The organism is Caballeronia sp. SBC1 (assembly GCF_011493005.1).
Lineage (GTDB): Bacteria > Pseudomonadota > Gammaproteobacteria > Burkholderiales > Burkholderiaceae > Caballeronia.
Map to the genome: position 1 here is coordinate 747,646 of NZ_CP049156.1, position 115,343 is coordinate 862,988.

91 protein-coding genes and 2 pseudogenes (2 of these 93 only partly in view) are annotated in these 115,343 nt (G+C 60.7%); 58 read left to right on the forward strand and 35 right to left on the reverse strand.

The window, feature by feature from the left end; all coding sequences use genetic code 11:
- Positions 1 to 882: the 3' portion of an L-threonylcarbamoyladenylate synthase gene (locus SBC1_RS03220; RefSeq protein ID WP_165987290.1), read on the forward strand. 141 nt of this gene lie to the left of the window's left edge; the window shows 882 of its 1,023 coding nt (coding positions 142-1,023); its start codon lies off the left edge, out of view; its stop codon occupies positions 880 to 882.
- 226 nt (positions 883 to 1,108) lie between these two features.
- Here the strand turns inward: SBC1_RS03220 and SBC1_RS03225 are convergent, their stop codons facing one another.
- The 3 genes from SBC1_RS03225 to SBC1_RS03235 all read right to left on the reverse strand — a co-directional run bounded on the left by SBC1_RS03225 (position 1,109) and on the right by SBC1_RS03235 (position 5,296).
- On the reverse strand, positions 1,109 to 2,305 hold the full coding sequence (locus SBC1_RS03225) for an SGNH/GDSL hydrolase family protein (RefSeq protein ID WP_370469578.1): 1,197 nt from the start codon (positions 2,303 to 2,305) through the stop codon (positions 1,109 to 1,111).
- Positions 2,306 to 2,554: 249 nt separating this feature from the next.
- The gene (dacB, locus tag SBC1_RS03230) at positions 2,555 to 4,162 is read right to left on the reverse strand and encodes a D-alanyl-D-alanine carboxypeptidase/D-alanyl-D-alanine-endopeptidase (protein ID WP_370469579.1); all 1,608 of its coding nucleotides are present in this window, start codon (positions 4,160 to 4,162) and stop codon (positions 2,555 to 2,557) included.
- A 165-nt stretch (positions 4,163 to 4,327) separates the two neighbouring features.
- A complete protein-coding gene (locus SBC1_RS03235) occupies positions 4,328 to 5,296 on the reverse strand; it encodes a LysR family transcriptional regulator (RefSeq protein WP_207958424.1) in 969 nt (322 codons plus the stop codon).
- Positions 5,297 to 5,433: 137 nt separating this feature from the next.
- Between SBC1_RS03235 and SBC1_RS03240 the strand changes: the two genes are divergently transcribed.
- From SBC1_RS03240 to SBC1_RS03290, 11 genes are all read left to right on the forward strand, one after another.
- Positions 5,434 to 6,744, forward strand: coding sequence for an MFS transporter (locus tag SBC1_RS03240; protein WP_165086794.1), 1,311 nt, complete (start codon positions 5,434 to 5,436; stop codon positions 6,742 to 6,744).
- Positions 6,745 to 6,763: 19 nt separating this feature from the next.
- Positions 6,764 to 8,008: a Zn-dependent hydrolase gene (locus SBC1_RS03245; RefSeq protein WP_165086796.1), complete on the forward strand. Its 1,245-nt coding sequence runs from the start codon at positions 6,764 to 6,766 to the stop codon at positions 8,006 to 8,008.
- 13 nt (positions 8,009 to 8,021) lie between these two features.
- Positions 8,022 to 9,044, forward strand: coding sequence for a histone deacetylase family protein (locus SBC1_RS03250; RefSeq protein WP_165086799.1), 1,023 nt, complete (start codon positions 8,022 to 8,024; stop codon positions 9,042 to 9,044).
- Positions 9,045 to 9,244: 200 nt separating this feature from the next.
- The gene (locus SBC1_RS03255) at positions 9,245 to 10,606 is read left to right on the forward strand and encodes an OprD family outer membrane porin (RefSeq protein WP_165086802.1); all 1,362 of its coding nucleotides are present in this window, start codon (positions 9,245 to 9,247) and stop codon (positions 10,604 to 10,606) included.
- Positions 10,607 to 10,618: 12 nt separating this feature from the next.
- A complete protein-coding gene (locus SBC1_RS03260) occupies positions 10,619 to 13,150 on the forward strand; it encodes a family 20 glycosylhydrolase (protein WP_165987292.1) in 2,532 nt (843 codons plus the stop codon).
- A 173-nt stretch (positions 13,151 to 13,323) separates the two neighbouring features.
- Positions 13,324 to 13,986, forward strand: a complete 663-nt coding sequence (locus SBC1_RS03265) for a response regulator (protein ID WP_165086807.1) — start codon at positions 13,324 to 13,326, stop codon at positions 13,984 to 13,986.
- Positions 13,986 to 15,296 carry an ATP-binding protein gene (locus SBC1_RS03270; protein WP_165987294.1) on the forward strand — a complete coding sequence of 437 codons (1,311 nt, stop codon included), beginning with the start codon at positions 13,986 to 13,988 and terminating at the stop codon, positions 15,294 to 15,296. Before SBC1_RS03265 ends, SBC1_RS03270 begins: the two co-directional genes overlap by 1 nt.
- A 79-nt stretch (positions 15,297 to 15,375) precedes the next feature.
- Positions 15,376 to 16,908 (forward strand): DegQ family serine endoprotease, encoded by a 1,533-nt coding sequence (locus SBC1_RS03275; RefSeq protein WP_165086812.1) that lies wholly within the window; start codon positions 15,376 to 15,378, stop codon positions 16,906 to 16,908.
- 349 nt (positions 16,909 to 17,257) lie between these two features.
- Positions 17,258 to 17,689 (forward strand): carboxypeptidase-like regulatory domain-containing protein, encoded by a 432-nt coding sequence (locus tag SBC1_RS03280; protein ID WP_165093036.1) that lies wholly within the window; start codon positions 17,258 to 17,260, stop codon positions 17,687 to 17,689.
- Positions 17,690 to 17,961: 272 nt separating this feature from the next.
- The gene (locus SBC1_RS03285; RefSeq protein WP_165086816.1) at positions 17,962 to 18,324 is read left to right on the forward strand and encodes a DUF427 domain-containing protein; all 363 of its coding nucleotides are present in this window, start codon (positions 17,962 to 17,964) and stop codon (positions 18,322 to 18,324) included.
- A 47-nt stretch (positions 18,325 to 18,371) separates the two neighbouring features.
- Positions 18,372 to 19,136 carry a CoxG family protein gene (locus SBC1_RS03290; protein WP_165086819.1) on the forward strand — a complete coding sequence of 255 codons (765 nt, stop codon included), beginning with the start codon at positions 18,372 to 18,374 and terminating at the stop codon, positions 19,134 to 19,136.
- A gap of 27 nt (positions 19,137 to 19,163) precedes the next feature.
- Here the strand turns inward: SBC1_RS03290 and SBC1_RS03295 are convergent, their stop codons facing one another.
- Complete coding sequence (locus tag SBC1_RS03295; RefSeq protein WP_165086823.1) at positions 19,164 to 19,814, reverse strand: TetR family transcriptional regulator; 651 nt, start codon at positions 19,812 to 19,814, stop codon at positions 19,164 to 19,166.
- A gap of 453 nt (positions 19,815 to 20,267) precedes the next feature.
- On the opposite strand from SBC1_RS03295, the gene SBC1_RS03300 reads away from it, so the two are divergent.
- The 3 genes from SBC1_RS03300 to SBC1_RS03310 are packed head-to-tail and all read left to right on the forward strand — an operon-like array spanning position 20,268 to position 26,428.
- Complete coding sequence (locus SBC1_RS03300) at positions 20,268 to 21,554, forward strand: efflux RND transporter periplasmic adaptor subunit (RefSeq protein ID WP_165086827.1); 1,287 nt, start codon at positions 20,268 to 20,270, stop codon at positions 21,552 to 21,554.
- 28 nt (positions 21,555 to 21,582) lie between these two features.
- Complete coding sequence (locus SBC1_RS03305) at positions 21,583 to 24,774, forward strand: efflux RND transporter permease subunit (RefSeq protein ID WP_165086840.1); 3,192 nt, start codon at positions 21,583 to 21,585, stop codon at positions 24,772 to 24,774.
- A 1-nt stretch (position 24,775) separates the two neighbouring features.
- Entirely contained in the window at positions 24,776 to 26,428 is a 1,653-nt protein-coding gene (locus SBC1_RS03310; RefSeq protein WP_165987296.1) for an efflux transporter outer membrane subunit, read from the forward strand.
- Positions 26,429 to 26,529: 101 nt separating this feature from the next.
- Here SBC1_RS03310 and SBC1_RS03315 read toward each other — a convergent pair whose 3' ends face one another.
- The gene (locus tag SBC1_RS03315) at positions 26,530 to 27,903 is read right to left on the reverse strand and encodes a nucleobase:cation symporter-2 family protein (RefSeq protein ID WP_165086845.1); all 1,374 of its coding nucleotides are present in this window, start codon (positions 27,901 to 27,903) and stop codon (positions 26,530 to 26,532) included.
- Positions 27,904 to 28,330: 427 nt separating this feature from the next.
- Here SBC1_RS03315 and SBC1_RS03320 point away from each other — a divergent pair, with 427 nt between their 5' ends.
- The 4 genes from SBC1_RS03320 to fghA all read left to right on the forward strand — a co-directional run bounded on the left by SBC1_RS03320 (position 28,331) and on the right by fghA (position 33,169).
- Positions 28,331 to 29,761, forward strand: coding sequence for a xylulokinase (locus SBC1_RS03320; RefSeq protein ID WP_165987297.1), 1,431 nt, complete (start codon positions 28,331 to 28,333; stop codon positions 29,759 to 29,761).
- A gap of 79 nt (positions 29,762 to 29,840) precedes the next feature.
- A complete protein-coding gene (locus tag SBC1_RS03325) occupies positions 29,841 to 31,073 on the forward strand; it encodes an AGE family epimerase/isomerase (protein ID WP_165987299.1) in 1,233 nt (410 codons plus the stop codon).
- A 71-nt stretch (positions 31,074 to 31,144) separates the two neighbouring features.
- Entirely contained in the window at positions 31,145 to 32,251 is a 1,107-nt protein-coding gene (locus tag SBC1_RS03330; protein WP_031359612.1) for an S-(hydroxymethyl)glutathione dehydrogenase/class III alcohol dehydrogenase, read from the forward strand.
- A 72-nt stretch (positions 32,252 to 32,323) separates the two neighbouring features.
- Positions 32,324 to 33,169, forward strand: a complete 846-nt coding sequence (fghA, locus tag SBC1_RS03335; RefSeq protein ID WP_165086852.1) for an S-formylglutathione hydrolase — start codon at positions 32,324 to 32,326, stop codon at positions 33,167 to 33,169.
- Between the two features lie 187 nt (positions 33,170 to 33,356).
- Here the strand turns inward: fghA and SBC1_RS03340 are convergent, their stop codons facing one another.
- Genes SBC1_RS03340 through SBC1_RS03350 form a run of 3 tightly spaced genes read right to left on the reverse strand, consistent with a single transcriptional unit; the run spans position 33,357 to position 36,001 of the window.
- A complete protein-coding gene (locus SBC1_RS03340) occupies positions 33,357 to 34,139 on the reverse strand; it encodes a metal ABC transporter permease (protein WP_165093037.1) in 783 nt (260 codons plus the stop codon).
- Entirely contained in the window at positions 34,132 to 35,061 is a 930-nt protein-coding gene (locus SBC1_RS03345; RefSeq protein ID WP_165086854.1) for an ABC transporter ATP-binding protein, read from the reverse strand. The genes SBC1_RS03340 and SBC1_RS03345 overlap by 8 nt, the downstream gene beginning before the upstream one ends.
- Positions 35,062 to 35,104: 43 nt before the next feature.
- Complete coding sequence (locus tag SBC1_RS03350; protein WP_165086857.1) at positions 35,105 to 36,001, reverse strand: metal ABC transporter solute-binding protein; 897 nt, start codon at positions 35,999 to 36,001, stop codon at positions 35,105 to 35,107.
- A gap of 438 nt (positions 36,002 to 36,439) precedes the next feature.
- Between SBC1_RS03350 and SBC1_RS03355 the strand changes: the two genes are divergently transcribed.
- The 6 genes from SBC1_RS03355 to SBC1_RS03380 all read left to right on the forward strand — a co-directional run bounded on the left by SBC1_RS03355 (position 36,440) and on the right by SBC1_RS03380 (position 42,560).
- Positions 36,440 to 37,213, forward strand: a complete 774-nt coding sequence (locus SBC1_RS03355; protein WP_165987300.1) for an L-iditol 2-dehydrogenase — start codon at positions 36,440 to 36,442, stop codon at positions 37,211 to 37,213.
- 205 nt (positions 37,214 to 37,418) lie between these two features.
- Positions 37,419 to 38,726: a sugar ABC transporter substrate-binding protein gene (locus SBC1_RS03360; protein WP_165093038.1), complete on the forward strand. Its 1,308-nt coding sequence runs from the start codon at positions 37,419 to 37,421 to the stop codon at positions 38,724 to 38,726.
- A gap of 107 nt (positions 38,727 to 38,833) precedes the next feature.
- On the forward strand, positions 38,834 to 39,769 hold the full coding sequence (locus tag SBC1_RS03365; protein WP_165086862.1) for a carbohydrate ABC transporter permease: 936 nt from the start codon (positions 38,834 to 38,836) through the stop codon (positions 39,767 to 39,769).
- Positions 39,766 to 40,614, forward strand: a complete 849-nt coding sequence (locus tag SBC1_RS03370; protein ID WP_165086865.1) for a carbohydrate ABC transporter permease — start codon at positions 39,766 to 39,768, stop codon at positions 40,612 to 40,614. Before SBC1_RS03365 ends, SBC1_RS03370 begins: the two co-directional genes overlap by 4 nt.
- A 46-nt stretch (positions 40,615 to 40,660) precedes the next feature.
- Entirely contained in the window at positions 40,661 to 41,389 is a 729-nt protein-coding gene (locus tag SBC1_RS03375) for an HAD family hydrolase (RefSeq protein WP_370469604.1), read from the forward strand.
- 49 nt (positions 41,390 to 41,438) lie between these two features.
- A complete protein-coding gene (locus SBC1_RS03380; RefSeq protein ID WP_165086868.1) occupies positions 41,439 to 42,560 on the forward strand; it encodes an ABC transporter ATP-binding protein in 1,122 nt (373 codons plus the stop codon).
- A 99-nt stretch (positions 42,561 to 42,659) separates the two neighbouring features.
- Here SBC1_RS03380 and SBC1_RS03385 read toward each other — a convergent pair whose 3' ends face one another.
- From SBC1_RS03385 to dalD, 3 genes are all read right to left on the reverse strand, one after another.
- On the reverse strand, positions 42,660 to 43,607 hold the full coding sequence (locus tag SBC1_RS03385) for a sugar-binding transcriptional regulator (protein WP_165086892.1): 948 nt from the start codon (positions 43,605 to 43,607) through the stop codon (positions 42,660 to 42,662).
- Positions 43,608 to 43,747: 140 nt separating this feature from the next.
- On the reverse strand, positions 43,748 to 45,229 hold the full coding sequence (gene xylB / locus SBC1_RS03390) for a xylulokinase (RefSeq protein ID WP_165086896.1): 1,482 nt from the start codon (positions 45,227 to 45,229) through the stop codon (positions 43,748 to 43,750).
- A gap of 122 nt (positions 45,230 to 45,351) precedes the next feature.
- The gene (gene dalD, locus SBC1_RS03395; RefSeq protein WP_165987302.1) at positions 45,352 to 46,743 is read right to left on the reverse strand and encodes a D-arabinitol 4-dehydrogenase; all 1,392 of its coding nucleotides are present in this window, start codon (positions 46,741 to 46,743) and stop codon (positions 45,352 to 45,354) included.
- 383 nt (positions 46,744 to 47,126) lie between these two features.
- Between dalD and SBC1_RS39740 the strand changes: the two are divergent.
- A pseudogene (locus SBC1_RS39740) lies at positions 47,127 to 47,354 on the forward strand (SDR family oxidoreductase); the annotation flags it as partial.
- A gap of 63 nt (positions 47,355 to 47,417) precedes the next feature.
- Here SBC1_RS39740 and SBC1_RS03405 read toward each other — a convergent pair.
- Entirely contained in the window at positions 47,418 to 48,245 is an 828-nt protein-coding gene (locus tag SBC1_RS03405) for an EAL domain-containing protein (protein WP_165093042.1), read from the reverse strand.
- Between the two features lie 187 nt (positions 48,246 to 48,432).
- Between SBC1_RS03405 and SBC1_RS03410 the strand changes: the two genes are divergently transcribed.
- Genes SBC1_RS03410 through fahA form a run of 5 tightly spaced genes read left to right on the forward strand, consistent with a single transcriptional unit; the run spans position 48,433 to position 53,990 of the window.
- Positions 48,433 to 49,389, forward strand: coding sequence for an MBL fold metallo-hydrolase (locus SBC1_RS03410; protein WP_165086903.1), 957 nt, complete (start codon positions 48,433 to 48,435; stop codon positions 49,387 to 49,389).
- Between the two features lie 12 nt (positions 49,390 to 49,401).
- Positions 49,402 to 51,069 (forward strand): FAD-dependent oxidoreductase, encoded by a 1,668-nt coding sequence (locus SBC1_RS03415; protein WP_165987304.1) that lies wholly within the window; start codon positions 49,402 to 49,404, stop codon positions 51,067 to 51,069.
- A gap of 11 nt (positions 51,070 to 51,080) precedes the next feature.
- Complete coding sequence (locus SBC1_RS03420; RefSeq protein WP_165086908.1) at positions 51,081 to 51,302, forward strand: DUF2783 domain-containing protein; 222 nt, start codon at positions 51,081 to 51,083, stop codon at positions 51,300 to 51,302.
- Positions 51,303 to 51,324: 22 nt separating this feature from the next.
- A complete protein-coding gene (gene hmgA, locus SBC1_RS03425; RefSeq protein WP_165987306.1) occupies positions 51,325 to 52,677 on the forward strand; it encodes a homogentisate 1,2-dioxygenase in 1,353 nt (450 codons plus the stop codon).
- The gene (fahA, locus tag SBC1_RS03430; protein WP_165987309.1) at positions 52,674 to 53,990 is read left to right on the forward strand and encodes a fumarylacetoacetase; all 1,317 of its coding nucleotides are present in this window, start codon (positions 52,674 to 52,676) and stop codon (positions 53,988 to 53,990) included. Before hmgA ends, fahA begins: the two co-directional genes overlap by 4 nt.
- A 77-nt stretch (positions 53,991 to 54,067) precedes the next feature.
- On the opposite strand, the gene SBC1_RS03435 is transcribed toward fahA, so the two are convergent.
- Positions 54,068 to 55,240, reverse strand: coding sequence for an MFS transporter (locus tag SBC1_RS03435; RefSeq protein ID WP_165086916.1), 1,173 nt, complete (start codon positions 55,238 to 55,240; stop codon positions 54,068 to 54,070).
- Positions 55,241 to 55,490: 250 nt separating this feature from the next.
- On the opposite strand from SBC1_RS03435, the gene SBC1_RS03440 reads away from it, so the two are divergent.
- Positions 55,491 to 55,943, forward strand: coding sequence for a hypothetical protein (locus tag SBC1_RS03440; RefSeq protein WP_165086918.1), 453 nt, complete (start codon positions 55,491 to 55,493; stop codon positions 55,941 to 55,943).
- On the opposite strand, the gene pdeM is transcribed toward SBC1_RS03440, so the two are convergent.
- The 6 genes from pdeM to SBC1_RS03470 form a co-directional block, all read right to left on the reverse strand.
- Positions 55,937 to 56,602, reverse strand: a complete 666-nt coding sequence (pdeM, locus tag SBC1_RS03445; RefSeq protein ID WP_165086922.1) for a ligase-associated DNA damage response endonuclease PdeM — start codon at positions 56,600 to 56,602, stop codon at positions 55,937 to 55,939. The two genes, SBC1_RS03440 and pdeM, sit on opposite strands and share 7 nt — an antisense overlap.
- Positions 56,599 to 59,229 carry a ligase-associated DNA damage response DEXH box helicase gene (locus SBC1_RS03450; RefSeq protein ID WP_165987311.1) on the reverse strand — a complete coding sequence of 877 codons (2,631 nt, stop codon included), beginning with the start codon at positions 59,227 to 59,229 and terminating at the stop codon, positions 56,599 to 56,601. Before SBC1_RS03450 ends, pdeM begins: the two co-directional genes overlap by 4 nt.
- Positions 59,226 to 60,896, reverse strand: a complete 1,671-nt coding sequence (locus SBC1_RS03455; protein WP_165086927.1) for an ATP-dependent DNA ligase — start codon at positions 60,894 to 60,896, stop codon at positions 59,226 to 59,228. Before SBC1_RS03455 ends, SBC1_RS03450 begins: the two co-directional genes overlap by 4 nt.
- Positions 60,893 to 61,984 carry a ligase-associated DNA damage response exonuclease gene (locus SBC1_RS03460; RefSeq protein WP_165086929.1) on the reverse strand — a complete coding sequence of 364 codons (1,092 nt, stop codon included), beginning with the start codon at positions 61,982 to 61,984 and terminating at the stop codon, positions 60,893 to 60,895. The genes SBC1_RS03455 and SBC1_RS03460 overlap by 4 nt, the downstream gene beginning before the upstream one ends.
- Before the next feature lie 238 nt (positions 61,985 to 62,222).
- A complete protein-coding gene (locus SBC1_RS03465; RefSeq protein ID WP_165093043.1) occupies positions 62,223 to 63,215 on the reverse strand; it encodes a 2-hydroxyacid dehydrogenase in 993 nt (330 codons plus the stop codon).
- A gap of 38 nt (positions 63,216 to 63,253) precedes the next feature.
- Positions 63,254 to 64,234, reverse strand: a complete 981-nt coding sequence (locus SBC1_RS03470) for a LysR family transcriptional regulator (RefSeq protein ID WP_165086932.1) — start codon at positions 64,232 to 64,234, stop codon at positions 63,254 to 63,256.
- Between the two features lie 581 nt (positions 64,235 to 64,815).
- Between SBC1_RS03470 and aspT the strand changes: the two are divergent.
- The 3 genes and pseudogenes from aspT to SBC1_RS03485 all read left to right on the forward strand — a co-directional run bounded on the left by aspT (position 64,816) and on the right by SBC1_RS03485 (position 69,394).
- A pseudogene (gene aspT, locus SBC1_RS03475) lies at positions 64,816 to 66,497 on the forward strand (aspartate-alanine antiporter).
- A gap of 131 nt (positions 66,498 to 66,628) precedes the next feature.
- Positions 66,629 to 68,410 carry an aspartate-alanine antiporter family protein gene (locus tag SBC1_RS03480; protein WP_165086938.1) on the forward strand — a complete coding sequence of 594 codons (1,782 nt, stop codon included), beginning with the start codon at positions 66,629 to 66,631 and terminating at the stop codon, positions 68,408 to 68,410.
- 120 nt (positions 68,411 to 68,530) lie between these two features.
- Positions 68,531 to 69,394 (forward strand): aldo/keto reductase, encoded by an 864-nt coding sequence (locus SBC1_RS03485; protein ID WP_165987314.1) that lies wholly within the window; start codon positions 68,531 to 68,533, stop codon positions 69,392 to 69,394.
- Positions 69,395 to 69,426: 32 nt separating this feature from the next.
- On the opposite strand, the gene SBC1_RS03490 is transcribed toward SBC1_RS03485, so the two are convergent.
- The 9 genes from SBC1_RS03490 to SBC1_RS03530 form a co-directional block, all read right to left on the reverse strand.
- Positions 69,427 to 71,499, reverse strand: a complete 2,073-nt coding sequence (locus SBC1_RS03490; protein WP_165987316.1) for an ABC transporter ATP-binding protein — start codon at positions 71,497 to 71,499, stop codon at positions 69,427 to 69,429.
- Positions 71,496 to 72,359, reverse strand: a complete 864-nt coding sequence (locus SBC1_RS03495; protein WP_165086945.1) for an ABC transporter permease — start codon at positions 72,357 to 72,359, stop codon at positions 71,496 to 71,498. Before SBC1_RS03495 ends, SBC1_RS03490 begins: the two co-directional genes overlap by 4 nt.
- Entirely contained in the window at positions 72,356 to 73,390 is a 1,035-nt protein-coding gene (locus tag SBC1_RS03500; RefSeq protein WP_371826750.1) for an ABC transporter permease, read from the reverse strand. Before SBC1_RS03500 ends, SBC1_RS03495 begins: the two co-directional genes overlap by 4 nt.
- Before the next feature lie 50 nt (positions 73,391 to 73,440).
- Positions 73,441 to 75,126 carry an ABC transporter substrate-binding protein gene (locus SBC1_RS03505; protein WP_165086950.1) on the reverse strand — a complete coding sequence of 562 codons (1,686 nt, stop codon included), beginning with the start codon at positions 75,124 to 75,126 and terminating at the stop codon, positions 73,441 to 73,443.
- A 280-nt stretch (positions 75,127 to 75,406) separates the two neighbouring features.
- Positions 75,407 to 75,907 carry a cupin domain-containing protein gene (locus tag SBC1_RS03510; RefSeq protein WP_165086952.1) on the reverse strand — a complete coding sequence of 167 codons (501 nt, stop codon included), beginning with the start codon at positions 75,905 to 75,907 and terminating at the stop codon, positions 75,407 to 75,409.
- Between the two features lie 159 nt (positions 75,908 to 76,066).
- A complete protein-coding gene (fusA, locus tag SBC1_RS03515; protein WP_165086954.1) occupies positions 76,067 to 78,172 on the reverse strand; it encodes an elongation factor G in 2,106 nt (701 codons plus the stop codon).
- A gap of 348 nt (positions 78,173 to 78,520) precedes the next feature.
- On the reverse strand, positions 78,521 to 79,018 hold the full coding sequence (locus tag SBC1_RS03520; protein WP_370469607.1) for a DUF192 domain-containing protein: 498 nt from the start codon (positions 79,016 to 79,018) through the stop codon (positions 78,521 to 78,523).
- 298 nt (positions 79,019 to 79,316) lie between these two features.
- Complete coding sequence (locus SBC1_RS03525) at positions 79,317 to 79,511, reverse strand: hypothetical protein (protein ID WP_165086957.1); 195 nt, start codon at positions 79,509 to 79,511, stop codon at positions 79,317 to 79,319.
- A gap of 328 nt (positions 79,512 to 79,839) precedes the next feature.
- Positions 79,840 to 80,418 (reverse strand): pseudouridine synthase, encoded by a 579-nt coding sequence (locus tag SBC1_RS03530; protein ID WP_165987322.1) that lies wholly within the window; start codon positions 80,416 to 80,418, stop codon positions 79,840 to 79,842.
- A gap of 433 nt (positions 80,419 to 80,851) precedes the next feature.
- Here SBC1_RS03530 and icd point away from each other — a divergent pair, with 433 nt between their 5' ends.
- From icd to SBC1_RS03545, 3 genes are all read left to right on the forward strand, one after another.
- The gene (icd, locus tag SBC1_RS03535; RefSeq protein ID WP_165086962.1) at positions 80,852 to 82,105 is read left to right on the forward strand and encodes an NADP-dependent isocitrate dehydrogenase; all 1,254 of its coding nucleotides are present in this window, start codon (positions 80,852 to 80,854) and stop codon (positions 82,103 to 82,105) included.
- Between the two features lie 190 nt (positions 82,106 to 82,295).
- Positions 82,296 to 82,832, forward strand: coding sequence for a hypothetical protein (locus tag SBC1_RS03540; RefSeq protein ID WP_165086965.1), 537 nt, complete (start codon positions 82,296 to 82,298; stop codon positions 82,830 to 82,832).
- Between the two features lie 19 nt (positions 82,833 to 82,851).
- Positions 82,852 to 83,442, forward strand: a complete 591-nt coding sequence (locus tag SBC1_RS03545; RefSeq protein WP_165086967.1) for an ImmA/IrrE family metallo-endopeptidase — start codon at positions 82,852 to 82,854, stop codon at positions 83,440 to 83,442.
- A gap of 103 nt (positions 83,443 to 83,545) precedes the next feature.
- On the opposite strand, the gene SBC1_RS03550 is transcribed toward SBC1_RS03545, so the two are convergent.
- Positions 83,546 to 83,755 carry a cold-shock protein gene (locus SBC1_RS03550; protein WP_031359827.1) on the reverse strand — a complete coding sequence of 70 codons (210 nt, stop codon included), beginning with the start codon at positions 83,753 to 83,755 and terminating at the stop codon, positions 83,546 to 83,548.
- Positions 83,756 to 84,396: 641 nt separating this feature from the next.
- Here SBC1_RS03550 and clpS point away from each other — a divergent pair.
- The 9 genes from clpS (at position 84,397) to SBC1_RS03595 (ending at position 95,114) form a co-directional block, all read left to right on the forward strand.
- Positions 84,397 to 84,711, forward strand: a complete 315-nt coding sequence (gene clpS, locus SBC1_RS03555; protein ID WP_031359828.1) for an ATP-dependent Clp protease adapter ClpS — start codon at positions 84,397 to 84,399, stop codon at positions 84,709 to 84,711.
- Complete coding sequence (gene clpA / locus SBC1_RS03560; RefSeq protein WP_165086970.1) at positions 84,708 to 87,008, forward strand: ATP-dependent Clp protease ATP-binding subunit ClpA; 2,301 nt, start codon at positions 84,708 to 84,710, stop codon at positions 87,006 to 87,008. Before clpS ends, clpA begins: the two co-directional genes overlap by 4 nt.
- 142 nt (positions 87,009 to 87,150) lie before the next feature.
- Positions 87,151 to 88,521: an amino acid permease gene (locus SBC1_RS03565; RefSeq protein ID WP_165086972.1), complete on the forward strand. Its 1,371-nt coding sequence runs from the start codon at positions 87,151 to 87,153 to the stop codon at positions 88,519 to 88,521.
- 95 nt (positions 88,522 to 88,616) lie between these two features.
- A complete protein-coding gene (locus SBC1_RS03570) occupies positions 88,617 to 89,423 on the forward strand; it encodes a DeoR/GlpR family DNA-binding transcription regulator (protein ID WP_165086974.1) in 807 nt (268 codons plus the stop codon).
- 27 nt (positions 89,424 to 89,450) lie between these two features.
- Positions 89,451 to 90,347, forward strand: a complete 897-nt coding sequence (locus tag SBC1_RS03575; protein ID WP_165987324.1) for a substrate-binding domain-containing protein — start codon at positions 89,451 to 89,453, stop codon at positions 90,345 to 90,347.
- A complete protein-coding gene (locus SBC1_RS03580) occupies positions 90,344 to 91,870 on the forward strand; it encodes a sugar ABC transporter ATP-binding protein (RefSeq protein WP_165987327.1) in 1,527 nt (508 codons plus the stop codon). Before SBC1_RS03575 ends, SBC1_RS03580 begins: the two co-directional genes overlap by 4 nt.
- Positions 91,867 to 92,859: an ABC transporter permease gene (locus tag SBC1_RS03585; RefSeq protein WP_165086982.1), complete on the forward strand. Its 993-nt coding sequence runs from the start codon at positions 91,867 to 91,869 to the stop codon at positions 92,857 to 92,859. The genes SBC1_RS03580 and SBC1_RS03585 overlap by 4 nt, the downstream gene beginning before the upstream one ends.
- On the forward strand, positions 92,852 to 93,826 hold the full coding sequence (locus SBC1_RS03590) for a sugar kinase (protein WP_165987329.1): 975 nt from the start codon (positions 92,852 to 92,854) through the stop codon (positions 93,824 to 93,826). The genes SBC1_RS03585 and SBC1_RS03590 overlap by 8 nt, the downstream gene beginning before the upstream one ends.
- A gap of 4 nt (positions 93,827 to 93,830) precedes the next feature.
- Positions 93,831 to 95,114, forward strand: a complete 1,284-nt coding sequence (locus tag SBC1_RS03595; RefSeq protein WP_165987331.1) for a D-tagatose-bisphosphate aldolase, class II, non-catalytic subunit — start codon at positions 93,831 to 93,833, stop codon at positions 95,112 to 95,114.
- A gap of 21 nt (positions 95,115 to 95,135) precedes the next feature.
- On the opposite strand, the gene dut is transcribed toward SBC1_RS03595, so the two are convergent.
- From dut to SBC1_RS03625, 6 genes are all read right to left on the reverse strand, one after another.
- A complete protein-coding gene (gene dut, locus SBC1_RS03600) occupies positions 95,136 to 95,582 on the reverse strand; it encodes a dUTP diphosphatase (protein ID WP_165086988.1) in 447 nt (148 codons plus the stop codon).
- Positions 95,579 to 96,592: an LLM class flavin-dependent oxidoreductase gene (locus SBC1_RS03605; protein ID WP_165987332.1), complete on the reverse strand. Its 1,014-nt coding sequence runs from the start codon at positions 96,590 to 96,592 to the stop codon at positions 95,579 to 95,581. The genes dut and SBC1_RS03605 overlap by 4 nt, the downstream gene beginning before the upstream one ends.
- Before the next feature lie 29 nt (positions 96,593 to 96,621).
- Positions 96,622 to 97,839 (reverse strand): bifunctional phosphopantothenoylcysteine decarboxylase/phosphopantothenate--cysteine ligase CoaBC, encoded by a 1,218-nt coding sequence (gene coaBC / locus SBC1_RS03610; RefSeq protein WP_165987334.1) that lies wholly within the window; start codon positions 97,837 to 97,839, stop codon positions 96,622 to 96,624.
- Positions 97,840 to 97,892: 53 nt separating this feature from the next.
- Entirely contained in the window at positions 97,893 to 98,399 is a 507-nt protein-coding gene (lspA, locus tag SBC1_RS03615; RefSeq protein ID WP_165086994.1) for a signal peptidase II, read from the reverse strand.
- A complete protein-coding gene (gene ileS / locus SBC1_RS03620; protein WP_165086996.1) occupies positions 98,399 to 101,233 on the reverse strand; it encodes an isoleucine--tRNA ligase in 2,835 nt (944 codons plus the stop codon). Before ileS ends, lspA begins: the two co-directional genes overlap by 1 nt.
- A 152-nt stretch (positions 101,234 to 101,385) precedes the next feature.
- A complete protein-coding gene (locus SBC1_RS03625; RefSeq protein WP_165086999.1) occupies positions 101,386 to 102,375 on the reverse strand; it encodes a bifunctional riboflavin kinase/FAD synthetase in 990 nt (329 codons plus the stop codon).
- Positions 102,376 to 102,576: 201 nt separating this feature from the next.
- On the opposite strand from SBC1_RS03625, the gene purN reads away from it, so the two are divergent.
- The 11 genes from purN to hutU all read left to right on the forward strand — a co-directional run.
- On the forward strand, positions 102,577 to 103,227 hold the full coding sequence (purN, locus tag SBC1_RS03630; RefSeq protein ID WP_165087002.1) for a phosphoribosylglycinamide formyltransferase: 651 nt from the start codon (positions 102,577 to 102,579) through the stop codon (positions 103,225 to 103,227).
- Positions 103,224 to 104,537, forward strand: a complete 1,314-nt coding sequence (locus SBC1_RS03635; RefSeq protein ID WP_165087004.1) for an RsmB/NOP family class I SAM-dependent RNA methyltransferase — start codon at positions 103,224 to 103,226, stop codon at positions 104,535 to 104,537. The genes purN and SBC1_RS03635 overlap by 4 nt, the downstream gene beginning before the upstream one ends.
- A gap of 282 nt (positions 104,538 to 104,819) precedes the next feature.
- Positions 104,820 to 106,016, forward strand: a complete 1,197-nt coding sequence (locus SBC1_RS03640) for an acyl-CoA desaturase (protein ID WP_165087007.1) — start codon at positions 104,820 to 104,822, stop codon at positions 106,014 to 106,016.
- Positions 106,017 to 106,165: 149 nt separating this feature from the next.
- Positions 106,166 to 107,296, forward strand: a complete 1,131-nt coding sequence (gene nadA, locus SBC1_RS03645) for a quinolinate synthase NadA (RefSeq protein ID WP_165988793.1) — start codon at positions 106,166 to 106,168, stop codon at positions 107,294 to 107,296.
- Positions 107,296 to 108,198 (forward strand): carboxylating nicotinate-nucleotide diphosphorylase, encoded by a 903-nt coding sequence (gene nadC / locus SBC1_RS03650; protein WP_165987336.1) that lies wholly within the window; start codon positions 107,296 to 107,298, stop codon positions 108,196 to 108,198. The genes nadA and nadC overlap by 1 nt, the downstream gene beginning before the upstream one ends.
- A gap of 432 nt (positions 108,199 to 108,630) precedes the next feature.
- Entirely contained in the window at positions 108,631 to 109,497 is an 867-nt protein-coding gene (locus SBC1_RS03655) for a transporter substrate-binding domain-containing protein (RefSeq protein WP_165087012.1), read from the forward strand.
- 83 nt (positions 109,498 to 109,580) lie between these two features.
- A complete protein-coding gene (locus tag SBC1_RS03660; RefSeq protein WP_165987338.1) occupies positions 109,581 to 110,303 on the forward strand; it encodes an ABC transporter permease in 723 nt (240 codons plus the stop codon).
- Positions 110,304 to 110,343: 40 nt separating this feature from the next.
- On the forward strand, positions 110,344 to 111,114 hold the full coding sequence (locus tag SBC1_RS03665; protein WP_165987340.1) for an ABC transporter permease: 771 nt from the start codon (positions 110,344 to 110,346) through the stop codon (positions 111,112 to 111,114).
- 19 nt (positions 111,115 to 111,133) lie between these two features.
- Positions 111,134 to 111,925, forward strand: a complete 792-nt coding sequence (locus SBC1_RS03670; protein ID WP_165987342.1) for an ABC transporter ATP-binding protein — start codon at positions 111,134 to 111,136, stop codon at positions 111,923 to 111,925.
- Between the two features lie 115 nt (positions 111,926 to 112,040).
- Complete coding sequence (gene hutH, locus SBC1_RS03675; protein ID WP_165988795.1) at positions 112,041 to 113,522, forward strand: histidine ammonia-lyase; 1,482 nt, start codon at positions 112,041 to 112,043, stop codon at positions 113,520 to 113,522.
- Positions 113,523 to 113,801: 279 nt separating this feature from the next.
- Positions 113,802 to 115,343, forward strand: the 5' portion of a protein-coding gene (gene hutU / locus SBC1_RS03680; RefSeq protein ID WP_165087020.1) for a urocanate hydratase. 141 nt of this gene lie beyond the right edge of the window; only the first 1,542 of its 1,683 coding nucleotides appear in the window; it begins with the start codon at positions 113,802 to 113,804; the stop codon falls past the right edge of the window.

The following is a 115,343-nucleotide window of genomic DNA, read 5'->3' on the forward strand; positions in this document are numbered from 1 at the left end:
TATGCGGCGAAAGGGCGGCCATCGAATCATCCGGTGATCGTGCATCTCGCGCCCGGCAGCGATCCGGCGTACTGGGTCGAATCGCTTTCAGCCGATGCGCAGAAACTGATCGACGCCTTCTGGCCCGGTCCGCTCACGCTTATTTTGAAGCGTGCGGCGCACGTGCCGGCGGCCGTCAGCGGCGGGCAGGATTCTGTCGCGATCCGTTGCCCGTCGCATCCGGTCGCGCAGGCGTTGCTCGCCACGTTCAGCACAATGCGCGATGGTCATGGCGGCGTGGCGGGGCCATCGGCGAACCGGTTTGGACATGTCAGCCCGACCACGGCGCAACATGTCCGCGATGAATTCGGCGCAAGCGTGCATGTGCTCGATGGCGGGGCAGCGAAGGTGGGCATCGAATCGACGATTCTGGATTTATCGCGTGGTTTTCCCGCGTTGCTCAGGCCGGGACATGTGAGTCCGCTGGAGATTGCCGATGTGCTTGGCGTGATGCCACGTTTGCCCGATGGCTCCGACGCCAGCGCGCCGCGCGCCTCCGGCACGCTGAAGGCGCATTACGCGCCGCGCACGCCGCTCAGCTTGTTGCCGTTCGCGGCGCTGGAACCGTTGCTCGCGGCGCATCCGCTGGATGCCGGCAAGAAGCTGGCGCTGGTCGCGCGGGCATCCAGCGCGGGTAAATGGTCGGACGCGCCGAACGTGCATTTCGTTGCCGCACCTGACGATCCGCAGTCTTACGCACGCGAGCTGTACGGTCTGCTGCGCGCGCTCGATTGCGCCGATGTCGAGAGGATTTTGATCGAGACGCTGCCGGTATCGGCGGAATGGAGCGCGGTGAACGACCGGCTTGGGCGTGCCGCGGCGGCGTTTGAAGAGCAGGGGTAGACGGGCGACTCGCCGGCGTTTCGCACGGCGAGAACAGCGAAAACCTTTCGAATCATGGGTCTACGCGACCTAAATAATTGAGATAGCTAAAAGTATCTGAACGCGCGCGTGGTCGCGTAGGGCAAGAATTCCACGGTTTGACTGTGACGAGAACGCCCCCCAAAAGCAAAATGCCCGGTCTTCGTCGACCGGGCATTTTTTATTTCACGCGCTCATCCAGCCGCGCTTATTTCCCCAGCCCGCTTGCAGCAATCTGCTGCTCCACGTATGTGGAGAACAGTGCGTGCAGATGCGTGGTCGGGTGGACAGTATCGGCGTACATATACGTCTGGTCCGCGCCGGCCACCGTGTAGGTTTGCGGCGAGCAGAACAGTGACGTGCCGAATGCGCTCGGGTCTGGCTCGCCCAGCTTGGTCGCGGCTGCGATCATCGCGTTGAGATTACAGGCCGTACCCGTATTCGATACCGTGAAGCCGTTCGCCTGATAGTTCGCCTGGATGCCGTCGACCCAAGTGTACGCATTGACGTAGATCACCTTCGATAACAAGCCGGCCTGCTGCAGCGCGCCTTGCAGCGTGCCGTTGAACAACTGCGTCACTTGCGAGAAGGTCACGCCTTGATCGGCGCTGGCCAAGCCCAGCGGCGATCCGCCGATGTCAGGAACCGTCGATACCACCACATGCGTAGCACCGGCTTGAACCACCCGGCCGACGACCGTTGCCAGGTCGATTGCCGCCTGGCTGATGGCGGTCGTCGCGGCAGTCTGCGCAGCGGCGCCCGCTGCCTGTGCCTGCGCCGGCGTGATGGTTCCCGCGGCGAGCTGGGCCTGGATGCCGGCGGCGGTTGCCTGCTCCACGGTCAGGTTGTAGAAGATGTCGTTGGCGCCGCCGTTCACCAGCACGAGCTGGTTGGCGTTGAACGAGCCATGCGACCCAATATATTGGGTCACCTGGTCGTTGATCGGGATCGTGGTGGCCTGCGAGTAATCCGAGTTCGCCGTACCCGGCGTGGCGTGGCCAACTCCCGGCTGCAGTGTCACGCGTGAGCCGCCTTGTGCGTAGCCCAAACCGCTGGCCGGCGAAAGCGGGATGCCGAAGCCGCCGGTGTTCGCCGCCGTCAGCGTGCCGCCGTAATACTGCGCCACATTCTGGGTCCAGATCTGGCCAGGATTCGTCGTGAAGCGGCCGCCGCCGAAGTTTGCCGTTGCGACCGGCGCATACGTGCCGACGTCCGAGAGACTGTCGCCAAACGACACCACTTGCAGTGTCACACCGCCCGCGGGCGTGTTGTTGCTGTTATTGCTGCTGCCGCCGCACGCGGCCAGCATGGCAAGCGCGGCGCACGCAGTAGCGGTCTGGACGGCGAGCAGCCAGCGCGTTTGACGCGCGGCAGGTTTCGTCAGGGCGGGTTTCATCGACTTCATCTCCTCGTTCCTCGTTTATCTGGTCATGTGGTCTGCACGCCGCTTCGAGGTTGCTGTCGGCTGGCTTTCCGCTGAGCGCTGGCTTCAAACGACACGCGCTGCGAACAATGCGTGTCGTCGGCTTGGCGTGGCGATAGCTTACCGAATCTTTAAGAGGAATTGAGGTTGTTTCCTACGAGGGTTTGCCTGTGCTTGCAGACCGCGCGTCCTCGGGTTCTAAGTTGGCAAGGAACGCTTTCATTTGGCCATTTATTCAGCCGACCCCGTGCGACGCGCGCCTTCATACACCCATTCGAGCAGCGCGTCATGCGCCGCCCGAGCCGCTTCGGCACGCGGATCGTTAATGAAACTCACGACCACGTAGCTCTCGCCGTTCTCCGCGCCCACGTAGCCGGCAATGGCCCGCACGTCGCGCAGCGTGCCCGTCTTGATGTGGGCATTGCCGCCCGCGCCCGCGTTGGTGAGCCGGTTGCGCATGGTGCCGTCCACGCCCGCGATGGGCAGCGACTCCATGAAGACCTGTGCCACCGGGCTTGAATTTGCCGCCGTGAGCAGGTCGGCAAGCGATTGCGCCGTGATGTGTTCTTCGCGCGACAGGCCCGAGCCGTTATCGAGATAGAGGCCGGTCATCGGCAGCGCGCTGCGATGCAGGAACGCCTCGATTGCCGCCGATGATTTCTGGGTCGTCGCGGGCGGTTTGCCCATGGCGGCGCCAATGGTCAGGAACAGGTTGCGCGCCATCACGTTGTTGCTGAACTTGTTGATGTCGCGAACGATGTCCGACAGCACCGGGCTGCGGTGCGTGCCGACCAGCCGCGCGCTGACCGGCGTCGGGCCTTCGCGGGTGCTGCCGTTGAAGGTGCCGCCCGCTTGTTTCCAGAGGGCGAGGAAACCGCCGGCAAAGAACGTGGAGTGATCGAGCGCGGCGACGTTGATGGTGCGCGGGCCGCAGCGCAGCGGATAGTCGCCTATAAACGACGCCTGCACAAAACCACCCGTGGTTTGCGCCACGCTCGGCGACGCCGCCGGCAGCGAGCCCGCGCAAGCGCCGCGCGTGACCTTGAGTTCGTTGTCGATCTGCAACTGTGCGAGTTGCGGCAGCACATCGATTGCAACCTGGCCGTCGGAGCTCGGCGTCAGCGTGAACGACAGCGACTTGAACGCGTACAGCAGCGGGTCCGGGCCGACGTTGTAGGGGGCGCTTTCGTCGGAGTCGAAGGCGGGGAGATCGCGCGTGGAGGTATCGAAGTAGCGTTTGTCCAGCACGAGCGAACCGTCAATGCCCGTGATGCCGTTGCGGCGAATCTGGTCCACCAGGTCGATGAGTTCTTCAGGCACGAGTTTCGGGTCGCCGGTGCCCTGGATGTACAGGTTGCCGTGAAGGATGCCGCTGGCATCGACTTGACCGTCGGCGTAGGCCGTGGTTTTCCACCGATAGTCCGGGCCCAGCAACGACAAGCCCGAGTATGTGGTGACCAGCTTCATGGTGGAGGCGGGCATCATCGGCTGGTTGGCGTTGATCGCGACGAGCGGCACGCCACCGCCGCCAATCCGCTCGACCACCACGCTCATCGATGAAAGCGGCACGTGGGCGCGTGCCAGCGCCGCCATGACAGTGGCGGGAAGCGGGCCGGCCGGGACAAATTGAACGGCGGCGCGCTGGAACTTGGACTTCTTCGCCGCTGCGTGTTTCGGCGGTTGTTTCTGTGCTTCCGCCTTCGGGCCGCCACCGCCGCGAGCCTCGACAGGCGCGTTCATCGCGAAGGTGAAAGTGGCTGCGGCTATAACCAGGGTCGCGGCTGTGCGCCAACGTTTGGCAAGTGGATTTTTCCTGTGCAAAAACGGTGCTCTATACATGTGGTCGGAGTGTGATGTCGTGATGTGGTGCGGTTTTGCGGAGTGCGGGACGAGGGTGCCCCGAGCGGTGCGGCTATTGTATGGGGCTTCTGCTTACGGTTTAAGGTTTGCGGGCTTTCAACCGGTAGCGCGCGCTTGGTCGAGGCCCTGCATTTCACTTGAGGCTCAGCGCGGCGCCAGCCGTTCGGGCAGCGAATAACGCTGCATGGTGCGCTCCATGCCATCGAGGAACGCCTGTTCCGCTGCGTTCATCTTGCGTCCGCGATGCCAAAGCAGATCGACGTCGACATCGACCAGACCCTCTTCCGGCGGCAAACGCCACAGGCGCTGCTGCGTAAGGTCGTCGCGGACAATGTGCTCGGGCAGGCAGCCAATGCCGTATCCCGCGAAGATCAGCCGACGCACTTCGTCCAGGCTTGGCGACGCCGCCACGATCCGTCCCGTGAACCCGCGCTGGTCGCGAAAGACGGTCAGCGGCGACAAACTGTCGCCAATTTGATCACTCGTGAATGACACGAAGTTCTCCGCGAGCAAATCTTCCATGGACAACCCGTGCCGACCAAACAAGCGATGGTGCCGCCCACAAAAAATGGCATATCGCTGACGCAGGAAACAGCGTTGCTCGAGTTTATCGATGGGCGTGCGGCACAAGCTGAGTCCCGCCGTCGCGGTCTTTTGCAGAAGCGACGAAATGATGTCCGAGGAACGCATCACCTCGATATGCAGGTCGATACGCGGATAAGTCCGGTGGAATTCGCTGAGAAACTCGTCGTACACGCCTGAATCGATGCGGCTCACCGTGAGCAGCCGGATCGAACCGGTAATGTCCTCGCTGCGGTCATCCAGCTCGGTTTCGAGCCTCGACATATGGCCGTAGATATCGCTTGCGATCCGGTAGACCTCTTCGCCCGCATGCGTGGGCTCGAAGTGCGGGCCGCGACGCTGGATCAGGTTGCGCCCGAGCGTGTCTTCCAGGCGCTTGAGCGCCTGGCTCACCGCCGGCTGCGTGAGATGCAGGCGCGCGGCGGCGCGGCTCACGCTTCGCTCCTGCATGATGACCAGGAAGGTCCGCAGCAGGTTCCAGTCGAGCCGGTCGTTGAGAAACCGCGCGATATCCATACGCCGCTGGGTCATAGAGAGGTCCGGTGCACAGGAAGAGGTATTAGCCAGATTTATATCGCGAATAATAAATCGAAATTGGACTAATGTTTTATGGCTGGCGATAAAACTCCCTGACCATTTGCATTAACACAAGCGAATCAGGAGACACCGTGACCCCAGCATCCAGTCCGACTCGCCAGCCCGTGCGCGCGGCGACCGCCGCTTTCATCGGCACGATGATCGAGTGGTACGACTTTTATATTTACGCCACCGCCGCCGCGCTTGTGTTCGGCGAGCTATATTTCCCGTCGCATGATCCGTTCATCAGCACAATGGCGTCATTCGCCACGTTCGCCGTCGGGTTCTTCGCGCGGCCTTTGGGCGGGGTGATCTTCGGCCATCTCGGCGACAAGATCGGCCGCAAGAAAGCGCTCATGACCACGCTGATGATGATGGGTGTCGCGACCGTGTGCGTCGGGTTGCTGCCCGCTTATGCGAAGGTCGGCGTGCTTGCGCCGGTGTTGCTCGTGTTGCTGCGCGTGGTGCAGGGCATAGCGGTCGGCGGCGAGTGGGGCGGGGCTGTGTTGATGGCGGCTGAACACGCGCCGAAGGGTCGGCGGACGTTTTTCGCGTCGTTCGCGCAACTCGGCAGCCCGGCTGGGCTGATTCTGTCGCTGATCGCGTTTCGTGCGGTGACATCGATGCCGCATGAAGAGTTCATCGCGTGGGGCTGGCGCCTGCCGTTCCTGGTGAGCGCGGTGTTGTTGGTGGTTGGCATCCTGATCCGCATGGGCGTGAACGAGTCACCGGAATTCGAGCGCGAGAAGTTGTCCAAGCGCACGGTGGAATTGCCGATTGCCGAAGTGTTCCGCTCGTCGGGCGCGCTGGTCGCGTTCTGCATTGGCGCGAACACGATTGGCATTGCCGGCGTGTATTTCACCAATACCTTCATGATTTCGTACACCACGCAATATGTGGGCGTGACGAAATCGCTGATTCTCGATTGCCTGTTTGCCGTCGCGATCATCCAGTTTCTCACGCAGCCGCTGGCCGCATTGCTGGCCGAAAAGATCGGCGGCGCGCGCTTCCTGAAGCTCACAGCTCTGTGCGCGATGATCTCGCCGTATCCCATGTTCATCCTCGTGCAGAGCGGCAACATGGTGTCGATGATTATCGGCATCGCTATTGCCGTGGTCTGCATGGCTAGCTTTTATTCGGTGATCGCGGGTTTTGTCAGCGGCGTGTTTCCGGTGCGCGTGCGGTACTCGGCGATTTCGATTTCGTATCAGGTCTGCGGCGCGATTGCGGGCGGTTTGACGCCGCTCGTGGGCACCTGGCTTGCGCACAAATTTACGGGGCAATGGTGGCCGCTGGCGGTGTTTTATACGTGTCTCGCCGGGGTTTCGCTGCTGTCGATTGTCGCGCTTGATGCGCTGAAACATCGTCGCGCCGATGCCCCGGAAGCGCTGGCTGTTCGCTGAATCAAGAGGATAACGAATCATGTTGAAAATCGACGGCCCGCGCCTGTGGGCAACCCTGATGGCGATGGCGCAAATCGGCGCGACGCCCAAGGGCGGCGTACGCCGCCTTGCGTTGACGGAAGAAGACCGTCGCGGGCGCGAGTTGTTCGCCGCGTGGTGCGGCGAAGCAGGAATGACGGTGCGTACCGATGAAGTCGGCAACTTGTTCGCGCGTCGTGAAGGAACGGAAGCGAAGGCGAAGCCCGTGTTGATCGGCAGTCATCTGGACACACAGCCGGAAGGCGGTCGCTTCGATGGCGTCTATGGCGTTCTGGCCGCGCTCGAAGTAGTGCGCACGCTGAACGATCATGGCGTGGTGACCGAGAAGCCCATCGAGATTGTCTCGTGGACGAACGAAGAGGGCGCGCGTTTCACGCCGGCCATGCTCGGCTCGGCGGTGTTTGTCGGTGCGACGCCGCTGGACACTGCGCTGCAGACGAAGGACGCCGGGGGCGTGACGTTGCAGGATGCTTTAAACGAAATTGGTTGCGTGGGAACACGCGGCCTCGGCGTGCAACATGTCGATTCGTATTTCGAGGCGCATATCGAACAAGGGCCAATCCTGGAGAGCCACGGCAATCCTATTGGTGTTGTCACCGGCGGACAGGCTATCCGCTGGCTTGATGTCAAAGTGACGGGCGTTGCCGCGCACGCCGGCACGACGCCGATGGCGTATCGGAAGGACGCGTTGTTTGCGAGCGCGGCGATGGCGCTGGAACTCGAAGCCATCGCGCAACGTTTCGCGCCGTTGGGTCTGGTTACGATCGGTCAGGTGGACGTGCCGAATTCATCGCGTAACACTATTGCGGGGCGCGTTGCGTTCACCGTCGACCTGCGTCATCCCGACGACAAACAGATCGACGCGATGGAACGCCAAGTCCGCGCGGCTTTGGGCAGGATCGCCGCGGATCGTGGGCTTGAAGCCGAGATTTCGACCTACTGGAAAAGCCCCGCCACGCCTTTTGATTCCGCGTGCGTCGATCTCGTGGAAGAAGCCACGAAAGGCTTCGGCTATGCCTACGAGCGTATTGTCAGCGGCGCGGGTCACGACGCCATCCACCTCGCGCGGCATGTGCCCACGGCCATGGTTTTCATCCCGTGCGTAGATGGCCTTTCGCACAACGAAGCAGAGGATGCGCTCCCCGAAGACGTCACCTGCGGCGCGAATGTTTTGATCAATGCGGTACTGGCGCGTGCGGTGATTGGCGCGACGGTAGCCGCGTAACAAGGACCCGACAATGCTGACTTACTTCCATCCTTCGCAGCTCAAACATCATCCGCGCACGTACCTTTCACGCGGCCAGATGCGCACGCCGCAGGAGATTCCGGAGCGTGCGTTGCGGCTGGTCGAGGCGTCGAAGGCCATGGGTTTCGATGTCCGCGAACCCGCCGACTTTGGCGCTGCGCCGCTCGCCGCGGTGCACGGCATGAACTACTTGCGCTTCCTTGAGGAGGCGCATCGCGAGTGGAAGAAGGTGTCGGCCGAATGGGGCGACGAAGTGATGTCGAATGTGTACATCCGCGAGAACAATCCGCTGCGCGGCGTGCTTGGGCAGGCGGCGCGTTATCTCGCCGATGGCAGTTGCCCCATCGGCCCGGACACTTACGAATCCGCCTACTGGTCCGCGCAAAGCGCGCTTGGCGGCGCGAACGCGATCCTGGACGGCGCACGTGAGGCGTATGCATTGTGCCGGCCGCCGGGGCATCATGCGCGGGCTGAAGCGGCAGGCGGGTTTTGCTATTTGAACAACGCGGCGATCGCGGCGCAGGCGCTGCGTGCGAAGGTCGGCCGCGTCGCCATCCTCGATACCGACATGCACCACGGCCAGGGCATACAGGAGATTTTCTACGATCGCAGCGACGTGCTGTATGTATCGATTCACGGTGATCCGACGAACTTCTATCCGGTCGTAGCCGGCTTCGATGACGAACGCGGCGAGGCGGCCGGTGAAGGTTACAACGTGAATTTGCCGATGCCGCACGGGTCATCGGAGGATGTGTTTTTCGATTCCCTCGATACCGCCGCGCGCGTGCTTCAGCGCTTCCAGCCGGACGTGCTTGTGCTGGCGCTGGGCTTCGATATCTACAAGGACGATCCTCAATCGATGGTCGCGGTGACGACCGAAGGATTCGGCAAGCTGGGCTGCGCGATTGGTGCGCTGAACTTGCCAACATTGATTGTGCAGGAAGGTGGGTATCACATCGATACGCTGGAGGTGAATGCGCGCGCGTTCTTCGATGGGTTTAGCGCAGGGCGTTGAGGAAGGCGAATCCTTTATTGAAATTTGACGGCGGTGCTGGGTTACCAGCACCGCCGTTTTTTTATCGAAGCGGTCCGGTCAAGACGTTGCTCAACTTTGATCTCTATCTCAAATTAATACCACTTGAATACCATTTTGCGACCGGATAGTCTTCTGCGTTCAGGTGAATTGCTGGCGGTAACCGCAACGACGGAGGCGATGTGGCAAAGGTTCGATTAATTTGTTTTGCAATACTAACAACAGTTTGTGACACATCGGCATGGGCAGCGCCCGATGCGCTCGAAGACGATGAACTGACGCGCGGCACGACGCGGCCCTGGATCTCGGAAGAGGTGCCGAGTCTTTTCTCAAAATCGGAGACGACCGTCAGTACAACGTTTTATTCGAGAAATCGACATGCGACCGACCACGCCGGCGATATCCATGTCGATGCGCTCTCGTTGGGCCTGGACTGGCGCTCGGGCTATGCGGCCGGACCTTGGGGTTTTGTCGGCGCGGATCTGTCCGGCTTTACGAATATGCGGCTCGCTCCGGGTACCGGTCAATCGGAAGTGCTGTACCACGACTATCGGGACGGCGCCGATAAAACCTACGCAACGCTTGCACAAGCCGCGCTGAAATGGCGCAGTACAGCGACCGGCGACGGATGGCAAGTGCGCGCCGGTTACACGCCAATCAGTGTCGGTACGCTGGGAACGTCGGGTGGCCTGCATTCGCACGCGTACCGCGGCGTGGAGTTGAAGTACCGCGTGGCGGGTTGGGAAGTTGGCTACGGCCTCGCCGATCAGTTTCGCAACGAATGGGACAACCGGTTCCGGCCGATGACCAACGCGTGGCATCAGAACCGCGATCAGTACGACGGCACGGCCAGCCGGATCGACTTCGTGCACAGCGTCGGCATTCGCTACGAGGCTAGTGCCGACAGCTCCGTCGACGCGGGCGTGGGCGAGGGCCGTCGTTATCGCCGCAATGCGCAGGTAGCCGCCACGCGCGCCTGGCGGATCGCCGATAGCGGCACGGTGACAGCAACGGGCTACGCGCTGTGGGGTCGCTACGAAGCCGCGCTGGGGCCGAGCGCCACGCCACGTGACGAATGGCACGCGAGCACCAGCGTGGGCTACGCCACTGGACCCTTCACGGTCAGTTTGGGTTTCGGCGTCACTCATGCGCCCGACTCGGGCGAGATGAATTTTCGCCTGACGCCATGGGCGAACAGCGACAACCGCAACCAGATCCAGACATGGGGCCAGCTCGATGACTTCGTCTGGGACGGCACGCGGGTGCTCAAGGCCGCGGCGTCTTATCAGATCGGGTCGTATGTCGGCATGCCGGGTCTTGCGGTCGGTATCAGCGGCATTCACGGGTGGGCGATCAAAAATCCGGGACGCAGCAATACGTCGGCGAACGAGATTGACCTGAGCGTGACCTACGACGTGAAGGAAGGGCCATTCAAAGGCGTTGGCATCGGCGTCTTTCCCGCGCGTTTGCGTACCAATGGCTTCTATGGGAAGTCCGACCGCAACGACGTGAAGATCATCGCGTCCTACAGCAAGACTTTTTGAAGGGATGAAATCATGAATCGAATCACCTTGATGATTGGAGCGCTGGCAATGGCGGCCACGTTGCCTGTGTTTGCCTTGTCTCCGGTCCCTCCTCTTCCTGCAAGTTACGTCGTGCCCGGAACATCTGCGAACGGGGCGCTGGCCGACGTGCTCGCGAGGGACCTCATGCTGCGCGTTTCAATCGATAACAACAACGCGGCGAAAGCAGGCGTGCCGTGCGCCGACCTTGGCGCGGATTCCGCCAGTTGTGCGACCGGCCGCTTGATACTGCTGAACGATGGACCGACGCGCATCACGGGCGATGGCTGGAAGCTGTATCTGCATAGCATCCGCCGTCTCCTGAAGATCGATCATGCCGACTTCTCATTGCGGCACTTGACGGGCGATCTCTACGAACTGACACCGCGGGCCGGTGCGGTATCGCTTGGCGCGGGGGAGCGTCTTGAGGTGCCGTTCGTCGCGGAATACTGGCTGCTGCGTTACAGCGATGTTTTACCCCGGCCCTATGTCGTCGTAGACGGTGTGGAGCCCGCCGTGCTCAAGCACAACGACACCGACGACGAGACGCGTTACGTCGATCGACTGCCCGGTGGCATACCCACCATCCCCATGACGCCCGCGCAGAAGTTTCGTCAGATGGTCGAGCGTGGCGAACCGCTCCCGGCGCAGCAGATTGCCGCACGCGCGTTGCCGTCAGTGATGCGGCAGCAAGCGGGCGATGGCGAAGTCGATGTAGCGGGCGTTGATCTGTCGTTGCCGGATCTGCCGCCGGCGAGCGTTGCCGCGCTGCGTGAACGTGCCACTACGCTTGGCCTCGCGAATGGCGGCTTGCCGATCACCGGCGCACTCGCGCCACGCTCGCTGCCGGCCGACATCGCCGTGCCCGGTGGTTACCGGCTGCGGATCGGGCGCACCGGCGCGGAAGTCGACGGTTACGATACCGCCGGCCTCTACTACGGCGTGCAAACCCTGTTGTCGCTGACGCCCGCTGGCGGGGGCCGGATTCCCGCGATGACCATCGAAGACGCGTCGCGCTTCGGTTATCGGGGAATGATGGTCGATGTCGCGCGCAACTACCGGCAGCCTGTAACGTTGCGCCGACTCATTGACCAGATGAGCGCTTACAAGCTGAACCGCCTGCACCTGCATTTATCCGATGACGAAGGCTGGCGGATCGAGATTCCCGGGCTACCAGAACTGACGGCAATCGGAGGACAGCGTTGCCACGATCCCGACGAAGAGCGTTGCCTGTTGCCCCAACTCGCGTCAGGCCCGGACAACCGTTCGGGCGGTGGTTACCTGAGCCGCGCAGACTACATCGCGCTGCTGCGTTACGCCGACGATCGTTTTATCGAGGTCATTCCCGAGATCGACATGCCGGCCCATGCGCGCGCGGCCGTGGTAGCCATGGAGGCGCGATACAAACGGCTGCATGCGTTGGGCCGCGAGCAGGACGCGAACGCATTTCGCCTGCTCGATCCCGACGACACTTCGCAAACGCTTTCGGTGCAGTTCTACGATCGCCGCAGCTATCTGAATCCTTGTTCGAGCGGTGCGCTGAATTTTGCCGGCAAGGTGATCGGCGAGATTGCCGCGATGCATCGTGAGGCGCAGGTGCCCATGCCTGTATGGCATTTTGGCGGTGATGAAGCGAAGAACATTTTGCTCGGCGCGGGTTTTCAGTCGCGCGAGGGCACGGATGCGGACAAGGGTCGCATCAATATCGCTGCGCAGGACAAACCGTGGGCGCGCTCGCCAATGTGCGCGGCGCTGCTGCGCCAGAGCGGTGTTGCTTCAGTGGACGAGCTGCCGTCAAGGTTTGCCCGTCAGGTCAGTACGCTCGTGAACGCCAACGGCATCGAGGCCATGGCGGCTTGGCAGGACGGGTTGAAGCATGCGAGCGGCCCGCACGACTTCGCGACGAAGAACGTGATGGTGACGTTGTGGGACCCGCTATTCTGGGGCGGAGCCGAAACGGTGCAGACCTGGAGTGCGAAGGGTTATCGGGGCGTGCTGGCCTTGCCCGACTACCTGTACTTCGACTTCCCCTATTCCCTTGATCCGCATGAGCGCGGTTATTACTGGGGATCGCGTGCGACCGACAGCTTCAAGGTCTTTACGCTCGCGCCCGATAATTTGCCGCAGAACGCCGAAGTGATGCCCGATCGCGATGGCAAGCCCTTCGAGTTGACGAGCAAGGGCCCGGCGGTACGTATCGATGGTATGCAGGGGCAGGCGTTTGCGGAGGTCATGCGCACTGACCAGCAGTTCGAGTACATGGTGTATCCGCGTTTGCTGGCACTGGCGGAACGTGCATGGCACCGGGCGGATTGGGAGCGGCCGTACCGCGAGGGCGAGCGTTACAAGCTCGGCGAAACCGATCACGTGGACAAGCTTGCGATGGCGCGTGACTGGCTGGGCTTTGAAAGCGTCGTGGAACAGCGCGAACTGGCCAAGCTGAAACTGGCGGGCGTTGGGTATCGGGCGATTCCGCTAACGCTGCCGGTCATGCCCGCCGATACCGGTATCGCGAAGGTCGATTGACGGGGGAACTGGTTTCGCAGCTTTACCCGACGTCAGCCGACGTCGGGGCCGTCGCTATCGGGCGAGGGAAACTGCCACTCTTTGTCTTAAGGCCCCTTTAAGCCCGCTTTAACCCGTCCCGGCTAGAATGAACGTCCGGGCTGCAAAGCCAAGACAAGCCGTGACCCAAACCGATGCGAATCCTACTGGTAGAAGACGACAGAATGATTGCGGAAGGCGTCCGCAAGGCGCTGCGCAGCGACGGATTCGCAGTGGACTGGGTGCAGGATGGTGAAGCGGCCCTGACGGCGGTAGGCGGCGAACCTTACGATCTCATGCTGCTGGACCTGGGCCTGCCCAAACGGGACGGTCTCGATGTCCTCAAAAGCCTGCGAGCAAAAGGCAACGCCCTGCCTGTGCTCATTGTCACAGCCCGTGACGCCATTGCTGACCGCGTAAAAGGCCTGGACGCCGGCGCCGACGACTACCTCGTCAAACCTTTCGACCTCGACGAACTGGGCGCCCGCATGCGCGCCCTGATCCGCCGCCACGCCGGCCGCGGCGACTCCCTGATCCGCCACGGCGCATTAACGCTTGACCCCGTGGGCCACCAGGTCACGCTGGAAGGCAATCCCATAGCGCTCTCAGCCCGCGAATTCGCGCTGCTCGAAGCCCTGATGGCGCGTCCGGGCGCGGTTTTATCGAAGAGCCAGCTCGAAGAAAAAATCTACGGCTGGGGTGAGGAAATCGGCAGTAACACCGTCGAGGTTTACATCCATTCGCTGCGTAAAAAGCTTGGGCCCGACCTCATCCGCAATGTCCGGGGACTCGGTTACATGGTGTCGAAGGAAGCCTGATGCATTCCATTCGCCGCCAACTGCTGGTCTGGCTGCTGGCGCTGGTAATCGTCGGCGTGGGGTTTGCGGGCTGGCTGATCTACCGTCAGGCGCTGGCCGAAGCGAACGAACTCTTCGATTACCAGTTGGAACAGATCGCGGCCGCGTTGCCGTCGGAGCCGTTTTCGTCGGTGCTGCAATCGCGCAGCGACAGCGACGAAGGCGTCGTGATCCAGATCTGGAACCGCAACGGCGTGCTCATGTATTACTCGCACCCGCGCGTCCCGCTCGCTCCGCACGCGGAATTGGGCTTTTCAACCGAAGCCACGCCACGCGGCGTATGGCGCGTCTACAGCGCCATTGTTGGCGATAACGTTGTCCAGCTCGCGCAGCCGCTGTCCATCCGCAACCGGCTGGCAGCAGGTGTCGCGTGGCGAACCTTGTGGCCGCTCGTGGTGCTTCTGCCGCTGCTCGGCATGGCGATATGGATCATTGTTGGACGGGGTTTGAGGCCGCTGCAACGCGTCACGCGCGCGCTCGACACGCGTCACCCCGAAGCGCTGGAGCCTTTGCCCGACAACCGTTTGCCGGAAGAAGTCGTACCCGTGGTGCGCGCGTTGAACGCGCTGCTCTCTCGCCTTGCGACCGCGCTGGACACGCAAAAGGCTTTCGTCGCCGACGCCGCCCATGAGCTTCGCACGCCGCTCGCCGCCGTGCAGATCCAGTCGCAACTGGTGGCGCGCGCGAAGGACGACGAGTCGCGCAAGGAAGCGCTCGACGACCTGCAAGCGGGTATCACGCGCGCCACGCGTCTGGCCGAGCAACTGCTGGCGCTCGCCCGTTCGGAACCTGACGGCAAGAGCGAGACCCAGCCGGTGGACCTCCACGCGCTGCTCGACGAATGCGTGGGCGGGTCCGTGCTGGTGGCGCAACAGCGCGGTGTTGACCTGGGCATCGAGGCGAGCGAACCGGCAACCATCTCCGGCGACGCCAATGCGTTGCGCGTGATGTTCAACAATCTCATCGATAACGCCACGAAATACACGCCGAGCGGCGGTCGCGTAGACGTCTGCTTGCAGGTAGAAGACGGCAACCCGAAAGTGGAAATCACCGATACCGGCCCGGGCATCCCGGCCGACGAACGCGAGCGTGTGTTCGACCGGTTTTATCGCGCGGGAATGGCCGCCAGCCGGGAGCGCACGGACGTGGCGGGCAGCGGCCTGGGCCTCGCGATCGTGCGCCGGATCGCGGTGCAGCACGACGCGAAAGTTTCGCTCGACGAATCGAAAAGCGGCGGTCTGCTCGTCTCCATTGAATTCAAAGCCGCTTAAATACCGGGCTTTAAGTGCCCTTTAAGCGGCGCCTCGTACTCTTCGTTTTATTCTGAAGCGCATCCCCGAGGAGCACACGATGAAAGCGAAAATCATTTCCCGCAGCGCCATTGCGGTAGCCGTTGCCGTCGCCTTGTCGGCGGGGTACGTGGCCGGAAACCGGAACGTCCCGGCACCGCAGGTCATCACGCCGGCACAAGCCGCCATGATGCCGGCCGAAGCCGCTGCGAAGACCGGTATTCCGGATTTCTCCGGCCTGGTCGAAACCTACGGCCCGGCGGTCGTCAATATCAGCGCGAAACACGTGGTGAAGACCGCGTCGCGCCGCAATGGCATGAACGGCGGGATGAACGGCGGCAATCCGCAATTGCCGATTGATCCGAGTGATCCGTTCTATCAATTCTTCAAGCACTTTTACGGTAATGGCGTGCCGGGCATGGGCGGCAACGACGGCCAGAATGCCTCCGATACCCCCAGCGAAAGCCTGGGTTCGGGCTTTATCGTGAGTAGCGACGGTTACATCCTGACAAACGCACACGTGGTTGACGGCGCGAACGTCGTCACGGTCAAGACCACGGACAAGCGCGAATACCGCGCGAAAGTGATCGGCTCGGACAAGCAGTCGGATGTCGCCGTGCTGAAGATCGATGCCAAGAACCTGCCAACGGTGAAGATTGGCGATCCGAACGGCAGCAAGGTCGGCCAGTGGGTGGTCGCAATCGGCTCGCCTTACGGTTTCGACAACACTGTGACTTCCGGCATCATCAGCGCGAAATCGCGCTCGTTGCCGAACGAAAACTACACGCCGTTCATCCAGACCGACGTGCCGGTGAATCCGGGTAACTCGGGTGGCCCGCTCTTCAATTTGCAAGGCGAAGTGATCGGCATCAATTCGATGATCTATTCGCAGACTGGTGGCTTCCAGGGCCTTTCGTTCGCAATCCCGATCAATGAAGCCATGAAGGTGAAAGACGCGCTGGTGAAGACCGGTCATGTGGATCGCGGCCGCCTTGGCGTGACGGTGCAGGGTATGGATCAGACGCTCGCGAAGTCGTTCGGGCTGCAAAGCCCGAATGGCGCGCTCGTAAGTTCGGTTGAAGCGGGCGGTCCGGCGGCCAAGGGTGGCCTGCAGCCCGGCGACGTGATCCTCTCGGTCAACGGCCAGCCGGTTGCGGACTCGAATGCGTTGCCGTCGCAGGTGGCCGCGCTCCCGCCGGGGACTACGGCGAAGGTGCAGGTCTGGCGTGACAAGGCTACGAAGGACCTGAGCGTGACCGTGGGCACGCTGTCCGACGCCAAGACCGCGAGTACCGGCGGTGGCGACAAGGCTGATTCGGCATCGCAGGATGCACGGCTGGGCGTATCGGTTCGGCCGCTGACGCCCGACGAGAAGCAGAGTGCGTCGCTGTCGCGTGGTTTGCTCGTGCAACAGTCGGGCGGCGCGGCGGAAAGCGCCGGCATCCAGGCTGGCGACGTGATCCTGGCGGTCAACGGCCAGCCTGTCACGACCGTGCAGCAATTGAAGACCATGGTGGCTCACGCTGGCGACAGCATCGCGTTGCTGATCCAGCGCGACGATGCGCAGATCTTCGTGCCGGTGGATCTGGGTTGATTGCCGGGTAATTGAAATGTCGGCTGAACTCCGGCCGATGCGGGAACAGGGCGGCACGCAGAATCGCAACTGCGCCGCCCTGGAAAATGGGGTGAGATGCAGGCACGAACCGTGCTCATAGTTTCTCTCCCGAACCGCTTTGGCCCGACTGCCCAAAACATCGAGTGCTGGACGCCGGGAGAAAAGCGGAACGCCGATGAAGGCGTCTGAAGTCCATAAGGAGCTGATCACGATGACCAAGACGACTAAAGCAGCGATTGAAGCAAATGCTGATACAAACACTGGCACGTTAACTAAACACAGCCGGCCTGCTGTGAGGAAAGCGTCTATTGCCGTGTTAGCGGCGGTGATGACGTTCGGGATGGCTGGCGGCGCGTTCGCCCAGACCTCGGGCGGGGGAACGAGCGACATGAGCAGCGCCGGCAACACGAACGGTGGCGGGCTGCCGCAGGTCCAGACGCAGGGCGACGTGTCGTACACGTCCGGCGGCGTGGGGCTGGACGAATCGCACGCACTGATTCGTGAGCAGGCGCATTGGCCGCTCTCGTTGCGTTTCACTGGGCCGACGTCGGACTATCTCGCTGACGTCCACGTGCGCATTGCCGATGCAAAGAACACCGAGGTGCTCAAGACCGACGCCATGGGCCCATACATGCTGGTGAAACTCCCCCCGGGCCACTATACGGTCTATGCCCGCTATAAGGATTCAGAAAAGAAGCAAGGGGTGACGGTGGCCGGCAACGGTAAGGCAAAGGCCGATTTCCACTGGTCCATTCAGTAAGCCTGCAAATACCTACAGCCGTCATCGAACGCACCACGCGCCGTGATGAACCACCGTACGCAAAACCGCCTATGAAACCAAGGGTCGCGGCGCTGCTTTAAGTGTGGCGCAATGTGTGGCGCAGGTAGCAAAGACGTTCGCGGAGCTTGTACAAGTACCCCGAAGTTGTCTCATAATGAAAGCCACGGGTCCCGGAAACCCCGTGGCTTTTTTATGTCGTTGCTGCAAACGCGGTGGCGGCCGTTTCGTTTGTTTAGTACCGGGAGCGCGCGATGAGCACCGACACCCATCACATTGAAATCTCGCTGAACACGCGACGCCATCGCGTGATTCATCAGGGTGTGACGTTCGCCGACACCCACGCGGCATTGACGCTGATTGAAACGGGCCACGATCCAGTGCATTATTTCCCGCGTTCCGATGTCAACATGGCGCGCCTCTCAAAATCCACGCATACCTCACATTGCCCTTACAAGGGCGACGCGACGCACTACCATCTTCTGACGGAGGACGGCCCGGTCGAAAACGCGGTTTGGAGCTACGAGCAGCCGAAAGAAGGCGTCGCACAAATTAAAAATTATCTGGCGTTTTATCCGTCGCGAATCGATCGTATCGACGAGACGGCGGGTACCTGAAACGCCAGGTCGAAATCAAAAGTGGGCGCCATGTTGGGGAGGGCCCGATGGAAGTAGCCGATGCCTTACGCATTCCGCTCGAACCCGCTCAGGTGCGCGAGGCGTTGGGAGATCTTGCGCTGGTGCGCGCGAGTATCGATAACTGCGAATCCCTGGTGCGTCTTGCCGGCGGCGAATACACGTTGAGGTTGACGGTGCCGCTTGGGGCGTTGCGGGCGCACTACGCGATCCGGGCACACGTTGCCGACGCAACCCGTTTGCCGCGCCATGACGGCCAGTCCGGCGATGTCGACGCGCAAACCCTCAGTTTCAAGGCGCGCGGCGAAGGCGTGGGATCGTTGCGCGGACAAATCGCCGTGGCGCTGATTCCGGACGCTGACGGTGCGTCGACGTGGATTGAATACACCGTCTGGGCGACGCTCAGCGGGCCGCTGGCAGGTTTGCCGGCACGCCAGATCGAAAACTCGCTGCGTGAAGTCGCCGACGATTTTTTTGTCGAATTCTGCGAAGTCGTGCGCGCGAAGCATGGCCAGCCCTCGGCAGTTGTTCCCAAACCGGCTGTTTCACGCCGCCATGTTTTCTTGCGACCGATCTCCATGTCGGCGGCGTTTTCGCGCCACGGCACCCCGGCAGCGCAAAAATCCCGCGCTGCGGCGACGGCCGACGCCATTGGCGGTGTCTTGCGTCACCGGCTACCCGGACACGCGCCTCGCCATCCGCATCCGCATAGCCTGCCCGCATGGGCGTGGGCCGCGATGGTCTGCTGTGTCGCCATATTCCTGTTTCTCGCGCAGCGCTACGGTCTGCGATAGTACCGTTGCCACGCCCGGCTCGCCCGGCTAAAGGGATTCGCCGGGACGCAGCAGCATGTGGGGGCTGTAGCGCATGACGTCGAAACAGGAATCGATCAGCCGTTCCGCATCATTCTTGAGGTCGATGCTCTCGGGCCACATCAGCGAGTCGTAGAGAATGCCGGTGAAGAGCGCGTGCAGGATGGTGGTGGCGTGGCGCGTATCGAGCAAGGCCGGCAACTGGCCTTTATCAACCGCATTGCGCAGTCCGCGCTCAATCTTCTCTTTCCCCTCGCGCATGTTCGTCTGATGCCGTTCGCGCACCGGCCCCATGTCTTCCACGAACTCACATTTCAGGAACAGGATGTCGAATACGCGCCGACGCTGCTCGTCGAGCGCGATATTGCGCATGCACCAGATGAAGATGTCGCGGATCTTGCCGAGCGGATCGGCCTCTTTGGTGTCGAGCGTTGCTTCGACCAGTTCATCAAGCGGTAACAGGCTGCGGTCGAACATGGCGGTGAACAGATCGCCCTTGTTCGCAAAATGCCAATAGATCGCGCCGCGTGTGACGCCGGCTTCCAGCGCGATGTCGGCCAGTGTGGTGCGCGAAACGCCTTTCTCGAAGAAAACCCGTTCTGCCGCATCGAGAATACTATTGCGCGTCTCCGCCGCTTCTTCCTTGGTTCGTCTGACCATTATTTCGTGGGTCCCAGCTATCCTGCCCAGCAGTAAATTTACCGCCGTCTTACATTGCACTGCAGCGACGTCATACATTTTGTTCATCGCTCGCCAGTCCTTCGAGACGATTCCCCTCGCACTGCTCTTGTTCACGTACGAACGTCTCTTTTACGTTCGTTCATGAATGTATATACAATACCATCCGTCCAACGATAGCCCAAGTAGCACTGACCGGTTAATATCCGACACAGCTTTCAATCCGCCGTCCGTCCGCGTGGCCCACCCCTAGGGCGTTGTCAGCGGCAGCCGTACACAGAGACGGCTCCAGACGCTGCGGACGAATGAAAAGTCGGGGCACTGGTTTTTGCGCCCACTGGCTACTGGTAAGCGTCTCCAGACGCTCGTAGCGGCCCGCCCGTAGAAGGCGGCCGCGCACTTATTTCAATCTCAGTCTTTGACAGAGGTCGCTCCATGCGCGTCGAACGGGTTCCATTCCGCCTAATTAGTGCCGCGACGGCTGCCGTAATTCTTGCAGCCTGCGGACAAAAACCAGCAGCACCGCCGCCCCAGACACCCGAAGTCGGGGTCATTACTGTCCAGCCCACCACCGTTCCTGTCGTGAGCGAATTGCCTGGCCGCACGAGCGCATTTCTCGTCGCCCAGGTTCGTGCACGCGTCGACGGCATTGTGCTGCGTCGTGAATTCACGGAAGGCGCGGAAGTGAAGGCGGGCCAGCGGCTCTACAAGATCGATCCGGCGCCGTACATTGCGGCGCTGAATACGGCCAAGGCAACACTCGCCAAGGCGCAGGCCAACGTGGTCACGCAAAACGCCCTGGCGGCGCGCTACAAGATCCTGGTCGCGGCGAACGCGGTCAGCAAGCAGGACTACGACAACGCCGTGGCGACTCAAGGCCAGGCCGCAGCCGACGTCGCGTCGGGCAAGGCGGCTGTCGACACCGCGCAGATCAACCTCGGTTATACCGACGTCGTGTCACCTATCACCGGCCGCACAGGTTTGTCGCAGGTCACGCCGGGCGCTTACGTGCAGGCTAGCGCCGCCACGTTGCTCACCACGGTTCAACAACTCGATCCGGTCTATGTCGACCTGACGCAATCGAGCGTGGACGGCCTGAAGCTTCGCCGTGACATCCAGGAAGGCCGCTTGCAGACCGGTGGCGTCAACGCCGCCAAGGTCACGCTGATCCTGGAAGACGGCCGTACGTATTCGGAACCGGGCAAGTTGCAGTTCTCAGACGTGAGCGTGGACCAGGGCACCGGTTCGGTCACCGTGCGCGCGATTTTCCCGAACAAGGACCGCGTGCTGCTGCCGGGCATGTTCGTGCGCGCCCGTATTGACGAAGGCGTGAACGACAAGGCGCTGGTAGTCCCGCAAGTCGGCGTGACGCACGACCAGAAGGGCCAGCCGACGGCGCTGGTGGTCGGTCCGGACAACAAGGTGGCGTTGCGCCAGCTGGTGACGTCGGGTACCTACGGCGACAAGTGGGTCGTGGATAGCGGCCTGAACGCGGGCGATCGCGTGATCGTGCAGGGGACGGAAAAAGCGCGGCCCGGTTCAACGGTGAAGCCTGTCGACGCACAGCTTCCGGCCGAGGCGGCTCAACCGGCATCCGGTGCTGCTCCGGGCGCGGCTCCAGGTGCGGCCTCCGGTTCGGCCCCCGCGGCAGCAAACGCTGGCGCAAGCGGCGTGGCGGCTTCGAGCAATCCGGCACCCGCATCCGCGGCATCAGGCGCGTAATCAGGCGCAATAAAAGGGAGCCTGTTTCATGGCAAAGTTCTTTATCGATCGCCCGATTTTTGCGTGGGTGATCGCCATTATTCTGATGCTGGCGGGGATCGCTTCGATCTTCACCTTGCCGGTCGCGCAGTATCCGACCATCGCGCCGCCGGCCATTCAGATCAGTGCTACGTACCCGGGTGCGTCCGCCAGCACGGTGGAAAACACGGTAACGCAGGTGATCGAGCAGCAGATGAGCGGCCTCGATCACTTGCTCTACCTGTCTTCCACCAGTGATGACTCTGGTACGGCCACCATTACGCTGACATTCGCGGCCGGCACGAATCCGGACATCGCGCAGGTTCAGGTGCAGAACAAGCTGCAACTCGCAACGCCGCTCTTGCCGCAAGCCGTTCAGCAGCTTGGCTCCAAGGTGACGAAGTCGAGCAGCAGCTTCTTGATGGTGATGGCGTTCGTCTCTACAGACGGTTCCATGGGCCGTTACGACCTCGCTAACTACGTGGCGTCGAAGGTGGAAGACCCGATCAGCCGTATCGACGGGGTGGGTACGGTGACGTTGTTCGGCTCGCAATTCGCCATGCGGATCTGGCTGGACGCAACCAAGCTGAACAACTACGCGTTGACGCCAATCGACGTAACGAACGCCGTTGCTGCACAGAACGTACAGGTGGCCGGCGGCGGCTTGGGCGGCACACCAGCTGTTCCGGGCCAGATGCTGCAGGCAACCATTACGGAAGCCACGTTGCTGCAAACGCCTGAGCAGTTCGGCAACATCCTGCTGAAGGTGAATCAGGACGGCTCGCAAGTGCGCCTGAAGGACGTGGCGCGCATCGAGCTGGGCGGTGAGAACTACAACTTCGACACGAAGTACAACGGTCAGCCGACCGCCGGCTTCGGTATTCAGCTCGCCACGGGCGCCAACGCGCTGAACACGGCGAAACTGGTGCGCGCGAAGATCGACGACCTGTCGAAGTATTTCCCGCCAGGCCTGGTCGTGAAGTATCCGTACGACACCACGCCGTTCGTGAAGCTGTCTATTGAAGAAGTGGTCAAGACGCTGATCGAAGGGATTGTGCTGGTGTTCCTGGTGATGTACCTGTTCCTGCAGAACCTGCGGGCCACGTTGATCCCGACCATTGCCGTGCCGGTCGTGCTGTTGGGTACCTTCGCAATCATGGGGCTGGTGGGTTTCTCCATCAATACGCTCTCCATGTTCGGGCTGGTGCTCGCCATCGGCTTGCTGGTGGACGATGCGATCGTGGTGGTGGAAAACGTCGAGCGGGTGATGGCCGAGGAGGGTTTATCTCCAAGGGATGCTACCCGCAAGGCGATGGACCAGATTACCGGCGCGCTGGTCGGCGTGGCGCTCGTGCTGTCGGCCGTGTTCGTGCCGGTGGCGTTCTCGGGCGGTTCGGTGGGCGCAATCTACCGGCAGTTTTCGCTGACTATTGTCGCGGCCATGGTCTTGTCCGTGCTGACCGCGTTGATTTTGACGCCGGCATTGTGCGCGACGCTCCTGAAGCCGATCGAGAAGGGTCATCACGACGAGAAGAAGGGCTTCTTCGGCTGGTTCAACCGCACTTTCTCGAAGAGCCAGGACAAGTACCACAGCGGCGTGGAGCACGTGATCAAGCGCTCCGGGCGCTGGCTCATCATCTATCTGGTGGTGATCGTCGCGGTCGGTTTCCTGTTCGTTCGTCTGCCGAAGTCGTTCTTGCCTGACGAAGACCAGGGCACCATGTTCGTGCTCGTCCAGGCGCCGGCAGGTTCCACGCAGGAGCGCACGGCCAAGGTGCTCGCCGATGTAACCAACTGGCTGCTGACAGACCAGAAAGACATCGTCGAAGCGGTCTTTACGGTGAACGGTTTCAGCTTCGCGGGCCGGGGCCAGAACTCGGGCCTCGTGTTCGTGCGGATGAAAGACTACGGGCTGCGGCAGCACGCGGACCAGAAGGTGGGCGCGCTCGTCGGACGCATGTTCATGCACTTCGCCAGCTATAAGGACGCGATGATCTTCCCGGTCAATCCGCCGTCCATTCCGGAACTGGGTACCGCGTCGGGCTTCGACTTCGAGTTGGAGGATCGCTCGGGTCTCGGTCACGCGAAGCTGATGGAAGCGCGCAATATGCTGCTCGGCATGGCCGCGAAGGATCCGACGCTCGCGCAGGTTCGTCCTAACGGCCTGAACGACACGCCGCAGTTCAAGGTGAACGTGGATCGCGAGAAGGCGAACGCGCTGGGCCTGTCGCCAGCGACTATCGACCAAGTGTTCTCGATCGCGTGGGCTTCGTCGTACGTGAACAACTTCCTGGACGTCGATAACCGGATCAAGAAGGTCTACGTACAGGGCGACGCGCAGTTCCGCATGAACCCGGAAGACCTGAACAAGTGGTACGTGCGCAATACCGCCGGCGCGATGGTTCCGTTCGGTGCATTCGGCTCGGGCGAATGGATCTACGGCTCGCCGAAGCTCGAACGCTACAACGGTATTTCCGCGGTGGAAATCCAGGGTGCGGCCGCGCCGGGCAAGTCGACGGGTCAGGCCATGCAGGCCATCGAGGCAATCGCGGCGAAGTTGCCGGCGGGTATTGGTTACGAGTGGACGGGCTTGTCGCTGCAGGAACGCCAGTCGGGTTCGCAGGCGCCAATCTTGTACGGCATCTCGATCCTCGTCGTGTTCTTGTGTCTCGCGGCACTGTATGAAAGCTGGTCGATTCCGTTCTCGGTGATCATGGTCGTGCCGCTCGGTATCCTGGGCGCGTTGCTCGCGGCTACCCTGCGCGGGCTGGAAAACGACGTGTTCTTCCAGGTCGGCTTGCTGACTACGGTGGGGTTGTCGGCGAAGAACGCGATTCTGATCGTGGAATTCGCACGTGATCTGCGCAGTCAGGGCAGGACCACGGTGGAAGCGGCAATGGAAGCGGCGCGCCAGCGGTTGCGCCCGATTCTGATGACATCCATGGCATTTATTCTCGGCGTGCTGCCGCTGGCTATCAGTAACGGCGCGGGCTCGGCGAGCCAGCACGCGATTGGTACTGGCGTGATCGGCGGGATGCTGACCGCGACCTTCCTGGCAATTTTCATGATCCCGATGTTCTTTGTCGTGATCAGCAAAATCAGCCATGACAAGGGTACGTCGCAGCACAACCACGACGGCGACGGCAATGGCGGCAATGGTGGCCAAGGCGGCACGGCTGCTCCGGCCAAGGAAGGACATTGAGATGCTAAAACACTCCTTGATAGCGGCAGCGGTCGCGCTTTTCGCGGCTGGCTGCACGATGGCGCCGAAGTACGAGCGCCCGGCGGCGCCCGTCGACCAGACGTTCCCGACGGGCGGCGTCTATGACAAGCAACCGGACACGGCATCGTCGTCCTCGCCAAGCGGCTCGGCGCAGGATAAGCCGGCGGTGGACATCGGCTGGCGCGATTTCTTCGTCGATGCACGCTTGCAGCAGATCGTTGCGATCGCGCTGAAGAACAACCGTGATCTGCGCGTGTCCATGCTCAACGTGGCAGCGGCGCGCTCGCAGTATCAGATCACGCGTGCCGAGTTGCTGCCCACGCTCGACGCAGTCGGGTCGCAGAGCAAGCAGCGTACGCCGAAGGACTTGTCGTTGTTCGGGCAGACTCTCTCGACCAGCTATTCGGTCGGCGTGAATGCGTCCTGGGAAATCGACTTCTTCGGGCGGATCCAGAGCCTGAAGGACCAGGCGCTCGAGCAGTATTTCGCGTTGGCGGAAACGCGCAAGGCGGCGGAAATCTCGCTGGTGTCTCAAGTCGCCGATCAGTACCTGACCATGCTGTCGGACGATGACCAGCTCACCGTCACGCGCAATACGTTGAAGACGGCGGACGAGTCGTATCGGATCACGAAGCTGCAATTCGATAACGGCGTGGGCACCGAACTCGACGTGCGTCAGGCGCAGGGCATTCAGCAACAGGCCGCCGCCAACCTGCAGTCGCAATTGCGTCTGCGGGCGCAGGCCGAGAATGCGCTGGTGTTGTTGATTGGTGAGCCGTTGCCGGCAGATTTGCCGCCGGGCCTGCCGCTCGACAGCCAGAACCTGCTTACCGATATCCCCGCCGAACTGCCTTCGGACCTGCTTATACGGCGTCCGGATATTGCGTCGGCGGAGCATTCGCTGCTCGCGGCGAACGCGAACATTGGTGCGGCGCGCGCGGCGTTTTTCCCGAAGATTTCGCTGACGGGTAGCTTCGGCACGTTGGCGCCTTCGCTTGGCACGTTGTTCAAGCCGGGTTCGGCGGCATGGTCGTTCGCTCCGCAAATCTCGATTCCAATTTTCGAGGGCGGCACGAATCTGGCCAATCTGGATCTGGCTCAGATCCAGAAGCGCATCGAGATCGCGAATTACGAGAAGGCGATCCAGACGGCGTTCCGCGAAGTAGCGGACGGGCTGGCCGCGCGCGGCACTTACGACGAGCAGATCAAGGCGCTCGAGTTGTATGTGAAGTCGCAGGCTCGCGGGCTGGAGCTGTCGGATCTGCGATATCGCAACGGCGTGGACAACTATCTGAGCGTGCTGACGGCCCAGACCAACCTGTACACCGCGCAGCAGTTGCTGATCACGGCGCGGCTGAACCGGGCGACGAATCTCGTCGATTTGTATCGTGAGCTGGGTGGCGGCTGGATCGAGCATGCAGGCGATCAGCCGCGTCCTTCGGACGCAATGCCGAATTACCGCGATATCGGCACGCCGACAGCGGCTGCCGCTCCTGCGGCTTCCGCTACGACGGTCAGCTCGGCTTCGACTGGTTCGACTGGTTCGGCGAAGCTGGTGCCGGTGCAGCATCTGGTGCCGGCGGCGAAGCCCCAGATTGATGCCGACGGGAAAGCAGTGGGATCGGCGGGGTAGGGTTTTACGTGGTTCAGATGTTAAAAAACCGCAGCCTTTTAGAGCTGCGGTTTTTTTTATTAGTCTCTCAGGTCCGCACTAACAGCGATTTGACGCACCCCTCAGTGCTTCACCTTCGGTGTCCTATCAAAATCCCTTCCTGCATGGCGGATCGCGCACGTCGCATCGCGTTCCTTCTTCACGCCGTTGAACACAATATTCAGCAGCACCGCCGACACCGACGCCAGCAGAATCCCGCTATGAAGAATCGGTTCCAGCGCATGCGGTAGCTGCGAGAAGAACTTCGGCGCGACCACCGGCACGAGTCCCAGTCCAATACTCACCGCGACGATAAACAGGTTGTGATGGTTCTTGACGAAGTCGACCTTCGACAACACCTTGATCCCGTTCGCCGCGACCATGCCGAACATGACAATGCCCGCGCCGCCAAGCACGAACGGCGGCACCGACGCCACCACCTGCGCCATCTTCGGAAACAGCCCGAGCAGAACCAGGATCACACCGCCGGTCGCACAGACGAAGCGGCTCTTCACACCCGTGACGCCGATCAGCCCGACGTTCTGCGAGAACGACGTATGCGGAAACGAGTTGAAGATCCCGCCAATCAGCGTCCCCAATCCATCCACTCTCAGCCCGCGCACCAGCGCATCCTGATCGACCGGACGCTCGACCATGTCGCCGACGGCCAGGAACATGCCCGTCGATTCGATGAACGTCACGAACATGACGATGACCATCGTTGCAATGGAAAGCGGGTCGAAGTGCGGCAGGCCGAAGTGAAACGGCAGCACGATGCCGACCCACGGCGCGTTCGTCACGCCGTTGAGATCGACGCGTCCAAGCGACATGGCAATCCCGAACCCCGCCACAATGCCGAGCAGCACGGAAATATTCGCGATAAACCCGCGTGCAAACTTGTTGATCATCAGGATCAGCGTGAGCACGACCAGCGCCAGCAGCAGATAAACCGGATTGCCGTACTCAGGGTTCCCAACACCGCCGGCTGCCCAGTTGATGCCCACGCCCATCAGCGACAAACCGATCACCGCGATCACCGTGCCGACCACCACGGGCGGGAAAAAGCGCAGCAACTTTCCGATCATCGGTGCGAGGAAAATCCCCACGATGCCTGCTGCGATCGTCGCGCCGAATACGTCGAGAATGCCGAGCCCCGGATTCGTGCCGATAGCGACCATCGGGCCAACCGCAGCAAACGTGCAGCCCATGATCACCGGTAAGCGGATGCCGAAAATCCAGAGGCCCAACGTCTGGATCAGTGTTGCGACGCCGCACGAGAACAAATCGGCGCTGATGAGGAACGCGATCTGATCTTTGGGCAGCTTGAGCGCCGCGCCAAGAATCAGCGGGACCGCGACGGCGCCCGCGTACATCACGAGTACATGCTGAATGCCGAGTGTAAGCAACTGCGCGGCGGGTAACCGTTCGTCGCAAGGGTGAACCGGGTTCGATGCCATGTCGTCTCTGTCTCCGTTTGTCGACCGGAGTTGGCGCTGTCGACCAGAGTTGGCGCTTTAGCGCTTACTCTGGTCCCATGTGCTTACTCCGGTCCCATGCAAGTTGTTTGCGTTGATCCGAGCGTGTCCCTCGAATTAGTGATTCAAGGTAAGTGGCGCAAAAAGCGAGAACAAGTCGACGTTGGCGTATGGCCCCCTTAGCCGCGCTGATATGCCGCGAGTGCCTTAATATCGCGTCTGGCGCAGTGAGGCCACGGCTGGCGGGCGAAGGACGATTTGCGTCGCGCCTGGCAGGGCGTCGAGATACGAGGCGTGGTTATGATGGTTATCTGCCGGCCGACATAGTCTGTTTTCCAGAGGCGCGGCGCGGGCAGCGGGTAAACCCGTCGCAACCCGTTTTTATCGCTTACTTTTTCTACAAATCTCCATGCGATTTCTTGGCATCGATCTGGGCACGGCATCGCTGAAACTCGCTATCGTTGATGAGGACGGTCACGAGCGCGCCTTCGCGAGCGCCGCGTACGCAGTCACCACGCCGTTTCCCGGTTGGGCGGAAACGCCGGTGGAATTCTGGTGGAATGCATTGCGCGATGCAGCCGCACGCTTGCCCGCGCATGAGCGTGAGCAGGTGAATGCGATCGGTTTCTCGGGGCAGATGCATGGCGTTGTAGTCACGGATGAAAACAACCAGGCGCTGCGCCCCGCGATGTTATGGCCCGATACCCGCGCGCTCGATTTGCTCGACGCTTGGGGCGAGCCGCAAGCGAATCCCGTTGCGCCTGGCATGGCGGGGCCGCTGCTGCACTGGCTTGCCGCGAATGAGCCCGCAGTGATGAGCAAGACGCGCTGGGCGTTGCAGCCGAAAGACTGGCTGCGCACGGCGCTGGGCGGCGAAGTCTGCACTGATCCGTCGGACGCGTGCGCCACCGCGCTTGCTGAACCTTCGGGCGTGTGGGACGACGCTTTCATCGCGGAAATCGGGCTGCGGCGCGAGTGGTTCGCGCCGCTCGCGCCATCGTATGCCGCGGCGGGGACGTTGAACGCTGAGGGCGCTGCATTGCTTGGCCTGCGCGCGGGCATTGTGCTGGCCGTGGGTGCGGGCGACACCGCTTGCGCCGCGCTCGGCAGCGGTCTTTTTGCCGATGGCGACGCGTTGCTGACCACCGGCAGCGGCGGCCAGATCGTGGTGATGTCGGCTGATCAGCCGGCCTCTGTCATCGGCCTGCACGCGTATCGTGCGGCGACTGACCAGTGGTATCGGATGGCTGCAATGCAGAACGTGGGCGTGGCGCTCGAAGCGGTGCGCGGCTGGCTCGGCTACACGAACTGGGCGAGTGCCTATGACGACGCGTTCAGCATGCCGGCATCCACGCGCGTGACGTTCTTGCCGTACGTGAGCGGTGAGCGTTCGCCGTGGATGAATCCATCGGCAAGAGCGGGTTGGCTCGGCCTCGGTCTTGGCGACACACGCGGCACGATGATGCGCGCGGCTTTCGAAGGCGTGGCGTTCGCGTTGCGCGCCGGTCTCGATGCCATTCGTCTGAACGCCGGACCCTCGGCCGTCGTACGAACCCTGCGGCTTGCTGGCGGCGGCTCGATCGATCCTCGCTGGCGCCAGCTTCTGGCCGACGCGCTCGACGCCGACCTGCAAGCCGTCGATTGCCCGAACGCAGCGACGCGCGGCGCGGCAATACTCGGCGGCATCGCGCTTGGGTCGTGGCACGCGTCGGATCTGGCGGCGCTGGCGCCATCGGCGACGCTGGTTGCATCGCCGCGCGGTACAGATAGCGACGAGGACCTGGCGCTCCGTCATACGCGTTTCATCGATTTATACCAGCGTAACGCGAGCTGGTTTTGACGCATGTTTTCGACCTCCGCTTACACTAACGCTCGCTCAAGCGAATCCACGAGAAAGCACGACAAGCCTCATACGAAATATGTCCGATACAACCACGTCCTTGCCTACCCATCCTGACCATCCCGACTTTCGCTCGCGTGAGTTCCTGCTCGATCACGCACTGCGGACCATGACCTTTTATCACCCGCACTGCATGGACCCGGCGGGCGGTTTCTATCATTTCTACAAGGATGACGGCACCCTCTATGACCGCAAGTCGCGGCATCTGGTGTCGAGCACGCGCTTTGTTTTCAACTATGCAATGGCGTACAAACACTTCGGCCTTGATGAGTATCGCGGCGGTGTGCGTCATGGCATTGAATACCTGCGTGAGTTTCATCGTGATCCGCAGACCGGTGGTTATGCGTGGACGCTTAACGGTCGCGATGTCACCGACGCGACCAATCATTGCTACGGCCTCGCGTTCGTCGTGCTGGCCTATGCGAAGGCTCTGGAAGCAGGTTTCGAAGAAGCGCGCGGGTATCTTGAAGAAACCTGGGACCTGATGGAAAAGCACTTCTGGGACGCGGCTCACGGGTTGTACAAAGACGAAGCGAGCGCGGATTGGGTGGTGTCGGACTATCGCGGACAAAACGCCAACATGCATGCCTGCGAAGCAATGCTCGCGGCTTTCGAGGCGTCGCAAGATGTGCGTTATCTGGACCGGGCCGCGCTGCTCGCGGACAACATGGTGAATCGTCAGGCAGCGCTTGCGGGCGGCTTGGTCTGGGAGCATTACAAGCCGGACTGGTCGGTCGACTGGGAATACAACAAGGGCGACAAGACCAACATCTTCCGTCCGTGGGGATTCCAGCCGGGCCATCAGACCGAATGGGCGAAGCTGCTCCTGATTCTCGACCGGCATCGTCCGGACCCGTGGCACGTCGCGCGCGCACGAGAACTGTTTGATCGTGCGCTGGAATTCTCGTGGGACCACGAGCACGGCGGGATGATTTACGGCTTCGATATCAAAGGCGAGTTCTACGACGAAGACAAGTATTTCTGGGTCCAGGCAGAGTCGCTGGCTGCCGCCGCGTTGCTCGCCGATCAAGCCGGGAAAGCCGGTGACAAGGCGACGGCAGCGCGTTACTGGAACGATTACAACCGTTTGTGGGCGTATAGCTGGGACCATTTCGTCGATCACAAATGGGGCGCGTGGTACCGGATACTCGCCCGAGACAACACGAAATACAGTAACGAAAAAAGCCCGGCCGGCAAGGTCGACTATCACACCATGGGTGCATGCTATGAAGTACTAAACGTCGTTTCTTGACGTAGTGCGGCAGTAGGATGCGCCGCCTGCCAGTCACTCTGAATCAACGATCAACGAAAGGAGCCGAACACATGAAGACCAAAGCCGCCATTGCATGGGAAGCTGGAAAGCCGCTCACCATCGAGGAAGTGGATCTCGAAGGGCCGCGCGCCGGTGAAGTGCTGATCGAAGTGAAAGCGACCGGCATTTGCCACACCGACTACTACACGCTCTCGGGCGCTGATCCGGAAGGCATCTTTCCGGCAATTCTTGGGCATGAAGGCGCGGGTATTGTGGTCGATGTCGGCCCGGGCGTGGGCACGTTGAGGAAGGGGGATCACGTCATTCCGCTCTATACGCCCGAGTGCCGCCAGTGCAAGTTCTGCCTGTCGCGCAAGACCAATCTGTGCCAGGCCATCCGCTCGACGCAAGGCCGCGGTTTGATGCCGGATGCCACTTCGCGGTTTTCCATCGACGGCAAGCCGTTGTTCCATTACATGGGGACATCGACGTTTTCGAACTACATCGTCGTGCCGGAGATCGCGGTCGCGAAGGTGCGTGAAGACGCGCCCTTCGACAAGATCTGCTACATCGGTTGCGGCGTGACGACGGGCGTGGGCGCGGTTGTGTATTCCGCGAAGGTCGAGGCCGGCGCGAACGTGGTGGTGTTCGGGCTGGGTGGTATCGGCTTGAACGTGATCCAGGGCGCGAAGATGGTCGGGGCGGACAAGATCATTGGCGTCGACATTAACCCGCGTCGCGTGGAGCTTGCCAAGAAGTTCGGCATGACGCACTTCATCAACCCGAACGAAGTTCCGAATGTCGTCGACCATATCGTGCAGTTGACCGATGGCGGCGCGGACTATTCGTTCGAATGTATCGGCAACACGAAGGTGATGCGCCAGGCGCTGGAATGCACGCATAAGGGATGGGGCCAGTCGTTCATCATCGGTGTGGCGGCGGCGGGCGAGGAGATCAGCACGCGGCCGTTTCAACTAGTCACGGGCCGTGAGTGGAAGGGCTCGGCGTTCGGCGGCGCACGGGGCCGCACCGACGTGCCGAAGATCGTAGACTGGTACATGGAAGGCAAGATCAACATCGACGATCTGATTACGCATACGCTGCCGCTCGAGCGTATCAACGAAGGCTTCGACCTGATGAAGAAGGGCGAGTCGATCCGCTCGGTGGTGTTGTACTAAGCGAAGCGCGAGCTGGAGTGGCGCGCTAAAGACGGTGCGCTGCCTCGGCGAAAAATTCGAAGGGATGAAGCAATGCTAGAACTTGTGGAAGAACATAAGTGCTGCGGCGGCGTGCAGCGAACCTATCAACACGACTCGCAATCGATCGGCTTGCCGATGCGGTTCTCGGTGTTTTTACCGGCCGAGGCAGCAACAGGAAAAGTGCCCGCATTGTTCTATCTCGCGGGGCTGACTTGCACAGAAGAGACCTTCCCGATCAAGGCCGGCGCGCAGCGTTATGCGGCCGAGCATGGCATTGCGTTGATCGCACCGGACACCAGCCCGCGCGGTGCGGGCGTACCGAACGAAAGCGCGGCGTGGGACTTCGGCGTGGGTGCGGGGTTTTACGTCGATGCAACGCAGGAACCGTGGGCGCGTAACTATCGGATGTACTCGTATGTAACGCAGGATCTGCGCGCGGCGGTGTTGGCTGAATTGCCGGTGCGTGAGGATCGGCTGGGCATTTTCGGACACTCGATGGGTGGTCACGGCGCGCTGGTTCTCGCGTTGAAGAACCCGGGTATTTACAAGTCGGTATCGGCATTCGCGCCAATCGCCGCGCCTTCGCAATCTCCGTGGGGCGTGAAGGCTTTTTCAGGCTATCTCGGCGAGGATCGGGAAACGTGGAAGCAGTATGACGCGAGCGAGCTGGTTAAAAACGCAGCGTCGAAATTTGAAGGCGGCATCCTGATCGACCAGGGTCTCGCCGATAACTTCCTCGCAGCGCAGTTGCATCCTGAGTTATTCGAAGCGGCGGCGAAGGCGGCAGGGCAGGCGGTGACCGTGCGCAGGCATGACGGCTACGACCACGGGTATTACTTCATCTCGACGTTTATCGGCGAGCATATTGCGTTTCATGCGCGCACGTTGTGTGCTTGAGAGTTGGTCAAGCGGAAGCGCGAGATGCGCTTTCGCTTTCGATTCCGTCGCGTGAGTTTTCAGTTGGTTCCACCCATGCCTCGAACGGATCACGGGCGCAAATCCCTTGATTGCGGTCTTCCGTGCTGATGAAATCCGCGGGCACGTCAACGTCCTAGCAACGCGAGAACTCAGTCAGTGTTTCGATTTATCTGCGTCCCAGCAAACTCATCCCATACACCCCTGCCGCCAGGATCGTGATCCAGAAGCTTGTCGGCCAGTCGGTGTAATACGCCAGCGTCAATCCCAACCATGCCTGCACCAGCGCGAAAACCGCCGAGAGCAGCACGCCGGTCGACAGCCGCGTCGCTACGTTTTGCGCCGCCGCTGCCGGTCCCACCATCAGCGCGAAGACCAGCAAAACGCCCACAATCTGTGTTGATGCCGCCACCGCCAGCGCCGTGATCGCAAGAAACAGGATGGACACGAGGCGCAGCGATACCCCTTTGGCTTCGGCCAGTTCCGGTTGCAGCGAAGCGAACAACAACGGCCGCATGATGATCGCGAGCGCGCCAAGGCTGACCACCGCGAGCCCTGCCAGCACTACGAGCGTTTCGTGGTTCACGCCCAGCACGTTGCCGAACAGCAGCGCAGTCGCTTGACTGGCGTAGGCGGTAAAGAAGTGCAGGAACAGCAAGCCGAAGCCCAGCGACAACGTCAGGATCACGCCGATAGCAACATCGCGTCCGGTCAGCTTTTCGCCGAGCGCACCCATGCCTATACCCGCCACGAGCGTGAAGCCGATCATGCCCCAGAGCGGCGACATGCCGACCAGCACGGCGCCGGTCGCGCCGGTAAAACCCACGTGCGATAACGCGTGACCCGCAAAGGTCTGGCCGCGCAACACAAGGAAGTAGCCGACCACGCCCGCCAGCACCGCGACCATCCCCGACGCCGCGAAGGCGTTTTGCATGAACTCGTATTCAAACATCGTGGGAATGCGTTCCGGTGGGGTGGTGAGCGTGGCCGTGGCCATGGGCGTGACCATGGTCGTGATCGTGTGAATGAGAATGGCCTTCGGGACCGTCCTCGTGCGCGTGGTCGAGCTTCTCGACTTCCACGTCGCCGGCCATCACGAAGATGCGGCCGTTCACGCGCATCACGTCAATGGGCGATCCATATAGCTGCGATAAAACCGGCTTCGTGATGACTTCATCGATCGTACCGAGCGCCGCGCGCCCGTTGCCGAGATACAGCACACGGTCGATTGAGTTAAGCAGCGGATTGAGTTCGTGCGCCGAGAACAGCACGGTAATGCCGAGTTCCCGCTGCACGCTTCGCACGAGATCGACTACGCCGGTTTGATGCCGCGGGTCGAGGCTGATCAGGGGTTCATCGAGGAGCAGGAGTTTCGGATCGCCGAGCAGGCATTGTGCGAGCAACAAACGCTGCCGTTCGCCGCCCGACAACTCGGACAACGGCCGCATGGCGAGCGTCCGGGCACCGACCAGATCGAGCACGCGGTCGACATCGGCACGCGCTGCGGCGTTCGCGAGCGGCAGGCCCCAGCGATGACCGTCTGCGGCCATGGCGACGAAATCGCGTCCGCGCACATGTCGGCCGGCAAGCCCGCTGCGCGTTTGCGGCATGTAGCCAATGGACGGATTGCCACGTACGACCGGCGCACCGTTCACGCGAATTGTGCCCTTCGATAACGGCAACAACCCCAGCATGGCGCGCATCAGTGTGGTCTTGCCGGCACCGTTCGGACCCAGCACGCCGATAAACTCGCCAGCGGCGACGTTGAAGCTGGCGTCCTTGAGGATCGACCGTCCGCCGAGTTCGAGCGCAACGCGTTCGACTTCCAACGCGCCGGCTTTACCCCGCGCTGAACCCGTGTCCGGAGCCGTCATTGCAACGCGCCCGAAAGCGCGATTGTTCTATTGCCACATCCCGTCATTGTGTTTTTCCCTGCAGCGCAACCGACAACGCGTCGAGCTGCGACGTCATCCATGTCTGGAAGGTCTTGCCGGCGGGCAGCGTCTCGGTGACGCTGATGCTCGGCACGTGTGAATCGTGGGCCACTTTCAACATGCGCTTCGTGAGTGCTTCCGTCGCCTGGCTGTTATAGATCAGCACGTGCACGCGCCGCTCGCGCAGATCTTTTTCGAACGCAGCAATATCGGTTGCGCTCGGTTCTGTGTCGTTCATCGCCGCGAGCTGGAAGCGGTTGTTGCGCATGTCGAGCCCGATCGCATCCGACATATAACCGAACACGGGTTCCGTCGCCGTCACGGGTACGCCCTTGAACTGACTCTTAAGCGCGGCGACCCTGTTATCAATAGGTTTCACCGATGCCAGGAACGCCGCCAGACGCGCGTCGTAGTCAGCCTTGTGCGCCGGGTCCGCCTGGACCAGATACTGGCTCACCGCTTTCGCCACCGTCGGCATGGTCGCCGGGTCGTACCAGAGATGCGGATTATCGCCGGATTTCTTGCCCATCAGTTGTGCCGCGACGATGCTCGTGCGTCCCTTGCCCTTCGATGCCGACAGCAGCTTGTCCATCCACGGATCGTAGTCGGCGCCGTTATACACGACAAGCGTCGCGTTCTGCAACGCGCGCGCGGTCTTGGGGCTGGCTTCGAAGAGATGCGGATCTTCGTCGGGGTTGCTCAGGATGCTCGTCACCTGAACATGATTGCCGCCGAGCTGGCGCACGACATCGCCATAGAAATTCTCGGCCGCGACCACCGGTACCACGCCGGTGGTCGCCGTTTGCGCCGTGGCTGTGCCGCAGAAGCTGGCAGAAAGAACTGCGGCGCAGGTCAGGATGGCGGCGGCAAGTTTGCTCATGGTGTTTCCTGGAATGAGGTGGAAAGAGGCTGACGGCGCGCGCAGCGTTCGCGTTCTGCGTGCTCTTGCGCCAAGCGTGGAGGCCGGCCTTAGCTCGGCGTTAGGCACTCAGCCGCGACCGTTCGAATCGACAGCGATGATATAACGTATCACTCCATTTTGCATCCGCTGGCGTATTACGAAAGCCTGTCCGGACCTCCTCCCAAGCTTCATCCGATAACCCGCAAACCCGCGCCGGTTGGGGTTTTCCCGCAGTTTTGAGATGCTTTGCGCGCCGCAGCATCGAAACATGGCGGCGTGCCTTGACACCGCCTCACGCCTCGCCGATCATTCGACCAAACAGAGAGCAATTGATCGCGCAAAGAGCGTTCGCTCACCATGACGCGTTTCAACTGCGGAATTTTTAAGCAGCGATTCAGAGACGAACCGGAGACAGCCGTGAGACTGCAGGACAAGGTAGCAATCGTGACGGGTGCGGCCAGCGGCATTGGCGAAGCGGTAACGAAACGATTTCTGGATGAAGGCGCGAAAGTCGTTGTCGTCGATCTGAAGGACGAAACCGAGTTGGCGCAGCGTTTCCCGGACAGCGCGGGACGTGTGCTTGCTTTGAAAGCCGATGTCACCAAGCGCGAGGACCTGGAGCGCATCGTCTCGACCACCGTCGAGAAGTTTGGCGGCATCGACATCCTCTTCAACAACGCGGCGCTCTTCGACATGCGCCCGATCCTTGACGAATCCTGGGACATCTTCGACCGCCTCTTCTCGGTCAACGTGAAGGGCATGTTCTTCCTGATGCAACTCGTGGCACAACGCATGGTGGAACAGGGCCGCGGCGGCAAGATCGTGAATATGTCGTCGCAGGCCGGGCGTCGCGGCGAGGCGCTAGTTTCCCACTATTGCGCAACCAAAGCCGCCGTGATCAGCTACACGCAATCAGCCGCACTTGGGCTCGCCAAGCATGGCATCAACGTGAACAGCATCGCACCAGGCGTGGTTGATACCCCGATGTGGGAGACGGTCGACGCGCTCTTCGCGAAGTATGAAAACCGCCCGCTCGGCGAGAAGAAACGCCTGGTCGGCGAGGCCGTGCCGCTGGGCCGCATGGGCCGGCCGTTTGACCTGACGGGCGCCGCGCTGTTCCTCGTATCGGCGGATTCGGACTACATCACAGCACAAACACTGAACGTGGACGGCGGCAACTGGATGAGCTGACGGCGCGCCTTGCATCCCAAGCCACCGCCAGCTGACGAAGCGAAGATCCGTAGTGAAAGTCATTAGCCAAGTTAATTAAAGCAACACCTGTATTACCCGAGTATCGACTGCTTCAAGCAACGCAACGCAAGACCAGCGCCCGTGCTAACGATAAAGGAGACGAAACAACATGAAACGCGCCAACTTCACCCTCAAGAACCTGCCGATGCGCTCGCTCGCATTCGCTGCATTCGCCGTTGCCGCGATTGCCCCAGTTGCCGCAAAAGCCACGACCGTGACTATCGCTACGCTCAACAACCCGGACATGATCGAGTTGAAGAAGCTGTCACCGGCATTCGAAAAAGCGAATCCGGACATTCAACTGAAGTGGGTCATTCTCGAAGAAAACGTGCTGCGCCAGCGTGCCACCACCGACATCACCACGAACAGCGGCCAGTTCGACGTGATGGCGATCGGCACGTATGAAGCGCCACAATGGGGCAAGCGCGGCTGGCTCGCGCCCATGACGAACCTGCCGGCCAGCTACGATCTCGACGACGTGGTGAAGACGGCTCGCGACGGCCTCTCGTACAACGGCCAGTTGTATGCGTTGCCGTTCTACGTCGAAAGCTCGATGACGTTTTACCGCAAGGACCTGTTCGACGCCGCCGGCCTGAAGATGCCCGACCAGCCGACCTACGACCAGATCAAGCAATTTGCCGACAAGCTCACCGACAAATCCAAGGAGCAGTACGGCATTTGCCTGCGCGGCAAAGCGGGCTGGGGCGAGAACATGGCGTTCTTCTCGACGGTGGTGAACACGTTCGGCGGCCGCTGGTTCGACGAGAAGTGGCAAGCCCAACTCGATACCCCGGAATGGCACAAGGCTCTTACGTTCTACTCGGACCTGCTGAAGAAAGACGGGCCGCCGGGAGCCAGCTCGAATGGCTTCAACGAGAACCTGACGCTGATGTCATCGGGCAAGTGCGCGATGTGGATCGACGCCACGGTCGCGGCCGGCATGTTGTACAACAAGGCTCAGTCGCAAGTGGCTGACAAGATTGGCTTCGCTGCAGCGCCGGTCGAGGTTACGCCGAAGGGCTCGCATTGGTTGTGGTCGTGGTCGCTCGCGATTCCGAAGACCTCGAAGTCGCAAGACGCCGCGAAGAAGTTCGCAACCTGGGCGACGTCGAAGGAGTACATCGAACTGGCGGCGAAGGACGAAGGCTGGGCCTCGGTTCCCCCGGGCACGCGCAAGTCGACCTACGCCAATCCGGAATACAAGAAAGCGGCGCCGTTCGGCGACTTCGTGCTGAGCGCAATCGAATCGGCTAACCCGAACGATGCAACGCTGAAAAAGGTGCCGTACACGGGTGTCCAGTTCGTCGGGATTCCTGAATTCCAGTCGTTCGGCACCGTGGTTGGCCAGTCGATCGCCGGTGTGGTTGCCGGACAGACAACTGTTGATGCCGCGCTGACGGCCGGCAATGCCGCAGCCAATCGTGCCGTGAAGCAGGCCGGGTACCAGAAGTAAGGGCCCGAAGCAGCAACTTGTTGCGCCCAACGTAGGACAGCAGGCCGCGCTGCTTCTGTGAAGAGGCCTGGCGCGCGGCCTGCGCATCATCGAGAGGTGACACGATCATGAGTCAACTTAATCCCCCCCTCACAGACGGTTACGCGGAATCCGCCGCAGCGCGCGACAAGAAACGCGCGAAGTCGGTCCGCTGGCTCATCATGCCGTCGACTGCCGTACTGTTCTTGTGGATGGCCATCCCGCTCGCGATGACCATCTGGTATTCGTTCTCTCGATACAACCTGCTCAACCCCGATGTCAAAGGGTTTGCCGGAATCGACAACTATGAATTCCTGGCTACCGATCCGGCCTTCCTGCCGTCGATTGTTCACACGCTGACGCTGATCGGATCGGTGTTGCTGATCACGGTGATCGGCGGCGTACTGCTTGCCGTGCTGTTCGACCGCAAGTTCTACGGTCAGGGCATTGCGCGGCTGCTGGTGATTGCGCCGTTCTTCGTCATGCCTACGGTCAGCGCGCTGATCTGGAAGAACATGATCCTGCATCCGGTGTATGGGCTGATTGCGCAGTTGATGCGAGCCTTGGGGCTCCAGCCGATAGACTGGTTTGGCAACTATCCGCTCTTCGCGGTGATCGTGATCGTTGCGTGGCAGTGGCTGCCGTTCGCGTTCCTGATTCTCTTCACGGCGATCCAGTCGCTGGATCAGGAGCAAAAGGAAGCGGCGCGCATTGACGGCGCCGGCGCGATCTCCATGTTCTTCTACATCACGCTGCCGCACCTGAAGCGCGCGATTGCCGTGGTGGTGATGATGGAAACCATTTTCCTGCTCTCCATCTTCGCTGAAATCTATACGACAACCGGCGGCGGCCCAGGCACGGCGACCACCATCCTGTCGTACTTGATCTACGCACTTGGCCTGCAGCAATTCGACGTCGGCCTGGCTTCCGCCGGTGGCATTCTGGCGGTCGTGCTGGCGAACGTCGTTGCGTTCTTCCTGGTGCGCATGCTCGCGAAGAACCTGAAAGGGGAGTACGAATCATGAGCCATCCCGTTACCGCAACAACGTCCGTGCCGATCCTCGACACGCTCAAGCGCGGCGTGCTGGGTGTGATCGCGTGGCTGTTCGCGCTGCTGCTGTTTTTCCCGATCTTCTGGATGACCATCACGGCATTCAAGACCGAGCAGCAGGCGTATTCGTCGTCGCTGATCTTCACGCCCACGCTCGACAGTTTCCGCGAGGTGTTCGCGCGCAGTAACTACTTTGCGTTTGCGTGGAACTCCATCCTGATCTCGGTTGGCGTCACGGTGATCTGTTTGCTGTTCGCCGTGCCGTGCGCTTACGCCATGGCGTTTTTTCCGACCAGGAAAACGCAGAAAGTGCTGCTGTGGATGCTCTCGACGAAGATGATGCCGTCGGTGGGCGTGCTCGTGCCGATCTACCTGCTGTGGAAAAACACCGGCATGCTCGACACGGTGTGGGGTTTGATCATTGTCTACACGCTGATCAACTTGCCGATTGCCGTCTGGATGTCCTACACGTACTTCAACGAAATCCCGCGCGACATCCTGGAAGCGGGGCGTATAGATGGCGCGGCAACGTGGCAGGAAATCGTTTATCTGCTGATGCCGATGTCGTTGCCCGGGCTTGCCTCCACCGCGTTGCTGCTGGTGATCCTGTCGTGGAACGAGGCGTTCTGGAGCATCAACTTGTCGAGTTCGAACGCGGCGCCGCTGACAGTGTTCATTGCGTCGTATTCGAGTCCGGAGGGCTTGTTCTGGGCGAAGCTTTCAGCGGCTTCACTGCTTGCCGTAGCGCCAATCCTGATTGTCGGCTGGTTATCGCAGAAGCAACTGGTGCGCGGCCTGACCTTCGGCGCGGTGAAATGAGGTGGAACCCCAGGTGGAACGCGAGGTTGATCCAGTGAACCTGAACTTGTCCCAAGCCGGCATACCAGGCGCGCTCGCTTCAGCAAATGCCCTCGACGGGCATCTGCTGATCTGCGACTGCGACGGCGTATTGATCGACAGCGAAGCGATTGCGGGACGCGTGCTCGTGCAGGAGATGGAGGCGCTGTGGCCCGGCGTGGATGCCGAGCCGATCGTCACGCCGCTGCTCGGGCTGCGGATAGAAACAGTGCTGCTGCGCACGGCTGAAACGCTAGGCCGGACGCTCGATTCAGCACAGATCGACGCAATCCGGGTGGTCGTGGAAGCCGCGGCCGTGGAAGGGCCGGCAGTCGACGGAATCGAGACCGCGCTGGCCGCGATTCCCTTGCGCAAGGCCTGCGCGAGCAACAGCTTTACGTCGTATGTGGAAGCCGTGCTGAACCGCACGGGTCTTGTGCGATTTTTCGGCGAACGTCTGTTTTGCGCCGACAAAGTGCCGAACCCGAAACCCGCGCCCGACGTGTATCTCGCGGCGGCGCGGACCCTGCGGGTCGCGCCCGAACGCTGCGTGGTGGTTGAAGACAGCGTGACTGGCGTCACTGCGGCGGCGGCGGCGGGCATGACCGTGCTCGGTTTCGTCGGTGCCGGTCATGCAACAGAAGGACAAATTGATGCGCTGAAACGTGCTGGCGCAAGTGTCGTGTTCGACGAGATGGGGCAACTCCCCGCGCTCGTCGGGCAGTGGCTGCAAAACGCAAGCTTCGAACTGCCGTGAGCCTCTTGCTCGCAGAAAACGAAGCCAAGTTAAAGACGGAGACTCCATCATGGCAAGCCTGAATCTGCGTAACATCAACAAGCGCTACGAAGAAACCGAAGTGATTCGTAGCGTGAACCTCGATATCGCGGACGGCGAATTCGTCGTGTTCGTGGGGCCAAGCGGTTGCGGCAAGTCCACGCTGATGCGAATGATCGCGGGTCTGGAAGATATCACCGGCGGCGACCTGACTATTGACGGCGTGCGCGTGAACGACGTGCAGCCGGCCAAGCGCGGGATTGCGATGGTGTTTCAGTCGTACGCGCTGTATCCGCATATGACGCTGTACGACAACATGGCGTTTGGCCTGAAGCTGGCCGGCACGAAGAAGCCGGAGATCGATGCAGCTGTCAAGCAGGCTGCAAAGATCCTGCACATCGATCATTTGCTCGATAGGAAGCCTAAGCAATTGTCGGGTGGGCAGCGTCAACGGGTGGCGATCGGCCGCGCGATCACGCGCAAGCCGAAGGTGTTCCTCTTCGATGAACCGCTGTCCAACCTCGACGCTGCGTTGCGCGTGAAGATGCGCCTGGAGTTTGCACGCCTGCACGACGAGCTCAAGACCACGATGATCTACGTGACGCACGATCAGGTGGAGGCCATGACGCTGGCTGACAAGATTGTGGTGTTGTCGGCGGGAAACGTGGAGCAGGTTGGAACGCCTAACCAGCTTTATCACGCGCCGCAGAACAAGTTCGTGGCGGGTTTTATCGGCTCGCCGAAGATGAACTTCTTTAACGCCGAAATCACGCAGGTGTTAAGCGATGGCGTGCTCGTGAAGTATGCGACGGGTGAGACCCAACTGACGGCGGTTGAGCCGGGTAATGCTAAGGTCGGCGAATCGGTGACGGTCGGGATTCGTCCGGAGCATCTGCATGCAGGGACGGCGGCGACGGTGGAGCACGGGGTATCGGCGAAGACGATGGCCGTCGAGTCGCTCGGCGATGCCGCTTATTTGTACGCGGAGTCGACGGTAGCGCCGGAGGGGATCATCGCCCGGATTCCGCCGCTCGAGCGGCATTCACGTGGCGAAGTGCTGAAGCTTGGCGCTTTGCCTGAGCATTGCCATCTGTTCAACGCTGATGGGATTGCTTATCAGCGGAAGATTGTCGAGGTGCTGTCGGCAGCTTGAGTTTGCGTTCTTACTCTTCGATGCAAAAGCGCCCGGGTCATCAACAGCCCGGGCGCTTTTTTATGCGGTGACCAAAACGCAAAACGACGCGAACCGCTTTCAAGCGTCCAGCGCTGCCTGCGCGCACAACTCATCTGTCACCAACCCGGAAAGCCATTTCCCCTGCAACGCTGCGATCACCGCCTCACGTTTCCTCAAGCCGCCCGCGAAGCCAATGGTAGGACGCTTCGGCGGCGCGTCCAGCCGCAAACTGGTCACACGCTCGCCGGTCGTCGATTGCACCCTCACGCCTTGCGCGTCGATCGGCAGCCCGAGCAGTTCAGCCACCGCGCCGGCCTGCATCATCTCTTCCACTTCGGCGGTCGTGATAAACCCGTCCTCATGCAGCGGGCAATTGATCCCGATATTGCCGATCCCGATAAACGCGACATCGGCGTTCCCGGACAGCGCATCGACAATCCGATACAGCCGGTGGTTGCACCATTGCTCACGCTCGGCCCGGCTGTCGGCCATCAACGGCGCGGGCAACATGAAATGCTTGCCGCCGGTCTTCTCGGAGAGGTGCTGCGCGACGTCGTAGCGGTTCGAGGAGCCGTCCTGGGCGATTGCTCCCACCATCGACACCAAGCGGTGCTGCGGTCGCTCCAGTTGCCCGATTTGCGCGACTACGGCCTTCAGCGTCCGGCCGGTGCTGATCGAGATCACCAGCGGTTTTTCATCGGTGAGATAACGCTCCATCACCTGCGCGCCCGCGACCGCCAGTTTGCGATCCACTTGCTCGGGCGTATCGCCGTCAATGGGCACGACTTCGCACATTGACAAGCCGTATCGCTTCGATAACTTCGCGGCCAGCGCGAGGCAGTCGGCAATCCGGTGGTCCACACGCACGCGGATCAGGTTCTTTTCCACCGCGAACGCGACCAGCCGCTGGGCGACGGGCCGCGAGATCTGCAGCTTCTCCGCAATTTCATTCTGCGTATTGCCCGCGACGTAATACAGCCACGCGGCGCGGGTGGCGAGATCGAGTTTTTCGTTGGACTTGGGCACGGTGGCTCGATATCTGGTCGTTCGTGTCGAATACAAAGAGAATCGCGCGCCATAAAGGCACGCGAAAGATCGACATTGTGCACGCTCGGCGTCAGAGCGCAAAAACGCTCCGGGCGCAGCTTAATTCATCATGCAAACCATCACGCGAGCCGCGGACGCGCCGGATCGAACAACGGACGCACGTGCTGATACAGCTCGCGGAATCCCTTCAGCCGTTGCCGCAGAATCGCATGGCGTTCCGCATTCGGGATGAACTCGTCCTTCACGGGTGGTTTGGCCAGCACCACGGCCGGATCGCCGCCCGCCGCCAGCCAGCCGAGCCGTGCCGCGCCGAGCGCCGCGCCGGTCTCGCCGCCGCCGTGCGTGCGCGTGCGGGTGTTGAGGGCGTCCGCTAATAACTGGCCCCAGTATTTGCTGCGCGCACCGCCGCCCAAGAGCGACAGCGCGTGCACTTCGGTGCCGGCGGCTTGCAACGCGTCGAGGCCGTCGGTCAGCGCGAGCGTCACGCCTTCGAGCACCGCATAACCGAGCAATGCGCGGTCGGTTGCGTGGGTCATACCGAAGAACACACCTTGCGCGTACGGGTCGTTATGGGGTGTACGTTCGCCACTGAGATACGGCAGGAACAGCGGCGCGATCTCGAGCGAGGCCGGATCGAGCGCGGCGATTTCAGCAAGCAGTGTGGGTTCATCGGTGGACGTGAGTTTGCAGACCCAGCGCAGGCAACTCGCGGCCGACAACACCACGCTCATCTGATGCCAGCGATCGGGAATGGCGTGACAGAACGCATGCACCGCCGACGATGGATTCGGCCGGAAGCGGTCGCCGACCACGCACAGCACGCCCGAAGTCCCGAGCGAGAGGAAGCCGTCACCGGGTTCCGTCGCGCCGATACCCACTGCGCTTGCAGCGTTATCACCGCCACCGGCCGCGACGACAACGCCATCGCGTAATCCGAGTTCGCGGGCGAGCGCGGGCAGCAACGTGCCCGACGGTTCGCTGCCTTCGGCCAGCGACGGCATCTGGGCGCGCGTCATGTTGCACGCGGCGAGCAGTTCATCGGACCAGTCGCGGCGGGCCACGTCGAGCCACAAGGTGCCGGCGGCATCGGACGGATCGGATACTTTCGTACCGGTCAGATGCAAGCGCAAATAATCTTTCGGCAACAACACACACGCTGTCCGATTGAAAATATCCGGCTCGTTGTGCTGCACCCATAGCAACTTCGGCGCAGTGAAACCGGGCATCGCGAGATTGCCGGCAATTCGATGCAACTCCGACGCGCGCTCGGTCAACTCGTCGCATTCCTTGTCGCTGCGCATGTCGTTCCATAAGATCGCCGGCCGCAGCACGCGATCCTCGGAATCGAGCAGCACCGCGCCGTGCATCTGTCCCGACAAACCAATGCCGCGAACCTGCGCGAACTCTTGCGGGAATTTATCGCGTAAAGCGAACAGCGCGGCACGCGTGCCGTTCCACCAGTCGAGCGGATTCTGCTCGGACCAGCGGGGTTTCGGACGCGAAACGGTGAAGGGTGTGCCCGCCGTGCCGACAACACTGCCGTCGCTCGCGAGCAAGAGAACTTTTACTTCGGAGGTGCCGAGATCGATGCCTAAATACATGGACGAACCCTTGATGAAGGCGTAAAGCCGCGGGAAACCGGAGGCGCTAATGTAGCGCCGCTGCCGGTGTTACGCCATTGGCAATAACACCGGACGGGTATGAAGGAGGGTGATTGAGCAGCTCAGGCCCGCTTGGCGAGCCATGCATCGACACGGCCAAGCGCCGCGCGCAGCACGCGTTCAAGATCGGCGCTTTGCGCGAGGCTGCCCCAGAGCAGTTTATCGGCGACGAAAGCTTTCACGGGATCGTCTGCCTCGAAGAAAGCGTGCGCGGTGGCGGGGTCCATCACGCCATCCTGGTACGCGTATGGCAACTTGCCTTCATGCCAGCGTTCGAGGAAGCGGAAGAACAGCGCGGGCAACATGGCGGTCGCATTCGGATCGACGTGGCGCGCAAAACACTCGCGCAAAGTCGGCGCGATAAAACCGGGGATCTTGGAGAAACCATCGGCGGCCACGCGTTGATTCGTGTCCTGGATATACGGATTGACGAAGCGGTCGATCACCACATCGCGGTATTTGGCCAGATCGATAGGACTCGGCGACAGGCACGGAATCACGTCTTCGGTGACGTAGGTTTCGGCGAGCGCGCGGATATCGGCGTCCTGCGTGCCTTCGTGAATGTATTGATGCCCAACGAGCGTTCCCGCCCAAGCGATACAGCTATGCGTTGCGTTGAGAATGCGGATCTTCGCTTCCTCATAGGGCAGGACCGAGTGCACCATTTCCGCACCGACGTTCTCCCATGCCGGCCGGCCCGCAATGAATTCGTCTTCGATCACCCACTGGATAAACGCTTCGCCCATGACGGGGGCTTTATCGTCGAAACCGGTGGCGGCCAGCACGCGCTCGCGGACATCAGGCGTGGGGCGTGGCGTGATGCGATCGACCATTGCGTTCGGGCATGACGTATTCGCGATCATCCATTCGCGCAAAGCGGTTTCGCCGCGCAGTTGCAGGAATTCGAGCATACCGGCTTTAAAACGATCGCCGTTGCTGCGCAGGTTGTCGCAGTTCTGCAGCGTCACCTTGCCCGCGTTCTGCTTCATGCGAGCATCGAGAATAGCGGCGAGCGCGCCGTAAATCGTCGTGCGCGCGCCTTTCAGGTCGGCGGCCAGATCGGGATTTGCCGTGTCCAGTTTATGGTGTTCATCGAGGTAATAACCGCCTTCGGTCACCGTGAACGATACGATCTTGCATTCGGGCGCCGACCCCGCCGCCACAAGCGCGTTCAGGTCCGCGGCCCACGGCACGACCTTCGTGATCGAGCGGATGGTTTCATACGCGCGCTCGCCCTGCGGCGTGACGGTTTCCAGCGTGTAGGTGCCGTTCTGTGCGGCCAGCGCTTCGAGCACCGCATTCATGTCGCCGCGAATATTGCCGACCGTCAGCGACCAGCGGGTATCGCCGGATTCAATCAGCTTGTGCAGATACCACGCCTGATGCGCACGATGAAAAGAACCCGCGCCGATGTGCAGGATCACGTCGGCGGCTGCGTGGCTTTCGGTAGTCATGTCGTCTTCCTCTGATCTGGATGCGCCTCATGCGGTGCCGGGCGCTGTGCTGTGTCTCGTTGTCGTCGAACGCGGGGCGCTTAAGCCAAATTCGCGTCGCGTCGATCATTTGCTCGTTCTGTGAGCGAATGATCGTATTCGATTCGATGAAAGTCAAGGCACTGCGCAGCATTTCCGTTTGTGTTTTTGCGTAGATTTTTGGGGCTGTGGCGTGGGGGTATCGTCGCGGCTGAAGACTGTTGCGCTGCACAATGCTCTTTGAGCCGCTGGTTTGACGATGAAGGAATCGCTCAGCTGAAGAAGCCGAGGAAACTCGCGATGATAGATCTGCCGGAAGAGCGGTTTGCGCTGGCGTGTGAATGGGTTGCGGACATCACAACGAGCCGTACGGGATTCACGTGAACAGCATCAATCCGATAGTCACACTTGCGCCGATGGCGATCACGGCATGGAGCGAACTTGCTAAACGCGATCCTGCGTTGAAGGGCATCGCGCTGAGGTGATTCGCTGAACCGGACGAAGTGGCAGCGCCCATTTTTGTTTTGGGGAGTGATGCTGCCGCGATGATCTCAGGCATCGCCATGCCTATTGATGGCGGGTTCACCGCGAGGGGAATTTTCGTTCGTACCGGTGGACGGTTTTGGAGGGCGCGGGGTCAGGAAGTGCAAACGCCCCTACCGTCCGCCCGGCACAATCGCATGCGCTTCAAACGCGGGCCCTTGCACGAAACTCACATCGAATTGCTGAAGCGCTTCGAACTGCGCTTCGTCGCCGACGTGATCAAAAATGAGCGGGATTTTCAGCCGGTGCGCATACCCCACCAACGGCTTCACCACAGAATCCCTTAGCGCCAAACCCGCATCCATCTTGATGAAATCCAGCCGAGCCATATCCGACACGGACATGATCTGCCCTGCATTGGGCAAATTCCCCGCGACCTTGAACCCGTACTTCTGATAGCTCTTCACGAGATACCCAAGGAAAGTCCGATGCGCGACAGCCGCCGGCGGCAACTCAATAACGATCCGCGCCGGGTTCAAACCAAACTCGATCAGCACGGAAGAAAAGTGCTTGCCGTGATCGTATTTCACGCTCTTCAACAGACGTTCGTGGACACGCAGGAACAGCAAACCCGGCCGCTGCGCGCCAAAAAAATTGAACGCGTGCAATGCCCGTGAGAGCCGGTCGAGTTCGACCAGCTTCGGGTCGTCGTCGAGTTGGGCGAACGGATCGAACGAAGCGCCATCGCCGGTGAGCGTCAACGCCTGAAACCCGAGTTCATCGCCGAACCGCTCGGCACTTTCCACCGATGCCGTCAGCGATTGCGGCAAGCCTCGCGTAGTGACATCGAAGATGGGTTCATACGCGCTCGCCAGACAAAACCCTTCGTAAAACGCGATAGCCGTGCCCGCGCTCGTCCCTTCGCCCATAACAATACGCGCGCCGGGAAACGGGTAGTCCGAGGCGCGGGAAACAAGTTGCTGGACGGTTGGGGCAATCATGAACGGAATGTGTGAGAGGTGTAGCGTCGATGGTAGCAGTGCCACGCGTGATGCCTTGCACAAAATCCACATATTGATATGCGCCGACGCTAACTCGCCGCCTATGACTAGGGTTAACAATAATTTCACCTATCGTAATTCGTTTTACTATGCGTAATTGAAAGAACAAACTATTCAGGAGACTCTCATGGCGAGTGAGAAGAAATTTGCGTCGCAAGCGGACTTGGCGGAAAAGAAGGTGACATTCGAACGCCTGTCCGAGCACGCCTATGCGTATACGGCAGAGGGCGATCCGAATACGGGCATTGTGATTGGCGACGACGCGGTGCTCGTGGCCGACACCCAAGCCACGCCGGTCATGGCGCAAGACGTGATTCGCCGGATCCGCGAAGTCACCGACAAACCCATCAAATACATCCTGCTCACGCACTACCACGCGGTTCGGGTGCTCGGTGCGTCGGCGTATGGCGCGCAGCAGATCATCGCGAGCCAGGACACGTACGACCTGATCGTCGAACGCGGCGAGCAGGACATGAAGAGCGAGATCGAGCGTTTTCCGCGCCTGTTCAATGCGGTGGAATCGGTGCCGGGACTGACGTGGCCAACGCTCACTTTCAAGGGTGAGATGACGCTGTGGCTAGGCAAGCTCGAAGTGAAGATCATGCAACTCGGCCGGGGCCACACCAAAGGCGATACGGTGCTGTGGCTGCCGCAGGACAAGGTCATGTTGTCGGGTGACCTCGTCGAATACGGCGCGACGCCTTATTGCGGCGATGCCTATTACCAGGACTGGCCGGCAACGCTCGACGCGCTAGCGGCCTTCAATCCAGAGAAGCTCGTACCGGGTCGCGGTGCGGCGCTGAAGACGCCGCAACAAGTGGCGGACGGTATCGCGGGAACGCGGGCTTTCGTGAGCGAACTGTTCAATCAGGTGAAGCTGGGTGCCGCAGCGGGCAAGGACCTGAACGAAATCTACAAGCTCACGTATGCCGCGCTCAAGCCGAAGTTCGGCGATTGGGTCATCTTCGATCACTGCATGCCGTTCGACGTCACGCGCGCCTTCGACGAAGCCACGCAATATCGCGATCCGCGCATCTGGACAGCGCAGCGCGACAAGGAAATGTGGGAAACGCTCGAAAGCTGATTGGCGACGATCATGGCTATCGACTTTCAGACGCTGACGTTCGAGTATCGCCGCTCATCGGATCAAGACGGCGCCGCGCCGCTGCATCCGGTCGTCGTGATCGGAGCGGGGCCGGTGGGTCTCGCGACTGCGATCGACCTCGCGCAGCAAGGCACCCCGGTCGTGCTGCTCGACGATGACCACACGTTGTCGTCGGGATCGCGCGCGATTTGCTTTGCGAAACGTACGCTTGAGATATTCGATCGGCTCGGCTGCGGAGAGCCGATGGTCGCGAAGGGCGTGAGCTGGAACGTGGGCAAGGTGTTTCTGCAAAACGAGTTGCTCTACGCGTTCGATTTGTTGCCCGAAGCGGATCATGCGCGGCCTGCCTTTATTAATCTGCAGCAGTATTACGTCGAAGGGTATCTGGCTGAGCGGGCGCGCGAGTTGCCCTTGCTCGATGCCCGCTGGCACAACAAGGTGACGGGCATCACGCAGTCGGATGAATGCGTTTCGCTGCAGATCGACACGCCTGACGGTCCATACACCCTGCGCGCCAGTTACGTAGTCGCCGCCGACGGCGCGCGTAGCCCCGTGCGTGCGCTCATGCATCTCGATACCCACGGCCGCACGTTCAAGGATCGCTTCCTGATCGCCGATGTGCGGATGAAAGCCGACTTCCCGACCGAACGCTGGTTCTGGTTCGATCCGCCGTTTCATCCGAATCAATCGGTGTTGCTGCATCGGCAGCCGGACAACGTGTGGCGTATCGATTTCCAGTTGGGATGGGACGCCGACCCCGTCGCGGAGAAAGCGCCGGAGCGTGTGATTCCGCGCGTGCGCGCATTGCTCGGACCCGACGTTGAATTTAAACTGGAATGGGTGAGCGTCTATACGTTCCGATGCCAGCGCATGGACAAGTTTCGTCACGGCCGCGTGCTGTTCGCGGGTGATTCGGCGCATGGCGTATCGCCGTTCGGCGCGCGCGGCGCGAACAGCGGCGTGCAGGACGCGGACAATCTTGGCTGGAAATTGAAGCTGGTGATTGACGGCGATGCACCTGATGCGCTGCTCGATACTTACGCCAGCGAGCGCGAAGCCGCCGCCGATGAAAACATCCTTCACTCAACGCGCTCAACCGATTTCATCACGCCGAAGAGCGATGTATCGCGTGTATTCCGCGACGCCGCTTTGCGGCTCGCGAAAGATTGCGCGTTTGCGCGACGGATAGTGAATAGCGGGCGGTTATCGACGGCTTCGGTGCTGCATGGCTCACCGTTAACCACGCCCGATCGCGATGCGTTCCATTGCGCACTGGTGCCGGGTGCGGTGGCGGTTGATGCGCCTATATTTTTTGCCGGTCGCGATGGATGGTTCTTGCAGCGAATCGGGTCGTCGTTTGCGAGTGTACTGTTTGGTGAATCCCCGGATGCACTGACCGCGTTGAAAGATTTGCGCCCGCAAATGAAGCTTGTTTTGATCGTGCCGTCGGGCTCCGACGTTAAATCGTGCGATGGCATTGAGGTATTGGAAGACGTGAAAGGTCTCCTGGCCCAACGTTTCGATGCACATCCCGGCACGTTCTACCTTCTGCGTCCGGATCAGCACATTGCTATGCGGGCCCGTTCGTTAGAAGCCCAGACCGTTCGCGAAGCACTCGCCCGCGCGACTTGCACGCTGAACGAAACCCAGCCTGCATGATGAGGTCCGCCATGCTCGACACCACCTTGCACCTCGCTGATCCAGACGCCTTCTATGAAGCGCTGATCGATATGCATCGCGACCTTAGCAACGACGAAAGCCAGCTAGTGAACGCCAAACTGATCCTGCTGCTGTCGAACCAGATCGGCGATATGGATGTGCTGCGCGAAGCGATGTCGATGGCGCGCGGCGGCGTTGCGGCCTCCGTTGTGACCTCAACCGCCAGCGTATGAAATTGTAGAAAAGGACAAGCCCATGAAACCAGAATCGCCTGGCGCATTCACGAGTCACACTGAAACCAGCCGCCACTATCAATCGGGCTTTGCCGCCGACTTCGCCACCGAGGCGTTGCCCGGCGCGCTGCCGCTCGGCCGCAATTCACCGCAACGTGTGAACTATGGTCTCTATGCCGAGCAGCTTTCGGGCACTGCGTTCACCGCGCCGCGCGGGCACAACCGGCGCTCGTGGTTGTATCGGATACGGCCGGCGGCGGTGCATCAACCGTTCACGCAGATTGAAGGCAATGACCTGCGCGCGAAGCTCGTTGCGAACTTCGCCGAGGTGCCGCCCACGCCGCCGAATCAACTGCGCTGGGACCCGTTGCCGATGCCCGATGCGCCCACGGATTTCATCGATGGCTGGGTGACGATGGCCGGCAACGGCGCCGCCGAATCCATGCAAGGCTGCGCAATCCATCTGTACGCGGCGAACCGTTCAATGCAGGACCGTTTCTTCTACAGCGCCGATGGCGAATTGCTGATCGTGCCGCAGGAAGGACGGTTATCGATTGCGACTGAACTCGGGCGGCTCGATATAGAACCGTTCGAAATTGCGGTCATTCCACGCGGTGTGCGCTTTTCCGTCACGCTGCCGGACAGCACCGCACGCGGCTATATTTGCGAGAACTTCGGCGCTTTGTTGAGACTGCCGGACCTTGGGCCTATCGGTTCAAACGGTCTTGCGAATCCGCGCGACTTCCTCACGCCGCACGCGGCTTATGAAGACCGCGAGGGCGCGTTCGAACTCGTCGCGAAGATGAACGGCGTGTTGTGGCGCGCGGATATCGGCCATTCGCCGCTCGACGTGGTCGCGTGGCACGGCAACTATGCGCCATACAAATACGACTTGCGCCTGTTCAACACTATTGGTTCGATCAGCTTCGATCACCCCGATCCGTCGATCTTCCTCGTGCTGCAATCGCAGACTGATTCACCGGGTGTGGATGCCATCGACTTCGTGATTTTCCCGCCGCGCTGGCTCGCAAACGAAGATACGTTCCGGCCGCCCTGGTTTCATCGGAACGTCGCGAGTGAATTCATGGGCCTCGTGCATGGCGTCTATGACGCTAAATCCGAAGGCTTCATGCCCGGAGGGTCGAGCTTGCATAACTGCATGTCGGGACACGGGCCGGACGCGGCGACCTTCGAGAAGGCATCGAACGCGGATACATCGGCACCCGTGAAAGTCGGCGACACGATGGCGTTCATGTTCGAAACGCGCACCCTGATCAAGCCAACCCGCTTCGCTCTGGAAACCGCGCAATTGCAGGCGCATTACTACGAGTGCTGGCAGGGATTGACCAAACATTTTAATCCGGAGCAACGATGAGTTTTTCAGGCGGCCCGACTCATGAAGCGCTTGAAGCGACGCGCGATCCAGCGCTTAAAAGCTGGATCGATTCCGCGAACGATCGCTTAAGCGACTTCCCGATCCAGAACCTGCCGTTCGGCATTTTCACCGATGAAGTCAATCCGTTGCCGCGTGCGGGCGTGGCGATCGGCGACTGGATTCTCGACCTCGCCGTCGTGCATCGAGTGGGGTTGATCGAATGCGAACCGGTGTTCGCGCAGCCCACGCTGAATGGGTTTATCGCGTTGGGACGTGACGCGTGGCGACACGTTCGTGTCCAGGTGAGCGCACTGCTCGCAGCCCACTGCGACACGCTGAAAAAGAACACGGCGCTGCGTCCGCGCGCGCTCATACCCCGGGCGAGTGCGACGCTGCATCTGCCTGTCGATATCCCCGGCTACACGGATTTTTATTCATCGAAGGAGCACGCGACCAATGTGGGGTCCATGTTCCGCGATCCGAAGAACGCGCTGTTGCCCAACTGGTCGGAGATGCCGATTGGGTACAACGGACGCGCTTCATCGGTGATCGTGAGCGGTACGCCAGTGCGCCGGCCGAGCGGCCAGATCAAGCTGCCCGATGCCGAGCGGCCGGTGTTCAGCGCATGCCGGAAGCTGGATATAGAACTGGAGACGGGGTTTATCGTCGGCGCGGGAAATGCGCTGGGCGAACCTGTTGACTGTGAAGATGCCGAGTCGCATATCTTTGGCATGGTGTTGCTCAACGACTGGAGCGCCCGCGATATCCAGCAATGGGAATACGTGCCGCTCGGGCCGTTCAACGCGAAGGGTTTTTCGACCACCATCTCGCCGTGGATCGTCACGCTCGATGCGCTCGAACCGTTCCGTACCGCAACGCCGAAACAGGAGCCTGAACCGCTTCCGTATTTGCGCCACACGGGCGATCACGCATTCGATATCGAACTTGAGGTGCATCTGCGGCCCGCGCTCGCTGAGACGGCGACGAAGCTCACGCGGACCAATTTCAAGCTGATGTATTGGTCGATGGCGCAGCAACTCGCGCATCACACGGTGGCGGGATGCAACACGCGCGTGGGCGATCTGATGGGTTCCGGCACGATCAGCGGTGCAACGCCTGATTCATGCGGCAGCTTGCTTGAGATGACGTGGAACGGACTGCGTCCGATCACGTTGAAAGAGGGCGGCGAGCGCAGGTTTATTGAAGACGGCGATGAATTGACGCTCACCGGATGGTGTCAGGGCGAGGGGTATCGTGTGGGGTTCGGCGAATGCAAGGGCGTGATTTTGCCTGCGCGTGGGGTGGCGGGGTGAAGGTGTAGAGCGCAGCGCCTCGGGCCTGGCGGCGCGGGCATCGCATAAGCCGAAGCCTAAACCTAAACCTACTAAACCTAAACCGCCTGCCCGATACTCGCGCGCCGCGCCCTGCGATCCATCGACGCCGACAGCAACGTCAAACCAAACGCGCCGCAAGCCATCAACACGCCCACCCACGGCAGCGCACTGAGCGCCGCGCCCGCGCCAATCGCCATGCCGCCAAGCCACGCGCCTATGGCGTTGCCGAGATTGAACGCACCTTGATTCAACGTCGATGCAAGATTCGGCGCATCGCTTGCGCGGTTCACGATCAACATCTGCAAGGGGGGAACGATCGCGAAAGCGAGCACGCCCCACACGAAGATGGTGATCATCGCGGGAATGGCGGCATGCATCGTGGCCGCGAAAATGGCCTGGACCACGATGATTGATACCAGAAACGTCAGCAGCGAACGCAATAGCTTCCAGTCAGCGAGCTTGCCGCCGAGCGTGCTTCCCACTGTCAGCCCAAGCCCGAACAACAGCAGCACCAACGTGACCGCATGCGGCGAAAAGCCGGTCACATCTTCGAGGATCGGCGTGATGTAGGTGAACACGGAAAAGAGACTCGCCGATGCCAGCACGCTGATGCCCAGCACCATCAGCACTTGCGGATTCTTGAGCACGTTGAATTCGCGCAGGATGCTCGATTCCCTCATCTCGATGTGCTTCGGCAAGCACACGGCCAGCGCCCCCGCCGCGCCCAGCCCGATCAGCGTCACCACCCAGAATGTCGCGCGCCAGCCGGCCGCCTGACCGAGCGCGGTGCCAAGCGGCACGCCGAGCACGTTCGCTAGCGTAAGACCGGTGAACATGAGCGCAATGGCTTGCGCGCGGCGGTTGGGCGCAACCAGGTCCGCGGCAACCACCGAGCCAATGCCAAAGAACGCGCCATGACAGAACGCGGTCAGAATGCGCGCGGCCATTAGCATCCAGTAACCCGGCGCGATGGCGCACAGCAGATTGCCGACTATGAATACGCCCATCAGGCTCATCAGCGCTTTCTTGCGCGGCATTTCCGCCGTGACGATAGCGAGAATGGGCGCGCCGATGGTCACGCCCAGCGCATAACCCGAGACGAGCATGCCGGCTGCGGGGATGGAGACCCCGAGATCCCGCGCGACGTTGGGCAACAAGCCCATGATGACGAATTCGGTCGTGCCGATACCGAACGCGGCAATGGCGAGGGCGAGAAGGGGCAGAGGCATGGGGTACGCGGTGACTGAGTGCTGGCCGGTCGCGCGTTATCGGGGTGAAGAACGCAGGCTCGGGCGAGCTGAAGGGATCAAATTGTACCGAACGTTGCTGGGTTTGCTTGGTGAAAACCCTGAGATTTGTGCAGTTGATTCAAGCAGTTGGACTTTCGGTCTTTCACGAGGCGATCTGTGTTGCTTTTTGCCATCGTGGGGAATAGGTTGCGGGTTCGTGCTTAACAACGCTTAATGACCAAGGACCTTTATGATCGCGCTCCGGCATTTTTTTCCGGTGATTGTTGCCGCGCTGATGGCATTCACGGTCGTGCCGAGGGCGGTTGCTCAGGAAGCAGACGCGAGCGCCGGGCCGATCCGAACGACTGGCGGCAGCGTGATGTTCGTTCAGCAAGGAACCACCTTCGAAGCCCAAATCGATGGCAAGCCGTTCGATCAGCTGAACGCCCGCAGCATCGCGCATTTCGAGGAGCCGTCGGGGGCGCGGATGATTGTCGAGGCATTCGATAACGGCGCCTCCGAACTCGTTCTCTACGATTTCACCCGGCGCCCGCCCACGGTCGAGCGCATGACAAAGCGCATGAAACTGACCGGCGTGTTCTGGCAGCGCGATGAAGTGGTGATGAGAAGCGCCGATGGCTGGTACAGGTTCCAGCGCGGGACGCTGACGAAACTGACGTCATTGAAGATGATTTATCACTGAGTCCGCACCGCCATCACCCGCTCGCCAGCCACTACGAAAATCCGCTCGCCGCGCGCGCTTTCGTTCACCTCGAAGCCACCGGTAAACGCGCCGAACGCAGGCAGCACGCCCGCCTCCGCGCCGAAACGAAAACACGGCAATCTCGCGCTATCGAGTCGAGTTGCGATGCGGTACACCGGATGTTCATGCCCAGCCAGCGCATACGCGCCCGCCACTCGCTGCGGGTAATGACACAGCGCCCAAGGCCCGAGCCTGTACGGCTCGTCAACGACCTCGAGCGCGAGCGCCTCGGGCGGTCCGCCAGCATGGCGATCATGATTGCCTTCCACGAGGATCAGCCGCAAGCCGGCGTGCCGTTCACGCCACTCGGCCAGCGCGCCGAGCGTGGTCAACGCATGTGACTCGCGTGCATGCAGCAGATCGCCGAGAAACACAATCGTCGCCGGCCGATGCATCAGGATCAGCGCGTCCAGGCGCGCAAGCGTTTCCCCCGTCGAGCCTTCCGGCACCGGAATGCCCCGAGCGCGAAACACAGCGTCCTTGCCAATATGTGCATCGGCGATGAACAAGGTTTGCCGCACCGGGTCGAACGCAGCCCGCGCCGCCGACAACACCAGCGCATGGCCGCCAATATCCACTGTCAACGCCTCGAGCATCATGCGCGCGCCGCCTTTTCCAGATCGGCGAGCATACGCGCGACACGATCGGATAATTTCTCTGTGCTCACCTTCTCTCGCAACCGCGCGATGATCAGCGGAAACGCAAACGGCGTCGGTTTCTTCGGGCGCGTCAGCGCTAGCCGACTTGCGCTCATGCTCTTGAGCGCGGCTCGTATCCTGTCTAGTTCGAGTTCCTGCAACATGACCTCTTCCTCGGCCTGCGCAAGCAGCAGATTATTGCTGTCATGCTGGCGAAAAACTTCATAGAAAAGTCCGCTCGATGCCTGCAGTTGACGCGCGCTTTTCTGTTGTCCGGGATGCCCCTGGAAGATCAATCCGGACACCCGCGCGATCTCGCGAAAACGCCGCGCTGCAAGCTCCGACGAATTGAGGCTCGCGAGAATGTCATGCTCGAGATTATCGGGCGAAAAAAGTCCGTCCTGTATGAGCGTCTCCCAGTCGAAAGGCTGCGCGGACAACAACTCAAAGCCGTAATCGTTCATCGATATCGAGAACGTACTCGGTTGATCGCGCGCCACGCGCCAGCCGATCAGCGACCCAAGCCCGACGTGCGCCATTCGTCCCGCAAACGGATAACAGAACAAGTGATGTCCCTCGCGCGAACGAATCAGTTCGACCAGCAACACGCCCGGCTCGGGCAGCGCGGACCATTTCGCCTGCAATTCGAGTAGCGGCCGCACGGCCTGCATCTCGGGTTCGTCGTAGACGCCGTTCACGGCGCGCGCCAACATCATCAGCGTGGCATCGGCGAGTTCGGACGACAGCGGCATCTTGCTGCCCGCCCATTGAGGCATCGCGCCACGCGAGGACGTCGCGCGTTTCACGTACGCAGTCATCTCGCGCACGCGCACGAGTTCGAGCGCGCGGCCGCCGAATGTGAATACGTCGCCGGGCTTCAGACGCGAGATGAATGATTCTTCCATCGACCCAATCCGGCCACCCGTCATGTAAGCAACGTTGATGGTCGCGTTCGCGACAATCGTGCCGACGTTGTTGCGGTGGCGCCGGACCAGATCCTCACGCGGCACGCGATACACGCCGTCAGCATCGAGCGTCACGCGATGGTAGTCAGGGTACGCCGCGAGCGAAGTGCCGCCGCGTTCGACAAACGCCAGCGCCCAGTCGAACTCCTGCTGCGTCAGGTCGCGATACGCATACGTCGTGCGCACCTCGTCGAAGAGATCGCGCGCCCTGAAGCCACCGCCAATTGCAATGGTCACAAGATGTTGGACGAGCACATCGAGCGGCTTGTTGGGCATCTCGCGGCCTTCTATGCGCCGTTCCTCAACGGCCCAGCGCGCGGCCGCGGCTTCCACGAGTTCGAGCGCGTGTGTCGGCACGATCGTCACCCGCGATGCCCGTCCCGGCGCATGGCCCGAGCGCCCGGCGCGCTGCATCAACCGCGCGACGCCTTTGGGCGAGCCAATCTGGAACACGCGATCGACCGGCAGGAAGTCGACGCCCAGATCAAGGCTTGACGTGCAGACCACCGCTTTCAACTGGCCGTTTTTAAGGCCGAGTTCGACCCACGCGCGGACTTCCTGATCCAGCGATCCGTGATGCAACGCGATCAAACCTGCCCAATCGGGACGCGATTCAAGCAACGCCTGATACCAGACTTCGGCCTGCGAGCGCGTGTTGGTAAAGACGAGTGAACTGCGCGCGTGTTCGATCTCGGCGGCGACCGGTTCAACCTGCCGCGTGCCGAGATGGCCACCCCATGGAAAACGTTCGATGGTGCTGGGGATCAGCGTATCGACGATCAGCGTTTTCGGCTGCGCGCCCCGCACCACGACGCGTGGCGTTTTCACCGTCGCGAGCAACGCGTCGCCGGCGAGATCGAGATTGCCGAGCGTCGCCGATAACCCCCACACCTGCAAACCAGGCCGCCAGTGCGCAAGACGAGCAAGGGCGAGCTGCGTTTGCGTGCCGCGTTTATTCCCAAGCAGCTCATGCCATTCATCGACAACGACCAGCCGCACATGTTTCATCTCGTCTTCGGCATTCGCGCGCGTGAGCATCAGCGTGAGACTTTCAGGCGTGGTGACCAGCGCGCTCGGCATGCGCTTGTTTTGCCGCGCGCGTTCGGCGGAAGGGGTATCGCCGGTGCGCAAACCGATGCTCCACGGCACTGCGAGTTCCGTCACCGCGGTTTGTAACGCGCGGGCGGTATCGGCGGCAAGGGCACGCATAGGGGTGATCCACAGTACGGTAAGCGGGGCCGGTAGTGCGCTTCCCGGGTGCTCGGGCGTGTATGCCGCCAGCGCGCCTAGCCACACTGCCCATGTCTTGCCGGCGCCGGTGGTCGCGTGAAGCAGGCCGCTCGCTCCGACCAAAATCTCCGTCCAGACTTCGCGTTGAAACGGAAACGGTTGCCAGCCGTGCCGTTCGAACCATGCAGTGAGACGTGCTTCAAACGGCGTGTTAGCAACGTCCCGATCGATGACTATCGGTACCGGCCGAAACAGTTCAGCAACGGCATCGGCTTTCGCCTGCGCCGCGCGTGTTCTCGGTACCCGACGCGCATGCGGGGCACGGCGTTTCGTATCTGAGGTTGGTTTGGTATCCTGATCGTCTATATCGCCTTCATCCGGAGACGTGCTCATGGCGCCGCTCCCTCGAGGAAACCCTTGAGCATGCCGAGCGTGTCGGCGTCGTCAATGTGCTTGTCCGTACGCCATCTCAGCATGCGTGGAAACCGCACGGCAATGCCTGACTTGTGGCGCGGGCTCGCCTGGATACCTTCGAAACCGATCTCGAACACAAGCGTCGGCGTGACGCTGCGCACCGGCCCGAATTTTTCGATGGTCGTCTTGCGCACGACCGCATCGACCTTGCGCATCTCTTCGTCCGTCAAGCCGGAATACGCTTTCGCGAAGGGCACAAGGGTGCGCACGCCATCGGCTTCGTCCCACACAGCGAAGGTGAAATCGGTGTACAAACTTGCGCGCCGGCCGTGGCCGCGTTGCGCGTAAAGCAAGACGGCATCTATGGCGTATGGATCGATTTTCCATTTCCACCACGTCCCGGAAGCCTTCGTGCGCCCGACGCCATAAAGCGATTCACGTCCCTTCAGCATCAAGCCTTCAACACCCCGGCCGCGGCTTTCGTCGCGCAGCGCGGCGAGGGCCACCCAATCGGGCGCTTCAACCATCGGTGAGACACGCAGCAAGTCGACCGCCAATGTTTCGCCTAACGCGGTGGCCAATGCATCGAGTTGCGCGCGGCGTTCGATCAGCGGCGTGACGCGCAGATCGCGGCCATTGGCTTCCAGCAGGTCGTAAGCGAGAAACGTAGCGGGTGAATCGGCAAGCACTTTCTTCGACAAGCTTTTGCGCGTGATTCGCGGTTGCAGTCGCGCGAACGGCAATGGCGCGTCGCCACCGGGTTCCCACGCGAGAATTTCGCCGTCTATAACAGTGCCGTCCGCCAGCGCGGCGCCGAGCGAGGCGAGTTCGGGAAAGCGGTCGGTGATCAGATCTTCACCGCGCGACCACAGCCACACCCTGCCGCCGCGCTTGACAAGCTGTGCGCGAATCCCGTCCCACTTCCATTCGATCACCCAATCCGACGGCGCGCCAAGCGTCGCCGGATCGGCTTGCAAGGGATGGGCAAGGAAAAATGGGTATGGCAATCCGAGATCGCTCTCATGCGGCGTGGCGGCGTTTTCATCGTCCGAGCTTTCCGGTGCAATCAGCCGCAGATAGCGCGCCGCGCCCGGCGCTTGCTGCGAATCGGTCCAGCCGACCATACGCTGGGCAATGCGTTTGTGATCCACACCCGCGACTTCCGCGAGCGCGCGCACGACGAGTTGGCGTGCGACCCCAACCCGAAAACCGCCGCCTATGAGCTTGGTCAACAAGAAACGTTCGCTCCAGGCGAGTTCGTCCCAGTAGCCGAGCAAACGGGTTCGAAGCTCGGCCGGGTCCAGGCCGCGCAAGGTCAGCACGCGTTCCTCGATCCATTGCGCGAGGCCGAGTTCTGACGTGCGCTGTGCGGGCGGCAGGATATGCGCGATGGTTTCGGCCAGATCGCCGACCGCCTGATATGACTCGTCGAAGAGCCATGCCGGCAAGCCGGCGCGCTCGCGGGCGAACTCGGTGAGAAGACGGGTGGGCACCGATTGGCGTGGTTTGCCGCCGCTCAGAAAGTACGACGCCCAAGCGGCGTCCTCAGGTTCGGCCGCCGAGAAATACGCGATCAGCGCCTCGAGTTTTTCTTTCGTCGACGTGGTGCCGTCCAGAGCGGTGTAAAGCGCGGCGAAGCGTTTCATTGCGAGTCGGCCTCGGGCGGGGGAGGGGCTTCGACGGTTTGCTGCGTGGACGGGCTCGCGTGGCCGCTTTCCGCCGCGTCGGCTTCTATTGCGTCATCGCCGTATTCGGTCGTGAACGCGCCCGCTTCCAGACCCTGTTCGCGCAGCCAGCGGACCATCGGCTCGATTTGTCCGTGCGTGACGATCACGCGTTGCGCGCCGGTTGCGCCAATCGCTGTCTGCAAACCCGGCCAGTCGGCGTGATCGGAGAGCACGAAGCCGCGATCCAGACCGCGCCGCCGCCGCGTGCCGCGAAGGCGCATCCAGCCCGACGCGAACGCGTCGCTATAGTCGCCGAAGCGGCGCATCCACGTGCTGCCTTGCGCGGACGGCGGGGCGATGATCAACGCGCCCTTGAACGCGGCCTTGTCTTTCGCGGGAATGTCGCTGACGAGGCGCGTCAGTGGCAAATGCACGCCCGCTTGCGCGTAAGCCCGATTCAGCGGTTCCACGGCGCCATGGCAAAAGATCGGTCCTATTGCCGGATCGACTCCGCCAAGAATCCGCTGCGCCTTGCCGAACGAATAGCAGAACAGCACGGAAGCCCGGCCTTCGGCCGCGTTATGCCGCCACCACGAATTGATGCCGTCGAAGATCACGCGCGACGGTTCCCATCGATAAATCGGCAGGCCGAACGTGGATTCCGTAATGAACGTGTCGCAGCGAACCGGTTCGAACGGCGCGCAAGTGGGATCGGGCTCGACCTTATAGTCGCCCGAGGCGACCCAGACCCGGCCCGCATGTTCCACGCGCACTTGCGCTGAGCCGAGCACGTGGCCGGCCGGATGCAGCGAGATCGAGACACCGTTGATGACCAGGCGCTCGCCATAGGGAACGCCTTGCAAGGAGATGCCCGGTAACCGCGACAGCAACACACCGACACTCGCCTCAGCCGCGAGATAACTGGCATGCCCGAAGCGGGCGTGATCGGCATGGGCGTGAGTGATGATTGCCCGATCAACCGGGCGCCACGGGTCGATATAGAAATCGCCCGGCGGGCAATAAAGGCCTTCCGGCCTCGCGACAATCAAGTCCTGAGATGCGTCCAACCCGCCCCCGCTCGTGGAAAAGGATAAACGACAGGGTAAATACAGCACCAAAACGGCGGGCGGAATTAGCCGCCGCTGTCAAAGTGGCATTGGATCACAGCAAATGACATGCCGTAGAGAGGTAATAGAACTGAGATATTTTTGCAAGTCCATTTGTATGAAGAATAAATTAAGCGCGCGAATTATGACAAGGTCCCTTCGATAAACTCCTGGATTTTGAATTGCGTAATTCGATTGTTCAGGGAAATACCTGATGCCGCGGAGAGCCGTCAAACCAGGCCTTTACATTGCCGAGTGTGGTATTGGCGATCTCGCTAAGGGCTTCGCGCGTGAAGAAAGCCTGATGGGAGGTAACGATAACATTTGGAAACGACAATAGCCGCGCAAGCACATCGTCCTGCAGCATGTGATTCGAATGGTCTTCGAAAAAGAGTCCGCCCTCTTCTTCGTAGACGTCGAGTCCGAGATGGCCTAGTTGTCCGCTTTTCAATGCGCCAATGAGTGCCTGACTGTCGATCAAACCGCCGCGGCCCGTATTAATCAGCATGGCGCCGTGTTTCATGCGGGCGAGTGCGGCGGTATCGATGAGGTGATAGGTGGAGGGTAAAAGCGGGCAATGCAGGCTGACAATGTCCGATTCCGCTAACAGAGTATCGAGCGGAACATAACGCGTTCCGGCTTGCAGAAGATCGGCTGCTGGCGCTCCAGGATCAAACGCCAGCAGCGTCATGCCGAAACCCGCCATGATGCGACCAAATACCCGCCCGATTACGCCTGTGCCAATAATCCCAAGCGTCTTGCCGTGCAGGTCGAAACCTAGAAGGCCGTTAAGCGAAAAATCGCCGTCGCGAGTGCGGGCATAAGCACGATGCAACTTGCGATTCAGCGTCAGGATCAGCCCGGCGGCGTGCTCCGCCACCGCATGCGGAGAATAAGCCGGTACACGCACCACGCCAATTCCGAGCCGGACTGCCGCTGCCAGATCGACGTGATTAAAACCTGCTGAGCGTAGCGCCACGAGTTGTGTACCGCCCTCGTGAAGTGTTTCCAGGACGGCTTCGTCAAGGATGTCATTCACGAACGGGCATACCACCGCGCACCCGTGGGCAAGAATAGCCGTTTGCGCGTCAAGCTGTGATTCCTGGAACTGCAGAGAGTAACCAAACGCCGCGTTTGCCTCAGTGAAGACGTCGCGATCATATTGCCGGCTGCTGAAGACGATCATGTGAATCGGCATCGAATTGTCTCCCTGCCAGCCAGGTAATTGAATCAGTTAGCGATCGCGCTCGCCGGAGGCACCATGGAAAGTCGCGAGAGGATGGTTTCTGGCTGCGGCAATCCGACTTCTCCGCCCGGGCCCATATGTTCGAGCGTGTAGTCAATGAAGGCGCGCGTCTTGGCCGGCAGATACTGTCGCCCCGGATACACGATTGACACCTTCACGTCCGGGTCATCAATAGCGTAATCACCCAGTACCCGTACCAGTGAGCCGTTCTCCAGATCCGCAGCGACAATGCCTTCCGGAATGATCGAAATGCCCATGTGCGCCAGCGTTCCCAGCCGCACCATCAATGCACTGTTGACAGTATATACAGGTGCGAGCGTGACCTGGTCGGCGCTGCCGTTGTTGCGATGCCGGAAGTGCCAGGTGGCGCTGCGCATTTCGCTTGGCAGCGCCACGAACGAGTGGTGCAGCAAGTCGGCCGGCGTGCTGGGCGAACCATGCTCTTCCAGATAAGCAGGCGTGGCGACGGGAATCAGCGTGTTGGTGGCGACCGGGCGTTCTACCAATGCCGTGCTCGTCACCATGAATGCCGTGACAATACCGACATCAAATCCGTCTTCCACCAGATCCACATGACGCTCGGATAAGGTCAGCCGTACGTTCACCTTTGGATACACCTGCCGGAAGCCGTCGATCAGCGGCGTCAGCGCCATGAGCGAAAGCGATCCGGATGCCACCACGCGCAATGTACCGCTGGGGTCGCCTTCGGTATGCGCCACCATTGACTCGAGATGATCAAGTTCTTCGAGCAATGCGCGGCAACCTTCGAGATAACGCGTGCCGGCTTCTGTAAGTGAGAGGTTACGAGTAGTGCGATTGATTAACCGGGTACGCAAATGCGCTTCCAGCATTGCAATTGCGCGAGTAACAAGCGCGTTTGATACATCCAGTTGTTGTGCGGCGCGCCGAAAACTCTCGGTTTCCGACACCCGCACGAACACACGCATGGCATGAATTTGATTCATCGTCTCTTACCTCTCAGTATCCAAAACAGCGTGGGACCGTATTACGCAGGATCGCGCATACGGCATTTTTTGATCGGCGTCAAAAAGCGTATTGACACCCATGCGGAATTGCAATAACTCCTTCATTTCTTGTTTGCATTCCGCATTAACCGCAAGACTTTCACATTTGGATATTCATTGCAACGAAAAATTACATTTCTCTGGATTTTGGAATGGATCGTCTGATTTATGCAGATTTTGGTTTCAAGAGTTGTGTTACATGATTCGATTTTTGATGCTGTCGATAACCGCTTGTCTTATTGCATGCAAAGTGGCGGTCTGGCTTCCAGAACCGAGATAAGCTCTGCCGGACATCGCCAATACGGGTGTTTTATTGACTGAAATGGACGCCAGACACGCGAAAAAATGAAGATGGGCGTTAAATTCATACCGTCCCGAGTTCATGGCTGGCAAACTGACATCCTAAGAGGTGCATTGGTAACCCATTCCAGAATCACGATCACAATTAATCGAACCCTTAATTCGGTCATTCCAAGTCGCTTGATAGTTGCATTTTAATAATCAATAGAGGCGATAATTTCATGATCTGGAACTTGCTGGCGAGTCAACCGGAAATTGCATTGTTTGCGAGTCTGGCACTCGGATTTTTCATTGGCTCTTTCAAGTTCGGACCCATACAGCTCGGTGGGGTATGCGGCACCTTGCTTGTGGCGCTCGTTCTCGGACAAAGCGGTGCGCGCCTTTCACCGGATCTAAAGAATATTGCATTTGCGCTGTTTATCTTCGCGCTGGGTTTCACCGGCGGCCCGCAGTTTTTCGCGAATATCGGGCGTGGCTGGCGATATGGGCTCCTTTCGGTCGTCGAACTGGTGGTGGTACTTGGGCTGGTGCTCGGGGCCGTTGCGCTCTTCAAGCTGGATCGCGGCACCGCGGCTGGCTTACTCGCCGGGGCCGCGACGGAGTCAGCCGTGGTCGGCACAGCGTCCGAGGCAATTGGCAGGCTTGCACTGCCGGCTGCGGAGATTGCCCGGCTGCAGGCCAATATAGTCACCGCCTACAGCGTGAGTTACCTGTTCGGGCTCGTCACCATCGTGTTGTTCACCAGCCAGATCGCACCGCTCATGCTGCGCGTGAATTTGCGCGATGAAGCCGAGCGCCTGTGGCGCGCGCTCGGGGGCGACAGCGCGTTGGCCGACGGGCAGCGACTGGCAGCGCCGTCTCTTGTAGCGCGCGAAGTTTGCGTCACGAGCGCCGCAGGTCTGAGCATCAATACCCTCGAAAAACGCTATGGCAACGAGCTCACCGTGGCGCGTGTGGTGCGCGGCCGCTCGATCGTGAAAGCGCAACCGAATCTCGTGTTGAAGAAGGGCGACCGGATTGTGATCGGCGGGCGTCGCGCGGCGCTCGTAGCGGCGCTGCCTGGTATTGGGGAGGAAGTCTCCGGCAGCGACGTTGCCGACGTCTACGCCGACACCCTGGACGTCATGCTCACGCGGCGCGAAGTGCATGGGCTGACGGTGGCACAGGTGCGAGCCCGCGCGACGCCCGCCGATAGCCACGGCGTCTATATCTCGGCCGTCACACGGCTGGACAGCACGATTCCCGCGCTGCCGGGGACGGAGCTGCATCGCGGCGACGTACTGACCTTGATCGGCGCAGCCGATGACGTGCGGCGCGGCGCGGCGAAGCTCGGCTACGTGGTACGCGCGACGCTGAAAACCGACTTTGTGTTTCTCGGCATCGGGGTGATTGCGGGGATTGTCGTGGGGCACTTGAGCGCGCGCGTCGGCGGCGTGCAGATCGCCCTGGGTACCGGTGGCGGCTGTTTATTGTCCGGGCTGCTGTTCGGCTGGATTCGTTCGCGCTATCCCGTGATCGGCTCGCTACCTTCCGCCGCGGCGCAAGTGCTCAAGGATTTCGGACTGTGCACGTTTATCGCCGCGGTCGGGCTGGGGGCCGGCGCTGATGCGATCCGCCTGATCCGCGAGTACGGCGTTGCGTTGCCGCTGGCGGGCGTGGTCATCACGCTCGGGCCGGCGCTGGTATCGCTCGCGGTCGGACGCTGGCTGTTGAAACTCGAAGTACCATGCTGCTCGGCGCGATCGCCGGCCAGCAATGCAGCACGCCCGCGATCAGCGCGCTGGTCGGCGTGACGGGCAATGCAACGCCGGTGATCGGCTACACGATCACGTACGCGTTGTCGAACGTCCTCCTGCCGCTAATGGGGCCGGTGATCGTCGGGCTCGCGGGCAAGGTCGGATGAACAGGCGAGGGGGATGAACAGGTTGTAGAAAACCGGAATAGGCGCGTGGTGGGCAGCGCGAGTATCAGTATCAATTCAGCAGGTTTCAATTCAGCAGGTCGGGCAGCGCATACGAAACTAGCGAGGGCACTATGGAATGGATACATCAGGTTTTTACGAAGTCACCGGAGATTGCGCTATTCCTGTCTCTGGCGGTGGGGTACTTCATCGGCCAGATCAACTTCGGCAAGTTTCAGCTTGGCGGTGTGGGCGGGTCGTTGCTGGCGGCCGTCGTTATCAGTCAGTTCGGTGTGCAGATCGATAACGGCGTCAAGTCCGTCATGTTCGCGATCTTCATCTATGCCGTCGGTTACGACTCGGGGCCGCAGTTTTTCAACTCGCTGTCGCGCAAGACTTTGCGTGAGATCGCGATGGCGGTGTTCCTCGCGGTGTCGGCGCTCGTGACAGTGCTCGTGTGCGCGAAGCTGTTCGGCTTGAACAAGGGGATTGCGGCAGGACTGGCCGGCGGGGCGTTGACGCAGTCGGCGATCATCGGCACGGCCGGCGACGCAATTGCCCGGCTCGGGCTGCCGGTTGCCGAAACCAAAGCGCTCCAGGGCGACGTGGCGGTCGCTTATGCCGTGACGTACGTGTTCGGATCACTGGGCGCGATCATCGTGTGCGTGAATATCTTGCCGAAGTTCATGGGGCAGGGTTTGAAGGAAGCCGCAGCGGAGGCGGAGAAAAGTTTGCTCGGCGGCGCGGTCGCGCATGGAGCAGGACAGACGGCGGCGTTGCCGGAACTGGTCGGGCGGGCTTATCGCGTAACTGGCGGCAGTGGTGCGGCGGCGCGCACAGGTGGCGCCGATGCCGGGGGACTGGCGATCAAGGTCGCTTCAGGCGTGACGGACGTGACGGGTGCGGCGGGTGCGGCGGGCCGGACAGTCGCCGAGATCGAGATGGCCGAGTCCGACATGATCACGATCGAGCGAATCCGCCGGGCTGGCAAAGCGGTGGAGCCGCGGCCGGACGTGATGCTGCAAGTCGACGATATCGTGCTGGTCGTCGGCCGGCGTGAGGTGATGGTGACGGCGGCGTCGAACATTGGTGAAGAGGTCGCGGACACTGACGGCATCAGCGTCGTGATGCAGAACCGGCAGGGCGTGTTCACGCGTAAAGGCATGAATCACATGACGATTGCCGCGGTGCGCACGACTGTGGATCGCGACTTGCGGCATGGCGTATTCGTACAGGAAATTCGCCGGGCGGACCAGCCGTTGCCGATCCTTCCCGAGACCAAGCTTGAACATGGCGATGTCATTACGTTCTACGGTTCGCCGCAGGATACCAAGCGCGCCGTGGATGCAGCGGGTTATGAATTGCCGGTGACCAACAAGACCGATTTCATCTACATGGGCGTGGGGATTGTGCTCGGTTTGTTGATCGGGTTGATCGTGGTGAATGTGGGCGGCGTGCCGTTGACCTTGGGCTCTGGCGGGGGCTGTTTGCTGGCTGGGCTGGTCTTCGGCTGGATGCGGGGCAAGCATCCCATGTATGGCGTGATGCCATCGGCGGCATCGCAACTGATGAAGGATTTCGGACTCGCGGCGTTCGTGGCGGCTGTCGGTCTGAACTCCGGGTTGGCGGCCGTGGTGACGGTGAAGAACAGCGGCCTGACGATCTTTTTGCTGGGTGCGATCGTGACTATCGTGCCGCTCGTGCTCACCATGCTTTTCGGCCGATACGTGTTGCGATACACAAACGCAGCGCTTCTGGCGGGTGCGCTGACCGGATCGCGCAGTGCCAATCCAGCGTTCGGCGGCGTGCTTGACAAGGCCGAGAGCGCGGTGCCGACGGTTCCGTTTGCTATTACCTATGCGTTGGCGAATGTATTGCTGACATTGCTGGGACCGCTGGTGGTGGGATTGGTCTGATGAAGGGTTGAGTGCGCGCGGTAACGTGCACTCAAGTGCACTCAACCGTGCGCTCAAAAAATTTGAACTGAGGCCGAGGGCTTGAGCCCAACGACATTCAGCACGAAAAGGAGACCGTCCATGGCGTCGCAGCAAAAAACCGTTCATCTTCCGGCAGCAACCCTGCATGGGACCGGAGAGCAGATCCCGGCTTTGGGCCAAGGCACTTGGGAAATGGGCGACAGCGCCAGAATCCGCAACGCGGAAATCGCCGCGCTTAAGACCGGCGTGGATCTTGGCATGACCGTGATCGATACCGCGGAAATGTACGGCGACGGCGAGAGTGAAAAGCTGATCGCCGAAGCATTGAAAGACCGGCGTGACGAGCTTTTTATCGTCAGCAAGGTTTATCCGCATAACGGCAGCGAATCCGGCGTGAAGGCCGCGTGCGAACGAAGCCTCAAGCGGCTACAGACTGACCGCATCGATTTATATCTCCTGCATTGGCGCGGCGGTGAAGACCTGGAAGGGGTGATCGGTGGTTTTGAAACCTTGAAAGCGCAGGGCAAGATCCGCCATTGGGGCGTGAGCAATTTCGACACCGAGGACATGGTCGAACTCTTTGCGCTGGAAAATGGTAACCGATGTGCGACCAATCAGATTCTGTATAACGTCGCGCGGCGCGGTCCCGAATTCGAACTCCTGCCGTGGCTGCGCGAACGCAATATGCCGGCGATGGCATACAGCCCCATCGATCACGCGCGTTTGCCAAAACACAGCGTACTCAACGACATCGCGAAGGCGCGCGGTCTGTCTGCGATGCAAGTCGCGCTCGCATGGGTCTTGCAACAACCGCAGGTCATCGCGATCCCGAAAGCGGGGACCGTCGCTCATGCGATTGAGAACGCGGCAGCGCGAGAGGTGAATCTGTCGACGGAAGAACTGAGTCTTATCGATACCCAGTTCAAACCGCCGAAAGCAAAACGCCCGCTGGAAATGCTTTAAACCCTCAACCGCTCTACCTGCAGGCGTGATATTCACTCAGGCTTTTGCAAGCGCTTCAGTTCGGCCACGGGAATGTGGCATCGAATCCTGTGGCCATCGGCGGCGTGCGCGTAGGGCGGCTCCTTTTGCTCGCAGATTGCTCCAATCTTGCGCGGACAGCGCGTATGAAACACGCAACCCGACGGCGGATTCGCGGCGCTCGGCAATTCGCCTGAAAGGCGGATGCGCTCGTGCGCTTGGCGGTCATCGCCAATTGCCGGAATCGATGACAACAACGCCTCGGTATAAGGATGATGCGGCCCGTCGAACACGTCGTTCGCCCGGCCAATCTCCATCAGCCGGCCGAGATACAGCACCGCAATGCGATCGGACAAGTAACGCACCACGTGCAGATCGTGCGAGATAAACACGTAACTCACGCCGCGTTCGCGCTGCAGGTCGGCAAGCAGATTCAGGATGGCGGCTTGCACGGAGACGTCGAGAGCGGACGTGGGCTCGTCGCAGACCACTACGCGCGGATCGCCAGCGAACGCACGCGCAATGGCCACGCGCTGCTTCAACCCGCCTGACAATTGCCGCGTGCGCGAGCTCAGGTAACGTTCGGGCAAACGCACGGCGGCGGTCAACGATTGCAACCGCGCTTCCTTCGCCGCTCCACGCAAAGCGCCGAGTTTCGACAACGACCGCGCGATCAACCGACGCACCGAATGCGCCCGGTTCAACGCCGAATCCGGATTCTGGAACACGATCTGGAGCGACTTGACCTGCTCGTCGTTACGGTGCGTCACGCGCGCGGGCAGAGCGGCGCCGTCCAGTTCTATGGTGCCGCCCGCATCTGGAGAGAGCAAGCCCAGCAACAGCTTCGCGAGCGTCGTCTTGCCGCTGCCGGACTCGCCGACCAGCCCGAGCGTTTCGCCCAGCGCCAGTTCCAGCGATACATCGTGCACCGCCCGCAGTGACTCCCCGCCGACATGAAACGTCTTCGATAAATTCTCCGCGCGCAACGCGACCGGCGCATCTGTCCGCTCGACAGCCGCGCTCAAGACCTCCGGCGTTGCACGCGGCAAGTCGATTGCACGTTCGTGATAGTGGCAGCGCGCCATTTGATCGCCATGCATGGCCGACACCCGATACGGCGGCGGCGCGTCACGATGACAACGGTCATCGGCGAGCTTGCAGCGCTGCGCATAGATACACCCCTGCGTCACCGATCCCGGCAGCGGCAGCGAACCCGGGATGGTGTCGAGCCGGCCCGTGTCCTTGCTGCGTCCCGTGGTCGGCAGGCAGCGCAGCAAACCCACCGTGTACGGATGCCGCGGCCGCGCGAATACATCGCGTGTCGTGCCTTCCTCGACCAGTTTTCCCGCATACAACACGCCGACGCGATCACACATCCGTCCGATCACCGCCAGGTTGTGGCTGATGAAAAGCACCGCTGTGCCAAGCTCAACGCGCAGTTGCGCGATCAGGTCGAGCACCTCCGCTTCCACCGTCGCGTCGAGTCCGGTAGTGGGTTCGTCGAGGATCAGCAACTCCGGGTTGCACGCGAGCGCCATCGCTATGACCACGCGTTGCTGCATGCCGCCCGACAATTGATGTGGATAACTATCCATCACGCGCTCGGGCGATGAGATCCGCACGCGCCGCAAGATGTCGATGGTGTGTTCCAGCGCTTCATTCACCGAAGCGCCCGCGAGCTCAAACGCCTCGGACACCTGCCGCGCGATGGTCAGCGACGGATTCAACGCGCGGCCCGGGTCCTGATAAACCATCGATACCGCGTTCGCGCGCATGTGCCGCAACGCGTCGGCGTTCATCGAAGCGATGTCTTGGCCGGCGATTGAAATCTTCCCCGACTTCACGCGGCCGTTGCGCGGCAGATAACGCAATATGGCGAGTGCAGCGGTGGACTTTCCGCAGCCCGATTCGCCAACCAGCCCGTACGCCTCGCCGCGTTTTACCCGCAGCGAGATGTCCTGCAGCACTTCGCGGTCTCGCCCGCGTGAACGGTATGCGACTGTCAGGCCGACAAGGGTCAGCGCGTCGGCTTCGGCGCGCTTCGATCCATCGAAGACGGGGAAGGCCGATGGCGGCGGTCCGTTCATCGTTCGAGCACTCCCTGGATACCATCGGCGACGAGGTTCACGCCCACTACCAGCGAGGCAATGGCGGCGGCGTCGAACACGACGGTCCACCATGCGCCGCCCGCCATCAGCGTGTAGCACTCGGAGAGGGCGAGGCCCCAGTCAGCCGACGGCGGCTGAATGCCGAAGCCGAGGAACGACAGCGTGGCGACCGCGAAAATGGCGTAACCGAGCCGCACGGTAGCTTCCACAATGATCGGCTGCAGCACGTTCGGCAGGATCTCCGCGAACATGATGTAGAACGCATTTTCACCGCGCAATTGCGCAGCCAGCACGTAGTCGAGATTGCGTTCGGTCAACACGGCCGCGCGAACGGTGCGCGCGGTGATCGGCGTGAACGTGATGCCAATCACGAGGATTACGGTGAGGTTGCTGGCTCCGACCGCGGCGAGCGCGAGCAGCGCAACAATCACGAGCGGCAACGCGAGCACTGCATCGATCAGCCGGCCGATCACGTTGTCCACCCATCCATCGAAATAACCAACGATCAAGCCAACCGCCGTTCCCGCCACCGTGCCGAGCAACGTTGCCAATGGCGCGATGGTGAGAATGTCGCGAGCGCCAACGATCACGCGCGCGAACACATCGCGGCCGAGTTGATCGGTGCCGAACCAGTGCGTGGCGTCGGGAGGGGTGAGAGAGTTCAACGGATCGGACGCGTAAGGGTCCTGCGGCACGACCCAATGTCCGACCAACGCGCACGCGATCCAGAACAACAGGATCAGCACACCGACCACGAACGTAGGTGAACGCAACAAGGCCTTGCTCCGTTCGAAGCGCGGCGCCTTGTGCGGGACAGGAGCGACGGTTGCCGTGCTCATTGCGCGTTCCTCACCCGCAAGCGCGGATTCAACACGACATACAGCGCATCTGCAATGAGGTTCGCCGCCGTATAAATCACGCCAATGGTCAGCACACCGGCTTCGAGCATGGGGAAGTCCTTGCCTTTGGCGGCGTTATAAATGAGCGAGCCAATGCCCTGATAGTGGAACAGCGTCTCCACGACCACCAGGCCGCCGATCATATAACCGAGCTGCGTCGCGGCAACGGTGACGGTCGGCAGCAGCGCATTGCGCAGCACGTGGCGCATGATCACCACGCGGCGCGGCAGGCCCTTGAGGATCGCGGTGCGCGTGTAGTCGGCGTCGAGCGCTTCGACGGTGCCGGCGCGCGCCATTCGTGCGATGTAACCGAAGAACACCAGCACCAGCGGCAACACGGGCAGGATCAGATGCTGCAACTGAACGAATACGTTCGACCCAGGCGGAAACGTTGCTTCAATCGGCAGCCATTGCAGCCAGATACCGAACACGAGAATCAGCACGATGGAGGAGACGAACTCCGGCACGACCGTTGCCGATAACCCCGCAATGCTGATAGTCCGGTCGATCCACCGCCCCTCGTGCAGCGCGGCGTAGACACCGCCGGCAATGCCGAGCGGCACGACGACGATAAACGCCAGCGCGCCAAGCTTCGCCGAATTCAACAACGCGTCGCCTATGAAGGGTGCCACCGGCGCGCGGTACGCATACGACTGGCCCATGTCGCCACGCAGAAAGTGGGCGATCCAGCCGGCATATTGCGTGAACAAAGGCCGGTCGACACCCAGTTGGTGATTGAGCGCGGCGACCGCGCGGGCGTCGGCGAGAGGACCGAGGATTGCGCGGCCGACATCGCCGGGAAGCAACTGGCCGCCCGCGAACACGATCACCGATAACAGCCACAACGTGATGATCGCGAGCAACAGCCGCACGCCGACAAACCGCGCAATGCGCGCGGCGCTTCCGGCGTTGTTGCGTGAGCTTACTTTCGGCGCGCCCGGCGCGGCGGGAGGAGAGACCGTGTTCATGATCGAGACATCCTCGGGTCAGGCTTCAATGCGCGAGACTCAAAAAGAACCGGCTACGCGCCGATAGTCGCACGTTGGAAATACAACTGCGAAATGGCATTGAAGCGCACGCCTTTCACGTTCGCCCGCGTGACGATCAGCTGATCGTAGAAATAGGGAATCGCAACCGGGGTTTCATCCAGCAACAAAGTCTGGATTTGCCCCGATAGTTTTTTCTGCGATGCCACGTCGAGCGCCGCCACGAAATCAGCTACCAGCTTGTCGTATTGCGGATTCTTGAAATGCGCCGCGTTCCACGTGCCTTCGCTTGTGAGCGGCGCATTGAGGAACACATTCGGCACGCCGCGATGCCCATAGTCCGTGATGCCGAGCGGTGAATCGAGCCAGTCCGATTTGCCGTACGTGCCCGCGCCGTAATACAGCTCCTGGCTTTCCACCTTCAGCGTGATGCGGATGCCGACCGCCTTCGCTGCGTTCTGGATCACGACCGCGAGATCGGGAATCTCCATGTACTTCTCGGTCGTGAGCGTGACGTCGAAACCGTTCGGCACGCCTGCTGCCGCGAGCAATTGTTTTGCCTTCGCGACATCGATCTTGCGCTGCGGCACCGCCAGATCGCTGGACGGAAATACCGGCGAGAACGGGCTGTCATTGCCCAGCGTCGCGCGGCCCTTGAACAGCCCCTTCACCATGACCTCGCGATTCAACGCCAGCGCCAGCGCTTGGCGCACGCGCTTGTCCTTGAACGGACCGGTGTCAGTGCGCATATGCATTTGCCGATGCGCGCTCGACTTCACACCCAGCACCTTGAACTCGGGGTTCGTCATCATGCTGACGCCGCCCTGCACGGTGAAGTCGCTCATCACGTCGGCTTGCCGGCCTTGCAGCGCGAGCAGTTGCGACTGCTGGTCGGCGTAGAACGCGAACGTCACACGCTCGGGCAGCGCTTTTTCACCCCAGTAGTCGGGATTGCGCACGAACGCCGCGCCCACCTTCGGCGTGTACGACTCGAACTTGAACGGTCCCGTGCCCGGGAACGCCTTCTCATACGTGCCGCTGACATTCGCCGGCAGGATTACGGCGTTGTACGTATCCGACGACACGTAATACGGGAAATTGCCATTCGGTGCATCGAGATGAAACTCGACCGTCATGTCGTCAACGACCTTCACCGAACCCTTCGATAACACTCCCTTCAGCACCGAGAGCGCGGCCGAGCCGCTAGCCGGGTCCGCGAGCCGGTTGAACGTGGCGGCGACGTCCTTGGCGGTCATCGACTGGCCGTCGTGGAATTTGACGTTCGGGCGCAGCTTGAATGTCCAGACATCGCCCTTTTCGTTCGGCTTCCATGAAAGCGCGAGGGAAGGGCGTAGCTGAAGCGCCTGACCGTCATCGTCGATAAGAAATTCGCCCGTCTGATTGATCAGCGCCAGACCGGCGGCGTCCGTGACGGTGAGTGGATCGACCGCGCCCGCCGGCGTCAGATGCGCCACGCGGATCGTGCCGCCAGGCTTCCCGCCAGGCGTTTGCGCGCGCGCATGCGGCATGCCGATCAGGCCGCCGGCGGCTAGCGACAAACCCAGCAAGCTCGCGTGCCGCAGCAATTCGCGCCGCGAAAGGCGACCGGCCTTGAATTCGTCGATGGCATGGTTGCCGAGTTCTCCCGCCGATCCCCTCGACTGTTCCAGCGCTGCATTGAAGGGAAAAAGCGAGGCCAGATCGGTTGCGGTCTTTTTCATCGGGCTGTCCGGTTCAGGGTTCGGTTGTTGTTTTGACTCGACGATACCGCGCCTAACGACAAGGGGCGGTGGCAGCGACGGAATCGGATGCGCTTTCAGTTTAGCGGAGCAAATAGAGTTCCGATTCCTGACGCGCGTTTCACGTGCCAATTAATTGCGCGTGCTGTGGGACAGCCGCGACGTTGCGGCAAAGCTTGCTGAAAGCTTGCGGGCCAGGCATCAGCAGGGCGGTAGAAAATTCCGCGCCCCCGTGTGGTCAACTATGGTCAACCCATCGCGTTCAATGCTGATGCGGATGTTTATGAATCGGATCGACCCAGAACACTTCCTCGGGCTCCTCCACCGCATCGATATTCAGATTCACCACCACCGCCTCGTTGTCGCTGCGCACGAGTACGCATTCCAGCGGTTCGTCGGTGAGCGCATTGATCTCCTGATGCGGCACGTACGGCGGCACGAAGATGAAATCGCCCGGTCCGGCTTCAGCGGTAAATTCCAGATGATTGCCCCACTTCATGCGAGCCTGTCCGCGCACGACGTAGATCACGCTTTCAAGCGCGCCGTGATGATGCGCGCCGGTTTTCGCGTTCGGATGAATCGTGACTGTGCCGGCCCAGATTTTCTGCGCACCTACGCGTGCCGCGTTGATCGCCGCTGCGCGATTCATGCCGGGCGTCTGCGCGGTGTTGGTATCGAGTTGATCGCCCTTGATTACCTTGACGCCGTGCTCGCGCCAGTCGGTGTGCTCGTGGTCAGGGTCGTGCTGATGTTCGTCGCTCATGCTCTTTGTCTCCTCCTATCCGTGGAAAAGCCGCCGTCGATCTACGCTACCTTCAATCCGGCTCAAAGCCAAAATAAGCCCAAAAAAAGTCCGTTGCCGCCGGGAGGCAACAACGGACTTGGTTCAATCGCTAAACTCGATCTTTGAGCCCGGCAATGTCTATCTGACCTTCGAACTCACGATGGCTTCCGCGACGTTGTTCGGCGTCTCGGCGTAGTGCTTGAACTCCATCGTGTACGTGGCGCGGCCCTGAGTGAGCGAGCGTAGCGTGGTCGAGTAGCCGAACATTTCAGCCAGCGGCACCTCGGCGCGCACAATCTTGCCGCCACCGCCCGCGATGTCCTCCATACCTTGCACGAACCCGCGACGTGACGACAAATCGCCCATCACGTTGCCCATGAAATCCTCGGGCGTTTCCACTTCCACGGCCATCATCGGCTCGAGCAGCACCGGCTTGGCTTTCCTCATGCCGTCCTTGAACGCCATCGATCCAGCCATGCGGAACGCGTTCTCGTTCGAGTCCACGTCGTGGTACGAACCGAAGGTCAGCGTCACCTTCACGTCCACCACCGGATACCCCGCCAGCACGCCGGCTTTCAGCGTTTCCTGAATACCTTTGTCGACCGCCGGAATGTATTCGCGCGGCACGACGCCGCCCTTGATGGCATCGACGAATTCGTAACCCGTGCCCGGCTTTTGTGGTTCCAGCTTCAGCACCACGTGACCGTATTGGCCGCGTCCGCCCGACTGCTTGACGAACTTGCCTTCAATATCCTCGACCGGAATGCGGATCGTCTCGCGATACGCAACCTGCGGCTTACCGACCGTCGCTTCAACGCCGAACTCGCGCCGCATCCGGTCCACCAGAATTTCCAGGTGCAGCTCGCCCATGCCCGAAATGATCGTCTGGCCGGATTCCTCGTCGGTCTGCACGCGGAACGATGGATCTTCCTGCGCCAGCCGGTTCAAGGCGATACCCATCTTTTCCTGGTCGGGTTTCGTCTTCGGCTCGACGGCCTGGGAGATCACCGGTTCCGGGAAGATCATGCGTTCGAGGATGATCGGATGAGCCGGATCGCACAGCGTGTCGCCGGTCGTGGCTTCCTTCAAACCTACGGCCGCGGCAATATCGCCCGCGCGCACTTCCTTGATTTCCTGACGCTCGTTCGCGTGCATCTGGAGAATCCGGCCAAGCCGCTCCTTCTTCTCCTTGATCGCGTTGTAGACCGTATCGCCGGAATTCACCACGCCCGAATACACCCGGAAGAAGATCAACTGGCCGACAAACGGGTCCGTCATGATCTTGAAGGCAAGCGCGGAGAACGGATCTTCATCGGTCGGATGACGTTCCGCGTGTTTGTCGTACTCGTCCACGCCCATGATGGCGGGCACGTCCGCTGGCGACGGCAGATAGTCGATCACCGCATCCAGCATGGCCTGCACACCCTTGTTCTTGAATGCGCTGCCGCAGAACATGGGGACGATCTCGCTCCTGAGCGTGCGCGCGCGGATTGCTGCCTTGATCTCGTCTTCGCTGATTTCTTCGCCGCCAATGTATTTGTCCATCAGCGCTTCATTCGCGTCAGCCGCAGCTTCGATCATCTTCTCGCGCCATTCCTCGGCGGTTGCGAGCAGGTTCGCGGGGATTTCCTGGTACTCGAATAGCACGCCCTGGCTGGCTTCGTCCCAGATGATTGCTTTCATCTTGACCAGGTCGATCACGCCCTGGAAATGATCTTCCGCGCCCACGGGAATCTGCATGGGCACGGCTACGCCTTTCAGGCGTTCGCCAATCTGCCGTTGCACGCGGAAAAAGTCGGCGCCCACGCGGTCCATCTTGTTGACGAACGCAATGCGCGGCACTTTGTATTTGTTGGCCTGGCGCCAGACCGTTTCGGATTGCGGCTGAACGCCGCCAACCGAGTCATACACCATGCAGGCGCCGTCGAGCACGCGCATGGAGCGTTCCACTTCAATAGTGAAGTCGACGTGGCCCGGCGTATCGATGATGTTGATCCGGTGTTCCGGATAATTCCCCGCCATGCCTTTCCAGAAGGCCGTGGTGGCGGCGGAGGTGATCGTGATGCCGCGCTCCTGTTCCTGCTCCATCCAGTCCATCGTAGCCGCGCCGTTGTGAACCTCACCAATTTTGTGATTCACACCGGTATAGAAAAGAATGCGTTCGGTGGTGGTGGTCTTGCCGGCATCGATATGAGCGCTGATACCAATATTCCGATAGCGGTCGATGGGAGTCTTGCGGGGCACTTGAACCTCCTGTTGATTGGTTGGAGCCTTGTAGCCCGAACCGGGCGCGATAACCCGGCCGGCGGCTCCGGAGCAAAGCGTTGTCGTGCTTGGTCAGCGCTTCGCTGGTTTATTAGGATAGCGCGTCGACAGGGTCTTTGCAGGATTCTTGCCAGCTCGCCACAAAAGATGAATCTTTGATGACGCGCTGCGGAGTACCGGGCGCCCTGTTGCGTTGCGTTCTGCTCAGCGCATAAGCAAAAAGCCGGCGCGCGCAAAAAAGCGGGCGGCCGGCTTCGGGCACGAATGGCAGGACTGGCGCGGGAGAGTGGCGGCGATGAGACTAACCATCCCCGCTCGAGGCACACGTTATTGCGGTGCAGGCAACCCCTTGATCTGCATGCCAGGCTGAAGCCCCTTCGATGCAAACCAGCCTTTGCTCATTTCCAGTGCGTACACGCCGTTATTGCGCGGGCAGTGGTTGTTTTCGGTCTCGGCCTGCATTTCGTCGATATCAGTGATCGTTCCGTCCGCGCGCATGAACGCGATCGACAGCGGGATCAAGGTGTTTTTCATCCAGAAACAATGCACGGCTGTTTCATTGAAGACGAACAACATGCCTTCGTTGGGCGCGAGTTTCGTGCGATACATCAGCCCTTGTTCGCGATCGGTATCGTTCGCGGCAACGGCTGCGTCGATCACATACATGCCCGCGGTGAGTTTCGTGTGGGGGAAATCGGCGGGCTTTTTCGCACCCGGCGGCATTTGTCCGGCTTCTGCGGCCAGCGGTTGAGCGTGTGCTGCCAGCGGCGCGACTGCAATCAACGAAACGAGTGGAACGGAGAACGCAACAAGCGCGCGGCGCACTAGACGCCCAAGATCAAACGATGAAACCAAACGGGGCGAGAGCCATGAAAGACGCACGGCGAAACTCCTGGTGAGATGTGAAGCCGGTTAGCTGAGGAATCAGTGAAGACTGGCGCATGTTACTTGAGCGCGCGTGCGCCGACAAAAAGTGCGTGCGGATACAGTGCGGATACAACCCGCGCATCTTCCAAAGACCCAAAGAAAAAGGCAGAAACCTTTGCGGGTGTCTGCCTTTCAATGCCGCTTTCGCGGCGGCACTACTTGGTCTAGCGTCGCGTTACCGCGATCTATTACCAACTTACTCCGACGCGGCCGAAGCAGCTGCAGCCGGAGCTGCCTTCTTGTGCGTAGCCTTCTTGTGGGTCGACTTCTTGTGCGTTGCCTTGTGAGCGGTCGAAGCAGCTGCAGGAGCCGATGCTTCCGGGGCCGAAGCTTGTGCGAATGCAGCCGTTGCGAACAGGCCAGCGACGAGAGCAGCGATCAGTTTGTTCATGTTGTGAATCCTCAGCTTTAGTTTGATTTAACCTTGTGACCCGGTCGATGGAGTCATGTCGGTAAACGAGCCATCCACCTTTTGGTTGACAGGGGATTCGAACAAAACTTCGATCCCGCTGCCAGCGCTTGAAACTTACACAAAGCCTTCAATGTTGGCTGTGTGTTGAGGTTCTTCGCTAATGCCGGATGGCGGTTTTAAGGCATCTGCAGCGAATAACGCCGCATGCGGGAAGTCCGTTGACGTGTTTTTTTCGGAATCGTGCAGCGAGGATTGTTTGGAGGGCGAAATGAATTTGTAATATATTGATTTCAGTGAAACGTGACGCTTAAACGACGCCATCCCATGGTGCGCGCGGCGGCAATTCGATCGATGCGCCTGGCACCAGTCCGAGATTGAATATATCCAGCGCGCCAATACCCACGCGCACCAGCCGCAGTGTTGGATATCCGACAGCAGCGGTCATTCGACGCACCTGTCGATTACGTCCCTCGCTGATCGACAGTTCGATCCAGGTAGTCGGAATGGCGGCGCGGTATCGGATAGGCGGGTTACGTGGCCAAAGTTGGTCCACGCACTCCACGGGTTCAACCCGCTTCACACCGCACGGCCGCGTCACGAAATCCCCCAGGTTCACACCCGCGGCCAGACGCTTGAGCGCGTTTGCGTCGGGTGCACCGTCCACCTGTGCCCAATACCGTTTGACCAGCTTGTGACGGGGCTCGGCAATACGCGCCTGAAGCGCGCCGTCGTCGGTGAGCAGCAGCAGGCCTTCGCTGTCGGTATCGAGGCGACCGGCCGGATAAACGCCCGGTGTGTTCACCCACACGCCTAACGAAGGGTGCTTCTCGTGCGGCGAAAATTGACAGATCGTGCCGAAGGGTTTGTTAAGAGCAAGCAGCGGCATGGCAGGGGAATCGATGAGGAGAGGCAATAAAGAAACGAGCCGGCGCTCAAGCGCAGCGCGGGAGCCCGGCTATGGCGGATGGCGCGATATTAATGCATAATCCGAAACACTCAGTCCCAAGTCTTATATAAGACATAAGACATGAATCGAGCAACAATCAATCGCAGCCATTAACGCGAGAATCGCCATGACAGCATCAACGGATGGTCTACGGACCGCGCTTGCATGCACCGTTTTGTTGCAATGCGGCGAAAGGGGTGCCGGGCGAGCCCTCTGCACGGTGGGCTAGAATAGGCTCTGATTGCCTCGGGCGCCGCGCCGGCATTGGCGCTGGTCGTTCGGCCACCGTTCGCTCATCCGTTTTTTCGCTGAATTTCCGAACGCATTCTGCGCATTTCTGTAGTTAGCTAGCCAGCCATCTTTGGAGTCGACCATGCCGTATCAGCACATCAAGGTTCCGACGGGCGGTGACAAGATCACCGTTAATGCGGATTACTCGCTCAACGTTTCCGACCAGCCGATCATCCCTTTTATTGAAGGTGATGGTACGGGTGTGGACATCACGCCGGTGATGATCAAGGTCGTGGACGCAGCGGTGGAAAAAGCCTACGCAGGTAAGAAGAAAATCCACTGGATGGAAATCTTCGCGGGCGAGAAGGCCACCAAGGTCTACGGTCCGGACGTGTGGCTGCCGGATGAAACGCTGGACGTGCTGAAGGAATATGTCGTCTCTATCAAAGGGCCGCTTACCACGCCAGTCGGCGGCGGCATCCGTTCGCTGAACGTCGCGCTGCGCCAGCAACTCGACCTGTACGTCTGCCTGCGCCCGGTGCAGTATTTCAAGGGCGTGCCGTCTCCTGTGCGCGAGCCGGAAAAGGTCAACATGGTCATCTTCCGTGAGAACTCGGAAGACATCTACGCCGGCATTGAATGGGCGGCCGAGTCGGAAGAGGCGAAGAAGGTCATCAAGTTCCTGCGCGAAGAAATGGGCGTGACGAAGATTCGCTTCCCGGACACGTCGGGTATTGGTGTCAAGCCGGTGTCGCGTGAAGGCACGGAGCGCCTGGTTCGCAAGGCGATCCAGTACGCAATTGACCACAATCGCAACACCGTTACGCTCGTGCACAAGGGCAACATCATGAAATACACGGAAGGCGCGTTCCGTGATTTCGGCTATGCGCTGGCGCAGAAGGAGTTCGGTGCGGAACTCATCGACGGCGGCCCGTGGATGAAGATCAAGAGCCCGAAGGGCGGCGACATTGTGCTAAAGGACGTTATCGCAGACGCGTTCCTCCAGCAGATCCTGCTGCGCCCGGCTGAGTACGACGTGATCGCCACGCTGAACCTGAACGGCGATTATGTGTCGGACGCGCTGGCGGCTCAGGTTGGCGGTATTGGCATTGCTCCGGGCGCGAACATGTCGGATTCCGTGGCCATGTTCGAAGCCACGCACGGCACTGCGCCGAAATACGCGGGCAAGGACTACGTGAATCCGGGTTCGGAAATCCTGTCGGCGGAAATGATGCTGCGCCACCTCGGCTGGACCGAAGCGGCTGATGTCATCATCAAGGCGATGGAAGCGTCGATTCTGAAAAAGCGTGTGACGTATGACTTCGCGCGTTTGATGGAAGGCGCGACGCAGGTTTCATGCTCGGGGTTTGGGCAGGTGCTGATCGAAAACATGTAAGTTCGCCAAGTTTCAACGAAAGCCCCGGTGCGAGTGATCTCGGCCGGGGCTTTTTTCATGGGCAGTGCGAACGTGATCGGGCCACTCCGCACAGCTCTGTCAAAACTTGTCGCGAGCGACCGTTTCAGTGCAGCGGAGTGATACTCTCGATTCGCTAGACAACATATGTGTTTTTATACAGTTCATCTCGTTGGACACGCTTATGCCCCACCAAAATTCGCGACCGAATGCGCTGTTCGCCCGCTGGCTCGGGAAAGAAACGCGCGGTTTGCTTGGCGGCCTCGCTGGCGGTGTGATTGGGGGCGTAGTGGCATTCACATTGATCAACCGCTTTAGTTCAACAAGCCTGGTGAGCGGCGTCGACGCAATTTCAATTGCGAACACATACATCGTCTATTCCACACTCATGATCGCGGCGGTTGCCGTTTTCCTTACCATGGCGGGTTTGATTTTCACGCAGCACTTCGCCATGGAGAAAGAGCGCCACGTCGCGGATGCCTTTGCGGCGTTGGTGGGCGAAATGGCTCGTACTAACGGGTGCGCTGTCGAGGTCGTGAAAGAAGTTATGAAGAACGCCGAGGTGATCCAGCATTTCGACGATCAGGTAAGGGAGAAGCTTAGAGAAGTCATGCGCGAACAACTGGACAACGCAACCCAGCGTAAGGCGCGGGCACGCAGCGAGCATGATGCACTGTCCCGTATTGCCAGTGATTTGGAAAGTGCCTAGACCGTTCAGGAGGGAGAATATGGCAACCGTTTCCGCAGTACCAGTCTTGCGGACCACTGCAGCGTTGGCGGAATTCTTATTGGCCGAGCGTCATTACGACTTGGTTGAGTTCGCTCCACCCATCGACGTTGACGAAATCGCGAGGCTGCTCCAGATCGAGGTGACCGAGCATGCGGATCCAGGCGCTGCCAATACGATCGGCAAGATAACGCTGAGTCAAGAAGGGCCGGCAAGGATCTGGATCAATCCGGCGGAAAATGCCTATGGTCCGAGGCGTCGCTTCACCCTGGCTCATGAAATAGCGCACTTTTGCATGCACCGATCCACTGATCGCCACGAATTTATCGACGACAAAAGCACTATGAATCGCAGCGAATCCTATTGGAACAGTTACGAATCCGAGGCAAACCGGTTCGCTGCCGAACTGTTGATGCCGCAACAGCTGATTGAATCGCTGGGACGGCGAGTAATCGATGCATACAAGGCGGAGAACAACACCGAAAAAATGCCGCTGACGCGTTTTATCGATGTGATGGCGGCCAAATTTCGGGTTTCCCATCCAGCCATGGAGTTCCGATTGAGGAATGTCGGAATCGGCAAACACAAATAGGTTAGGTAGCGAGCCGGGGCGCGTCCCGGCTTTTCGTTCAGAATGCAAAAATAAAAAAACCCGGCGCAATGCCGGGTTTCGAGGACAGCGCGCTATCGAACGGTCAGGCGGCAGATTCCTGGATGTTCGATGCCTGTTTGCCCTTAGGTCCCTGGACGATCTCAAAGCTGACCTTCTGGCCTTCCTTAAGTGTCTTGAAACCGTTCATCTGTATCGCCGAGAAATGAGCAAACAGATCCTCGCCGCCTTCATCGGGCGTGATGAATCCGTAGCCTTTCGCGTCGTTGAACCATTTGACCGTACCAGTTGACATCACTTCCCCTCACTCTCGTCGCTACCACGAGCACGCTCGAAAAGCTTGGCAACCCACAACGTGGACCGCCCCCTCCTCACAAGCTCACCGCGGCCTTTCTTCACCTGAAACGTTTCGGAAAAAAGTGCCAATTTGATTGTTTAATCTCTTAAATGAAGTGTCAAGAAAATTTTGAGATGGTCGTAAAGACGTTGTAAAGACCTCATTTCAAGGGTTTTTCCCGCTTTGCGCGTATCCCGCCGCACAAGCACGCCATCTTGAAAAGTCGCATAATCGACGCACATGAGCAGTACAGGCAGCAGGCGGCTATTACCAGCAGCCGCGGCGGGTTGCAGGAGCGGGTTTGGAGGAGCATTTAGCACGAGCGATTCGAACAACTGGTTCGCTCAGTCAGTCGCAGCGGGGAATGTTGCCAATGCGGTGCCCAAGACAGGTCGCGCCCGAGTGGACAATTCGTTTTTTTGAGAGCTGTGCGATACTGGATTCAACGATGTTTCAAGAGGGCTGGCCTGTGTTACGAAGGCTGGCGGAATTCAGCAAAGCGACAGGTTGCGCGAAGTGTGCGGCGACACCGTTCGGTTCTCACGGCGAACGGAGTTTTGGCGAGTGGCGAGCCTGTCCGAGTTGTTTAGAATGGGTGTATGGCGATCAATCCCAACAAGCAGGATGGCACCGTACTGGAGCGGCAGGAACAAAAGCTGAAACAGCCGTCCATGTACAAGGTGGTGCTGCTGAATGACGACTTCACGCCGATGGAATTCGTCGTGTTCGTCGTGCAGGAACATTTCAATAAAGATCGTGAGACTGCGACGCAAATCATGCTGAAGGTTCATCGCGAAGGCAGGGGAGTTTGTGGGGTCTATACGCGGGACATCGCGTCGACCAAAGTTGAGCAAGTCGTTAGCCACGCGAGGCAAGCGGGTCATCCGCTGCAGTGTGTGATGGAGGAAGCATGATTGCCCAGGAACTGGAAGTCAGTCTGCACATGGCGTTTATGGAAGCACGTCAGGCGCGGCACGAGTTCATTACGGTCGAGCATCTTTTACTGGCCTTGTTGGACAACCCGACCGCGGCTGAAGTGTTGCGCGCATGCGCAGCAAATATTGAAGATTTGCGTCAAAACCTGCGCAATTTCATTCACGACAACACCCCGACCGTGCCCGGTACGGACGATGTCGATACCCAGCCGACGCTTGGTTTTCAGCGCGTGATTCAGCGCGCGATCATGCATGTGCAATCAACATCGAACGGGAAAAAGGAAGTGACCGGCGCGAACGTGCTTGTCGCTATCTTCGGTGAAAAGGATTCACATGCCGTCTACTACCTGCAACAGCAGGGAGTGACGCGCCTCGACGTCGTCAATTTCATCTCGCATGGCATTGCGAAGACGAATACGGGCGATGCCGCGAAGGCCAGCAGCGACGCGAATCCCGAAGCGGAAGACGCGGCTGCGCAAAAGGAAACGCCGCTTGCACAGTTCACGCAGAACCTGAACCAGCTCGCGAAAGACGGCAAGATCGATCCGCTGATTGGCCGTGAACTGGAAGTCGAGCGTGTGGTGCAGGTGCTGTGCCGTCGCAGAAAGAACAATCCGCTGCTGGTTGGTGAGGCTGGCGTGGGCAAGACTGCCATCGCTGAAGGGCTCGCCTGGCGCATCACGCGCGGCGAAGTGCCAGACATTCTTGCGGACGCCCAGGTGTATTCGCTCGATATGGGCGCATTGCTGGCCGGTACTAAATACCGTGGCGATTTCGAGCAACGTCTCAAGACGGTGCTGAAAGAGTTGAAGGAACGCCCGCATGCGGTGCTGTTCATCGACGAGATTCACACGCTGATTGGTGCGGGCGCGGCTTCGGGCGGTACGCTGGATGCATCGAATCTGCTGAAGCCGGCTTTGTCGTCGGGTCAGTTGAAGTGTATCGGCGCGACCACGTTCACCGAATATCGCGGGATCTTCGAAAAAGACGCTGCGTTGTCGCGTCGTTTCCAGAAGGTCGACGTTGCCGAGCCAACCGTCGAGCAGACCATCGCCATCCTGCGCGGTCTCAAGTCGCGTTTCGAAGAACATCACGGCGTGAAATATTCGTCGGGTGCGCTGTCCGCGGCGGCTGAATTGTCGGCACGCTTTATCACGGACCGTCATCTGCCGGACAAGGCTATTGATGTGATCGACGAAGCGGGCGCTGCACAACGCATCCTGCCGAAGTCGAAGCAGAAGAAGACTATCGGCAAGAACGAGATTGAAGAGATCATCTCGAAGATTGCGCGTGTCCCGCCGCAAAGCGTGTCGCAGGACGATCGCAGCAAGTTGCAGACGCTGGATCGCGACTTGAAGAGCGTGGTGTTCGGCCAGGATCAGGCAATCGATGCGCTTGCTGCCTCCATCAAGATGGCGCGGGCGGGTCTCGGCAAGCTGGACAAGCCGATCGGCGCGTTCCTCTTTTCGGGCCCGACTGGCGTGGGCAAGACGGAAGTGGCGAAGCAACTGGCGTTCACGCTGGGTATTGAATTGCTGCGCTTCGACATGTCCGAGTACATGGAGCGTCATGCGGTCAGCCGGCTGATTGGCGCGCCGCCGGGTTATGTCGGTTTCGATCAAGGCGGTTTGCTGACCGAAGCCGTCACGAAGAAGCCGCATTGCGTGCTGTTGCTCGATGAAATCGAAAAGGCGCATCCGGACATCTACAACGTGCTGCTGCAGGTCATGGACCACGGCACGCTGACCGACAACAATGGTCGCAAGGCGGATTTCCGCAACGTCATCATCATCATGACGACGAACGCGGGTGCCGAAGCGATGCAGAAGTCGGTGATCGGATTCACGAATCGTCGGGAAACCGGCGACGAAATGGCCGATATCAAGCGGATGTTCACGCCTGAGTTCCGCAATCGTCTGGACCAGATCATCAGCTTCCGCTCGCTGGATGAAGAAATCATCATGCGTGTGGTCGACAAGTTCCTCATGCAACTGGAAGATCAGTTGCATGAGAAGAAGGTCGACGCGGTATTTACCGACGGCTTGCGCGCGCATCTGGCGAAGCACGGTTTTGACCCGCTGATGGGCGCACGTCCTATGCAGCGCTTGATTCAGGACACGATTCGTCGTGCGCTGGCGGACGAGCTGCTGTTCGGCAAGCTGATGTCGGGTGGGCGTGTCACGGTGGACGTGGACGAGAACGACAAGGTCGCGCTCACGTTCGACGAAAGCCCGGTGCCACGCAATCCGAATCCGGAAGCGGTCGAGGTTGAATGAGTGATTAGCAGGCGATGACTGAAGTCAGGTGACACGTGCGTGAGGTGTGTCATCATCGGCGAGGCGGCGCGGGGAAGTTTCCCGCGCCGCCTCGCTTTTTTGCGTCCGCGTTCGTTGCGGATATTGACTTCAAGAGGTTGATTTGAGCTTTAAACGGGGATCGTTCGAGACCATCGTCGAACGGGAGAAGGGGCTGCACCGGAGTTTGACTGCCGGACAGATGTCGATGATCGCTATCGGCGGGGCGATTGGAACGGGACTTTTTTTAGGCAGTGGCTTCGCGATCAGCTTTGCCGGGCCGAGCGTGCTGGTGAGCTACGCGATCGGCGCCCTGGTTGCGTTGTTGCTCATGGGCGCGCTGGCCGAGATGACCGTTGCACATCCCACCTCCGGATCGTTTGGCGCGTACGCTGAGTTCTATATCGGACCGCTCGCGGGATATCTCGTCCGCTACGCGTACTGGTCAGCCGTCGTATTTGCGGTCGGCACAGAGGTCAGTGCGGTCGCCGTTTTCATGAAGTACTGGTTCGCGAACGTGCCGGGCTGGTATTGGATCGTTGGTTTTTCCGCCGCGCTGATTGGCGTGAACGCCGCGAGCGTCAAGGTGTACGGCGTGATCGAATACGCGTTTTCGATGCTGAAAATCGTGGCGATCGTCGCGTTTATCTTGCTCGGAGCGGTTTTCGTGTACGGCGCGCCCGCGTCGTCCGGCGTCGGGCTGAATAACTTCACGGCGCACGGCGGGTTCTTTCCGCACGGCGTGAAGGGCATGTGGTTCGCGGTCATCGTTTCCATTTTCAGCTATCTGAACATTGAGACGATTGCGGTCGCGGCCGGCGAGGCGCGCGATCCGCAACGCGCTGTGGCCCGGGCTTTCCGCTCGACGGTGTTCCGGCTGGTGCTCTTCTATCTACTGACGTTGGCGCTGATGCTCGCAATCGTCCCGTGGACGCAGGCCAGCACCGACGAGAGTCCGTTCGTCAAAGTGATGGCCGCGACGCACGTGCCGTTCGCAGCTGGCGTGATCAACTTCGTGGTGCTCGTTGCGGCGCTTTCCGCGATGAACAGCCAGCTCTACATCACCACGCGCATGATGTTCAGCCTGTCGCGGGCCGGTTACGCGCCGGCGCGCTTCGGGCGGTTGAGCGCGAACGGCGTGCCCACCGCCGCGCTGTCTTTATCGACGAGCGGCATTGCACTGGCCACCATCCTCACCGCGTTCTGGCCGGCGATGGCGTTCGGCTTGATGATGTCGCTGGCAATCTTCGGCGCGATGTTCGCGTGGCTGATGATCTTCGTGACGCACCTCTTTTTCCGCGCCCGGTACGACGGGCCGACACCGTCTTTCCGGATGGTGCTGCACCCGTTCGGCAGTTTGTTGGGCGCCGGTTTGATGGCGGCGATCATGATCACGACCGCCTTTACGAACGAATTCCGCATGACGCTCGTCTACGGCCTCGCATTCATGGTCGTTCTCGTCGCCTCCTACCTGCTCTGGTACAGGAAGCGGTAGAAGGAGCGGGTAAACACTGACTAGAAACTCCTTTGCGTGTCTTTCGTTTCGAAACTAGAATCTTTCGAAACGAAAGTGCAAAGGTGGTGCAGCCTGTGTTGGCCAACAAGAATTCGCTTCATCGGCGTCTGCGTATCGTCGAACTTGTCCGCAAGCGCGGGGAAGTATCGGTGGACGAACTTGCTACGGCGTTCGACGTCTCCAGCGTCACGATTCGTTCGGACCTGAATTATCTGGAGCAGCAGCGGTACCTGATCCGGGCGTTTGGCAAGGCACGCTACGTTGCGCAACGGCCCGGCGAGAATTTGCTGGCGGCGGTGCCTCCCAGCGCGACGCGCCAGGCTGCGGATATGGCGATTGCGCGAATGGCCGCGGATTTCATCGATGACCATGCGTCGGCATTTATTGGTGCAGGGCTGATCACGCATAAGTTGCTGCCGCTGCTCGCCGATCGCGCCAATCTGGCGCTGACGCTCAACGACATCGCCATGGTGCCGACCGTTCAGCGTTTCATGCGCTGCGAGTTGCGTCTCACGGGCGGTTCGCTGGACGACGATTCCACCGTGCTGCTCGGGCCGGACGCAGAGCGCTCGCTGTTTGCGCTGTCGCTGGATCTGGCGGTGCTGGAGGCGAGCGGTATTGATCGCGAGGGCAATTTGCTGTGCGCCGATCCGCGGTTGGCAGGTGTGTACAAAGCCGCTTTGAAGAACGCGAAGCGCTGCGTAGTGGTGGCTTACCAACCCGCGCTGCAAGGTGAGGGCGAGCCCTTCTGCCACTTGAGTCGCCTGGGTGGACTCGTGCTCGATGACGCCATCGACCCGCCAACACTCGACCTGATTCTCAAAGCCGGACTGGATGTGCATCGGCGGGAAGAAGGAATTCTTGAATTTCATAGTCAGTAACCCTAAACAATAACTGGAGACAATCGCATGTTTCGTCGTCGTTCACTTTTTGCTGTTCTCGTCGGCGCGTTCGCCGCAACCGCAACCGCCGCTCACGCGGCCGAAGTAAAGATTGGTGCGTCGCTGCTCACGCAACAACATCCGTTCTACGTCGAACTCGCCAACGCAATGAAAGCGGAAGCCGCGAAGGATCACGCGCAGATCGATATCGCGATTGCGAATCAGGACTTGAGCAAGCAGATTGCCGATGTCCAGGATTTCGTGACAAAGAAAGTCGATGTAATCGTGATTTCGCCGGTGGATTCAAAAGGCGTGAAAGCGGCCGTGCTGACGGCGCAGCGCGCGGGGATTCCGGTGATTACCGTCGATATCAGCGCGCAAGGCGTGGAAGTCGCGTCGCACATTGCCACCGATAACTACGCGGGCGGCTTGCAAGCCGGCACGTTGATGTGCAAGGTGCTGGGCGGCAAGGGCAAGGTCGGTGTGATCGACTATCCGACGATTCAATCGGTGATCGACCGCGTGACGGGTTTCAAGAAGGCACTGGAAGCATGTCCCGATGTGAAGATCGTCGCGGTGCAGCCGGGTATCACGCGAGCCGACGCGTTGAGCGCCGCGCAAAACATGCTGCAGGCGAATCCTGATCTCGCGGGCATCTTCGGCTTCGGCGACGACGCCGCAATGGCCGCGGCGGTGGCAGGCAAGTCGGCGGGGAATCACGTGAAGGTGATCGGCTTCGACGGCATGCCGGAAGCGCGCGCAGCGGTGGACAAGAACCCGAACTTCGTCGGCGTGATCCGCCAGTACCCGGACAAGATGGGCGCGCTCGCCGTGGACACCGCGGTCAAGGTCGCAGACAAGCAGGCCGTGCCGAAGCTGCAACCGGTGACGCCGGGCCAGTATCTGAATGCGTCGGTGAAATGAATACGGTTTTAAAACCTCGCCCGACCGTACCGTTGCTCGAGTTGCGCGGTATCGCGAAATCGTTCGGTCCGGTCGAGGCGATTAAAGACGTATCCCTCTCGATCCTGCCGGGCCGCGTGCATACGCTGCTCGGCGAGAACGGTGCGGGCAAGTCCACGCTGATGAAGATTCTCGCAGGCGTTCATACGCCCACGCGCGGTGAGATTTTCCTCAACGGATCGTTGGCCACATTCGCCAATCCCGACGAGTCGCAGAAGGCGGGCATCGCGATCATTTATCAGGAACTCAGCCTCGCGAAGAACCTGAGCGTGGCCGAGAATATGTTCGCGGGCCACGAGCCGCGGCGTTTTGGTGTCGTCGATTTCAAACGCTTGTATGCGCAAGCCCAGGCGCTGCTGGATGACCTGCGTATCGATATTGACGCTACCACGGCCGTCTCCCGACTCTCCATGGCGCAGCGTCAGCTCGTGGAAATTGCCAAGGCGCTGAGCCGCGACGCATCGCTCGTGATCATGGACGAACCCACGTCCTCGTTGAGCGATCGCGAAGCCGAGATTCTTTTTCATATCGTCACGAAGCTGACGGCGAAGGGCGCGGCGGTCGTGTATATCTCGCATCGGATGGACGAGATCATGCGCATCTCCGACGACATTTCGGTCATGCGCGACGGCCGTTACATCGCGACATTGCAGAAGAACCAGACGACCATTGGCGCGTTGATCGCGATGATGGTCGGTCGTGAAATGAGCGATGTGTATCCGCGCCGGGAGACGCCGTACATTCGTCCGCCGCAGCCGCTGCTGAAGGTCAGCAACCTCACGCTGCCCGGTCAATTCGAAGACATCGGTTTCCAGATTCACGCCGGCGAGATTCTCGGTTTCTTCGGCTTGATCGGCGCGGGACGTTCAGACGTGATGAAGGCGTTGTTCGGCATCGGCCGGCCAAGCGGCGAGATCACGATGAGCGGCAAGCGCCTGAAGTTGCGCAATCCCGCCCATGCCATCCGGGAGGGCATCGCGTTCGTCACGGAAGACCGCAAGCACGAAGGTCTCGTGCTGATGCATTCGATCGCCAACAACGTGACGATGGCGAGTTTCGAAGAACACGGCTCGCGCTTCGGCATTTTGAATCGCCGCTTCGAACGCGATGAAACCGCGAATGCAATCGCGCGCATGAACATCCGCGCGTCGGGGCCGTTTCAGGCGGTTGGAAACCTGAGCGGCGGCAATCAGCAGAAAGTCGTGTTCTCGAAATGGCTCGCGTTGAAACCCAAAGTGCTGATCCTCGATGAGCCCACACGCGGCGTCGACGTTGGCGCGAAGTTCGAGATTTATCGGGTGATCCGCGAGTTGGCTTCGACCGGGACCGCGATCATTCTCGTTTCGTCCGAACTACCCGAAGCACTCGCCATGAGCGATCGGCTTGTCGTGATGCGCGAGAAGCGCGTTGTCCATGAATTTGACGCGATCGGTCCTACGCAGGAAGAAGTGATGTCGTACGCAACAGGAGCCAAAACAGCATGAACCCGACTCAACTCAGCGGGGCCGCATCCACGCGCCGCTCGCACGCAAGCGGCGCGCTACAACGCGCGGTCAGGCACTACGGCGGGATTGTCGTGGGGCTGATTGTCCTGTGCGGATTTTTCTGGGCGCTGTCACCCAACTTCATGTCGGTGAATAACCTCGTGAACGTGGTGATGCAGGTTTCGATCATCGCGATACTCGGTTTTGGCATGACGTACGTGCTCTTGCTCGGCGATATTGACCTGTCGGTCGGTGCGACCATGGCGCTGGTCGGCACCGTCTGCGCGTTTGCACTGGAGCATGGCGCATCGCCGCTCGTGGCCGTGCTCGCCGCCATGGCCACAGGGCTCGTTTTAGGGGCTGTGAACGGCTCGCTGTCCGCGTTGCTCACAATCCCGTCGTTTATTGTCACGGTCGCCACCATGGGCGTTTTCCGGGGTCTGGCCTACCTGACGTCGAATGGCGTGCCCATTTCCATCGACGACGACCGCTTCGCTTTCCTCGGCAACGGCCTCGTGCTCGGCATTCCGCTGCCGATCTGGATTCTTGCCGTTTTGCTGCTGTTGAATCACTTTGTGCTCTCGCGTACCGTATTCGGACGCAAGGCGTATCTCACGGGTGGAAATCGTGAGGCGGCGCTGTATTCGGGTATCGATGTAAACAAGCTGCGAATCATGATTTTCATGATCTCGGGCTTGCTCGCGAGCATTGGCGGCGTGCTGATGACCTCGCGGCTTTATTCCGCGCAGCCGAATGCCGGAATTGGCTACGAACTCGATGCCATTGCCGCCGCCGTGCTCGGCGGAACGAGTCTCTCGGGTGGTTACGGAACGATCACCGGGACGCTGATCGGCGCGCTGATTATTGGCGTCATCAACAACGGGATGAACCTGCTCAGCGTTCCGTATTTCTATCAACTCATCGTGAAAGGCATCGTGATCCTGGTCGCGGTGTGTATCGATGTTCAAACGAAGAAACGTCATGCCTAACTCAAACGGTGTTCCCTCCAAGAAGTCCGGCACCATTGTCGCGATGGGCGAGATCCTGGTCGAAATCATGGCCACGCGCGTGGGTCAAAGCTTTCGTGAACCGGGCACGCTCATTGGCCCGTTCGCGAGCGGCGCACCAGCCATTTTCATCGATCAGGTCGCGAAGCTTGGCAGCCCGTGCGCGATGATCGGCTGCGTGGGTGATGACGACTTCGGCGTGTTGAACGTCGAGCGCTTGCGCGGTGATGGCGTGGATGTTTCCGGTATCGCGGTGCTGAAAGACGCGACCACGGGCAGCGCGTTCGTCACGTATCGCGAGGACGGTGATCGCGATTTCATCTACAACATTACGAACAGCGCGTCGGCGCAGTTGTCGGTGGCGAATCTGCGTGACGACCTGCTCGCGAAGTGCGGCAATTTCCATGTGATGGGGTCGTCGCTATTCTCGTTCAGGATCATCGAGGCGATGAAGCAGGCTATCGAAACGGTGAAGACGAACGGCGGCACGGTGAGTTTCGATCCGAATATCCGCAAGGAAATGCTGCGGATTCCGGAGATGCGCGACGCACTCGATTTCATCCTCGACTACACCGATGTCTTCCTGCCGAGCGGTCACGAAGTGACTCTGCTCGCCAGTGCGACGTCGGAGCGCGGCGCGATCGATGAACTTCTGAAGCGCGGCGTGAAGGAGGTGATCGTGAAGCGCGGTGCTGAGGGTTGCAGTTACTTCGATGCCAACGGCGAGACGCATCGGCCCGCTTTCAAGGTGCAGGAACTCGATCCCACCGGCGCGGGCGATTGCTTCGGCGCGACGTACATCAGTTGCCGCGCACAAGACATGGACGTGGACGTCGCGTTGAAATACGCGTGCGCAAGCGGCGCGCGCGCGGTCGGCGTGAAGGGCCCGATGGAAGGCACGGCAACGTTCGCCGAACTCGATGCGTTCCTGCAATCAGCCACGGAGTAAAGCCATGAATTCAATCGTCTCGCGTTTGAGCAATGCACATCCGGCGTCGGCGTGGCTTGCCGGTATCTATTCGATCTGCTCGGCGCATCCGTGGGTGCTGGAAGCGGCCATGCGGCAGGCGCTGGAAGATGAGACGCCGTTGCTGATCGAATCGACGTCGAATCAGGTCGATCAGTACGGCGGTTATACGGGCATGAAGCCGGCGGATTTTGTGGACTTCGTTCGTTCGATTGCCGAGCGCGTGGGTTTCCCGCATGAGCACCTGATTCTTGGTGGCGATCATCTTGGGCCAAACGCGTGGCGACATCTTCCCGCTGAAGAAGCGATGCAACGCGCCGATGCATTGATCGACGCGTATGCATCGGCAGGCTTCACGAAGATTCACCTCGATACCAGCATGTCGTGCGCTGATGATCCTGGGCGGTTATCGGATGCGGTGGTTGCTGCAAGGGCTGCGCGTTTGTGTGCGGTAGCCGAGGCAGCGGTGAAGCGCGCTGGTTTAAGCGTGAGCCCGGTCTATGTGATTGGCACTGAAGTACCCGTGCCGGGCGGCGCGGCGGAAGAGCTGGATATCGTTGAGCCGACCTCGCGTGAAGCGGCCATCGAAACGGCTTTGGTCCACAAAAAAGCGTGGCAGGAACACGGCGTGCAGGATACATGGCTGCGTGTGATTGCGTTGGTGGTGCAGCCGGGCGTGGAGTTTGATCATACGAAGGTGATTGACTACGTGCCGTCGCGCGCCGAGTCGTTGAAGAGCGCATTGGATGATCTGCACGGCATGGTCTTCGAAGCACATTCCACCGATTACCAAACGCCCGAAGCGCTAAGCGCTTTAGTCCGCGATGGCTTTCGCATTCTCAAGGTCGGTCCGGGCGTGACGTTCGCATTGCGCGAGGCGTTGTACGCGTTGGCGGATATCGAAACGCAATTGGTCGATGCGCATAAACGATCGAACCTACGCGATGTAGTCGAACGCGTGATGCTTAGCAAACCCGGCTACTGGGAAAAGTATTATCACGGCGATGCAGAGCAGCAACGCGTGTTACGCACCTACAGTTATAGCGACCGCGTGCGTTATTACTGGGCCGATGCGGAGATTGGCGCAGCGGCGCAAACGCTGCTCGATAACCTGAGCGCTCTGACGATTCCGGAGAATTTGCTCAGCCAGTTCTTGCCCGAGCAGTATTGGGCGGTGCGGCGCGGACAGCTGAAAAACGAGCCGCTCGCGCTAGTGCAGGATCGCGTGCGGCAGGTTATTCGAACGTACGCGGCGGCTTGTCGCGCATGACTTGCAGGGCAAGCCTGAAGCTCAGTGCTTGCCCGTGCTGCCGAAACCACCGGCGCCGCGCTCGCTCTGGGCGAAGTCATCGACAATATTGAACGTTGCCTGAACCACCGGCACGATCACCAGTTGCGCGAGGCGTTCAAACGGATTCAGCGTGAACGCCGTCGCGCCGCGATTCCACGTCGAAATCATCAACTGGCCTTGATAATCCGAGTCGATCAACCCGACCAGATTTCCCAACACCACGCCATGCTTATGCCCCAGTCCTGAACGCGGAAGGATCACCGCTGCATAACCCGGATCTTCGATATGAATCGCCAGGCCCGTGGGCACCAGCACTGTCTGGCCGGGTTCGAGCGTAATGGCTTCGTCCAGGCACGCACGCAGGTCGAGTCCGGCGCTGCCCGGCGTGGCGTAGGCGGGCAGATAGTCGCGCATGCGCGCATCGAGAATCTTGATATCGAGTTTCATGGGGTCTGTTTGTTGAGTTCGAATGCTTCAGCCAGCAGTTCATACGAGCGCATGCGCGCCGGGTAACTTCCTGCAACGGTCAACACGATCAGTTCGTCGGCGTCGAAGCGCTGTTGGAGTTCATGCAATTGTTCGGTCACGCGTTCCGGCGTGCCAATAATGCTGCGGCTTTTTTCCCGCTCGATCACGCTCAGTTCGCGTTCGCCGAATGCTTGCCCAGCTCCTTGCGCAATCGATGGAATCGGCATGTTCAGCCCGTATGCCATTTGCACGCGACGCAAATCGACCGCGCGTTCCAGTGCGGCGGCTTCCGCCTCGGTATCGGCGCAAATAACAAATACGGCCGCGGCGAGATACGGCGTCGAGCCACCACGCGATACAAAGCGCTCGCGATACGCCTCCGCCACCCGATGCCCATACTGCGCGTTAATAAAATGCGCGAACGCGAAACGAATGCCGAGTTGCGCGGCGAGCAGGCCGCCGAAGTCGCTGGAACCGAGCATCCATAACTCGGGGCGCGTTGCAATTTCAGGTTGTAACAACACGCCATGCGCGAGGTGATCTTCGGGCAGCGTGCCGTCAAACAGTCCAACGAGTTCGCCTACTTGTTGCGGGAAAATATCGCCGCGATTGTAGTCGCCGGCCGCCACCGCTTGCGCGGTGCGCATGTCGCCGCCGGGTGCACGTCCAACGCCCAGGTCCACGCGATTCGGGAACAGCGCTTCGAGCATCAGGAACTGTTCGGCGACCTTGAATGAGCTGTAGTAGGGCAGCATGACGCCGCCCGAGCCGATCCGGATCCGCTCGGTAATGCTGCCAATTCGCGCGAGCAAAACCTCAGGGCATGGATTCGATACCCCGCGCAAACCGTGATGCTCTGCGCACCAGTAACGCGTGTAGCCGAGGTCGTCGGCCAGGCGCGCGAGATCCAGCGTGGCTGCGATTGCGTCGGCGGTGCTATGGCCGTGAATGACGGGCGTTTGATCGAGTACAGAGAGTTTTGTCGTCATGGTTCTGGCAATAAGCCCCAGCCAGCAGGCTAGGACAGCAGCGAACCGCCGCGCGGCGCCCGCTTTGCAATCTCGGTAATCAGCAAGCGTGCGAGCAGCTTTTTATCGGCACGTGGCAGGCGCGTGATGCCCGATGCTTCGAAGAGCACGACTTCGTTGTCGTCGAGGCCGAAGGTCAGCGGCCCGAGATTGCCGATCAGCAGCGGCACGTTCTTGCGTGCACGTTTCTCCTCGCCATGCACTTCGAGATCGCCGCTCTCCGCCGCGAAACCAACGCAATATGGCGGATTCGGCAAACGCGCGACAGTCGCGAGGATGTCCGGGTTTTCGACGAACGTGAAGGTGGGCATCGGCTGATTGGCGGTCTTCTTGATCTTGTGCTCGCTGAGGTGATCAACGCGCCAATCCGCGACCGCCGCTACGGCAATAAAGATGTCCGCGTCGGGCGTAGCCTGCATCACCGCGTCGTGCATTTGTTGCGCGGTCTGCACGTCCTCGCGAACCACACCCCAAGGCGTTTCGAGCGCGACCGGGCCGGCCACTAGATGCACGTCGGCGCCGGCCTGGGCCGCCGCGCGCGCGAGCGCGAAGCCCATCTTGCCGGACGAGCGGTTGGTGATGCCGCGAACGGGATCGAGCGGCTCGAAGGTCGGACCGGCCGTAATCAACACGCGATGCCCCTGCAGGATCTTCGGCTGGAAGAACGCGCAGATGGCTTCAAACGTTGCCGATGGTTCCAGCATCCGGCCATCGCCCACTTCGCCGCACGCTTGCGCGCCGGAATCGGGGCCGAGCACTTGCACGCCATCGGCACGCAGTTGCGCGACGTTGCGTTGCGTCGCCGGGTTCTGCCACATCTGGCGGTTCATCGCGGGCACGACGAGCAGCGGGCAATCGCGTGCGACGCAAAGCGTGGACAGCAGGTCGTCGCAATTGCCATGCGCGAGCTTGGCGATGAAGTCGGTGGAGGCGGGCGCGATCACGATTGCATCGGCTTCACGCGATAAATCGATATGCGCCATGTTGTTCGCAATCCTCGCGTCCCATTGCGACGTGTACACGGGACGGCCGGACAGCGCCTGCATGGTGACGGGCGTGATGAATTGTGTGGCGGCGTCGGTCATCACGATCTGCACGGTCGCGCCGGCTTTCACCAGCAGACGCGTGAGTTCGGCGATCTTGTAGCACGCGATACCGCCTGACAGCCCAAGTACGAGATGCTTCCCTGCGAGTTCTGCGTTGTCCAAACCTGCCTCCGTACTCATTACTCCCTACCCGTCACGGCTCAGCCGCACAACGACTACTTTGCGCCGCGCACGCGCCGCAGCTCGTCGAAAACGAGTAGCACGGCGCCAATGGTGATCGCGCTGTCGGCGAGGTTAAACGCCGGCCAGTGCCACGTATTGACGTGGAAATCCAAAAAATCGATCACGTGGCCATACGCAATCCGGTCGATCACATTGCCGATCGCGCCGCCCATGATCAGCGCCAGCGCCGTGCAGAACAGCCGCTGCGTGCCGTGACGTTTCAGCAAGTAGCAGATCACGATAGCCGCGACCACGCCGAGCGCCGTGAAACCCCAGCGTTGCCAGCCGCCGGCAGTGGCGAGAAAGCTGAACGCCGCGCCGCGGTTGTAGATCAGGAACAGGTTGAAGAATGGCGTGAGCGCGTGCGGTTCGCCGTAGGTGAACACGCGGGCGACAGCGATCTTCGACAACTGGTCGAAGAGAATCACGATCAACGCCACGCCCAGCCACGGCGCGAGTGAACCGCTGCTTTGACTTTGTTTCGACATCGTTCTTGCCATTATGCTGCGCTCCGCGTTTCGCCGTTGCCGAAGAGATTGGTGATGCATCGGCCGCACAATCCAGGATGTTCCGCCGATGCTCCCACGTCTGCACAATAGTGCCAGCAGCGTTCGCATTTCAGATACGTCGATGCAATCACGTCGACGCCTTCTTCCGCTTCGCTCGCTACCTTCACCACCCGCGCCGCCGATGTGATCAGCACGAAGCTGAGGTCATCGCCGAGACTGGTCAACGCGTTATATCGCGCGCCGCTCGCCCGTACATCCACTTCAGCTTGCAGCGACGAACCGATCAAATTGGCCGTGCGCGCTTCTTCCAGCGCCTTCGTGACGTCACTGCGCGCCGAGCGGATCAGGGTCCACTTGTCGAGCAGTTCACCGGCCTCGGGCACTTGCGGATAGGTGTGATACACCTCGGTGAAAATGGTATCGCGGCCAGGTTGCAGCACCTTGTAAGCCTCTTCCGCCGTGAACGACAGATACGGCGCGACCAGCCGCAGCAAACCATGCGCGATGTGATACAGCACCGTCTGCGCCGCGCGGCGTTCGCGCGAATCGGGCTTCATGGTGTAGAGCCGATCCTTCAGCACGTCCAGATAGAAACCGCCGAGGTCTTCTGAGCAGAACGTCGCAAGCTTCGATACAACCGGATGGAACTCGAATTTCTCGTAATGCGCGAGGACATCGTCTTGCAGGTTTTGCGCAAGGGCGACGGCGTATTTATCCATTTCGAGCCAGTCTTCCACCGGACGCGCGTGCTTCTCGAAGTCGAAATCGGAGAGATTGGAAAGCAGGAAACGCAACGTATTGCGAATCCGCCTATACGTCTCCGTCACGCGCTTCAGGATCTCTTCCGAGATCGCGAGTTCGCCCGAATAATCCGTCGATGCAATCCACAGGCGGATGATTTCCGCGCCCAGCCGGTTCGACACTTCATGCGGATCGATGCCGTTGCCGAGCGACTTCGACATCTTGCGGCCTTCGCCATCAACCGTGAAGCCGTGCGTGAGCAGCGCGTTGTATGGCGGGCGGCCGTCGAGCATGGAGGCGGTGAGCAGCGACGAATGGAACCATCCGCGATGCTGGTCCGAGCCTTCCAGATATAGATCCGCCGGGAATTGCAGCGAATCGTTGTGCGAGCCGCGCAGCACGTGCCAGTGCGTCGTGCCTGAGTCGAACCACACGTCGAGCGTGTCGCGATTCTTCTCGTACATGTTGGCTTCGCTGCCGAGCAGTTCCGCCGGATCGAGCGTTTGCCACGCTTCAATGCCGCTCACTTCCACGCGCTTGGCCACTTCCTCAAGCAATTCCAGCGTACGCGGATGCAGCTCGCCGGTTTCCTTGTGGACGAAGAACGCCATTGGCACGCCCCATTGACGTTGCCGCGACAGCGTCCAGTCGGGCCGGTTCGCGATCATGCTATACAGACGCTGCTTGCCCCACGACGGGAAGAACGCGGTGTTCTCGATCCCTTCCAGCGCGGTTTCGCGCAGCGTGCGCGATGTATCGTTGGGCTTCACGTCCATGCCGGCGAACCACTGCGACGTTGCTCGATAGATGATCGGCGTCTTGTGGCGCCAGCAGTGCATGTAGCTGTGCTTGTAGTGCTCGGTTTTGAGCAGCGAATGTGCGCCGCGCAAGGCTTCCACGATCTGGTCGTTGGCTTCCCAGATCGACAGTCCGCCGAACAGCGGCAACGACTCGATATAACGCCCATCGCCCATGACCGGGTTGATGATGTCGGAGTCGGTCATGCCATGCGCCTTGCACGACACGAAGTCTTCCACGCCATACGCCGGCGATGAATGCACGATCCCCGTGCCGCTTTCGGTCGTCACATAGTCGCCGAGATACACGGGCGCCGTACGTTTATAGCCAGGGTGCGCCGCGCTCAGCGGATGATGAAAACGCAAGCCGCTCAACTTCTCGCCCGTCGTGGTCGCGATGGTCGAACCTGTGAGGTCGTACTGCTTCAGGCATTCTTCCACGCGATCTTCCGCGAGGATCAGCAGGCCCTTCTCCGTATTGACGAGGCTATACGTGATCTCCGGATGCACATTGAGCGCCTGGTTCGCGGGGATGGTCCATGGGGTCGTCGTCCAGATCACGATGCCGCCTTCCTGCTTCGGCAGCGTGTTCAGGCCGAACGCCTGCGCGGTCTTTTCCGGCTCGGCGAAAGTGAACAACACGTCGATAGTCGGATCAACCTTGTCCTGATACTCGACCTCAGCTTCAGCCAACGCCGATCCGCAGTCGAAACACCAGTTCACAGGCTTCAGCCCGCGATACACATAACCCTTCTCGAGAATCTTCCCCAGCGCGCGGATTTCGCCTGCTTCGTTGGTGAAATTCATCGTCTTGTACGGGTTGTCCCAGTCGCCGAGCACACCGAGCCGACGAAAGCCGAGCTTCTGTTTTTCGATCTGCGCGCTCGCGTAGGTGCGTGCTTTTTCCATCACTTCGCGCGCCGGCAGCGACTTGCCGAACTGCTTCTCGATCTGGATTTCGATCGGCATGCCATGGCAATCCCAGCCGGGGACATAGACCGCGTCGAAGCCCGCCAGATTGCGTGCTTTCACGATCATGTCTTTCAGGATCTTGTTCACCGCGTGGCCAAGATGGATGTCGCCGTTCGCATACGGCGGGCCGTCATGCAGGATGAACTTCTTGCGGCCCTTGCTGGCGGCGCGGATTTTTTCGTAGATCTTGTTGTCCTGCCATTCCTTCACCCATTGCGGCTCGCGCTTGGGCAAGTCACCCCGCATGGGGAACGGCGTATCCAGCAGATTGACTGGATATTTCGACTGGGGCTTGGCTTCTTTCTTGTTGCTCATGGATAACTCGATATCTGTTCGGTGAAGCGGCGGTGAGGCGGCGGTTCCAAGCGGGCAAGCTCGGGAACGGGCTCGAAGGTGCGTGTCTAGCGAGGCAGCGGGCAGCGCGTCGGGGGCTTTTATCGGAAATCTAAGCACCCGGCGCCACGCGCTCACCTAATTCGGTCGGTGGCCGAGGTGGCGAAACCGCTGTCGCGGCCACTGGAGTTCACGTCTGCAGCGAAATAGGCGCGCGCATTGGTCACGTCGCGCGCGATGGCTGCCGTCAGGGTTTCGAGGTCCACGTATTTTTCCTCGTCGCGCAGCTTTTTCAGGAATTCAATACGCACCAGCTTGCCGTACGCGTCGCCATGCCAGTCGAGCACGAAGGTTTCGAGCAGCACGCGGCCGGAATCGTCTACGGTCGGGCGCAGTCCGAGACTCGCCACACCCGGCAGCGGCTCGGGTCCGAGTCCATGCACGCGCACGACGAAGATTCCTGCGAGCGCCGGCCGCTTGTGGGCGATCGGCATGTTGAGCGTGGGAAAGCCGAGATCGCGGCCGAGTTTTTGCCCGTGGACCACGTGGCCGCTGATCACATAGGGGCGGCCGAGTGCGAGGCGGGCGGCATCGAGATCACCGGCTACCAGCGACGCCCGCACACCCGAACTCGAAATGCGCGCGCCGTTCAAGTCCGCGACCGTTGCCATTTGTTCCACTTCGAAGCCGTGTCTGCCTCCGGCTTCCTGTAGCGATTCGAAATCGCCGGCGCGTTTTGTGCCATAGCGGAAGTCGTCGCCAATCATCACCCAGCGCGCGTGCAGGCCGTTCACGATCACGTTTTCGACGAACGTATCCGGCGGCTGACTGGCAAAGGTGTGATTGAAATGTTCCACCACGACGCGATCCACGCCGTTTGTGCGCAGCGCTTCCAGCTTGTCGCGCAGCATGGCGATGCGGGGCGGCGCGCCAGCGGGATTGAAGAATTCGCGGGGATGCGGCTCGAAGGTCATCACGCAGACCGGCAGGCCGCGGGCGTCCGCGGCGGCGCGCACGTGGGCGAGCAGCGCCTGATGGCCACGGTGGACACCGTCGAAATTGCCGATGGTCAGCGCACAGGGCGCGCGGCTTTCGGCATTGGGTAGGCCGCGAAAGACTCTCACGATATCGGTTGGGTCGGCGGTTGGCGGTTAAATGGGCTAATGCACGGGCTTATACAGTCATGCAGGGCTGATGCAGCGCGAGGCTGGCAAAGCCGCAAAGCGTTCGATTATAAACGCTCACAGCACAGGACGGAGGCCGGGCCCACTGCGGGCCGGGCGGATTCGCCGGGTTTTGACGGCGTCGAATGATAAAATCCGCGGATGAAAAAAATCGTCATCCTGATTTCCGGGCGGGGAACCAATATGGAAACCGTCGTGCGGGCTTGCGCGCGCGAAGGCTGGCCGGCGCTGGTGGCCGCCGTCATATCGAATCGTCCAGACGCCGCCGGGCTTGCGTTCGCGGCGGCAAATGGCATTTCGGCAACTGTTGTAGATCACCGTGATTTCACCACGCGTGACGCCTTCGATCAGGCGCTTGCACGCGTAATCGACGGCTTCGAGCCGGATCTCGTCGTGCTCGCAGGCTTCATGCGCGTACTGACCGACGCTTTCGTCGAGCACTATGCGGGCCGCATGCTCAATATTCACCCGTCGCTGCTGCCGTGCTTTCCGGGCCTCAAAACCCACCAGCAAGCGCTCGATGCCGGCGTGCGAGTGCACGGCGCAAGCGTCCATTTTGTCACGCCGACGCTGGATCATGGTCCTATCGTCGCGCAGGCGGCGGTGCCGGTCATGGCCGGCGACGACGCCGCCGCGCTCGCTTCGCGGGTGCTGGCAGTCGAACACATTATTTACCCACGCGCGGTGCGCTGGTTCGTCGAAGGGCGTCTTGCCATCGACGGCGAGCGTGTCGTGCTCACGCCACCAGAGCCGCAATGGCTCTTTGCCGACATTGCCGGGGAGGGCGTATGAGGCTTCATGGATTTTTGATAGGACAAACAGAGACGTTGCTGGCGGACGTTTTACGCTTCAGCGGCCCAGCCGACGCGGCCACCAGCCGCTTTTTCCGAGCGCATCCGAAGCTCGGCCACAACGAGCGCGGTGTTATCGCCGAAGCGGTGTTCGCCGTCCTGCGCCGCAAGATGGAGTTTTCGCATCTTGCCGAAAGCGGCAGCGGCAACCTCGCGCGGCGTCTCGCCTTGCTGGGCCTGATGCAGACGGCGGGGCTATCGGCGGTGAAGCCCTTCATTTCCGCCGATGAATACCAGTGGCTCAACCAGGTGTCAAAGATCGATCCGGCCAGCTTGCCGGTGCGCGTGCGGACCAATTTGCCGCAGTGGATCTACGACGCCATGACGAAGCGTTTCGATACCGACGAGCTGGCCCTGCTCGCCGCGGCGCTGAATTACCCGGCGCCGCTAGATCTGCGTGCGAACCCGATCAAGGCCACGCGCGAACTGGTCATCAAGACGCTGACCGAAGCGGGTATTGATGCAGGCGAAATGCCGTTTGCACCGTTTGGCGTGCGCGTGGACGGCAAGCCGGCATTGACGCGCCTGCAACCGTTCCAGGACGGCTGGATCGAGGTGCAGGACGAAGGCAGCCAGCTTTTGTGCTCGCTGGTCGCGCCCCGGCGCGGCGAGATGATCGTCGATTTTTGCGCAGGCGCAGGCGGCAAGACGCTGGCGCTCGGCGCAATGATGCGCTCCACAGGCCGTTTGTACGCCTTCGACGTATCCGACCGCCGGCTCGCCAAACTTAAGCCACGCCTTGCTCGCAGCGGTTTGTCGAATGTTAATCCGGTGCTGATCGACAGCGAACACGACGCCAAGATCAAGCGCCTCGCGGGTAAGATCGACCGCGTTCTCGTTGACGCTCCGTGTTCCGGCCTCGGGACGTTGCGCCGTAATCCGGACCTGAAATGGCGCCAGTCGCCGGAATCGGTATCGGAATTGACGCCGAAGCAGTTGTCCATCCTGACCAGCGCAGCGCGGCTGGTGAAAGTGGGCGGCCGTCTCGTCTACGCAACATGCAGCATGCTGGAAGCGGAAAACGAGGGCGTGGTCAACCAGTTCCTCGCCACGCATCCGGGGTTCAAGCTGGTTCCGGCGCGCGAGGTGCTGGCTGAACAACGCATTGACCTCGACACGGGCGACTACCTGCAACTTTGGCCGCACAAGCATGGCACGGACGGTTTCTTCGCCGCCGTACTCGAACGGTTGCCCGTCGCTGCAAAAGAAGCCGTAGCTGAGGAAGCCGCTGAGGAAGCGCCAGAGGAATAAGCAAGATTTGCTCGCTTTGGCCGGTGGAATCGGGAAGCGATCCCCGGCCAAAGCTTTCAAAAGCGGGAAATTCGTGTTTACCGCACTAAACAGCAACGCGATTTGGCGGTTAAATTTCTGGTTGACCCCGCGCGAAATCAAAATTTTCCCTAATCGACACAAAGACTTGGAACGCATGACGTAAAATGCCGTCGAACCACGTGCATATTCCTTTCATGCACCCAACAGCCGTCGATCCTGTTTTCGTTCGGCTAATTTTTTCCGCCTTTCAGGTAAATTGCCTTGCTGAATTCATCGCTTGAATTTCTCGCCAACGGATTGCTCAACCTTTCGTGGTGGCAGATCTTGGTGTTCACTCTCGTGATGACGCACATCACGATCATCGGCGTGACCGTCTATTTGCATCGCTGCCAGGCGCACCGTGCGCTGGAGCTGCATCCGGTTGTCAGCCACTTTTTCCGCTTCTGGCTCTGGGCCACGACCGGCATGCTGACCGGCCAATGGGCCGCGATTCACCGCAAGCACCACGCTAAATGCGAGACCGAAGAAGATCCGCATAGCCCGCAAACGCGCGGCATCTGGAAAGTCTTGCTCGAAGGCGCTGAACTTTATCGTTCGGAAGCCAAGAATGAAGAAACCATGCGCAAGTTCGGTCACGGCACGCCGAATGACTGGATGGAACGCAACGTCTACACGCGCTACCCCATTCTCGGCATCAGCATCATGATGGTCATCGACGTTGCGCTGTTCGGCCTGCTCGGGCTGACGGTCTGGGCCGTGCAAATGATCTGGATTCCGTTCTGGGCAGCCGGCGTGGTCAACGGACTCGCGCACTGGTGGGGTTACCGGAACTTCAATTCCGCTGACGCCAGCACGAACATTTTCCCGCTCGGCATCCTGATCGGCGGCGAAGAACTGCATAACAATCATCACACGTATGCCACGTCGGCGAAGCTGTCCAACAAGTGGTATGAATTCGATATCGGCTGGATGTACATCCGCATCATGTCGGCGTTCAAGCTGGCCAAGGTCAAGAAGATCGCGCCCACGCCGCGTCTGTCGGCGTCCAAGCCGGTGCTCGATCACGACACGTTGCAAGCCGTGCTGTCGAACCGCTATGAAGTGATGGCGCGTTACGGCAAGGCGCTCAAGCGCGCTTACCGGCAGGAATTGTCGAAGCTCAAGGAAGGCGGGTCCGCGGACAAGTACCAACTGATGCGCGGCGCCCGTAAATGGGCGCACAAGGAAGAGGCGGGTCTGGATGAGCCGCAACGCCAGCAACTCCCGGCGCTTTTCTCCGACAACCACAAGCTGCGCACGTATATTGAATTGCGTCAGGATTTGTCGGCCATGTGGGACCGTTCCAATGCGTCGCGTGAGCAACTGCTCGCGCAACTGCAGGACTGGTGTCATCGGGCAGAACAAAGCGGAATCAAGGCGCTGCAGGACTTTGCGTCACGCCTGCGACGCTACGCCTGACGGCAGCCACCCCGCCGACCTTCGTCATCAATATCCGTTAAAATTTGATGACGTCACAAGACCCCGCTTTGGCGGGGTTTTTTCGTTTTGGGACGTAGCATGCGCAACGTATGCACGACGTATTCATGAGACACGGAGACGAGGAAGCGATGGAGCAGGCGATTAAAAGCGTCGAGTATGACCGGCCGCAGGGACTGACGTGCGGCATCGGCCAGGCGTGGGCGAAAGTGCCGGACGCCCCGTCACGCGAGGAAAAGCGCGAGTTGAAGGAGCGCATTCGGGCGTTGCTCGTACGCGAGAAAGCGGTGTTGGTCGCGCATTATTATGTTGATGCCGAGTTGCAGGAACTCGCCGATGAAACCGGTGGTTGCGTGGCGGATTCGCTGGAAATGGCGCGTTTCGGGCGCGATCACGCGGCCCAGACGCTGATCGTGGCGGGCGTTCGTTTTATGGGCGAGACGGCGAAAATCCTCAGCCCCGAAAAGCGCGTGCTGATGCCTGATCTCGATGCGACCTGTTCCCTCGATCTCGGTTGCCCCGCCGACGAGTTTTCCGCTTTCTGCGATGCGCATCCCGACCGCACGGTCGTGGTGTACGCGAACACCAGCGCTGCCGTGAAGGCGCGGGCGGACTGGATGGTGACATCGTCGATCGGGCTGGAGATTGTTGCGGATCTGCACGCGCGTGGTGAAAAGATCCTTTGGGCGCCCGACCGGCATCTGGGCGGTTATATCCAGAAGAAAACCGGTGCCGACATGCTGTCGTGGCAGGGTTCGTGTCTTGTCCACGATGAGTTCAAGGGCATCGAACTCGATCTGCTGCGCGCCGAGTATCCCGACGCAAAAATCCTCGTTCATCCGGAATCGCCGGAAGCGGTGGTCGCGTTGGCTGACGTCGTGGGTTCCACCACGCAGTTGATCGACGCGGCGGTGAGGCTTGATGCGAAGCGGTTTATCGTCGCGACCGATCTCGGGATTCTGCACAAGATGCGGCTCGCGGCGCCGGACAAGGAGTTTATCGAAGCGCCGACGGCCGGGAACAGCGCAACCTGCAAGAGTTGCGCACATTGCCCGTGGATGGCGATGAACGGTCTGGCGAACCTGGCGGCCGTGCTGGAGCGCGGCCACAACGAAATTTTCGTCGATCCGCAGATCGCAGCGCGTGCACGGCTGCCGATCGACCGCATGCTCGATTTCGCCGCTCGTCACAAGAAGCGCGTGCAGGCGAGCGGTGATTTGGCGAAGGATGTTTCGTTGTTTTCAAACGTAGGAGCGGCGTAATGGTGGCGAAGGCGGCGACGGTGGCGAGTCAGTTGGTTTCTCCCTTGCTTGAAGAAATCCGGGCGTTGTACGGCGACGCGTTCGATCAGGCCCTTCAGCGCAATGTTACCGATGCGCTGGCGGAAGACATCGGCGATGGCGACCGGACCGGGCTTCTCGTGCCCGCCGGCGTGCGGCGTACCGCGCGCATTACGGTTCGGGAAGAGGCGGTGTTGTGCGGTGTTCCATGGTTCGAGGCGGTGATGCGCCAAGTGGATGAATCGATTCGCGTGGAGTGGCTGTATCGCGAAGGGGCGCGGATGATCGCGAATACGCCCGTGGTTATCCTGCATGGGCCGGCGCGCGCGCTGTTGACCGCGGAGCGCAACGGACTGAATTTTCTGCAGATGTTGTCGGGAGTGGCGACCGCGACGCGCCGTTTTGTGGATGCGATTGAAGGGACGCGGGCACGGATTCTCGACACGCGCAAGACCTTGCCCGGTTTGCGCCTGGCGCAGAAGTACGCGGTGCGGGTGGGCGGCGGCGCGAATCAGCGGCTGGCGCTTTACGACGGCATTTTGATCAAGGAAAACCACATTGCCGCCGCGGGCGGCGTGGGTGCGGCCATGGATGCGGCGCTCGCGCTGAATGTCGGGGTGCCGATCCAGATTGAAGTGGAGACGCTCGAACAGCTTGAAACGGCGCTGGCGCATCGGGCAGAGTCGATCCTGCTCGATAATTTCACCTTCGATGCCATGCGCGATGCCGTGCGGCTGACTGGCGGTCGAGCAGGGCTCGAAGTGTCAGGCGGCGTGAACTTCGACACCGTGAGGACGATTGCCGAGACAGGCGTGGACCGGATTTCCATCGGCGCACTGACGAAAGATGTACGAGCCACAGATTATTCGATGCGGCTTGAATAAAAGAGGACCGCGAGGGCAGCGGCGGCGGGTTTCGGGCGTGACGCCCGGTTGCTGATTTCAGGCTTGGTGGTCTGCCTGAAAACAGCAACCCCGCACCGACCCTGACCATCAAGCCCCGAACCACCCGCGACCTGGCAGTGCCCCGAGCCGCCGCCATCCGAGCAGCAGCCATTCGGCATCCTGTCCCCTCATCGTGTCTAGACAACTTTGCTGGACTTTATAAAAAATAGAACGATCGCTCGTCAAACTCCCCGCATCCACCGTAGTAAAGCCCTCGTAAGCCTTACCCACCAAGCCAGTCAGTATTTTCCCTAACTTCCCCTGCTTGGGCGAAAAAAACGTTGCCAGTCCTTTTTGTTCACTCCATGCTTGTATATACAAGTTGGCGTTCGCCACTTGGTCCAACAACCTTCGTGGAAGAGTGGCTCAACAATGACAGGCAAAACGAAATTGCTCGCCCGGCTGGCTGCATCGGTGGCCGTTGGTGTAATCGCTCTCGGCGCTGCCAGCGCCCAGGCAAAAGACTGGAAATCCGTCACGATCGCCACTGAGGGCGCGTACGAACCGTGGAACCTGACGCTTCCCGGCGGCAAGCTCGGCGGCTTCGAGCCGGAGCTGATCGAGAACGTCTGCGCCCGCATCAAGATCCAGTGCAACCTGGTCACGCAAGACTGGGACGGCATGATCGCCGGCCTGCAAGCGGGCAAGTTCGACGTGCTCATGGACGCCATCTCGGTCACGCCGGAACGCGAAAAAATCATCGCTTTCTCGACGCCGTACGCATCGACGCCCGCCGCTTTCGTGTCCGCCGATCAAAGCCCGTCCGCGCTCGCGAAGCAGCCCGGCGCAGGCCAGACCGTCAAGTTGACCGGTGACCCCGCCCACGACAAAGCCACCGTCGATGCACTGCGCGTCGCGCTGAAGGGCAAGACCATCGGCATTCAGTCGGGCACGGTCTACACCAAGTTCATCGATACGAACTTCAAGGACGTCGCGACCATTCGCGAATACAAGACCGCGCCGGAGCATGACCTCGATCTGGTCGCAGGCCGCATTGACGTCGCTTTCGACGACAGCACCTACTGGGCTTCCGCCTTTACCAAGCCGGAAAACAAGGGTCTCGCGTTCACCGGCCCGAAGATCGCCGGAACGGTCTGGGGTCCGGGCGAAGCGCTGGCATTCCGTCAGTCCGACAAGGACCTGAAGGCGAAATTCGACCAGGGCATCCAGGCGGCACTCGCCGACGGCACGGTCAAGCGCCTTTCACTGAAGTGGCTGAAGGTCGACGCAACGCCTTGAGGCGTAGCTGATTCAAGAAGCGCTGGCGAGCGCACTCCTGTAAGCGGGTGCGCTCGACGATGTGTCACCGTTGGAGATAAAAGATGAGTCTGATTCAACTACTCGGCTTCGGCGAGCAAGGGTGGGGCAGAACCTTGCTGCTCGCGCTGCTCATGACCGTGGTGCTGACGATCGCCGCGCTCGCCGTAGGCGCAGTTTTCGGTGCAATGGTTGCGGCCGCGAAACTGTCGCGCAGCCGCACGCTAAGAATTCTCGGCGATGCCTACACCACGCTCTTTCGCGGCATCCCCGAGCTGCTGATCATCTATCTCTTCTACTTCGGCGGCTCCTCGGTGATGACCGCTGTTGGCCACTTTTTTGGTGCCGATGGCTTCATCGGCGTACCGCCTTTTATGGTTGGCGCACTCGCCATCGGCCTGATTTCCGGATCGTATCAAGCTGAGGTGTATCGCTCGGCCGTGCTGGCGGTGTCGCGTGGCGAGATCGAGGCGGCGCGGGCCATCGGCATGTCGACGGCAACGTTATGGCGGCGCGTGCTGATTCCGCAAGTCATACGTTTTGCGTTGCCGGGCATCGGCAACGTCTGGCAATTGAGCCTCAAGGACTCAGCGTTGATCGCAGTGACGGGACTCGCCGAACTGATGCGTACGAGCCAGATCGCAGCCGGATCGACTCATCAATACTTCACGTTTTATATGGTTGGCGGGGCACTGTACCTGGTCCTGACGAGCCTGTCGAACCGCGTCTTCGACCGCGCCGAAGCGCGTATCGGCCGATCATTTCGCGGCACGCTCGCGCGCCACTGAGCCACTGAGCCACTAGTACGTTCCCATAGCGATTCCGACCATGAACATCGATTTCGAATTTCTCGGCGATACGTTGTCGAAACTGTTAGCCGCTGTCCCCACCACGCTCGGATTGTTCTTCGCCTCGCTGATCGTGGGCGGGATGCTTTCTCTTGTGATTGTCGCGATGCGGGTGAGCCCGAACTGGGCGCTCAACCGTTTTGCACGTGGATACATTCTGGTGTTCCGCGGCTCGCCGCTGCTGATCCAGATGTTCCTTGTCTATTACGGCCTCGGTCAGTTCCCGGCTGTGCGCGAGAGCTTCCTCTGGCCGCTGCTGCGCGTGCCGTATGTGTGCGCGATCGTCTCGCTCGCGTTGTGCACGGCCGGATATACCGCCGAGATCATTCGCGGCGGTCTGCAGTCGGTGCCGCACGGGCAGATTGAAGCGGCGCTCGCGGTTGGCATGTCGCGCTGGACCGTGTTGCGCCGGATCATTGCGCCGATCACGCTGCGTTACGCGTTGCCGGCGTACTCGACCGAAGCCGTGCTGCTCGTCAAGTCGACGGCGCTGGCCAGTCTTGTCACGGTATGGGATGTGACTGGTGTCGCGCAGCAGATCATTCAGCGGACCTACCGGACGATGGAAGTTTTCATCTGCGCGGCTGCTATCTACCTCGTGCTGAATTTCATCATCGTGCGCGCGCTGGGCATGCTCGAAAAGAAGCTCTCGCCGCACCTGCGCGATCGCAACGCTACCGCGCCGAAGAAGCGTTCGCAGCCCACGCTCAAAGTGGCGACCGTCCCCGACGGCCAGCACATCGATTCCTGAATCCAAGGGAGAAAACCTCATGAACGTAAGCAACTCCATTGCGTTGTCCGCGACCAACATCCATAAGTCTTTCGGCGACGCGCACGTGCTCAAGGGCATTTCCCTCGACGCGCACGAAGGCGATGTGATCTCGATCCTCGGCGCCAGCGGTTCCGGCAAAAGCACCTTCCTGCGCTGTATCAACATGCTGGAAACGCCCGACGACGGCGAAGTGAAACTGGCGGGCGAAGCGATCGAAATGAAGCGTGGCCGCGATGGCCGCCTGCAGCCAGGCAACCGCAAACAGGTGGACCGGATTCGTTCGCAGCTCGGCATGGTGTTCCAGAGTTTCAACCTCTGGTCGCACATGACGGTGATGCAGAACGTGATCGAGGGACCGTTGCGCGTGCAAAAGCGCACGCGTGCGGAGTGCGTCGAAGAAGCGGAGCAGTTGCTGACGAAGGTTGGTCTTTACGAAAAGCGCGATGCGTATCCCGCGCATTTGTCGGGCGGGCAGCAACAGCGTGTAGCCATTGCGCGCGCGTTGGCGATGCACCCCAAGGTCATGCTCTTCGATGAACCCACGTCCGCGCTCGATCCGGAACTGGTCGGTGAAGTATTGCGCGTGATGCGCGCGCTCGCCGAGGAAGGCCGGACCATGCTGGTCGTCACGCATGAGATGGGGTTCGCGCGGCGCGTATCGAATCGCGTGATGTTCCTGCATCAGGGACAAGTCGACGCCGAAGGAGCGCCCGACGACCTGTTCAACGGCCGCTGCTCGGAACGATTCCAGCAGTTCGTATCGAGTCATCATTCCCGTACTGCTAACTAAATGAAGCGAGGTTGACGTGCTTGCCAGTTCCGTTTTACCGACGCCATCGATTGATCCTATTGTCATTGGCGCGGACTTGAGTGACGGCCGTGCCGAGGAGCGCTCGCCGTCTGCAGTGTGTATCGACAAGCCGCTTGACTGGCGTGGCATCGCGCAGATCGCGAATGGGGCGAAGCTGGTTTTATCGCCGGGAGTGCGCTCGCGGATCGACCATGCGCGGGCGCTGGTCGAGCAGATCGTGGAGCGCCGGATTCGCGCGTATGGCGTGAACACCGGCGTAGGCGCGCTGTGCGACGTGGTCGTTTCGCCGTCGGAACAGCGCGCGTTGTCGCGCAATATCCTGATGAGTCACGCAGTCGGCGTGGGCGAGCCGCTGCGGCGTGAGGAGACGCGCGCGATTATCGCGGCTGCCGTGAACAATTTCGCGCACGGGCATTCCGGCGTGCGCCTTGAACTCGTGGAGCTGCTCGTCACGTTGCTCGACAGCGGCGCCATACCCGAAGTGCCTGCGTTCGGCTCGGTTGGTTACCTGAGCCATATGGCGCATATCGCGCTGGTGTTGATTGGCGAGGGGTTTGTCCGCGACGACACGGGCCGTATCAGCGCCGCCGGCGCACTGCAGCGCCTCGCGCGCGAACCGCTCGTGCTCGAGGCGAAAGAGGGCTTGAGCGTGGTCAACGGCACGCCTTGTGTGACTGGGCTTGCCTCGTTGGCGCTGGCCCGCACCGAGCGGCTGCTGGAATGGGCCGACACCATTTCGGCGATGTCTTTCGAGAACCTGCGCGGTCAGGCGGCGGCCTTCGATGCCGACTCGCTCGCGCTGCGCATATCGCCGGGATTGTCGTTGGTGGGCGCGCATCTGCGGGCGCTTCTTGCTGACAGCGGCATCATCGCGGCGTCGTTCGGACGCAAGACGCAGGACCCCTTGAGCTTGCGGACCATTCCCCACGTGCACGGCGCGGCGCGCGATGTGTTCGCGACGACGGCGGAAGTGGTCAATCGCGAGCTGGCTTCGGTCACCGATAACCCCGTCGTCTCGGGCACGCTCGCCTCGCCGCGGGTGTTTTCGCAGGCGCATGCGGTGGGCGCGTCTATCGGCCTGGCGATGGATAGCCTGAGTACCGCGGTGGCTGAGGTCGCCGCGATGGCCGAGCGGCGTATCGACCGGCTGGTGAACCCGCTGGTGAGCGGTTTGCCCGCTTTTCTCGCCGATAGCGGCGGCACGTGTTCCGGCTTCATGATCGCGCAATACACGGCGGCTTCGCTGGTCGCTCACAACCGCCGCCTTGCGATGCCCGCGAGCCTGGATGGGGGGATTACCTCCGGCTTGCAGGAGGATCACCTGTGCCACGCTACGCCGGCTGCTTTGAAAGCGCTGGAAATTATCGCCAATGCCGAGCGCATATTTGCGATCGAGTTGCTGGCGGCGACTCAGGCGTATGACTTGCAACCGGCCGACGTGTCGCGAGCGCCTAAAACCGACGCAATTTATCGAAGCGTCCGTGCCGTTATCTCGCGATACCGGGACGACCGGCCATTGGCAGGCGATATTGCCGCAGCCAGTGCGTTCGTCCACGAGGCAAACCCCGAGTTTTAACTGCGTCGGTCTTGTATAGACAGATTGCGCGCGGTCCATTGCCACCGATTCCGCCGTTTTTATGCGGAATCGACGCCGCCGCCCGGTTTATACCGGGCCTCCCAACCCGTCCAAGTAAACCCCTACCTGAATCGTCCGCACACCGCTTGCGCTTCGATTTATTTTGATTCAGACTTGTATATACAACTCGCCGACCAAGCTCCATCGCTGCGTGAAACGCCCCGAGGAATTGGCTGCAAGATACCGAATGTTCACCATCCCCGTCCGAGGAGTGCTTTGATGAAAAACCACAACCCGCGTCCCCTGCGCGCACCGCGCGGCACCGAGCTTACGTGCAAGAGCTGGCTCACCGAAGCACCTTATCGGATGCTGCTGAACAACCTCGATCCGGAGGTTGCAGAGAACCCCGACAAGCTGGTGGTCTATGGCGGTATAGGCCGCGCTGCCCGCAACTGGGAATGCCTCGATAAAATCCTCGAAACGCTGCAGCGCCTGGAAAGCGACGAATCGCTGCTGGTTCAGTCCGGCAAGCCGGTCGGCGTGTTCAAGACGCACGCGGACGCGCCGCGCGTGTTGATCGCGAACTCCAACCTCGTGCCGAAATGGGCGACGTGGGAACACTTCAACGAACTCGACCGCAAGGGCCTGTTCATGTACGGCCAGATGACGGCCGGAAGCTGGATCTACATCGGCAGCCAGGGAATCGTGCAGGGTACGTACGAAACCTTCGTCGAAGCCGCGCGGCAGCACTTTAACGGCGACTGGAAGGGCCGCTGGATCCTGACCGCGGGCTTGGGCGGCATGGGCGGTGCGCAGCCTCTGGCAGCGACGCTGGCGGGAGCGGTATCGCTGAATATCGAATGCGATCAGACGCGTATTGATTTCCGTCTGCGCACGCGTTACGTCGATAAACAAGCGAAGGACATCGATCACGCGCTTGAACTCGTCAAGCAGCACACCGCCGCCGGCGATGCTGTGTCGATCGCGTTGCTGGGCAACGCCGCCGAAGTGCTGCCGGAACTCGTGCGCCGCGCCAAGGCGGGCGGGATCAAGCCGGATCTGGTCACCGATCAAACCTCGTCGCACGACCTGATCAATGGTTATCTGCCGGCTGGCTGGAGCCTCGAAAAGTGGCGCGCGGCATCGCAGGATGAATCCCAGCACGCTGAACTGAAGGCCGCAGCGCAACGCTCGTGCGCCCAACACGTCCAGGCGATGCTCGATTTCCACGCAATGGGCATTCACGCCGTCGATTACGGCAACAACTTGCGTCAAGTCGCTTTCGACGACGGCGTCAAGAACGCGTTCGATTTTCCCGGCTTCGTTCCAGCGTATATCCGTCCGTTGTTTTGCGAAGGCAAGGGTCCGTTCCGCTGGGTCGCGTTGTCAGGCGATCCGGAAGATATCTACAAGACCGACGCCAAGCTGAAAGAGCTGTTCCCGCACAACGCAGGCATGAACCGCTGGCTCGACATGGCGCGCGATCGCATCGCGTTCCAGGGTTTGCCGGCGCGGATTTGCTGGCTGGGCTTAGGCGAGCGTCACGTCGCCGGTCTCGCGTTCAATGAAATGGTCAAGAGCGGTGAGCTGAAAGCGCCGATCGTGATCGGCCGCGATCACCTGGATACGGGTTCGGTTGCCAGCCCGAATCGCGAAACGGAAAGCATGAAGGACGGTACGGATGCAGTCTCCGACTGGCCGTTGCTCAACGCGTTGTTGAACACCGCCGGCGGCGCGACGTGGGTCAGCCTGCATCATGGCGGCGGCGTTGGCATGGGCTACTCGCAACACGCAGGCATGGTGATCGTTGCAGACGGCACC

Coding starts and splice junctions, on each gene's coding strand:
- SBC1_RS03225 (WP_370469578.1), bottom strand. CDS start 2,305: ATGAAGTCGATGAAACCCGCCCTGACGAAACCTGCCGCGCGTCAAACG.
- dacB (WP_370469579.1), bottom strand. CDS start 4,162: ATGTATAGAGCACCGTTTTTGCACAGGAAAAATCCACTTGCCAAACGT.
- SBC1_RS03235 (WP_207958424.1), bottom strand. CDS start 5,296: ATGACCCAGCGGCGTATGGATATCGCGCGGTTTCTCAACGACCGGCTC.
- SBC1_RS03245 (WP_165086796.1), top strand. CDS start 6,764: ATGTTGAAAATCGACGGCCCGCGCCTGTGGGCAACCCTGATGGCGATG.
- SBC1_RS03250 (WP_165086799.1), top strand. CDS start 8,022: ATGCTGACTTACTTCCATCCTTCGCAGCTCAAACATCATCCGCGCACG.
- SBC1_RS03260 (WP_165987292.1), top strand. CDS start 10,619: ATGAATCGAATCACCTTGATGATTGGAGCGCTGGCAATGGCGGCCACG.
- SBC1_RS03265 (WP_165086807.1), top strand. CDS start 13,324: ATGCGAATCCTACTGGTAGAAGACGACAGAATGATTGCGGAAGGCGTC.
- SBC1_RS03270 (WP_165987294.1), top strand. CDS start 13,986: ATGCATTCCATTCGCCGCCAACTGCTGGTCTGGCTGCTGGCGCTGGTA.
- SBC1_RS03275 (WP_165086812.1), top strand. CDS start 15,376: ATGAAAGCGAAAATCATTTCCCGCAGCGCCATTGCGGTAGCCGTTGCC.
- SBC1_RS03280 (WP_165093036.1), top strand. CDS start 17,258: ATGACGTTCGGGATGGCTGGCGGCGCGTTCGCCCAGACCTCGGGCGGG.
- SBC1_RS03285 (WP_165086816.1), top strand. CDS start 17,962: ATGAGCACCGACACCCATCACATTGAAATCTCGCTGAACACGCGACGC.
- SBC1_RS03290 (WP_165086819.1), top strand. CDS start 18,372: ATGGAAGTAGCCGATGCCTTACGCATTCCGCTCGAACCCGCTCAGGTG.
- SBC1_RS03295 (WP_165086823.1), bottom strand. CDS start 19,814: ATGGTCAGACGAACCAAGGAAGAAGCGGCGGAGACGCGCAATAGTATT.
- SBC1_RS03300 (WP_165086827.1), top strand. CDS start 20,268: ATGCGCGTCGAACGGGTTCCATTCCGCCTAATTAGTGCCGCGACGGCT.
- SBC1_RS03305 (WP_165086840.1), top strand. CDS start 21,583: ATGGCAAAGTTCTTTATCGATCGCCCGATTTTTGCGTGGGTGATCGCC.
- SBC1_RS03310 (WP_165987296.1), top strand. CDS start 24,776: ATGCTAAAACACTCCTTGATAGCGGCAGCGGTCGCGCTTTTCGCGGCT.
- SBC1_RS03315 (WP_165086845.1), bottom strand. CDS start 27,903: ATGGCATCGAACCCGGTTCACCCTTGCGACGAACGGTTACCCGCCGCG.
- SBC1_RS03320 (WP_165987297.1), top strand. CDS start 28,331: ATGCGATTTCTTGGCATCGATCTGGGCACGGCATCGCTGAAACTCGCT.
- SBC1_RS03325 (WP_165987299.1), top strand. CDS start 29,841: ATGTCCGATACAACCACGTCCTTGCCTACCCATCCTGACCATCCCGAC.
- SBC1_RS03330 (WP_031359612.1), top strand. CDS start 31,145: ATGAAGACCAAAGCCGCCATTGCATGGGAAGCTGGAAAGCCGCTCACC.
- fghA (WP_165086852.1), top strand. CDS start 32,324: ATGCTAGAACTTGTGGAAGAACATAAGTGCTGCGGCGGCGTGCAGCGA.
- SBC1_RS03340 (WP_165093037.1), bottom strand. CDS start 34,139: ATGTTTGAATACGAGTTCATGCAAAACGCCTTCGCGGCGTCGGGGATG.
- SBC1_RS03345 (WP_165086854.1), bottom strand. CDS start 35,061: ATGACGGCTCCGGACACGGGTTCAGCGCGGGGTAAAGCCGGCGCGTTG.
- SBC1_RS03350 (WP_165086857.1), bottom strand. CDS start 36,001: ATGAGCAAACTTGCCGCCGCCATCCTGACCTGCGCCGCAGTTCTTTCT.
- SBC1_RS03360 (WP_165093038.1), top strand. CDS start 37,419: ATGCGCTCGCTCGCATTCGCTGCATTCGCCGTTGCCGCGATTGCCCCA.
- SBC1_RS03365 (WP_165086862.1), top strand. CDS start 38,834: ATGAGTCAACTTAATCCCCCCCTCACAGACGGTTACGCGGAATCCGCC.
- SBC1_RS03370 (WP_165086865.1), top strand. CDS start 39,766: ATGAGCCATCCCGTTACCGCAACAACGTCCGTGCCGATCCTCGACACG.
- SBC1_RS03380 (WP_165086868.1), top strand. CDS start 41,439: ATGGCAAGCCTGAATCTGCGTAACATCAACAAGCGCTACGAAGAAACC.
- xylB (WP_165086896.1), bottom strand. CDS start 45,229: ATGTATTTAGGCATCGATCTCGGCACCTCCGAAGTAAAAGTTCTCTTG.
- dalD (WP_165987302.1), bottom strand. CDS start 46,743: ATGACTACCGAAAGCCACGCAGCCGCCGACGTGATCCTGCACATCGGC.
- SBC1_RS03405 (WP_165093042.1), bottom strand. CDS start 48,245: ATGATTGCCCCAACCGTCCAGCAACTTGTTTCCCGCGCCTCGGACTAC.
- SBC1_RS03410 (WP_165086903.1), top strand. CDS start 48,433: ATGGCGAGTGAGAAGAAATTTGCGTCGCAAGCGGACTTGGCGGAAAAG.
- SBC1_RS03415 (WP_165987304.1), top strand. CDS start 49,402: ATGGCTATCGACTTTCAGACGCTGACGTTCGAGTATCGCCGCTCATCG.
- SBC1_RS03420 (WP_165086908.1), top strand. CDS start 51,081: ATGCTCGACACCACCTTGCACCTCGCTGATCCAGACGCCTTCTATGAA.
- hmgA (WP_165987306.1), top strand. CDS start 51,325: ATGAAACCAGAATCGCCTGGCGCATTCACGAGTCACACTGAAACCAGC.
- fahA (WP_165987309.1), top strand. CDS start 52,674: ATGAGTTTTTCAGGCGGCCCGACTCATGAAGCGCTTGAAGCGACGCGC.
- SBC1_RS03435 (WP_165086916.1), bottom strand. CDS start 55,240: ATGCCTCTGCCCCTTCTCGCCCTCGCCATTGCCGCGTTCGGTATCGGC.
- SBC1_RS03440 (WP_165086918.1), top strand. CDS start 55,491: ATGATCGCGCTCCGGCATTTTTTTCCGGTGATTGTTGCCGCGCTGATG.
- pdeM (WP_165086922.1), bottom strand. CDS start 56,602: ATGATGCTCGAGGCGTTGACAGTGGATATTGGCGGCCATGCGCTGGTG.
- SBC1_RS03450 (WP_165987311.1), bottom strand. CDS start 59,229: ATGAGCACGTCTCCGGATGAAGGCGATATAGACGATCAGGATACCAAA.
- SBC1_RS03455 (WP_165086927.1), bottom strand. CDS start 60,896: ATGAAACGCTTCGCCGCGCTTTACACCGCTCTGGACGGCACCACGTCG.
- SBC1_RS03470 (WP_165086932.1), bottom strand. CDS start 64,234: ATGAATCAAATTCATGCCATGCGTGTGTTCGTGCGGGTGTCGGAAACC.
- SBC1_RS03480 (WP_165086938.1), top strand. CDS start 66,629: ATGGAATGGATACATCAGGTTTTTACGAAGTCACCGGAGATTGCGCTA.
- SBC1_RS03485 (WP_165987314.1), top strand. CDS start 68,531: ATGGCGTCGCAGCAAAAAACCGTTCATCTTCCGGCAGCAACCCTGCAT.
- SBC1_RS03490 (WP_165987316.1), bottom strand. CDS start 71,499: ATGAACGGACCGCCGCCATCGGCCTTCCCCGTCTTCGATGGATCGAAG.
- SBC1_RS03495 (WP_165086945.1), bottom strand. CDS start 72,359: ATGAGCACGGCAACCGTCGCTCCTGTCCCGCACAAGGCGCCGCGCTTC.
- SBC1_RS03505 (WP_165086950.1), bottom strand. CDS start 75,126: ATGAAAAAGACCGCAACCGATCTGGCCTCGCTTTTTCCCTTCAATGCA.
- SBC1_RS03510 (WP_165086952.1), bottom strand. CDS start 75,907: ATGAGCGACGAACATCAGCACGACCCTGACCACGAGCACACCGACTGG.
- SBC1_RS03525 (WP_165086957.1), bottom strand. CDS start 79,511: ATGAACAAACTGATCGCTGCTCTCGTCGCTGGCCTGTTCGCAACGGCT.
- SBC1_RS03530 (WP_165987322.1), bottom strand. CDS start 80,418: ATGCCGCTGCTTGCTCTTAACAAACCCTTCGGCACGATCTGTCAATTT.
- icd (WP_165086962.1), top strand. CDS start 80,852: ATGCCGTATCAGCACATCAAGGTTCCGACGGGCGGTGACAAGATCACC.
- SBC1_RS03545 (WP_165086967.1), top strand. CDS start 82,852: ATGGCAACCGTTTCCGCAGTACCAGTCTTGCGGACCACTGCAGCGTTG.
- SBC1_RS03550 (WP_031359827.1), bottom strand. CDS start 83,755: ATGTCAACTGGTACGGTCAAATGGTTCAACGACGCGAAAGGCTACGGA.
- clpS (WP_031359828.1), top strand. CDS start 84,397: ATGGCGATCAATCCCAACAAGCAGGATGGCACCGTACTGGAGCGGCAG.
- clpA (WP_165086970.1), top strand. CDS start 84,708: ATGATTGCCCAGGAACTGGAAGTCAGTCTGCACATGGCGTTTATGGAA.
- SBC1_RS03575 (WP_165987324.1), top strand. CDS start 89,451: ATGTTTCGTCGTCGTTCACTTTTTGCTGTTCTCGTCGGCGCGTTCGCC.
- SBC1_RS03580 (WP_165987327.1), top strand. CDS start 90,344: ATGAATACGGTTTTAAAACCTCGCCCGACCGTACCGTTGCTCGAGTTG.
- SBC1_RS03585 (WP_165086982.1), top strand. CDS start 91,867: ATGAACCCGACTCAACTCAGCGGGGCCGCATCCACGCGCCGCTCGCAC.
- SBC1_RS03590 (WP_165987329.1), top strand. CDS start 92,852: ATGCCTAACTCAAACGGTGTTCCCTCCAAGAAGTCCGGCACCATTGTC.
- SBC1_RS03595 (WP_165987331.1), top strand. CDS start 93,831: ATGAATTCAATCGTCTCGCGTTTGAGCAATGCACATCCGGCGTCGGCG.
- dut (WP_165086988.1), bottom strand. CDS start 95,582: ATGAAACTCGATATCAAGATTCTCGATGCGCGCATGCGCGACTATCTG.
- SBC1_RS03605 (WP_165987332.1), bottom strand. CDS start 96,592: ATGACGACAAAACTCTCTGTACTCGATCAAACGCCCGTCATTCACGGC.
- lspA (WP_165086994.1), bottom strand. CDS start 98,399: ATGGCAAGAACGATGTCGAAACAAAGTCAAAGCAGCGGTTCACTCGCG.
- ileS (WP_165086996.1), bottom strand. CDS start 101,233: ATGAGCAACAAGAAAGAAGCCAAGCCCCAGTCGAAATATCCAGTCAAT.
- purN (WP_165087002.1), top strand. CDS start 102,577: ATGAAAAAAATCGTCATCCTGATTTCCGGGCGGGGAACCAATATGGAA.
- SBC1_RS03635 (WP_165087004.1), top strand. CDS start 103,224: ATGAGGCTTCATGGATTTTTGATAGGACAAACAGAGACGTTGCTGGCG.
- nadA (WP_165988793.1), top strand. CDS start 106,166: ATGGAGCAGGCGATTAAAAGCGTCGAGTATGACCGGCCGCAGGGACTG.
- nadC (WP_165987336.1), top strand. CDS start 107,296: ATGGTGGCGAAGGCGGCGACGGTGGCGAGTCAGTTGGTTTCTCCCTTG.
- SBC1_RS03655 (WP_165087012.1), top strand. CDS start 108,631: ATGACAGGCAAAACGAAATTGCTCGCCCGGCTGGCTGCATCGGTGGCC.
- SBC1_RS03660 (WP_165987338.1), top strand. CDS start 109,581: ATGAGTCTGATTCAACTACTCGGCTTCGGCGAGCAAGGGTGGGGCAGA.
- SBC1_RS03665 (WP_165987340.1), top strand. CDS start 110,344: ATGAACATCGATTTCGAATTTCTCGGCGATACGTTGTCGAAACTGTTA.
- SBC1_RS03670 (WP_165987342.1), top strand. CDS start 111,134: ATGAACGTAAGCAACTCCATTGCGTTGTCCGCGACCAACATCCATAAG.